Raw genomic sequence first — 115,343 nt, 5'->3', positions numbered from 1 at the left:
CGGCTTGTGGTACTTCGAGGCCGTACCCGACCGCGGCGAATTGATCGCCATCAAGCAGGCCGAGCTGACTCCGGCCGGTCGACTCCACCGGTACAGCTGGGAGCAGCTGGAGGACGAGCACGGCTTCCTGACAGACCAGGCGCTCGACCCCGAAGAGGATCCGCTGGAAACCATCCCGGCCGAAGAGTTCCAGCAGGTATGGAACCAGTGAGTGAGCTGGACATCCGCCTTGTAAGTTCGCTCCGAACTCCCTTTGGTCGCTGCTTTCGCCTGACGTGACGGCTGTACGGAGTCGCTGGCGTACGCCCTCGTCCGGCGTCGTTGATGTCAGCCATGGATGTCAGACACCTTCTGATCCGTAGCTCTACAGATTGGTTTCTGACGGTCATGCCGATTGTGATACGGCTGCGCAAGAGCACCAAGGTCAACAAAGGACTGTTAACCGCAGGCAACTGGCTGACTACGTCGGCACTTCTGAGTATGTGTACTCATGCGTGGCATGTGCTGGCTCGGCCTGCTGGGCCGCAGACAATCGGCAAATCGGCGACCGCGAACAGAGCGGGGTGGGTATGAAGCGCGGGAAGGAGCCGTCAACCGGCCGACAGGTGGTGATAGGCACGGCACTGCTCGTCAGCGACATCGTCGTCATCGTCGGACTGCTGTTCGGCTATGGATTCGCGGGATGGTCCGACGACGGGAGCGATGCAGTCGAGGCGCAGATGTTCGCCCGCCGGACTACCTGGTGCCTGGCCGTCGGCGCCGTGGTCACGGGCGGGGGTCTTCTGGCCCTTCGATGGCGCATCCCCAGTGCGGTGCAGATCATCGTCCTGGGGATCGGGGCGCTCAAGTTCCACGCCCTCGCCGCCCCTCACTAGCGCGCGGCGTCAGGCCCTCCGAGTCGCGGGCACCGGCGGGACGGCGATAGCCGGCACACGGCTTGGAAGCACTGCCTTGCGCCCCGAGCGGGGCCAGCAAAGTGACCCTCGCGTACCTCAGTAGCCGAAGAAGTGCGGGGCCGGGTCTCTGACCTGCACCCCTGCAATCGCCCAACGCTGCGACCTGCGGCTTAGCCGTCGACGGTTGTCAGCGTTGGTCGTCGTTGAGCACCCTCGGACGGCCCAGAGACGGCCCGGCGGGTGCTCAACACGATGACGGATGAAGCCCCTTGATGCCAGGGGCCTGCTTTGAGAGATAGATCGCTCTTGGCGCGCTTCGTCACCGCCGGAGCCGTGGACCTGAAATTTCGCCCTGGCAGGGGGAGGAGCATCGGGTTTGACACCCCGCTGCAAGAACGGGCCTCGGGTTGGTGGCGGGCCAAGCCTCAGCGGTTCGTGCTGGTGGGCTCACCGAGGGCGGCGCGTACCCAGTCGTGAGTGGGTCCGGGATCGAGGGCAACGAGCAAATCTGTGAGCGAGCCGTCCCAGCTTCGCCTTGCACGGTCGGCGGCGCCTGCGACGACCATCTGCCGCGTGTCCTGGTCCTCACAACGGACCAGCGCGATGGCCGCGTGTGGGCCGGCTTCGGCGAGGATCTCGTGGGCATGGTGTGCATCTGCCCGTAGGTGTCCTTGACGCACGTGTGCGGCGTGGGCCTCGCTCTTGGCCCCTTGGAACATCGACCGGAGTCCCATGAGGCCGATCGTCCATGCGAGCGAGAGGGACATCAGGGTGTAAGTGAGGTCATTGGCTGTCATCACGCGAGCCCGTGTCAGCTTCAGTGATCCGTCGGTGTTGGCGCCGATGACGACAGCAGTCGTTCCGCCCTTGCGGGCCTTCTTGCGAAAGCCTCGCCCGAGCGATGCCAGCATGCGTTCGGCGTCACGGTGTGCATCGAAGCTGGCGATGACCACCGATTCTTGCCCAGATTCCGCGACCGGGTCGGGGTCGGGGTCGGAGGTCATGTGCGCCTCCTCCGCGGATGAGTGACCGGATCAAGACCTGACTACCGGCACGACCATGCGCGGGGCGGGCCTACCCCTACATACCAACACGTATCGAGCAGTGGTGCAGCCGTAGCGCGTTTTGGCACGGAAGTGGCACGCCCCGCGGCCCCTCGATGCGAACTATGGGCACGGTGGTCACTGAGGCCTGCGAGGCACGCCAGACGGTCGCCTACGGCCGATGGCAGTCGGGGCTGGCCGTGATGGTTGCGGTACTTCGCTGCTGTACAGCCACCTGCCTGCTGGCTGGCCACCGCTTTAGGAGCGAGGTGGGGTAGTTCAGGTCTGACCTGTGGGTTTCCATCCTTGGCACGGCATGGGGCCGTGGACTGGCCAGTCAGATGTCCAGCCGCTGCGGATCACCGGGGACCGTCCGTATCCAGGAGCGCAGTTTCCAGCAGACTGCGACGGGCCCTACGAGCATTGAAAGCATCCACAGGCCCACGCTGGCAGGGGAGATCATGTAGTACTCCCACCGCTCCGGAAGCAGGGCTGGAAGGGCGATCGCTACCACGAGGGCAAGCCATGTGCCTATCACCGTGAGCACGGCCTTAGACACGATTACTGCTCTCCGCATTGAACCCCCGCCTTCGATGTTCTCCCCCGGCCGTAGGTTACATCGCAATTTTTGAGGTCTGGCCTCATCTTTATCAGGTCAATCACAGGGCCCTGACAGCGCCGACCAACCGCCTCCGCGTCTCGCTCGATCGTCCGATGAGATCCAGCGTCGACCGCTCATGTTCGTGCCTGTTGGTGTCAGCGGCTGATGTCAGCCGAAGTCAAGCCTTTGACTTGTGACCGCATGGCAGATCAGCGCTGCGCCCTGCGACTCAGCTGTTGACGGTTGTCGGCACTGGTTTCTCGAGGAGGGTGAATGACTTGGGCGCGCCGACCGGCTGCGGTTTGCCTGCCTTGCGGCCAACGATCCGGTAGCCAGCATCCAGGTAGTAGGCGTTCAGACGCGCATTGTCGGCCAGGCAGTCCAGGCGCACAGCTCCTCTGCCCGCCGCAGCAACGCGGCGCTCCGCAGCACGCAGCAGGAGCCGCCCCGTTCCCGGCTGAGCACTGTTGCGGTCCACCATCAGCCGATGCACGTAGCCAGCCACGGGCGGCTGCGGTCCCCAAGCGTCCTCGTCTTCCCACCACAGCTCCCAGGCCCCGGCCACGCGGCCGTCGGCCTCGGCGATCCAGACCTCACCACTCGTCATGGCCCAGCGGAAATGCTCCTCACCCAACTGACCCGGCTGCCACTGGCCGGTGATGCCGTGAGCGAGCATCCAGTGGGCAGCGTCATCGCGCAAACGAACCAGCGTGGCAAGGTCGGCGTCCTCGGCGAGGCGGAAGTGCAGATCATTCACGTCGCGATACTCGCACGGGCCCACACAGGCGCCCACTACCGTCTCTTGCTCACGGTCTTGAAAACCGTCGTGGCGCGAGTCACCGTGGGTTCAAATCCCACACCCACCGCGCAGGTCGAAGGCCCCTGACCAGGAACATCGGTCGGGGGCCTTCGTCGTGTCAGGTGCCCGCGGCTGCCCGATGTTCCCCGTGGTTTCCCGGTCTATCGGGCACGCAAGGGGCACGGCTCAGTCTGAAGCCTGCAACTCGTGTGTGAGATCGCAAGCGTCTCGCTCCAGGTGCAGACGACGGAGCTCTCGTAGCTCAGAGAAGGGGAAGGGGTGCTCTACCCACTTCTTCCGGTACCCGTCTTCGCCGTGCAGCCGTAGAACATCTTGCGCCGCTTCCGTGACCACGTGGCTGAAGGCGGTGCGCGACTGCTTTGAGCTCCACAGAAGGGTGCCGTCAGCGTCCGGCAGATCGAAGCTCTTGTACATGTCGGGGAACCGGTAGATATCGATCTCGACGGCTGCCTCACGGCGGCTGAGGACCCACCTCACTTCTGCGGGCTCCAGGTCGAACGAGAACGTCTGAGTAGCGGTGGGGCCATACAGCCCTGCAACGCCAGTGAGTAGATCAGCAAGGGCGTTGGTGCAGTAGCTCGGACTGCTCTTGTGCTCCGACTCACCATCAGTGATCTGGCATGTTGCCCAACCTGATCCGGTCAGAATCCAACTGAACTGGAGATCACTCGACATCTGGTCCCTCCCCTGATCGTCTGCGGAGACCGTACATACCTCCCCGACCCACCACTCACCCCGGCTCCCATCCCGTCTGCCGTCGGCCCACACACCGTGGAGCGGGCGTGGTTCAGGGCGTCAAGGTGGAGCGCCCTGCCGGACGAACGACTGTGAGGATTGGTCGTGGCATCGCTCGGCGGCCTGACCCACCGAACGATTGACGCTTCGGGCTGTCCTTTCAAGGAATTGTCGGCCGGCCGGGCGGTGCCGCTCTGCGCGCGGCCGGCCGGGCGTCTGTGACCTCATAGGAGCCCGGCCAAAGGTCCCGTCACAGTCTTGTCCTGGCGCCCGACCGGCCCGTGCGATCTCTCGCGTACCGCACGGAAGGACGGCAGGTACCGGCATGACGGACCAGATCGCGGTGGTCGGCGGGGTGGACACCCATACCGACTTCCACCAGGCAGCGGTGATCGACAGCATCGGCCGACACCTGGCCACCGCTCCGTTCCCCACCACCCCCGACGGCTATTGCCGCCTGCTGGAATGGATGCGCATGCACGGCGACGTGCTCGCCGTCGGGGTCGAGGGAACCGGCGCCTTCGGCTGCGAACTCGCCCGGTTCCTCCGGGCGAGCGAGGTGACCGTGGTCGATGTCGACCGCCCCGACCGCAAGGCCCGGCGGGCCAACGGCAAGTCCGACCCCGTCGATGCCTATGCCGCCGCGACCGCCGTGCTGTCCGGCCGCGCCCACGGCCGGCCCAAGACCCGCGACGGCATCGTGGAGGCCATCCGGTCCCTGCGGGTGGTCCGCCGCTCGGCCGTCAAGTCCCGCACCCAGACGATCAACCAGATCCGCACGCTCATCGTCTCCGCCCCCGCCGAGGTCCGGGAACGCCTGCGCAGCCTGCCCACCTACCAGCTGATCGAGCAACTGGCCCGCTCCCGCCCCGGCACGGACCTCGCCGACCCGACCTGCGCAGTCCGAACCGCCTTACGGCGTCTGGCCCCGCCGCTACCAGCACCTCACCCAGGAGATAGCCGAGGCCGACGCCGAACTCGCCCCCCTGGTCGCGCAGGCAGCTCCCGGGCTGATGGATCTGATCGGCGTGGGCACCGAGACAGCCGCCCAACTCCTGATCACAGCAGGCGACAATCCCGACCGGCTGAAGTCCGAAGCCGCCTTCGCCCACCTGTGCGGGGCAGCCCCCGTCTCCGCCAGTTCCGGACGGACCAACCGCCACCGCCTCAACCGTGGCGGCGACCGCCAGGCCAACCATGCCCTCCACACGATCGCCCTCGTGCGCATGCGCTACGACTCCCGCACCCGGCTCTACGCCGCGCGACGCACCGCCGAAGGCATGTCCAAGAAGGACATCTTCCGCTGCCTCAAACGCTTCATCGCACGAGAGGTCTACAAGCATCTGGCCAGCACGAACATTCCACAACTGCACCTCCCACAGGCCACTTGACGCCCTATAGGAGCTTCCTTGACGCCCTGGGCCGCGACTGCTCGGCTCTGCCTGGGTCGACGGCGGACGGGATGGGAGCACTCCGCGCACGCCACACTCGGCCGGCACTCGCGAACGGCGCCCCCTCCATCTCGGAGTCTGAGCGCCCCCGCCGGAGGCAGGTTCTGGCCGTTGCCGCGTTCCTGCGGTGCTCGACTCATGGCCAACGGCCCTATCCACCTGTGGGCGCGCGTCGGCGCAGCGCGGGCGGAGCGGGCCGAAGGCAGGAGCGGCGCCCGCAGCGGAGCCGGGAGCGCGCCCGGCGGAGCGGAGCGCAGCCGGGGCTTGAACCAGTGAAGAAAGTTTGAATCACGTCGTGATCGTGCGGCAGTCCCAATCGGCTCAGGGAGAACTGACTGAGCAGTGGGAGGAGTCGTTGGCGGCACGGTCCGCCATGCACCGACGGTCACCGGTGCGCGCTCTCGATGGCTTGCTGAGAGCGCGCCAGGAGTGAAGCCCCGGGAGTGGAATTTCTTGATCCACTCCCCGTTTACTCCCCAGAAGCCCTGGAGAACGAGTCAGGGCCGGTTCCCCGTGAAGGAAAACCGGCCCTGACCTGGTGTTTTAGCTGTCGGGGTGGCGGGATTTGAACCCACGACCTCTTCGTCCCGAACGAAGCGCGCTGCCAAGCTGCGCTACACCCCGATTGTCGCTGCTCTCGCGGCGACGTCGTTTACTTTAGCCCACCGTTGGCCTGAGACGAAATCCGGTTTTCTGGGCGCCGGAGGCGGCGTCGGACCGGGTCGGGGCGCACGTGGTCGAGGACGACGATGAGGAGGGCCAGGGCGTAGAAGGCGACGCCGAGGATGGCGGTGTTGCCGAGGACGCCCCCGTAGCCGTGCCGGTCCACGTCGACGAAGGGGTAGAGGTAGCGCGCCGGGGTTCCGGGCGTCAGCATCGTGCCGCGGGCGAGGCAGAAGGCCAGGTAGGCGAGGGGGTAGATCAGCCACGTCGCCGCGTTGCGCAGCGCCAGCGGGGTCGGGCGGGTCAGCAGCAGCCAGTCGAGGACCACGGCGATCGGCGTGACCGTGTGGAGGAGCTGATTGGCGACCGCGTGCCAGCCGGAGAGCGTGTCGTTGCCTCCCGTCATGGAGAACGGGGTCGACTGGTTCGCCAGGATGAGGTGGTAGACCAGGCCCGTGATCGAGACGTAGATCAATGTGCCGCCGGTCAGCACCCCGGGCAGGGGCCTGCGTGCCGACCAGGCCCGGCGGGCGGATGCCGCGAAGACCACGGCGACGAGCAGATTGGTCTGGATCGTGAAGTAGCTCAGCACCCGGGCCGGGGAGCCCAGCTTCATCTCGATGGCCACGCCTGTCATCGCCGCGATGGCCACCAGGACGCGGTAGGCCGCCGCGGCCGGGCGGCGGGAGGGAGCCACCACCGCCGTCGCGGGGACGAAGGAGCGGGTCGACGGGAGGATGCCCGGTATCGCGGGGAGATCGGGTATGTCCCTGGGCATAGGGGTGATCATGCCCTCACGCTAAGCGGATCGGGGCATTTGGGCGATATGGGTCGACCGTGTGGGTTACGCGGCCGTTCGGTGACGTCCTGCGGTGACGGCGCCCTGCGGTGACGTCCTACGTCCTGTGGTGATGTCGCCCGGTGGCGTCGCCACACCGACGTCGGCGCCGTCCGCGGCGCCCCGCGGTGACGGTTCGTGTCGGCGGGACTCTGTGGCGTCTTCGGTCTGTGGCCGTCGAGCGGGTGTCTTCACGGGTTCGCCCGGCCCGGCGGAATTCATCCCCGTTCCGGGCCGCCCGGCCATGACGTGACCGGGCGGCGCTGGGCCGGCCATGGTGCGCCCCCGACCCCGACCCCGACCAGGGCACCGGCCGCCGACCCTGGCTGCAGCCCGCGACCGCCTTCGCCCCTGGGCCCCCGGAACCCCTACGCCCGCTCCACCAGCGTCAGCAGTGACGCCTCCGGCGGGCAGGCGAAGCGGACCGGTGTGTAGCGGCTCGCGCCGCAGCCCGCCGAGACGTGCATGTACGAGGTCCGGCCCTCCGCCGTATGCCTGGAGAGGCCCTTGACGCGGTCCGTGTCCAGGTCGCAGTTGGTGACGAAGGCGCCGTAGAAGGGGAGGCAGATCTGGCCGCCGTGGGTGTGGCCGGCCAGGATCAGGGGGTAGCCGTCGGCCGTGAAGGCGTCCAGGCTGCGCAGGTACGGGGCGTGCACGACGCCCATCGAGAAGTCGGCGGACGCGGACGGGCCGCCGGCCACGCGGGCGTAGCGGTCGCGCTTGATGTGCGGGTCGTCGAGGCCGGTCAGCTCGATCTCCGTGCCCTCTATCTTCAGCGTCCCCCGCGTGTTCGTCAGGTTCAGCCAGCCCGCGGTGTCGAAACCGTCGCGCAGGTCCTCCCACGGGTTGTGGACGGCGCCCACGACCGGCTTGTTGCCGTTCAGCCCGTGACGGCCCGCCGCCTTCTCGAACAAGTAGCGGGCGGGGTTGCGGAGTGTGGGGCCGTAGTAGTCGTTCGAACCGAAGACGTAGGCGCCGGGGAGCTCCATCAGGGGACCGAGCGCGTCCAGCACCTCGGGCACGCCCTCCGGGTCCGAGAGGTTGTCCCCGGTGTTGATCACGAAGTCGGGGCGCAGTCCGGCCAGGGAGCGCAGCCAGCGCTGCTTCTTGCGCTGTCCGCTCACCATGTGGATGTCCGAGACCTGAAGAATGCGCAACGGCCGCATACCCGGCGGCAGGACCGGAACGGTCACCCGCCGCAGGCGGAAGGAACGGGCCTCGAACCCCGCCGAGTACAGCAGACCGGCGGCGCCCACCGCCGTGATTCCCAGGGGTACTCCGTATCGCGCGCGCATACTCCCATCGTGTCAGACTCCGGTGAGCGCTCTTGACCGCCTGTGGACAGCCCCGGCAACCCCGTCCGGGACAGCGGGAGAAGGCGGTTCCGGACCGGCCGCCGGTCCCCGGTCGGGGCGGCGCCGCGAAATCAACGGGCGTCCGCGTCACCGCACCTGCGACACTTGACGGCATGACCACGCTCAAGTCGAAGTTGCAGGAAGACCTCAACGCCGCGATCAAGGGGCGCGACGAGCTCCGCTCCTCGACGATCCGGCTGACCCTCTCCGCGATCACCAATGAGGAGGTCGCGGGCAAGACCAAGCGCGAACTCTCCGACGACGAAGTGCAGAAGGTGATCGCCCGCGAGGCGAAGAAGCGCCGTGAGGCCGCCGAAGCCTTCACGCAGGGCGGGCGCTCCGAGTCGGCCGAGCGCGAGCGGGCGGAGGGCGAGATCCTCGCCGTGTACCTGCCCAAGCAGCTTTCCGACGAGGAGCTTCGGCAGATCGTCGCCCAGGCCGTCGAGGAGGCCAAGGCGGCCGGTGCCGAGGGCCCGCGCGCGATGGGCGCCGTCATGAAGATCGTGAACCCGAAGGTGGCCGGGCAGGCCGAGGGCGGCCGCGTCGCCGCCGTCGTGAAGCAGCTGCTCGCGGGCTGACGCCATCGCCGATGGGGCCTGTACGGGTCCGGTCGCGCCCGCCGCGCGACACCCGAAGCGCTTGACGCCGAACGCCCCGTGGGCCAGGTCGATTCCTGGCCCACGGGGCGTTCGCGCGTCTGCTCCCGGCGTACGGGTCAGCGTTGGCCGCCGTCGCCTCCGTTGCCGCTGTTCGTGTTGCCCTGGATCCATCCGTCGGGGAAGGAGAAGGAAGGCGTCGGGAACACCACTCCGCCGTCGCTCTGGCCGCTGATGGTGCTGCCGTTGGTGGTGTTGCCGTTGCCGTTGCCACCGTGCCGGCCGCGGCCGCGGTTGTCGTCGTCCTGGCCCTTGTCCTTGTCCCTGTCGGGGTCGGGAATGTTGACCAGGTTGAAGGACGGGGCGTCCTTGCCCGTGAGAGCGCCCGTCATCAGGTCCCGCCAGATCGGGCCGGGGACCTGACCGCCGTACACCTTGTCGTGCCAGACGCCGCCGATCTTGATGCCCCTCATCTGGACCTGCTGGGTGGCGCTGCCGACCCAGACGGCGCCGGACAGGTTCGGCGTGTAGCCGACGAACCAGGCGTTCTTGCGCTCGTCGGTGGTACCGGTCTTGCCGGCGTTGGCGCGGTCGGTGAGACCGGCCTGCTGGCCCGTACCGGAGTCGATCACGCCGCTCAGCAGGCTGTTGACGGTGTCCGCGGTCGTCTCGGACATGGCCCGCGAGCAGGTCGACTTGGGCACGTCCAGGGACTTCTCACGGCCGCCGATCTGCTGGCTGATCGACTCGATGGCGACCGGGGTGCAGTACATGCCGCGGGAGGCGAAGGCGGCGTAGGCCGTGGCCATGGTGAGCGGTGAGATGCCCTTGGAGCCCAGGGCGATGGAGGGCACCTGGGGGAGCTTGTCGCCGTTGCCCTGGACCACGCCGAGCTTCTCGATCTGGTTCATGACCGGGCACAGGCCGATGTCGGAGATCATCTGCACGAAGTAGGTGTTGACCGATTTGGCCATCGCCTCCTTCAGCTGATACGGGCCATGCTCGGACTCGCTCTCGTTCGGGACCTTCTCGTTCCCCTGGTTCGTCCACGGCTTGCTGCCGCAGGTCTGCACCGGGCTGGGGTAGGGCATCGAGTACGGCGAGGAGTACTCCTGCGTCGCCGGCCGGCCCTGCTCCAGCGCGGCCGCGGCCACGAACGGCTTGAACGTCGAACCGGTCGGGAAGCCGTAGTTCGAGCCGCCCATGTCGTAGTTGACCGAGTAGTTGTACTCGGTCTCGTTCGTTCCGGTGCCGAACGGCTTCGACTGGCCCATCCCGAGGATCTTCCCGGTGCCGGGCTCGACCACGGTGGCCGCCGCCGCGACCTTGTCGGACTTGTAGACGTGGTCCTTCAGCGACGCCTGGATCGACGCCTGGGACTGCGGGTCGAGCGTCGTACGGATCGTCAGGCCGCCCTGGTTCCAGACCTTCGCCCGGTCCTCCCTGGTCTTGCCGAAGACCGGGTCGCTCAGGAAGACCTTCTCCACGTACTTGCAGAAGAAGCCGGCGCCCTTGACGGCCGTGATGCAGCCGTTCTTCGGCCGGCTGACGTGCAGCCCGAGCTTGGTCGCCTTGGCTGTGTCGGCCTGCTCCTGGGAGATGTCGTGCACCTCGGCCATGCGCTGCAGCACGGTGTTGCGGCGCTTGAGGGCCTCCTCCTCGTCGTTCACCGGGTCGTACCGGCTCGGCGACTGGACGATGCCCGCGAGCAGCGCGGACTCCTGGAGGTTCAGTTTCTTGGCGGGCTTGGAGAAGTAGCGCTGGGAGGCGGCCTCGACGCCGTACGCCTGCTCCCCGAAGAACGTGATGTTCAGGTAGTTCTCGAGGATCTTCTTCTTGCCCAGCTTCTCTTCCAGCTGGATCGCGTACTTGAGCTCGCGGATCTTGCGGCCGATGGTCTGCTGGGTGGCCTGGGCGACCTTCGTCGGGTCGTCGCCGGCCTCCTCGACGAAGTAGTTCTTCACCAGCTGCTGGGTCAGGGTGGAGGCACCCTGGGCCACCCCGCCGTTCTGCGCGTTCTGGTTGACCGCGCGGAGGATGCCCTTCAGGTCGATCGCGCCGTGCTGGTAGAAGCGCGAGTCCTCGATCGCGACGATCGCCTTCTGCATGTAGGGCGAGATGTTCTTGAGGTCGAGCACTGTGCGGTCGCGCGAGTAGACCGTCGCGATCTGCCCGCCCTTGCTGTCCAGGATCGTGGTCCGCTGACTCAGCGACGGACTCTTCAGATTGTCCGGAATGTCGTCGAACCCCTGGACCGAGCCCTTGGCCGCCAGGCCGAGCGCGCCCGCGGCGGGCAGCGCGATTCCGGCCATGACGGCGCCCGCGAGCACGCTGACACCGAGGAACTTGGCGGCCTGCTGCGTAGAGGACAGACCACCGCCCGAGCGCTTCTTTGGCATGAGGGCAGCCTACGTTCTCATTCGCCGGACACGCGTATATGCCTTGGCCTAAGCTGCTCTCAACTGTCACAGCAGTGCGGCCACGTATCAATACGTCCGGCGACCCCGAATCGTTCCGGAGGTTCCGCGTTCTTGTGGAGCGCGTGTCCGAATCAACCTTGTGTGTCACATGGTGCCCGTTGTGACTCGACCCAACTGTCCTGGTTTGCCGGGATGGTCGCGCATGTCCTCGGCTCACTCCCCCGGGTGATCTGCCGCTTACGCATAGTCCGTTCGGGCCATTCAAGATTGGGCCCGAAGGGGGTGTTGCGCTGTGCCCACCTTCCGTAACGTCCTCAACTGGCGGCGGTGAATATGCCGCTGCCGCCGTGGGGGAGCCTCGATTCGGGAGAGGACGGCGCCGGTATGGGCTGGGTAACCGACTGGAGTGCGCAGGCGGCCTGCCGCACTACCGATCCAGATGAACTGTTCGTTCAAGGAGCAGCGCAGAACAGGGCCAAGGCAGTGTGCACCGGATGTCCGGTTCGCACGGAGTGCCTCGCCGACGCGCTCGACAACCGCGTCGAATTCGGCGTGTGGGGTGGCATGACCGAGCGTGAGCGCCGCGCATTGCTGCGCCGGCGGCCGACCGTCACCTCGTGGCGTCGCCTGCTCGAGACCGCGCGTACGGAGTACGAGCGCGGGGCGGGCCTGCTGCCCCTCGACGAGGAAGAGGTGTACGAGCGCTACGCGGCCGTGGGGTGAGGGGAGCCGCCCGGCGCGGCCAGGACGCCGCTCTCGGGCCCCTCAGGCCCGCGCGGGCCCTTCCCGGGCCCGCTCGGTGGTCGCGGGGGCCGGGCAGGGACTGAAGCGTCCCCGCGGGGTCTCCGCACTCGGCTTTCGGGGAGCTCCGGCCGGTGGGCCGCGGCTCAGCTTTCGGGGAGCTCCGGCCGGTGGGCCGCGAGCCGGTTCCCGATGTCCCGCAGCCCCGCGAGATCGTGCACGTCGCCGGGCAGCGCGGCCACTTCGGCCACCGGCACCTCCGGGTGGCGCGCGGCGAAGCGGTCACGCGTGCGCTGCTCGCGGGAGAGCAGCTGCATGCGCTCGGCGTGCAGTCTCAGCAGGCCTGCGGTGAGCTGGTCGATGGATCGCTCGGGGTCCGTGGCGGCGGTCCTGTCCGTAGCGGTGGTGTGGTCCGTGCCGGCCGTTCTGTCCGTGATGGCGGGGGAGCCTTCGTCGGGAGCTGATGCACCGGAAGCCGGTGATTCTGAACTGCCGTACGTGCCGGGAGCGTTACGAAGTCCAGCTTTCCCGTCCGCCTGATCCACAATGCGGGCCTCGGCAAGATTTTCCGCGGTGGAGGTTTCCGGGTTTTCCGCTGCGACGGCCTCAGCGGTCTCCCCGGTGGTTTCCGGGTTCCCCGGGTCGGCGGAGCCGTTGGCAGAGCCGTTGAGGGAGTCGTCGGCGGAATCAAGATCCTCCGCGGCGGCGAGCGCCCGCTCGGCGGACAGCTGGGTGGCCCCGCTGCCGTGCACCCGGTTGAGCACCAGCCCGGCGAACGGCATCTCCTCCGCGGCCAGCCGCTGCACGAAGTACGCGGCCTCGCGCAGCGCGTCCCGCTCGGGCGCCGCCACCACCAGGAACGCGGTGCCGGGCGCCTGGAGCAGCTTGTACGTGGCGTCGGCCCGCGTACGGAAACCGCCGAACGTGGTGTCCATGGCCGCGACGAACGTCTGCACGTCCTTGAGGAGTTGGCCCCCGAGCAGCTTGCCCAGGGTGCCCGTCATCATCGACATCCCGACGTTCAGGAACTTCATGCCCGCCCGGCCGCCCAGCTTCGCCGGAGCCGTCAGCAGCCGGATCAGCCGTCCGTCGAGGAACGAACCGAGTCGCTTCGGGGCGTCCAGGAAGTCCAGCGCCGAGCGCGACGGGGGCGTGTCGACCACGATCAGGTCCCACTCGTCGCGCGCTCGCAACTGGCCCAGCTTCTCCATCGCCATGTATTCCTGCGTGCCCGCGAAGCCCGCCGAAAGCGACTGGTAGAAGGGGTTGCCGAGGATGGCCGCCGCCCGGTCGCCGTCCGCGTGCGCCTCGACGATCTCGTCGAACGTGCGCTTCATGTCGAGCATCATGGCGTGCAGCTCGCCGCTCCCCTCGACGCCCTTCACCCGGCGCGGAGTGTTGTCCAGGGAGTCGATCCCCATCGACTGCGCCAGCCTGCGCGCGGGGTCGATGGTGAGCACGACCACCTTGCGGCCGCGCTCCGCGGCCCGCAGCCCGAGAGCCGCCGCCGTGGTCGTCTTGCCGACGCCGCCCGAGCCGCAGCACACCACGATGCGGGTCTCAGGGTCGTCGAGCAGCGGGTCGAGATCGAGGACGCGGGCGGGGTCCAGACTCATGACATCCCTTGCTTACGCAGCTGTGCGGCCAGTTCGTACAGTCCCGCCAGGTCCAGGCCCTCGGCGAGCAGCGGGAGTTCGTGCGACGGCAGGCCCTGCTCGGCCAGCACGCTCCGCTGCTCGGTCTCCAGCGTGTACCGCTCCGCGTACTCGTCGGCCTGCTGGAGAAGAGGGTCCACCAGCCGCTCGGCGAGCCCGCCGCGACGCGCGCCGCCGAGGCCGGCCGAGGAGAGCGACTTGGCGATCGCCGAGCGGGGAGCGGCCTTCGCCAGCTCCAGGTCGACGCCGTCGAGGAGCGCCGGGCGCACCATGTTCACGATGATCCGGCCCACGGGAAGCTTCGCAGCGCGCAGCTCCGCGATGCCGTCCGCGGTCTCCTGCACGGGCATCTCCTCCAGCAGCGTCACCAAGTGGACCGCCGTCTCCGGAGACTTGAGGACGCGCATGACGGCCTGGGCCTGATTGTGTATCGGGCCGATCTTCGCGAGGCCGGCGACCTCGTCGTTGACGTTCAGGAAGCGGGTGATGCGGCCGGTGGGCGGCGCGTCCATCACCACGTAGTCGTACGTGAAGCGGCCGCTCTTCTCCTTGCGCCGCACCGCCTCGCAGGCCTTGCCGGTCAGGAGGACGTCCCGCAGTCCGGGCGCGATGGTGGTCGCGAAGTCGATCGCGCCGAGTTTTTTGAGTGCCCGGCCGGCTCCGCCCAGTTTGTAGAACATCTGGAGGTAGTCCAGCAGCGCCAGTTCGGGGTCGATGGCGAGGGCGTACACCTCCCCGCCCCCCGGAGCGACGGCGATCTTCCGCTCCTCGTAGGGCAGCGCTTCTGTTTCGAAGAGCTGCGCGATGCCCTGTCTGCCCTCGACCTCGACGAGGAGGGCGCGCTTGCCCTCTGTCGCGAGGGCGAGCGCGAGGGCTGCGGCCACCGTGGTCTTGCCGGTACCGCCCTTGCCGCTGACGACCTGGAGCCTGCTCACGTATTCGAGCCTAACCAGTCCGCCGCCGGAGTAAGCAGGAGGCTGTGGACAAGTGGTGCCGGCGGCGGCGGGGCGGCGGGTGGCTCGGGCGGGAGCCGGTGGTCGCCAGCGGCTACAGTCGGCCACATGACCAAATGGGAATACGCCACCGTGCCGCTGCTCGTCCACGCCACGAAGCAGATTCTGGACACCTGGGGCGAGGACGGCTGGGAGCTCGTGCAAGTAGTGCCCGGCCCCAACAACCCCGAGCAGCTCGTGGCCTACCTGAAGCGCGAGAAGTCCGCGTGAGCGGGGCTGTCGAGGCGAAGCTCGCCGAACTCGGACTGAGCCTTCCGGGCGTGGTTCCGCCGTTGGCCGCGTATCAGCCCGCGGTGCAGTCGGGCGTGTACGTGTACACCGCGGGGCAGCTTCCGATGGTGGACGGGAAGCTTCCGGTCACCGGGAAGGTGGGGGCCGAGGTCACGGCCGAGGAGGCCAAGGAACTCGCCCGTACGTGCGCGCTGAACGCCCTGGCGGCGGTGAAGTCGGTCGTGGGCGACCTCGATCGCATCGCGCGTGTCGTCAAGGTCGTGGGGTTCGTGGCCTCGGCGTCGGACTTCACCGGGCAGCCGGGTGTGCTGAACGGCGCGAGTGAGCTGCTGGGCGCCGTGCTGGGCGACAAGGGTGTGCACGCGCGGAGCGCGGTCGGCGTGGCCGTGCTGCCGCTGGACGCGCCGGTCGAGGTCGAGATCCAGGTGGAGCTCACGCACGCGTAGCCCTTCGGGGTGTCACCGGGGCCGGGTTCGGTCCGGTGGGTGGGTCGGGGCCGTGCCGGTGCATCAGCCCGTCGCCGTTGGACGGGGATGTGACCGTCGGTGGCGACGGGCATCGATGTACCGGCACGGCCCCTGCCGTCGCATTCCGACCGCGGGTGCGCGGCCGTGAATCTCAGCCCCGGCCGGCGGGATTCCAGCCCCTCCGGCGTTTGAGGAGCGGGGTCCGGGGCGGAGCCCCAGGGTGGGTCGGGTAGGGGGCGGCGGGGGCGAGAAGGGCTTGTACGGAGGTGAGGCCTCGAACATCCGCCCGGCTCGGGATAGCCTCCGGCCATGGGGAATGGGCAATGGTTTCCGGCGGAGTGGCCGGAGCGGATTCGGGCGCTCGCCGAGGGCACGCTGACGCCGGTCACGCCTCGGCGCGCCGCCACGGTGATGCTGGTCAAGGACCACGAGGCCGGCCCCGTGGTCCACATGCTGCGCCGACGCGCATCCATGGCCTTCGCCGGAGGCGCGTACGCGTATCCGGGCGGCGGCGTGGACCCGCGCGACGACGAGCAGCAGATCCGCTGGGCGGGTCCCCCGCGCGCGTGGTGGGCGCGGCGGCTCGGCGTGGACGAGACCTCCGCGCAGGCCATCGTCTGCGCGGCCGTACGGGAGACGTACGAGGAGGCGGGCGTCCTGCTCGCCGGCCCCAGCCCGGACAGCGTGGTCGGTGACACCACGGGGGACGACTGGGAGGCGGACCGGGCGGCCCTGGTCGCCAGGGATCTGTCCTTCGCGGAGTTCCTCGACCGCAGAGGGCTCGTGCTCCGCTCGGACCTGCTCGGGGCCTGGGCCCGCTGGATCACTCCGGAGTTCGAGTCCCGCCGCTACGACACGTGGTTCTTCGTGGCCGTCCTCCCGGAGGGCCAGCGCACGCGGAACGCCTCCACGGAGGCCGACCGCACCGTGTGGATCCGTCCCGCCGACGCGGCGGCGGGCTACGACAAGGGCGAGCTGCTGATGATGCCGCCCACCATCGCGACCCTGCGCGGGCTCGTGGAGTACGAGAGCTCCGCCGACGCCCTCGCCGGCGCGGCCGCCCGGGATCTGACACCCGTCCTGGCCGAGGCGCGCCTGGAGGGCGGCGAGGTCGTCCTCTCCTGGCCCGGACACGACGAGTTCACCAAGCACATCCCGACCGGCGGAGCATCCGCATGACCGAAGCAGCGGCGCTCCCCGGCCAGCCGCGAGGAACGGTCCTCTCCGGCCCCGCCACCGCGCGCGCGGTGAACGTCCTCGCCCCCAACGCCTCCGCGATGACCCTGGACGGCACGAACACGTGGATCGTGTCCGAGCCCGACTCCGAGCTCGCGGTCGTCATCGACCCGGGCCCCCTGGACGACGTACATCTGCGGACGGTCCTGGACACGGCCGAGCGGGCCGGCAAGCGGGTCGCGCTGACCCTGCTCACGCACGGGCATCCCGACCACGCGGAGGGCGCGTCGCGCTTCGCCGAACTGTCGGGGACCGCCGTCCGCGCGCTGGACCCCGCGCTGCGGCTCGGGGACGAAGGGCTGGGCGCGGGAGACGTGATCAGCCTCGGCGGGCTCGAACTGCGTGTCGTGCCGACTCCCGGGCACACCGCCGACTCGCTGTGCTTCCATCTCCCGGCCGATCGGGCCGTGCTGACCGGGGACACCGTCCTGGGGCGCGGGACGACCGTGGTGGCCCACCCGGACGGGCGTCTGGGCGATTATCTCGACTCCCTGCGCCGCCTCCGCTCGCTGACGGTCGACGACGGAGTCCACACCGTCCTGCCCGGTCACGGACCGGTCCTCGACGACGCGCAGGGCGCGGTCGAGTTCTATCTGGCCCACCGTGCCCACCGGCTCGCCCAGGTCGAGACCGCCGTCGAGAGCGGCCTCCGGTCGCCCGAAGAGGTCGTCGCCCGCGTCTACGTGGACGTGGACCGGTCGTTGTGGCCCGCGGCCGAGCTGTCGGTGCGGGCCCAGATGGACTATCTGCGGGAGCACGGGCTCATCTAGGGGCGGGGCGCCTTGATGCCGTGCACGCGCGCGTACTCACCGGCCAGCCATGGCCCCAGGTCGTCCGTGTACGAGCGGAGCACGGCGGGGCCGCCGGTCGGCTCGTACCCGCGTACGGCCGCGCCGCGCAGGTCGGCGGCCCGCTCCGGGTAGTACGCGCTGAACGCCTCGGCCATCTCCCCGAGGTCGCTGGTCCAGCCGTTCCAGCGCGGCATGACGAGCGTGAAGCCGGTGCGCACGAGGTGCCGGGACATCGAGCGGACCAGCGGGCGCCTGGCGTCGTCCGTGTCCGCGACCGCGGCGATCCGTTCGCGCCAGCGCGGCAGCAGCAGGGCGAGGTCGCCGTTCGTCTCGCGGGCCAGCAGCGTGTCGGGGCGGTAGCGCGGCAGGTGTACGGCCAGGTCCTCGCCCAGGAGGGGGGTGCACAGGCAGGCGACGAACCAGCCGAGGTCGTGGGTCTCCAGGTCGCTCAGCAGCCGTGCACGGCTGAACAGCAGCGTTCCCGCACCGTCGATCTCGGCGAACTCCTTGTCGAGCGCCGCTTCGAGCGCGCGGGCGTCGGCGCGGTCGGTGTCGGTCGGCTCCTCGCGCAGCGACAGCAGCAGGTCGAGATCGGAGCGTCCCACGCGCGCGGTGCCGCGTGGGATCGAGCCGTAGAGGTACGCGCTGTCCAGCCGGGCCCCGAACACGTCCTGGACCGTCGTCGCGGGCCGCCGCGACGACGGTCCTGAAGGCGTACGGGACGCGCGCCGGTGACCCCTCGCGCTCGATGTACCCCTGGGCGTCGAGCCCTCTGCGGTGCCCCTGTGCGGCCATGCGCCCACTGTGCGGGGAAGGTCCGTCGCGGCGCAGGTCGTTTACGGGTGACGACGGGGTCCCGCCTCGGTGAAGGCGGGACCCCGTCGTCGTACGGTCAGAGGCGTCAGCGCGAGCGCTTGGCGAGCCTCTCGACGTCCAGGAGGATCACCGCGCGGGCCTCCAGACGGAGCCAGCCGCGGCCCGCGAAGTCGGCGAGCGCCTTGTTGACGGTCTCGCGGGAGGCGCCGACCAGCTGGGCCAGCTCCTCCTGCGTGAGGTCGTGCACCACGTGGATGCCCTCTTCGGACTGCACACCGAAGCGGCGCGACAGGTCGAGCAGGGCGCGCGCGACACGGCCGGGCACGTCGGAGAAGACCAGGTCGGACATCTGGTCATTGGTCTTGCGCAGGCGCCGGGCGACGGCGCGCAGCAGGGCGGCGGCCACCTCGGGGCGGGCGTTCAGCCAGGGCTGGAGGTCGCCGTGGCCGAGGCCGAGCAGCTTGACCTCGGTGAGCGCGGTGGCGGTCGCCGTGCGCGGGCCCGGGTCGAACAGCGACAGTTCGCCGATCAGCTCCCCGGGGCCGAGGACGGCGAGCATGTTCTCGCGCCCGTCGGGGGAGGTGCGGTGGAGCTTCACCTTGCCCTCGGTGACCACATAGAGGCGGTCGCCGGGGTCGCCTTCATGGAAGAGGGCGTCGCCTCGCGCGAGGGTCACCTCACTCATGGAGGCGCGGAGCTCCGCGGCCTGCTCGTCATCGAGCGCCGCGAAGAGCGGGGCGCGCCGCAGAACGTCGTCCACGAGTTCTCTCCTTGTCGACCTGCTCAGGGGACCGTGCTCCCCCTTGGTACCAGGGGACCGTGTTCCCCATCTTGCCGGACGGTCCAAACAGTGTGATCAGTCACAAGTCTGCCGCACCGGCGTCCCGACGAGTGCGGCAGGGGGCCAATTGGGGGCCGATCTTCAGGGTCCGGGGCGGATGTCGGTGCCGGGCTTTAGGCTGGCCGGGTGTCCAAATCGCCGGTGAGAGCACAGGCCAAGGGGGCTGGACGGGTGGGTGTACGTCGCGATTCCGCTGTGGGCGAACAGGCCCCCGACGGAACCGAAGAACAGGCGAAAGCGACAAAGTCGACGCCGGTGAAGGCGGTGCCGGGGGCGGCGTCGAAGGCGGCATCGACGGCCGTCGGCGGGAAGAGCGCGAAGAAGGCGGCTCCTCGGACCGCCAAGAAGGTGACACCCGCGGGAACGGCCGCCAAGAAGGCGACACCGGCCGGGGCGACCGGGGCAGAGGCGACCGGGGCCGAGGCGTCCTCCGGAAGGACGGCTTCCGGGAAATCTGCCCCGAAGAAGGCCGTTCCGGTGAAAGCCGCTTCCAAGAAGGCGTCGCCCGGTGGGGCCGTCTCCAGGAAGACGACGACCTCCGCCCCCGTGCCGCCGCGGAACGAGTCGCACACCGCCCTCGTCCGCCGTGCCCGCCGGATCAACCGCGAACTCGCCGAGGTGTACCCGTACGCCCACCCGGAGCTGGACTTCGAGAACCCCTTCCAGCTCGTCGTCGCCACGGTCCTGTCCGCCCAGACCACCGACCTGCGGGTGAACCAGACGACGCCTGCGCTCTTCGCCAAGTACCCGACCCCCGAGGACCTTGCCGAGGCCGACCCGGAGGAGGTCGAGGAGATCCTGCGCCCGACCGGGTTCTTCCGGGCCAAGACCAAATCCGTCATAGGGCTCTCCAGGGTCCTGAGGGACGACTTCGGGGGCGAGGTGCCCGGTCGCCTCGAAGACCTCGTGAAACTGCCCGGAGTGGGCCGCAAGACCGCCTTCGTCGTGCTCGGCAACGCCTTCGGGCGGCCCGGGATCACCGTGGACACCCATTTCCAGCGGCTGGTGCGGCGCTGGCGGTGGACCGCGGAGACCGACCCGGACAAGATCGAGACGGCCGTCGGCGGGCTCTTCCCGAAGAACGAGTGGACCATGCTGTCGCACCACGTGATCTTCCACGGCCGCCGCATCTGCCACGCCCGCAAGCCCGCCTGCGGCGCCTGCCCCATCGCCCCTCTCTGTCCGGCGTACGGGGAGGGCGAGACGGACCCCGAGAAGGCGAAGAAGCTCCTGAAGTACGAGAAGGGCGGCTTCCCCGGACAGCGGCTCAACCCCCCGCAGGCCTATCTGGACGCGGGCGGCAGGCCCGCACCCCCGCTGGGCACCGGATGACGGAACGAACACGGCCCCGGCGGGCGTTGGGAACAGCAGAACGGGGGTGGCGATGAAGCACGCGGGCAACACGCGGAACACGAGCGACGCGGCGGGCGGGCCGGTGCTCAGCAAGGACGGTCTGCCCGGCTGGCTGGACCCGGTCGCGCGGGTCGCGGAGACCGTGGAACCGCTCCAGCTGAGCCGCTTCCTGCCGCCGGCGAACGGCGCGGGCCGCCAGTCCGCGGTGCTCATCCTCTTCGGCGAGGGCCCGCGCGGCCCCGAACTGCTCCTCATGGAACGGGCGGGCACCCTCAGATCGCACGCCGGGCAGCCGTCCTTCCCCGGTGGCGCCCTCGACCCCGAGGACGGCGACCCGAGGACCGACGGGCCGCTGAACGCCGCCCTGCGCGAGGCCGAGGAGGAGACCGGCCTCGACCCGAGCGGCGTCCAGCTCTTCGGCGTACTGCCCAAGCTGTACATCCCGGTCAGCCGGTTCGTGGTCGCCCCCGTCCTCGGCTGGTGGCGCCGCCCGACGCCGGTCGGCGTCGTCGACCCGGGCGAGACGGCCCGGGTCTTCACCGTCCCCGTGGTGGATCTCACGGATCCCGCCAACCGCGCGACCACCGTCCACCCCAGCGGTCACCGAGGCCCGGCATTTCTGGTCGAATCGGCCCTGGTCTGGGGTTTTACGGCCGGAGTGATCGACAAGATCCTGCACTTCGCGGGCTGGGAGCGTCCGTGGGACCGCGAGAAGCAGGTCCCGCTCGACTGGCGCGCGTGACAAGGTGACCTTCGTGAATGTGCTGGACATCCTGTTGCTGGTCGCCGCCGTGTGGTTCGCGATCGTGGGCTATCGCCAGGGCTTCGTCGTCGGCATCCTGTCGGTGATCGGCTTCCTGGGCGGTGGTCTCGTCGCCGTCTACCTGCTCCCGGTCATCTGGAGCTGGACGACCGACGACAGCAAGGTGAGTACGACCGCCGCCGTCGTCGCCGTGGTCGTCGTGATCGTCTGCGCCTCCGTCGGCCAGGCCCTCACCACCCACCTCGGCAACAAGCTCCGCCGGCACATCACCTGGTCTCCGGCCAGAGCCCTGGACGCGACCGGCGGTGCCCTGGTGAACGTCGTGGCGATGCTGCTCGTCGCCTGGCTGATCGGCTCCGCCCTCGCCGGCACGACGCTGCCGACGCTCGGCAAGGAGGTCCGCAGCTCCAAGGTGCTGCTCGGCGTCTCCCGCGCGCTGCCCGCCCAGGCCAACACCTGGTTCGCCGACTTCTCCTCGGTCCTCGCGCAGAACGGCTTCCCGCAGGTCTTCAGCCCGTTCGCCAACGAACCCATCACCGAGGTCCGGCCGCCCGACCCCCAGCTCGCGGCCAGCCCCGTCGCCATCCGCTCGCAGAACTCCATCGTCAAGGTCATGGGCACCGCCCAGAGCTGCGGCAAGGTCCTCGAAGGCACCGGTTTCGTCTTCGGCGACCGCCGGGTGATGACCAACGCGCACGTGGTCGGCGGAGTCGACGAACCCACCGTCCAGATAGGCGGCGAGGGAAAGAAGTACGACGCCACGGTCGTCCTGTACGACTGGGAGCGCGACATCGCCGTACTGGACGTACCGAATCTGAAGGCGCCCGCGCTGCGGTTCAGCACCCAGGACGCGGCCAGCGGCGACAGTGCGATCGTCGCCGGATTCCCGCAGAACGGCTCGTACAACGTCCAGCCCGCGCGCGTGCGGGGCCGCATCACGGCCACCGGCCCGGACATCTACCACCGCAAGACGGTGCGCCGCGATGTCTACTCGCTCTACGCGACGGTCCGTCAGGGCAACTCCGGCGGACCGCTGCTGACACCCGACGGCAAGGTGTACGGCGTGGTCTTCGCGAAGTCGCTCGACGACGCCGAGACCGGTTACGCGCTCACCGCGGACGAGATCCGGCAGGACATCGCCAAGGGGCGTACGGCCAACCAGCAGGTGGACAGCGACAGCTGCGCGCTCTGACCGGCGGGCGGGACCTCAGTCGGCCGCGTGTGCGGCGACGGCTGCCCGTTCTGACCGGTGGGTGGGACTCAGCCGCGTGGATGGCGCAGCCGCACGGATACCCAGCGAGCCCGGCGCCGCAGAATATGCGGAATCCCCACACGCGGATCCGTGCCCGTCATTTGCGGGTCGCCCCCCTGACGAGAGCTCAGACCCGAGGCCGAGCGGCGATTGCGTGCTGCGTCACTGTAGTCGTGCGTCCAGCCCATACCCCGACGTCTGCCCCTGCCCCAAGGTCGATAACCTCGCCCCGGCCCCTCAATTGGCCTATGCGCCAGGCAATTGGCCGTTCGGGGGACAGGTGTTCACCGGCCGCGTTCCGGACGCGTTCGCGCGGTCACTCCGGGGTGACCGAGGTGTCACCGATCGGGTTCCGGATCCTTCAGCCAGTTGATCAGTTCGGTGGAGAAAGCGACCGGATCCTCTTCGTGCGGGAAGTGGCCGAGCCCGTCGAACAGCCGCCAGCGGTACGGCGCTTCGACGTACTCTCCCGAGCCCGCCGCGCTGCGCGTCCGCATCACCGGATCGAGTGAGCCGTGCAGATGCAGGGTCGGCACCCGCACCGGCGGCTTCATGCGCCGGTTGAACTGGATGCCGTCCGGGCGCGCCATGGACCGCACCATCCACCGGTACGGCTCGATGGAGCAGTGCGCGGTCGACGGGATGCGCATGGCCCGGCGGTACGTCTCCAGGGTGTCCTCGTCCGGCTGCCGGGGGCCCGACCAGTCGCTCACCAGACGGCCCACCAGGGCGGCGTCCTCGGCGAGGAGTTGGCGTTCGGGGATCCAGGGGCGCTGGAACCCCCAGATGTACGAGCCGGCCGTCGTCTGCCTGATGTCGGAGAGCATCGCGGAACGCCAGCGCCGCGGATGCGGCATGGACGACACCGCGAGCCGGCGGACGAGTTTGGGCCGCATGGCGGCCGCCGTCCACGCGAGATAGCCGCCGAGGTCGTGCCCGACCAGGGCGGCGTCGGGCTCGCCGAGGGAACGTACGACCCCGGTGATGTCGAGAGCGAGGTTGGCGGGGTCGTAGCCGCGCGGGGTGCGGTCGCTGCCCCCGACGCCCCGCAGGTCCATGGCGACGGCCCGGAACCCGGCGTCGGCGAGCGCGACGAGCTGGTGCCGCCAGGTCCACCAGAACTGCGGGAAGCCGTGCAGCAGCAGGACGAGCGGCCCGTCGCCGAGCTCGGCGATGTGGAAGCGCGCGCCATTGGCGGCCACGTCCCGGTGGATCACTTTGTGTCCGGGAAGGTCGATCCGTACGGCTGAGGTGGGTTGCGCCGGAGATGTGGCGGGGTCCGTCATGAGGATGAGCGTGCCACAGCCTTGACGGCGTCCTCGACCGGTTCGGGCCGGGGGTGCGGCTTGGCGTTCGGCAGAACACCCGCCGTCTCCTTCACGGAGGCGGCCACCTTCTGCGGGCCCTGGCTCTTCTTGACCTTCTTCGCGAAGATCACGCCGATCAGCGCGAGCACGGCCGCGACCAGCACGTTCGCCGCGAACGACAGCAGGAAGCAGATCGCGAGGTTCCAGTCGCTCCAGGTCCGGATGCCGTACGCGAGGGCGAAGCTGAGCATCGGCAGGGAGAAGAGCAGGGTCATGCCGGCCGCCGAGAACGCCCCGCCGCTGACCGCACCGCGCTTGACGTCCTGCTTGAGCTGAGCCTTCGCCAGCGCGATCTCGTCGTGCACCAGCGCGGACATCTCGGTCGTCGCCGCGGCGACCAACTGGCCGATGCTGCGTTCGGCACCGACCGGGCTCCCGTCGGGTGCGCTCATCGCGATCTCCCTCTTCTGCATGTGTTTGTACGGTCCTGTCAGATCATGCCGGACCGTCGTCCCCCTCGCTTGCCCCACCCGCCACTTCGGCAAGCCTGCGGTGTTCCGCGGCTTTCCGTTCGTAGATCGCGGCCATGCGCAGGTGGTACGCCGGCTTGTCCTCTTCGTAGATGTCGGGGATGCCGTCGTGGTCCTCGTCGCGCTCCTCGGCCTCGCACAGCGAGCGGTACTTGGAGTTGCGCATCTTCAGCATCGCCGTGGCGAGTACGGCCGCGATGAACGAGCCGATCAGGACGGCGGCCTTGGTCTCGTCGGTGAGGCTCGTATCGCCTTCGAAGGCGAGCTCGCCGATGAGCAGGGAGACGGTGAAGCCGATACCGGCGAGGGTGGCGACGGCGGCGACGTCGGCCCATTCCAGGTCGTCGCTGAGCGAGGCCCGGGTGAACCGGGCCGTCAGCCATGTACCGCCGAAGATGCCGACCGCCTTGCCGACGACGAGTCCGAGCACCACGCCGAGCGTCTCGGGCCGGGTGAACACGTCGTGGATCGCGCCGCCGGAGACCACGACGCCGGCGCTGAACAGGGCGAACAGCGGTACGGCGAGTCCCGCCGACACCGGGCGCACCAGGTGCTCGATGTGCTCGCCGGGGGAGTGCTCCTCGCCCTCGTGCGGATGGCAGCGCAGCATCAGGCCCATGGCGACGCCGGCGATGGTGGCGTGGATGCCGCTGTTGTACATCAGGGCCCAGACGACCAGTGCGAGCGGCACGTACACGTACCAGCCGTGCACGCCCTTGCGCAGCAGCAGCCAGAAGACGCCGAGGCCGACGAAGGCCCCGCCGAGCGCCGCGAAGTCGATGGTGTCGGTGAAGAAGAACGCGATGATCAGGATCGCGAACAGGTCGTCGACGACGGCGAGGGTGAGCAGGAAGGCGCGCAGGGCGGACGGCAGTGACGTCCCGATGACGGCGAGCACGGCGAGCGCGAAGGCGATGTCGGTGGCGGTGGGGACGGCCCATCCTTTGAGCGAGCCGTCGCCGGAGATGTTGGTCAGGACGTAGACGATCGCGGGCACGGCCATGCCGCAGACCGCGGCGACCACGGGCAGGACCGCGGCCTTCGGGTCCCGCAGGTCCCCCGCCACGAGCTCGCGCTTCAGCTCGATGCCGGCGACGAAGAAGAAGACGGCGAGCAGTCCGTCGGCCGCCCAGTGCTCCACGGAGAGATCGAGCCCGAGGGCGGCCGGTCCGAAGTGGTGGTGCGAGACGGTCTCATAGCTGTGCGGCAGGGTGTTCGCCCAGATCAGTGCCGCGACCGCCGCGATCAGCAGGAGCACGCCGCCCACCGTCTCGGTGCGCAGCGCGTCCACCACGAAGTTCCGCTCGGGCAGGGACAGTCGGCCGAAGAACTTGTGGTTGGTGTTGGGGGACGCGGCCACGGGGAGGACCTCCGGTCGAGCAGGCAGGGCGGAGTACTCGCCGACCAGACTTCCCGGCACACCACGAACGATCTTGTCGCGTCTTTGACGCTTTGCTTACTTTACCCATGGTGCGGCCGGCTCGGTGGGGGATCTTCACGGTACGGCCGAACCGGGCGCGGGGCCCGCTGGACGGGCCGATGGGGCACCGGGCTGATCGGCATCGGCATCGGCGCTTGGCGGCCGGGGGTTACGAGGTCCGGCGGGTGGCACGGGAAACGCGTGAGGGGTGGGGGGGGGGGGGGGGGGGGGGGGGGGGGGGCGCCGCCGGGGGGGGGGGGGGGGGGGGGGGGGCGGGGGCGCGGCGGGGGGGGGGGGCGGGGGGCCCCGCGCGGGCGCCCCGCACCGCCCCCCCCCCCCCCCCCCCCCCACCCCTCAGGGCCGGGCCGGCGGGGTGGTCCCGCCTCAGTCCTCGCTGGGCGCGGCCGGCAGCTTCGCCTGGATCAGATCCATCACCGTGGAGTCGGTGAGCGTCGTGACGTCACCGAGCTCGCGGTTCTCGGCCACGTCGCGCAGCAGCCGGCGCATGATCTTCCCGGACCGGGTCTTCGGCAGTTCGGCCACCGGCAGGACCCGCTTCGGCTTGGCGATCGGACCGAGGGTGGTGCCCACGTGGTTGCGCAGGTCCGCCACCAGTCCGGCGTCCTCGGCGGAAGCCGTCCCGCGCAGGATGACGAAGGCGACGATCGCCTGCCCGGTGGTCTCGTCCGCCGCACCCACGACCGCAGCCTCGGCGACCGACGGGTGGGAGACGAGGGCCGACTCGACCTCGGTCGTCGAGATGTTGTGCCCGGACACGAGCATCACGTCGTCGACGCGCCCGAGCAGCCAGATGTCGCCGTCGTCGTCCTTCTTGGCCCCGTCCCCGGCGAAGTACTTGCCCTCGAAGCGCGACCAGTACGTGTCGAGGAACCGCTGGTCGTCACCCCAGATCGTGCGCAGCATCGACGGCCACGGCTCGGTGAGAACGAGGTAGCCGCCACCGCCGTCGGGCACCTCGTTCGCCTCGTCGTCGACCACCGTGGCCGAGATACCGGGCAGTGCCCGCTGTGCCGAGCCCGGCTTCGTCTCGGTGACCCCCGGCAGCGGCGAGATCATCATCGCGCCGGTCTCGGTCTGCCACCAGGTGTCGACGATCGGCGTACGGTCCCCGCCGATGTGCTTGCGGTACCAGATCCACGCCTCGGGGTTGATCGGCTCGCCGACCGACCCGAGCACCCGCAGCGAGGACAGGTCGAACTTCGCGGGGATGTCGTCGCCCCACTTCATGAACGTACGGATGGCCGTGGGCGCCGTGTAGAGGATCGTCACCCCGTACTTCTGCACGATCTCCCAGAACCGGCCCTGGTGCGGAGTGTCCGGCGTCCCCTCGTACATGACCTGTGTCGCGCCGTTCGAGAGCGGTCCGTACGTGATGTACGAGTGCCCGGTGACCCAGCCGACGTCGGCCGTGCACCAGTACACGTCGGTCTCCGGCTTGAGGTCGAAGACGGCGTGGTGCGTGTACGAGGCCTGCGTGAGGTAGCCGCCCGAGGTGTGCAGGATGCCCTTCGGCTTCCCGGTGGTCCCCGACGTGTAGAGGATGAACAGCGGCTGCTCGGCGTCGAACGCCTCCGGCGTGTGCTCGGCCGACTGCCGTCCTACGATGTCGTGCCACCACACATCGCGGCCCTCGGTCCAGGCGACGTCCTCGCCGGTACGGCGCACCACCAGCACCTTGTCGACCCCGTCGACCCGGCTCACCGCGTCGTCGACGGCCGGCTTGAGCGCGGACGGCTTCCCGCGCCGGTAACCGCCGTCGGAGGTGATGACCAGCTTGGCGTCGGCGTCCTGGATGCGGGTGGCGATCGCGTCCGCGGAGAATCCGCCGAACACCACCGAGTGCGCGGCGCCGATACGGGCGCAGGCCAGCATCGCGACGACGGCCTCGGGGATCATCGGCAGGTAGACGGCGACCCGGTCGCCCTTTTCGATACCCAGCTCGGTGAGGGCGTTCGCGGCCCTCGACACCTCGTCCTTGAGCTCGGCGTAGGTGATGGCCCGGCTGTCGCCCGGCTCGCCCTCGAAGTGGATGGCGACGCGATCGCCGTTCCCGGCCTCGACGTGCCGGTCCACGCAGTTGTACGCGACGTTCAGCTTTCCGTCGGCGAACCACTTCGCGAACGGCGGATTGGACCAGTCCAGGGTCTCGGTCGGCTCGGTGGCCCAGGTCAGCCGGCGGGCCTGCTCGGCCCAGAAGCCGAGCCTGTCAGCCTTGGCCTGCTCATACGCCTCCGCGGTGACATTGGCGTTCGCCGCCAGGTCGGCGGGCGGCGCGAACCTGCGCTCTTCCTTCAGCAGGTTGGCCAGGCTTTCGTTGCTCACGACATCTCCCTTTCCCAGGGTGTCCGTTGTGTCCCAGGCCACAGCTCATCAGACCGGGGGGCCTGGTGACAAGGGCCGACCCGAAATTGGTTTAGACCTATCCTGGCCACCGGTCCGGGCCCTCGCTCCCCACGGCACATCCGCGCCCCGAGGTACGGCCCGCTGTCCTTCACGCGACCACCGGGTCCGCACGAGTCTGCCCCCTTGTGACACGCGCGTACCGGCCACCGGGTTCATTCGGGGGCACCTGGCCCACCCGGCCCGCCTGGGCGCCCCGGTCACCTCCACGCCCGTTCGCCGGCCGGGCGCGTCGACTTCCTCGGCCAGGCGTGCCGACGCCCCGCCCCGCGACCGCGAGCGGGGCCGGGGAGCGGGCAGCGGACGCTGTGCGTGGTGCGCGGCCCCGTCGACCGGGACCGCGCACCACCGCGCGATCACGCCGGATGCCGCAGTTCCTCCACCGAGTCCGCGGGATCGAACGCGCCTACGTGGTCGAACAGTCCGTCGCCATCGGACTCGGCCAGCAGATACGCCTGAGCCTCCCCGACGTGGAAGTACATCCCCTGAAGTTCGAGCGCGCCCTCCCGGAGGGCGCGCGCCACGGACTCATGGGCCCGCAGGTGCTCCAGCTGCTGCACCACGTTGGTCAGACAGAGCTGCTCCACCGAGTCGGCGGGTGCCCGTCCGGCGATCCGCGTCCACGGTCCGTCGTCGGCGGCCATCCGGTCCAGGCTCGGCCGCCCGTGCCGCAGCCACCGCTTGAGCGGCGTGAGCGCCCCACCCGGCTCCGACGCCAGCAAGGCCTGCATGGCGCCGCACCCGGAGTGCCCGCACACCGTGATGGACCGCACCTTCAGCACGTCCACCGCGTACTCGATGGCCGCGGCCACCGAGTCGTCCCCGCTCTCCTTTCCTGGCAACGGCACGAGGTTGCCGACGTTGCGTACGACGAAGAGGTCTCCCGGACCACTGGACGTGATCATCGAGGTGACGAGCCGGGAGTCGGCACAGGTCAGGAACAGCTGGGACGGCTGCTGCCCTTCCCTGGCCAGGCGGGCCAGCTCATCGCGCACCAGGGGTGCGGTGTTGCGCTGGAACGCGCTGATACCGCGCGCCAGTTGATGTCCGCTCGGCCTGGCCTCGCCCGACTCATCCTCCTGTCCGTCCGAAAGCGCCTCCGAGGGCAGGGGCCCCGGCTCGGCGGCGGCATGGCACTGGTGGTTCCGCCAGGGTGTCCAGGGCCGGCAGCGGCAGTGTCCGGAGTCCGCGGGTTCGGCGATCCGCGTTCCGGTCCGCCCACCGAGATCGACCGTTCCGCCCTGGGCGACGTGGGTGCTCTGCCAGTCCTGCAGCGACTCGTATGCCGCGTGGTCCATGAACGAGCCGTCCAACCGCACGACGGCGTCCGCCCCTTGGGGCACGAGGTGCAGGGTGCGGCTGAGCCGGGGCACCGCCAGGAACGTCAACTGGCCTCGTACGTGTACGTGATGGACTCCTTCCCTCTCTTCGTGGGTGATGCGGGTGCGGCCGAGACGCTGCAGGGCGACACCGACGGCGACGGCGACCCCCAGCGCCACGCCCTCGAGAACGCCCAGGAACACGACGCCGAGCGTGGTGACGGCGTAGACCAGCACTTCGCGGTGGCGGGTGACCGTGCGGATGTGGTGCAAGGACACCATCTGGATGCCGACGGCCATCACCAGGGCGGCGAGCGACGCGAGGGGGATCAGCTCGAGGATCGGGACCATCAGCAGCGCGGCGATCACTACGAAAACGCCGTGCAGGATCGTGGAGTTCCGGCTGACGGCGCCCGCTTGCACATTCGCGGCACTTCGCACCGCGACCCCGGCGACGGGCAGTCCGCCGAGCGCGCCGGAGACGACATTGGCGGCGCCCTGCCCGAGCAGCTCCCGGTCGAGGCGGGAACGCCCCACGCGACCCTGGAGTTCCGGGCGGCCGCCCACCAGCTTGTCGACGGCGACGGCCCCGAGCAGCGACTGCACGCTGCACACCAGCGTCACGGTGAGGACGGCGGCGACGATGCCGAGCACCGGGCCCTCGGGCAGTCCGGCCAGCGCGTGGCTGCTCCAGGACGGCAGCTCGACCCTCGGCAGCGTCAGTCCCGCGAGGGAGGCGGTCAGGGTGGCTCCGGAGACGGCGACCAGCGCGGCGGGAACCTTGCGCAGCGCCCGCCCGGTCCGTCCGGGAAGGCGCGGCCAGGCGAACAGCAGCACCAGCGTCAGCACGCTCATCGACACCGCCGCGGAGTGCAGGCGGGCCACCTGGTCCGGCAGTCCGACGAGGTTGTCGAGGACGGAGCTCTGCGGGACGCCTCCCAGCACGATGTGGAGCTGGGCCACGGCGATGGTCACTCCGATGCCGGCGAGCATGCCGTGCACGATGGCGGGGCTGACGGCCAGGGCCGTGCGGGCCACGCGCAGGCAGCCGAGACCCAGCTGGGTGATTCCCGCCAGCACGGTGATGGCGCAGGTCGCGCGCCAGCCGTAGCGCTGGATGAGCTCGGCCGTGACGAGGGTGAGCCCGGCGGCGGGCCCGCTCACCTGGAGCGGTGAGCCCCCGAGCCGTCCCACGACCAGTCCGCCGACGGCGGCGGCGACAAGACCGGCCTGGAGCGGCGCGCCGGTGGCGAGGGCGATGCCGAGGGACAGGGGGAGGGCGATCAGGAAGACCGCGATCGAGGCGGACAGGTCGGCGCCCGCGACACGGAAGCGTCGGGGCGGGGTCGGCGGGGGGCTGTGGGACTGGTGAACCTGCGCGGGCCGAGTCGGGTCGGCGGCGCGGGTGGGGACGCAGGCAGACATGGTTCCCGTCTCCTCCGGGGCAGCGCGGTCGCGGAACAGGTGATCCCCCGTCCTGAGGTGGCGGGGGGCGGGTCGCGGCCGTGGGTCACGGCGTGCAGTGGCGGGATTCTTCAACGCTCGGTAAACGGATCGTAATGCAGAGTAAAGGGTTGATGCCGAAAATATGGGCAAATGGGGTATTAATTCACCCCTCGGAGTGAAGTGAGCTTTTGATCGGCTTGTCGTACTTATTTCTTTTCGGTCCCGTGAAACCTTGGCGGCGCTGCCGGTGCACAGCCGAGCCGGCGCCCCGACCGGCGCCGCCCTGCCGAGGAGAAGGAGGGCGGGACATGGCCGCCACCCAGAGGATCGCCGCGGGTGTGGCAGTCGCCACGGCGCTCGCCGGTTGCGCGGTCGTCGGCACGCCTTCCCGCGAACGCGCGCACGGCGCGAAGAGGACGGCGGGGGCCCCGGCGCCCAAGGCGGCGGTCCGCCCGATCGGCGACGGTTCCACCTCGTACACCGGGGCGCAGCCGCATCTGCCGCGGCTCGAGCGGCTGAAGCCGGGCCACAAGCCACCGCAGTTCGTCGTCTTCTCCTGGGACGGTGCCGGAGAGGACGGCCAGAAGCTCTTCTCCCACTTCCGGAAGCTCTCCAGGGCCAACCGGGCGACGATGACGTACTTCCTGAGCGGCGTGTACCTGCTGCCGGAGGACAAGCGCGACCTGTACCGGCCGCCACAGCACTCGCCCGGCAGCTCGGAGATCGGCTTCAACGACGTGCAGGGCATCTCGGACACCGTGAAGCAGCTGCGCGGCGCGTGGCTGGAGGGCAACGAGATCGGCACGCACTTCAACGGCCACTTCTGCGGCACGGAGGCAGGGGTCGGCCAGTGGTCGGTCGCGGACTGGAAGAGCGAGATCGCCCAGGCGAAGTCGTTCGTGAAGTCCTGGAGGACCAACGCGGGCCTGAAGGGCGCGGCTTCGCTGCCCTTCGACTACGACAAGGAACTCATCGGCGCCCGTACCCCCTGTCTGGAGGGCCGGGAGAACTTCATGAAGGCGGCCCGAGAGCTGGGCTTCCGCTACGACACCAGCGGCGTCGGCGACCAGGTCTGGCCGAAGAGGAAGGAAGGGCTGTGGGACCTGTCGATGCAGCTCGTGCCCTTCCCCGGGCACTCCTACGAGCAGCTCACCATGGACTACAACTTCATGGTCAGCCAGTCGGGCACGCGGACTCAGGGCGACCCGGGCAAGCAGGAGCTCTGGGGCCGTCAGATGCGTGACGGGCTGCTGAAGGGCTTCGACCGGGCCTACGACGGCAACCGCGCGCCACTGATCATCGGCAACCACTTCGAGTCCTGGAACGGCGGCACCTACATGCGTGCCGTCGACGAGGTCGTCGAGCGGGTCTGCACCAGGGCCGAGGTGCGCTGTGTCTCCTTCCGGCAGCTCGCCGACTGGCTCGACGCCCAGGATCCGGCGACCCTCGACAAGCTCCGCGGCCTCCAGGTCGGAGAGGCCCCGAAGCAGGGCTGGGCGTCGTTCCTCTCCGGACGCCCGGCCCCGGCCCCGAAGGGCGTCCCCGGGGCGCCCGCGGTCAGGCCCGGGGTGCCCGCGCCCAAACCGTAGGGGTGCCCCGGGCCGTTCCGTCGTTCAGGTGGAAGTGGCGCTCGGGGCGGTCTGTCTCTCAGCCCGAAGCGGCGCTGTCGGCCGACCGGCCGCTCACGCGGTGGCCATGGGGCTCTCGCCGAGCACGAAACCGGGGTCGACCTGGCCGGTGAGATCCGCCCCGGTCTTGGCGTTGCCCCAGCCGGCGGCGTTCTTCAGGTGGAACTGCACCATCTGGCGCGTGTACCGCTCCCAGTCGCGCAGCTCGTAGGTGGCGTCGGCGGCGGTCCGCAAGGCGTGCAGCGAGCGCCGGTTGTTCTCTTCCAGGGCCTCGAACCGGGGCGGACGGCCCTTCTCCATGGCGCGCACCCAGTCCGAGTGCCCGACCGTGACCAGGAGGTCGTCACCGACCTCCGCTCGCAGGAAGTCGATGTCGTCCTGGTTCTGCACCTTGTTGCCGACGACCTTCAGGGCGATGCCGAAGTCGCGGGCGTACTCCTTGTACTGGCGGTAGACGGAGACTCCCTTCCGGGTCGGCTCGGCGACGAGAAACGTGATGTCGAAGCGGGTGAACAAGCCGGACGCGAAGGAATCGGAGCCCGCCGTCATGTCGACGACGACGTACTCGCTCCGGCCGTCGACGAGATGGTTCAGGCAGAGTTCCACGGCACCGGTCTTGGAGTGGTAGCAGGCCACCCCCACATCGGCCTCGGTGAACGGGCCGGTGACCATCAAACGGATGACGCCGTCGTCGAGTTCCACCGGCCGGGCGCAGGCGTCGTACACCGGATTGGTCTCACCGACCCGCAGCAGCCGGGAGCCTTCCCCGGGCGGGGTCGTCTTGATCATCGTCTCGGCGGACGCGATACGCGGGTTGGAGCCGCGCAGATAGTCCTTGATGAGCGGAAGCCGCTCACCCATGGCGGGGAGCGCCGCGGCCTCCGTCTCTTCGAGCCCGAGCGCGGCCCCCAGATGCTGGTTGATGTCGGCGTCCACGGCGACGACAGGTGCCCCCGCAGCGGCGAGGTGGCGGATGAAGAGCGACGACAGGGTGGTCTTGCCGCTGCCGCCCTTCCCGACGAAAGCAATTTTCATGTTCACCAAGAGTAGTGCGATCGTCGCTCCAGGTGCTCGCGCCGCGTGAAGAAGACCACTCCTTCGTGGGGTGCGGGCCCGGGGTGCGTAATGTCGTACTCATGAGTACGACAGGTGCGGCCGCCGATCCGCTCGCGGCCCTCGGTTCACTTCCCGGGGTGGCCGATTCCGTGGAGTCCGTGCGCAAGGCTGTGGACCGGGTCTACGGACACCGGATCATGCGGCGCCGCGGCAACGAGATCACGTCCGAGGCGGCGTTGCGCGGGGCCCGTGGTTCCGCGGCGCTGTCCGGTGCCGACTGGGCCCTCGAAGAGGTGCGCCGGCGTACCGACTTCAGCGCGGGGGAGGAGGACCGTACGGTCGGCGCCGCTCTGCGGCTGACCGCCGAGGCGGGCCAGCTCCTGTCCATCTGGCGGCAGTCGCCCCTGCGCGTGCTGGCCCGGCTCCACCTGGTGGCGGCGGCCGACCGGGGTGACGCGGTGGGCCGGCCGAGGCGGAGCGGGGAGAAGGCCGATGAGCCCCTGGTGGAGCTGCCGCTGCCGGACGCGGACGAGGTCGCCGGCCGGCTCGAAGGCCTGTCCCGGCTGATCATCGCCGGCGGTTCCGCCCCGGCCCTGGTCACGGCGGCCGTCGTTCACGGCGAACTGATCGCCCTGCGCCCCTTCGGCTCCCACAACGGACTGGTCGCGCGCGCTGCCGAGCGCATCGTCCTGATCGGCAGCGGTCTCGATCCGAAGTCCATCTGTCCGGCGGAGGTCGGTCACGCGGAACTCGGCCGGGCGGCCTATCTCGCGGCCCTGGACGGTTACGTCTCCGGTACCCCGGACGGCATGGCCGCCTGGATCGCACACTGCGGCCGGGCCGTCGAGCTGGGCGCCAGGGAGTCCGCCGCGGTCTGCGAGGCCTTGCAGCGCGGCGCCGCGTAGAGGGTGTCCGATCGCCCGGAAAAGGGTTGCGGCGGTACGAGTTCTCGTACCGCCGCTGGCATGTTCACCGGGTTACCAAGCGTCCTCGAGATATTGCCCATCAGGTCGGGAACTTTGCCCGTCACCTGGTGCGGCTGGCCCGTAATCGACGGGTCGACGTCGCGTGGGTGCTCGATGTTCATGCTCGGTCCGTGGGGCCTTGTTGCGTTTGAAGGTGATCCTCGCGGATGTCCTTGGTCTCGCGGGCCGCTAAACCCTTTGTACTCCAGGTCCGGAGGAAGCGGAACCCCTGACCACACTTCTTTACTTTTAGGTTCAAAAGGGTGAGAAATGGACTTCAGCGAAGTCGCCGCGCGCGCGTGACCGTTCACACCGCCGTCGCGCGGCGCCGGCTGGCGTACCAGACGAGCCCCGCCGTCGCCGCCGCGGCTCCTATCGCGGCCGCCGCCACGAGAGCGGGGCGAGGGGGTACGGACAGTACGGGCAGCCGTTGCTTCAGCCGGACCGGGCGGTGGAAATCCAGGATCGGCCATGAGCGGGCGAGCGCCTCGCGGCGCAGTGCGCGGTCCGGATTCACCGCGTGCGGGTGTCCGACGGACTCCAGCATCGGCAGATCGGTCGCCGAGTCGCTGTAGGCGTAGCAGCGAGGCAGGTCGTACCCCTCGGAGGCGGCCAGCTCCTTGATCGCCTCGGCCTTCGTCGGCCCGTAGGCGTAGTACTCCACCTCGCCGGTGAAGCAGCCGTCCTCTCCGACGACCATGCGGGTCGCCACGACCCGGTCGGCGCCGAGCAGTTCACCGATCGGCTCCACGACCTCGGCGCCGGACGTGGACACGATCACGACGTCGCGACCGGCCTTGTGGTGCTGCTCGATGAGTGACGCGGCCTCGTCGTAGATGATCGGGTCGATGAGGTCGTGCAGGGTCTCGGCGACGATCTCCTTGACCTGCTGGACGTTCCAGCCGCGGCACATCGAGGACAGGTACTTGCGCATCCGCTCCATCTGGTCGTGGTCGGCGCCGCCCGCCAAGAACACGAACTGGATGTACGCGGTGCGCAAGGCCGCCCTGCGGTTGATCAGTCCGCCTTGGTAGAACGACTTGCTGAAGGTGAGCGTGCTCGACTTCGCAATGACCGTCTTGTCCAGGTCGAAGAAGGCTGCTGTGCGAGGCAAGGAGTGGTTTTCCACGAGGTTGAGCATAGGGCCCACCATTCGGCGTAAGGTGAGGCGCGTGGGTTTGCCTGAGAAGGCTCTCGGGTACACCATGGAAGTCACGGATCGTTCGCGACCGTGCTAACCCGGTCCGACTCCTCCCCCCCCGAGTCGGCCGGGGGGACGACCCCCGCTCTCCCCCCCGGCGGGGGTCGTCGCATGTCCGGATGGGTTTTCTCCTCTTCTGCGCGGCCCCAGAGCCTTCCCGGCTCCTTGGTTCCGCGCTCTTCGCGTATCCACGATCCGTCACTGTGCGTAGTTGTCGGGATGCTCTGAGGAACTCGTTGAGCGTTCACCGGTAGGCGTGAAGGCGATATTCACAGCCGCTGAGTTGTCCACAGTTTTCGACCAAGATCCACATGATTTCCGGGATCGCTGCACCGTGATTCTCACGCGCTCCGTTCGCGGCCGGTTCATGGCCGGGTTCCGTTTGTCGGACGCGTTCGGCCGGTTCGTATCGGCCGTGCATATGGAGGCCGCTCGCCGGCTCTTCACACGAGCGGGATTCACGGGGTCCTGGAGGGCCCCGCGCAAGAAGCAGCGAAGGGGGCTGGAGATCGTGGCGGGAACCATCATCCATGACCGGCCGCCCACCGCCGAAGGGCGGCAGGGCGGACCATTGATCGTCACCGAGGACGTCGACCTCCTCGACGACCTGTTGCGCCTGTGCGCCGCCGCGGGCGCGCGGCCCGAGGTCCATCACGGGATTCCGGAACGCAGGGGCAGCTGGGAGGCGGCACCTCTCGTCCTGGTCGGCGACGACGCGGCACCGCGCGTGCGGGGCGCCGCGCGGAGAAGGGGAGTCGTCCTGGTCGGCCGGGACCAGGACGACTCCGGAGTCTGGCGGCGGGCCGTCGAGATCGGCGCCGATCACGTCCTGGTGCTGCCGGACGGCGAGCAATGGCTCGTCGACCGCATCGCGGATGTGGCCGAAGGAGTAGGCCGGCCCGCGCTCACCGTGGGCGTGCTCGGCGGCCGCGGCGGGGCCGGTGCCTCCACGCTGGCCTGCGCGCTCGCCGTCACCTCGGCGCGTGAGGGGAAGCGCACCCTGCTCGTGGACGCGGACCCTCTCGGAGGCGGACTCGACGTACTCCTCGGCGGAGAGACGGCCGAAGGGCTGCGCTGGCCGGCTTTCGCGGCCTCCCGCGGCAGGGTCGGCGGAGGCGCCCTGGAGGAGTCCTTGCCCCGACTGCACGCCCTGCGGGTTCTGAGCTGGGACCGGGGTGACGCGGTCGCCGTTCCCCCGCAGGCGGTCCGCGCGGTGCTGGCCGCCGCCAGGCGGCGCGGTGGTGCGGTGGTCGTCGACCTGCCCCGCCGCATCGACGAAGGGGTCGCCGAGATCCTCGCCCAGCTCGACATAGGGCTGCTGGTGGTCCCCGCCGACCTGCGTTCCATCGCGGCGGCCGGACGGGTGGCGTCCGCGGTCGGCATGGTTCTGCGCGATCTGCGGATCGTGGTCCGCGGACCCTGCGCGCCGGGCCTCGACGACCGCGAGGTCGCCCGTCTGCTCGACCTGCCGCTGGTGGGCGAACTGCCGGCGGAGTCCTTTCCTATGGACGGCGGGCCGCCACCGGGGAGCGCGGCGAAGGGCCCTCTGGCGCGGTTCTGCACGGCCTTCTGGGAGCGGGTTCCGGTCGAAGGAGGGGGCGTATGAGCTGGGACGCGACCCGAGTCACGAACCACGGTGCGGGAATCGACGGCCGACCGGGAGCCCGGCCTCAGGGCACATACACGGGCCACGCGTCCGTGCGGACGGACCCATGGGAGGGGCACGCGGCTTCTCCGGTCGCCCCGACGGACACGTGGGAGGGGCCCGGGCCGCATCCGCCCGGACGAGCCGACGCGCGGGACGGACCCCGGCCCTGTCTCTCGCGGCGGAGGGAATCGCGGGGCGGCCCCGCGGGCTTCGTGCCCGCGGGAACGGAGACGTGGGACGGGCCCGGGGCAGGCCCGGACGGAGGCGCGGGACTGCTGGACGGCGTGCGCCAATGGCTGGCCGAGAACGGATCCGAACCCACTCCCGCGCGCGTGGCACAGGCGCTGCGCGAGCAGGGGCGAGTGCTCGGGGACGCCGAAGTCCTGGGCGCGGCCGAGCGGTTGCGCTCCGAGCTGGTCGGCAGCGGTCCGCTGGAACCGCTGCTCGCCGATCCGTCGGTGACCGACGTGCTCGTGTCGGCGCCCGACCGGGTCTGGGTGGACCGCGGCGGCGGCCTGGAGCTGACCCCCGTGTCCTTTCCGGGCACGGCGGCCGTACGACGCCTCGCGCAGCGCCTCGCGGCGGTGGCCGGCCGACGGCTCGACGACGCCCGCCCCTGGGTGGACGCCAGGCTGCCGGACGGAACCCGTCTGCACGCGGTGCTGCCACCGGTCGCGGTCGGCTCCACCTGCCTCTCCCTGCGTGTCGTACGGCCACGCGCCTTCACCCTCGACGAGTTGGTGGCAGCGGGCACGGTGCCGCCCGGCGGGGACCGGGTGCTCAGAGCGCTGCTGGACGCCCGGCTGTCCTTCCTCATCAGCGGAGGCACGGGCTCGGGCAAGACGACCTTGCTGAGCGCGCTGCTGGGACTCGTGGGTCCAGGAGAGCGGATCGTGCTCGCCGAGGACTCGGCCGAGCTACGGCCCGACCATCCGCATGTGGTGCGCCTGGAAGGGCGGCCCGCGAACCAGGAGGGCGTCGGCCTCGTCTCGCTCCAGGATCTCGTCCGGCAGGCCCTGCGGATGAGACCGGACCGACTGGTGGTCGGCGAGGTGCGCGGTCCCGAGGTCGTCTCGCTGCTGGCCGCGCTGAACACAGGACATGAGGGCGGTTCGGGAACTCTTCATGCCAACGCGGCGGCGCAGGTCCCGGCCCGGCTGGAGGCCCTCGGCACGGCGGCCGGGCTCGACAGGGCCGCGCTGCACAGCCAACTGGCGGCGGCACTGTCCGTGGTCCTGCACCTCGTGCGGGACCGGACCGGACGGCGCCGGATCGCCGAGGTGCACGTGCTGGAACGCGACGCGTCGGGGCTGGTGGTGACGGTACCGGCGCTGCGGTGGGGCGAGGACGCCTTCGCGTGCGAGCGGGGGTGGGAGCGGCTGAGGGAGCTCCTTCGGGAGGGAAGCCAGGGATGTCGAAGCCAGGAATGCCGCGAGCCGATCGGGCTCGGGAGGGGAAGTGCCGCCGGACCGGAGGAGTACGGGAGCCCGTCCGAGGTTGTGGACGCCGGGGTACCGGCAGGGGCCGGACGCCGGGATGCGAACGGGGAGCGGGATGAGGGTCGGTGAGATGGCGGACGCGCCCGTGGGAGCGGCGATGGCGTGTGCCGGGATCGCGGCCTGGCTGATCGGCGGGCACGGCTCGGGCGCGCGCAGAGCCAGGGTGCTGTTCGCCGGCGGTGAGGCGGTGACCGGTGCGCCTCTGTGGCAGCGGGCCCGTGCGGACTGGCGACGGCTGCGCGGGCGGCTGCGGACCGAAGCCTGGTCGCTGGTGGCGGGAACGGTGATCGCGGTACTGGGCACGTCGGTCCTGCCGCTTCTCCTCGGAGCCGCCGGCATGCCCTTGCTGCGCCGGGTGCGGCTGGCGGGGGAGGCCCGGCGCGAGCGGGAGCGACGTGGCGACGCGGTGATCGCCCTGTGCGGCGCACTCGCCGGTGAGGTGAGGGCGGGACGTCAGCCCGGTGAGGCGCTGCTCGCGGCCGCACGTGACTCGGACGGGCTCGCCGGCGCACAGCCGTTGGTACTGGCCGCGGCGAGATTCGGCGGGGATGTACCGGGTGCGCTGACCGAGGCGGCACGGCAGCCCGGCGCCGACGGACTGGTGGGGCTCGCCGCGTGCTGGCGTGTGGCCGTGGACCGGGGTGCGGGGCTCGCGGCGGGACTGGACCGGCTGGAGGCCGCGCTGCGAGCCGAGCGTGATCAACGAGACGACATGCGGGCCCAGTTGGCCGGATCGCGCTCGACGGCCTCCATGCTCGCGGGCCTGCCGGTCCTCGGCCTTCTGCTCGGCACCGCGCTCGGCGCGGACCCCCTGCACGTGCTGCTGCACACCGGTCCCGGGCTGGGCTGCCTGCTCGTCGGCGGGGTGCTGGAGGGCGTGGGGCTGTGGTGGGCGCTGCGGATCGTACGAGGAGCGGAGACGGCATGAGCGCGGAAGTTGTCCACAGGCTGGGGGTACTTGTGTGCGGAGTGCTCCTGATCGGCTCACCGGCCCGCTGGCTCGGTACGGTCCGGCGGGCGAGGCGAGTGCGCGGACGGCTGGCCGTGTTGCTGCTCCCGGAACCCGCGCCGTCACCGCCACGCCACGAGGTGCGGGACCACGGCCGACGGTGGCTGCCTGTGGTGGGTGTCGGATGTGCCGGCTGGGTCCTGATCGGCGGCGTCGTCGGAGTCCTGGTCGGACTGGCGGCCGGCTTCGGGGGCCGGTGGTGGCTCCGCCGGCGGAATCCGGCACCGCGGGAGGAGTCGGACGTGGGGCCGGCCGTCCGCCAACTGCCCCTCGCCGCCGACTTGGTGGGCGCCTGCATCGCGGCCGGGGCGAGCCCGGTGGCGGCCGCCCACGCCGTCGGCGAGGCGCTGGGCGGGCCGGTGGGTGAGCGCCTGGCCCGGGGCGCGGCGGAGGTGCGGCTCGGCGGTGAACCGGTCGACGCGTGGCGGAGGCTGGCGTCGCTTCCGGGCGCTCAGGGGCTGGCGCGACTGCTGGAACGGGCGGGCGAGTCGGGTGTGCCGGCGGCCGTGCCGGTCGCCCGGCTCGCGGCGGAGGCCCGCGCCGAGTGGGCGCGCACCGCGACGGCGCGGGCGCGCCGGGCGGCCGTCATGGTCACCGCCCCGGTGGGGCTGTGCTTTCTGCCCGCCTTTCTCGCGATCGGTGTGCTGCCCGTGGTGATCGGGCTGGCCGGCGGATTGCTGCGAGGGGGCGGGGGGTGAGGAACGGCGGCAGTGGTGATGGGTGAACGGCAACCGGCGAAGTGCCCGACAGGGCTGAATCTCACGGAGGTTGGAATGAGCAGGACGGTGCGAGTTCTCGGACTGGAGCGAGGGCGAGAGCGAGGACACGGGCAACGGCAACGGCGTGCGCGGATGCGGGCCTGGATGCTCGCGTCCGTCGCGGCGCGGAGGGACGCGGGGATGGTCACGTCCGAGTACGCGGTGGGTGTCATCGCGGCGGTGGCCTTCGCGGCCGCGCTCTACAAGGTGGTGACGAGCGGGCAGGTCGGTGAGGAGCTGCAGGGCGTCGTGGGGCGGGCCCTCAATGTCCAGATGTGAACGCCGCTTGATTCAGAGCCGGTTGAGGGCGGACTGGGCTCTGCGCCGGGACTGGTCGAGGGCGGGTCCGGCTCTGCGCCGGGACGGTGGATTCGTCACCGCGGAGGCCGCCGTGGTCCTGCCCTCTCTGGTGCTCGTCGGCATGGCGCTCGTCTGGGCCCTGCTCGCCGCGTCCGCGCAGATCCAGTGCGTGGACGCGGCGAGGGCGGGCGCTCGGTCGGCGGCGCGCCAGGACCCGGCGGAAACGGTCCTGGCGACGGCCCGTCGCGCGGCCCCGCCCGGGGCGCAGGTCACGGTGGGCCGGGAGGGCGATCTGGTCCGGGTCACCGTCGGCGCGAGGACACCCGGTCCTGCCGCGCTGTCCCTTGAACTGAAGGACGAGGCGGTGGCGCTGGCGGAGGAGACGGTGGGGGACACGGACGCGGGGGATACGGCTGTGGGGGTGGACGGGAGATGAGGAGCCGAAGTCGCCGGCGGAACCGGCGACGGGTGTGGGCAACCGTTGGGAGGGGCTGCCGCGGGCGGTGGTGTGCGTCTCCCGACAAGGGATCGGCGACGGTGTGGACGGTGGGGGCGATCGCTGTGCTGTGTGCCGTCTTCGGAGCGGTGCTGTCGATGGGGCAGGCCGTCGTGGTGCGGCACCGGGCGGCGGGAGCCGCGGACCTGGCGGCCCTCGCCGCGGCGGATCACTGGAGCGACGGCGGCGCGGCGGCCTGCGCCCGCGCCGACCGTGTGGCCCGGGCACAGAGCGCCCGGCTCGTGCGGTGCGCGGTCGAGGGCCAGATCTCGGACGTGACGGCCTCGTCCGGAACCGGACCGATCACCGCCGAGGTCAGATCGAGGGCGGGGCCACCGGGATCTCCGGGTTCTGACGGTTCTCCGGGGCCTGTGGAGACTGTGGGGCCCAAGGGTCCCTCAGAACCCTCAGGGCGCCCCCGCCCTCACTACCCTCAGGGCGCCCCGCCCTCACTCCGCCGAACCCTGCCCCTGGCCGTCACGCGCCGGACGTTCACCCGTTCAGCCCTGAGGCCTCCGACTTTCACTCTTCCGGTCCTCCGTCCCCGCGCATGCCGCCGTGACTCCCCGAACGGACTACCGCGTACGCGGCTCTTTGGGGCCCGACTCCTGCTGCCCCGATTCCTGCTGACCCGACTCCTTCCGGCCGGGCTCCTTCGGAGCGGGTTCCTCGGGTGCCGCTCGCAGGAGTTCCGTGAGCAGGCGTACGGCGCCTCGCTTGTGGAGTGGATCGTTGCCGTTCCCGCATTTGGGGGACTGGATGCAGGAGGGGCATCCGGCGTCGCACTCGCACGAGGCGATGGCCTGGCGGGTGGCCGTGAGCCAGGAGCGGGCGGTGTGGAAGGCCCGCTCGGCGAATCCGGCGCCGCCCGGGTGGCCGTCGTACACGAAGACGGTGGGCAGCAGCGTGTCCGGGTGGAGCGGGACGGAGACGCCGCCGATGTCCCATCGGTCGCAGGTGGCGAACAGCGGCAGCATGCCGATCGAGGCGTGCTCGGCGGCGTGCAGGGTGCCGCCGAGGATCTCCGGGTTGATCCGGGCCGCGTCCAGCTGGTCCTCGGTGACCGTCCACCAGACGGCACGGGTACGGAGCGTACGGGGAGGGAGGTCGAGTTTGGTCTCGCCGAGCACTTCACCGGTGATGACACGTCGGCGCAGGAAGGAGACGACCTGGTTGGTGACTTCCACGGAGCCGTAGCACAACCGGCCGTCACCCCAGGGGACTTCGACATCGGTCTCGAGGACGGCGATGGTGGTCGTGTCGCGGGCGACCGTCGAATACGGCGGGCTGGCCTCCTCGACCAGTGCGACCGAGTCCTCCAGGTCCAGCTTGCGCACCAGGTACGTACGGCCCTGGTGCAGATGGACCGCGCCCTCGTGGACCGCCGTGTGCGCGGCGCCCTCGTCGACCGTGCCGAGCAGGCGGCCGGTTCCGTCCTCGACGACCTGTACCGGGCTGCCGCCGCCCCCGCGGATGTCCGTCAGGTCGACGGCCCGTTCCCGGCGCGTCCAGTGCCAGGCCGTGGCCCGGCGGCGCAGCAGCTTGGCGGCCTCGAGCTGCGGCAGCAGTCCGGCGGCGGCGGGGCCGAAGAGTTCCAAGTCCTCGTCCGTGAGCGGGATCTCGGAGGCGGCGGCGCACAGGTGCGGGGCCAGGACGTAGGGGTTGTCCGGGTCGAGGACCGTGGATTCCACCGGTTGGTCGAACAGGGCCTCGGGGTGATGGACGAGGAAGGTGTCCAGTGGGTCGTCGCGGGCGACCAGGATCGCCAGCGCGCCTTCGCCGGACCGGCCCGCGCGGCCGGCCTGTTGCCAGAGGGAGGCGCGGGTGCCCGGGTAGCCGGAGATGACGACGGCGTCGAGGCCGGAGATGTCGACGCCGAGTTCGAGGGCGGTGGTGGCGGCGAGGCCGAGGAGCTCTCCGGAGTGCAGCGCGGCCTCCAGGGCACGGCGTTCCTCGGGGAGGTAGCCGCCGCGATAGGCGGCGACGCGCCGGGCCAGCGAGCGGTCGATCTCGGTGAGGCGTTCCTGGGCGATGAGCGCGATCAGCTCGGCGCCACGCCGGGACCGTACGAAGGAGATCGAGCGCATGCCCTGGACGGTGAGGTCGGTCAGGAGATCGGCCGTTTCGGCGGTGGCGGTGCGCCGGACGGGTGCACCTTTCTCGCCGTGCAGTTCGGTGAGAGGGGGCTCCCACAGGGCGAACACGAGTTCCCCTCGCGGGGAGGCGTCGTCGGCGACCTCGACGACGGGGAGGCCGGTCAGGCGCCGCGCCGCGACCGAGGGTTCGGCGGCGGTCGCGGAGGCCAGCAGGAAGACGGGGGAGGCGCCGTAGCGGGCGCAGATGCGGCGCAGACGGCGCAGTACCTGGGCGACGTGGGAGCCGAAGACGCCGCGGTAGGTGTGGCACTCGTCGATGACGACGTAGCGCAGGGCGCGCAGGAAGGAGGACCAGCGGGGGTGGGAGGGCAGGATCCCGCGGTGCAGCATGTCGGGGTTGGTCAGGACGTAGTTGGCGTACTGGCGTACCCATTCGCGTTCCTCGAAGGGTGTGTCGCCGTCGTACACGGCTGGGCGTACGGCATTGCCCAGCGGTTGTGAAAGTTCCTTCACCGAGCGGCGCTGGTCTGCCGCCAGGGCCTTGGTGGGAGCCAGGTAGAGGGCGGTGGCGCCCCGGCCGTTCGGGGCCTCGGAGCCCTCCAGGAGGGCCGTCAGGACCGGGGCGAGGTAGGCCAGGGACTTGCCGGAGGCGGTGCCGGTGGCGACGATCACCGACTCGCCGTCCAGGGCGTGCTCGGCGACGCGTGCCTGGTGGGCCCAGGGGTGTTCGATGCCCGAGGCCTGCACCGCGGCGATGACCTCCGGACGGATCCGGTCGGGCCAGACGGCATGGCGACCCTCTCGCGGGGGCAAGTGCTCCGTATGAGTGATGCGCGAAGCCCGGCTCGGCCCCGAGGCGAGCCGGTCCAGGACGGTGCTCGGCGAGGGGCGGGAAGCGGTGTCCGCCGTGGAACGATCGGATCGGTGATTCTTGGCCATCGGCATCGAGTGTGTCACTGGCGTGACGGACAATGGGCCCAAGGCGTCGTGCACGCCTGCCGGTAAGTGATTGAATGCCATCGCGGCTGGCGAACCGTCCCGGGGGCTCTGCCGAGGTGTCCCATGGGGCGACCGCTCGATAGCAAGGTGCTGGAGGATCCGTGGACCTGTCCCTGTCGACTCGCAATGTGTCCGGCCCTAATGGCGACCGTACGGTCGTCGAGGTCGGCGGCGAAATCGATGTATATACCGCGCCCAAGCTGCGAGAGCAGCTGGTCGAGCTGGTGAACGACGGCAGTTTCCACCTCGTCGTCGACATGGAGGGCGTGGACTTCCTCGACTCCACCGGTCTCGGCGTGCTGGTGGGCGGCCTGAAGCGTGTCCGGGCCCATGAGGGCTCGCTGCGTCTGGTCTGCAACCAGGAGCGCATTCTGAAGATCTTCCGTATTACCGGTCTCACCAAGGTGTTCCCGATCCACACCTCGGTGGACGAGGCGGTCAACGCGACCGACTGACGACCGGTCTCCCGGGTCGTGGGCCCGGCATCGCACACATGGGGACCGGGCCCACGGCCCGGCCCCCAGACAGCACGCCCGTAGTTCAGAGGGGGATGCATGGCCACCGTTGAACTCCGCTTCAGCGCGCTGCCCGAGCACGTCAGGACCGCCCGACTGGTGGCGGCAGCGGTGGCGCGCAGGGCCGGAGTGGACGAGGCCGTCCTCGACGAGGTCAGGCTCGCCGTCGGCGAGGCCTGTACTCGTGCCGTCGGACTGCACCAGAGCGGCGGAATCGCGGCGCCGGTGCAGGTGACGCTGATCGAGGAGGAGAAGCAGTTCTCCATCGAGGTCGGTGACGAGGCGCCGGGTTCGGTGCCCGGAGGGGCATCCGGCGCCGCCTCGGACGCGGAGGTCGAGGAGGACGAGATGGGCCTCGCGGTCATCAGCGGCCTCGTCGACGACGTGGAAGTCATCGCCGGAGAGCACGGCGGACTGATCAGGATGAGCTGGCCCACCACGCCGCCGGCCGTGGCTCTTTCCTGACAGCCGTCCCTCTTTAATTCGTCCCGAAGGGCCCTACTCGGTGGGGCCCTTCGGCATGTCCGGGGCAGGCCGGGGTATGTCCGGCAGCGCTCGCTCACCCATATGGTGATCATTTACTCCGGTGATCGCGTACGGCGTTTCGTGAATTGATTCACGATCATTCGCGCGATAATTGGATCAAGCGTCAACGCTTCTGGGGCATTACTGCATTTGGGTTCGTAGACGCCTGTCGATCATTTGCTGAAGAGCAAGTGAAGATTAATTCCGCTTACCGCGGACTGTTTTGATCAGGTTCCGGTACCTAGAATCCGTCCACATCTTGAGCTCAGCCCAAGCGTCAAGGAGGACGAATGGCGGGGCTTTCTACCCCTCATCAGTTTGACCACCCCACAACCTTCGCAGCCGCGGTTCTGACGGACGGCAACCGTCTCATCGTGACGGTCATCGCGGTCGTCGCCGTGGCAGCGCTCGTGGTCGCCGGGATCCTGGTGCGCCAGGTTCTCGCGGCCGGCGAGGGCACCGACAGCATGAAGAAGATCGCGACGGCGATCCAGGAAGGCGCGAATGCCTACCTGGGGCGTCAGATGCGCACGCTCGGCGTATTCGCCGTCGTGGTGTTCTTCCTGCTCATGCTGCTTCCCGCGGACGACTGGAATCAGCGCGCCGGACGGTCGATCTTCTTCCTGATCGGCGCGGCGTTCTCGGCGACCACCGGCTATATCGGTATGTGGCTCGCCGTACGGAGCAATGTCCGCGTGGCCGCGGCCGCACGGGAAGCGACCCCGGCGGAGGGTGAGCCCGAAAAGGATCTCACCGCCGTCTCGCACAAAGCCATGAAGATCGCTTTCCGCACCGGCGGCGTAGTCGGCATGTTCACGGTGGGGCTCGGTCTGCTGGGCGCCTCCTGTGTGGTGCTCGTGTACGCGGCCGACGCGCCGAAGGTCCTTGAAGGCTTCGGTCTCGGCGCGGCACTGATCGCCATGTTCATGCGTGTCGGCGGCGGCATCTTCACCAAGGCCGCCGACGTCGGGGCCGACCTGGTCGGCAAGGTCGAGCAGGGCATCCCCGAGGACGACCCGCGCAACGCCGCGACCATCGCCGACAACGTGGGCGACAACGTGGGCGACTGCGCCGGTATGGCCGCGGACCTCTTCGAGTCGTACGCCGTCACGCTCGTCGCCGCGCTGATCCTCGGCAAGGTGGCGTTCGGCGACGCCGGGCTCGCGTTCCCGCTGATCGTCCCCGCCATCGGCGTACTCACCGCGATGATCGGCATCTTCGCGGTGGCGCCCCGGCGGTCCGACCGCAGTGGTATGTCCGCGATCAACCGCGGGTTCTTCATCTCCGCGGTGATCTCGCTCGTACTGGTCGCCCTCGCCGTCTACATCTACCTTCCGGGGACCTACGCCGAACTGGACGGGGTCACGGACGCGGCGATCAAGGCCAAGGGCGGTGATCCGCGGGTCCTCGCGGTGATCGCCGTCGCGATCGGCATCGTGCTGGCCGCGCTCATCCAGCAGTTGACCGGCTACTTCACCGAGACCACTCGCCGTCCCGTCCGGGACATCGGCAAGAGTTCACTCACCGGCGCGGCCACCGTCGTCCTCGCCGGCATCTCCATCGGTCTCGAATCGGCCGTCTACACCGCCCTGTTGATCGGCCTCGGCGTGTACGGGGCGTTCCTGCTGGGCGGTACGTCGATCATGCTGGCGCTGTTCGCCGTGGCGCTCGCCGGAACAGGCCTGCTCACCACGGTCGGTGTCATCGTCGCGATGGACACCTTCGGTCCCGTCTCCGACAACGCGCAGGGCATCGCCGAGATGTCCGGCGACGTCGAGGGCGCGGGCGCGCAGGTGCTCACCGACCTGGACGCCGTCGGCAACACCACCAAGGCCATCACCAAGGGCATCGCCATCGCCACCGCCGTGCTCGCGGCCTCGGCCCTCTTCGGCTCGTACCGTGACGCGATCACCACGGCCGCGAGCGACGTGGGCGAGAAGGTCTCCGGACCGGGCGCGCCGATGAACCTGATGATGGACATCTCTCAGCCCAACAACCTGGTGGGTCTCATCGCGGGCGCCGCGGTCGTCTTCCTCTTCTCGGGGCTGGCGATCAACGCGGTGTCGCGGTCCGCTGGGGCGGTGGTCTACGAGGTGCGGCGGCAGTTCCGCGAGCATCCCGGGATCATGGACTACTCCGAGAAACCCGAGTACGGACGCGTCGTCGACATCTGCACCAAGGACGCGCTGCGCGAACTCGCCACACCGGGTCTGCTCGCGGTGCTCACGCCGATCGCGATCGGGTTCACGCTCGGCGTCGGCGCGCTCGGTTCGTTCCTCGCGGGTGCGATCGGCACCGGCACGCTGATGGCGGTCTTCCTCGCCAACTCCGGTGGCGCGTGGGACAACGCGAAGAAGCTCGTCGAGGACGGCCACCACGGCGGCAAGGGCAGTGAGGCCCACGAGGCGACGGTGATCGGTGACACCGTCGGTGACCCGTTCAAGGACACGGCGGGCCCCGCCATCAACCCGCTGCTCAAGGTCATGAACCTGGTGTCGCTGCTGATCGCTCCGGCGATCGTCAAGTTCTCGTTCGGCGACGACAAGAACGTCGGCGCACGGGTGTTCATCGCCGTCCTCGCGTTCATCGTGATCGTGGGCTCCGTGTACGTCTCCAAGCGGCGCGGCATCGCCATGGGCGACGAGGAGGACAACGACGAAGGGGTCGCCAAGTCGGCCGATCCGGCGGTGGTTTCGTAGCTCCCGGGTCGCACGCCTGATCCGGCACGGAAATGAGTGCCGGGTCGGGGAGTGAACCAACGGGCGGGTGCACAGCGCGTGTTGACGTGCCGTGCACCCGCCCTGTGTGTGTTCACGCCGCTGTCGTGAGCCTTCTCTCGCTTGGTGCAAACGGCTTCAAAAGCTGCCTTAGTGGACATTCGCCATACGGGTGTCGCCCACATGGCGTGTATGTTCCGGGGCCGAGGGCCATGGAAGGGACCAAACCGGTGAACAAGAAGCTCGCGGCCGCACTGTCCGGCGGTGCGGTACTGGTGCTCGCGCTGTCGGGATGCGGCAGCAGCGAGGACAGCGGCAACGACAAGCTGAACTCCTGGGCGAAGCAGGTCTGCGACGCGGTGAAGCCGCAGGCGCAGAAGATCGAGGAGGCGAACGCCGCGATCCAGAAGCAGACCTCGGACAACAGCACGCCGGAGGCCGTCCAGAAGACCGACGCGCAGGCTTTCCAGGACATGTCCGACGCCTACAAGGCGATCGGCACCGCCGTCTCCAACGCGGGACCGCCGGACGTCGAGGACGGCAAGACGAAGCAGGCCAACGCGGTCAAGGAGCTCAACGACATCTCCACGTCGTACGCCGGCCTGAAGACGCAGGTCGCCAAGCTCGACACCAAGGACCAGGCCAAGTTCGCCGAGGGTCTCAAGGGCATCGCGACCCAGCTCGGCCAACTGAGCCAGAGCGGGAGCGACGCCCTGAAGAAGCTGGAGGAGGGTGACGTGGGCAAGGCGATGGCGCAGCAGGAGAGCTGCAAGTCGGCGTCCGGGTCGCCGGGGGCCGCCAACGGCTGAGGCCGTCCGCAGGATCGAAGGAGAGCCCGGTACGCAGGCGCGCCGGGCTCTCGGCCTGTGCCGCCCGTGCCGCGCTCGCTGTCCACAGGGGAAGCCCGGTCCGCGGGGAGGCTCTGTCCACAGGGGAGGCTCCGTCCACAGGTGTGGGTGCCCGTAGGCGATAGCGGACACAATGGGAGGCGTGAGTCACACCAGCCTGTCACCGTTGCCCTCGTCCGATCGTGCCGACGTCACCGCCCGGCTGCGGAGCGCGCTTCTGGGCGCCTCCTTCACCGCGGACGGTCTCCTCGACCTGCTCGGCGCCCCCGCGTACGCGGCCCTGGCACGCAGTGAGACCGTGCCCGCCCTCCGGGCGACCCGCGGGGACACACCGCTGGAGACGCTCGTTCGGCTGTTCCTGCTGCAGCAGCCCGTGCCGTACGCGCGGGTGGCGGACGTGCTGCCCGTCGAGGACGCCCTGGAACGCGGCTGGCTGATCCGGACGGGCGGGGACGAGGTCGCGGCGAGCGTCGACATCCGGCCTTACGGCGGGCCCGGTGGCGAGGACTGGTTCATCGTGTCCGACCTCGGATGCGCCGTCGGCGGCGCGGGCGGCATCGGCAGCCGGGAGGAAGGTGTCGTCCTCGGAGTGGGAGGGGCCTCCACGACCCTCGCCGGCATCACCGTGCGCACACCCGTCGACTCCGCGCTCGATCTCGGCACCGGCTCCGGGATCCAGGCCCTGCACGTCGCGCAGCACGCCACACGCGTGACGGCGACCGATCTGAACCCCCGCGCCCTGCACATCGCCGCGCTCACCCTCGCGCTCTCCGGAGCCCCGGCCGCCGACCTGCGTCAGGGCTCCCTCTTCGAGCCGGTCCGAGCCGACGAGACGTACGACCTGATCGTCTCGAACCCGCCCTTCGTGATCTCGCCGGGCGCCCGGCTGACGTACCGCGACGGAGGGATGGGCGGGGACGATCTGTGCCGCACGCTCGTTCAGGAGGCGGGGGACCGGCTGAACGAAGGGGGGTACGCCCAGTTCCTGGCCAACTGGCAGCACGTGGAGGGCGAGGACTGGCAGGACCGGCTGCGTTCGTGGGTGCCGCGCGGCTGCGACGCGTGGATCGTGCAGCGCGAGGTGCAGGACGTCACGCAGTACGCGGAGCTGTGGCTGCGCGACTCGGGCGACCACCGGGCCGACCCGGCCGACTACCAGGCGCGGTACGACGCGTGGCTCGACGAGTTCGAGGCCCGCAAGGTGAAGGCTGTCGGCTTCGGATGGATCACCCTGCGCAGGACGGCGGCGGCCGAGCCCTCGATCACGGTCGAGGAGTGGCCGCACTCCGTCGAGCAGCCCCTCGGCGATGCCGTACGTGAGCACTTCGACCGGGTCGACTATCTGAGACGGCACGACGACGCGGGTCTGCTCGCCGGTCACTTCAGACTGGTGGCGGAGGTCGTGCAGGAGCAGGTCGGACTGCCCGGCGCCGAGGACCCGGAGCACGTGGTGCTGCGCCAGCACCGGGGAATGCGCAGGGCCACCAAGGTGGACACGGTCGGCGCGGGCTTCGCCGGCGTGTGCGACGGCACGCTGAGCGCGGGGCGGATCCTCGACGCCATCGCCCAACTGGTCGGCGAGGATCCGGTGTTGCTGCGAGACCGGACGCCCGCACAGATCCGCCTGCTGGTCGAGCAGGGATTCCTGGAGCCGGTCGAGTAGCTGGTGATGCCGGGGCGGGCGGAGGAGGCGGGCAGGGGTGCCGACGTGCCTTCTCAGGCACTCAGGCTTCTCAGGTCCCCCCGGTCCCCCGGTCTCTCCGGTCCTCCGGCTTCTCCGGTTCGATCCCCCTGTCTCTTCCGTCCGGCTTTCCGGCCTCTCCCGTCCGGTCCTCCGGTTACCTCCTGCCGGGGGCGGCAGGAGGCGTGGGGCCGGCCCGGGAGGTCCGGCGTCCGCTCGCGCCGCCGCTGGTCGCGCTCGGACGGACACCCGATCGGGATCTTCCGGGAGGTGAAACCGGCCAACATCCGATGGACGGCGGATGCTTCCGTTCAGCCCCCAGCCCCCAGCCCCCAGCCCCCAGCCCCCAGCCCCCAGCCCCCAGCCCTCAGCCCCCAGCCCTCAGCCCTCAGCCCTCAGCCCCCAGCCCCCAGCCCTCAGCCCCCAGCCCGAGCCCCCAGCCCCAGCGCCGGTGCCTGCGGCAGCACCCGTGGCTGTCCTTCCCGTCCGCTCATGCAGCCCTTTCCCGGCCCCGGGCTCCGCCCTGTCCATTTCGAGGCGCTGTGGCGTGGGCGTAGCGGGGGACGGGAAGGACGGATTCGCCACAGTCGGGAGCGCGGGGAGCGCGTCGGCACGGCGGGGACGGCAGGGGGCGTGCGACGTCGGGTGAGGGTGCGGGCGCCCCATGGGGTGCTGGTCGCCAGGCGTTCACCGTGGGTTCGTACATCGGCTGCCGGGGCGTGTCAGCCTCCCGAGCCTGAGGACGCGGGGCGAAAGGACAGAGCCATGGAAAGCGGGCCGGCGATCTTCGTGGGGATGGTGTTCGCCCTGTTCGGAAGCGGGATCCTGGCCTGGACGGTGGTCCGGGTGCGGCAGGGCGAGCCGGTCGCCCATGGTGTGAACCGCGTCGCATCGGCGACCCTCGCGAGCGTCGCCGGAAGCGGGGCGCTGGCGCTGGGGGTGTGGTGCCTCACGCGCGTGTGAGACCGCGCGTGAGGACCCCGGCTCGGGTAACCGGAAAGTTACCCTCCGGGTAGGCCCGGAAGGGCAGGTCGACACTCCGGGCGGCAGGAATGGCGGTAGTCGGGTTACCGTTCGAGTGGCCGTTGCGGGCTTTTCCCGTTTGACACGGGGGCGGGATGTACCGTCACACTCCGCAGCGTCAGCATGACCCGATCCCTCGGGAGCCAAGCCCCGGGGAGATTCCGCGTCGACCGGAGAGAAGAGCGAAGTTGTCCCCGACCAGCGACACCGCACACGGCGGCCGCCGACTCGTCATCGTCGAGTCGCCTGCCAAGGCGAAGACGATCAAGGGGTACCTCGGCCCCGGCTATGTCGTCGAAGCGAGCGTCGGGCACATCCGTGACCTTCCCAACGGCGCCGCGGAGGTGCCCGAGAAGTACACCGGCGAGGTCCGCCGCCTCGGCGTCGACGTCGAGAACGACTTCCAGCCCATCTATGTGGTCAACGCCGACAAGAAGGCTCAGGTCAAGAAGCTCAAGGACCTGCTGAAGGATTCCGACGAGCTCTTCCTCGCCACCGATGAGGACCGCGAGGGCGAGGCCATCGCGTGGCACCTCCTGGAGGTCCTGAAGCCCAAGGTTCCCGTTCACCGGATGGTCTTCCACGAGATCACCAAGGACGCGATCCGCAGCGCCGTCGCCAACCCGCGCGAGCTGAACAAGCGCATGGTCGACGCGCAGGAGACCCGCCGCATCCTCGACCGCCTCTACGGCTACGAGGTCTCGCCGGTCCTGTGGAAGAAGGTCATGCCGCGGCTGTCGGCGGGCCGCGTCCAGTCCGTGGCGACCCGGCTCGTCGTCGAGCGGGAGCGCGAGCGCATCGCCTTCCGTTCCGCCGAGTACTGGGACCTGACCGGCACCTTCGGCACCGGCCGCACCGGTGACGCGAGCGACCCGGCCAACCTCGTCGCCCGTCTGACCGCGGTCGACGGCAAGCGCGTCGCCCAGGGCCGCGACTTCGACTCGCTCGGCCAGATCAAGGGCGCGAACACGCTCCACCTGGACGAGACGAACGCCCGCGCGCTCGCCGCCGCTCTTCAGGACACGAACTTCGCCGTCCGCTCGGTCGAGTCCAAGCCCTACCGCCGCTCGCCGTACGCGCCGTTCCGTACGACGACGCTCCAGCAGGAGGCCTCGCGCAAGCTCGGCTTCGGAGCGAAGGCCACCATGCAGGTGGCGCAGAAGCTGTACGAGAACGGCTTCATCACTTATATGCGTACGGACTCCACGACCCTCTCGGACACGGCCGTCACGGCCGCCCGTGCCCAGGTCACCCAGCTGTACGGCGCCGACTATCTGCCGGCGCAGCCGCGTACGTACGCCGGGAAGGTCAAGAACGCGCAGGAGGCGCACGAGGCGATCCGTCCCTCGGGCGATCGTTTCCGCACCCCCGCCGAGACGGGACTGACCGGCGACCAGTTCAGGCTGTACGAACTGATCTGGAAGCGCACCGTCGCCTCCCAGATGAAGGACGCGGTCGGCAACTCCGTCACCGTGAAGATCGCGGGCACCTCCGCCGACGGCCGGGACGCCGAGTTCAGCGCGTCCGGCAAGACGATCACCTTCCACGGCTTCCTCAAGGCGTACGTCGAGGGCGCGGACGACCCGAACGCGGAGCTCGACGACCGTGAGCGCCGCCTTCCGCAGGTCAACGAGGGCGACCCGCTGTCCGTCGAGGAGATCACGGTCGACGGCCACGCCACCAAGCCGCCGGCCCGCTACACCGAGGCATCCCTGGTCAAGGAGCTCGAGGAGCGCGAGATCGGCCGCCCGTCGACGTACGCGTCGATCATCGGAACGATCCTCGACCGCGGTTACGTCTTCAAGAAGGGGACGGCCCTGGTGCCCTCCTTCTTGTCGTTCGCCGTGGTCAACCTCCTGGAGAAGCACTTCGGGCGGCTCGTCGACTACGACTTCACCGCCAAGATGGAGGACGACCTCGACCGCATCGCCCGCGGTGAGGCGCAGGCCGTGCCGTGGCTCAGGCGCTTCTACTTCGGCGAGGGCGACGCGGCCGGTGCCGCCGACGCGGGCAACGGCGACGGCGACCACCTGGGCGGCCTCAAGGAGCTCGTCACCGACCTGGGCGCCATCGACGCCCGTGAGGTGTCCTCGTTCCCGGTCGGCAACTCCATCGTGCTGCGCGTCGGCCGCTACGGCCCGTACGTCGAGCGCGGGGAGAAGGACGACGAGAACCACCAGCGCGCCGACGTCCCCGAGGACCTGGCCCCGGACGAGCTGACCGTCGAACTCGCCGAGGAGCTGCTCGCCAAGCCGAGCGGTGACTTCGAGCTCGGCGCCGACCCGCAGACGGGTCACCAGATCATCGCCAGGGCCGGCCGCTACGGTCCGTACGTCACCGAGGTGCTCCCCGAGGGCACCCCGAAGACGGGCAAGAACGCCGTCAAGCCGCGTACCGCCTCGCTCTTCAAGACGATGGCGCTCGACACGGTGACCCTGGAGGACGCCCTTCAGCTGATGTCGCTGCCGCGCGTCGTCGGCACGGACGCCGAAGGTGTCGAGATCACCGCGCAGAACGGGCGCTACGGTCCGTACCTGAAGAAGGGCACGGACTCGCGGTCGCTCACCTCCGAGGACCAGCTCTTCACCATCACGCTGGCAGAGGCGCTGGAGATCTACTCCCAGCCCAAGCAGCGGGGCCGCGCGGCCGCCAAGCCGCCGCTGAAGGAACTGGGCACCGACCCGGTCAGCGAGAAGCCGGTGGTGGTCAAGGACGGCCGCTTCGGTCCGTACGTCACCGACGGCGAGACCAACGCGACCCTGCGCTCCGATGACAGCGTCGAGGCCATCACGCCGGAGCGCGGCTACGAGCTGCTCGCCGAGAAGCGTGCCAAGGGTCCGGCCAAGAAGACCGCGAAGAAGGCGCCCGCCAAGAAGGCACCGGCCAAGAAGGCGCCTGCCAAGAAGACCGCCGCCAAGAAGACGACGGCTTCCACCGCGGCTGCCAAGAAGGCGCCCGCCAAGAAGACCGCCGCGAAGAAGACGGCGGCCTCGGAAGGCTGAGCCACCCGCTGAGCCGCCGCCGGACCCTGTCGAAGAGCGGAAGCCCCTACACCATTTGGTGTGGGGGCGTCCGTTTGTTCGGGCACCCCTTCGGGGAGTCAGTGGGTCCGGATAGGCTGGCAGGATGACGCGAGCCGAGCAGCCAACGGCCCACAATTGGGCCCCCGACGAAGCCCTGGTCGCGGATTCGCGCGAGCGTGCCGTCCGCGCCCTGCTGCGTCAACCGCAGCTGAAGCGGTTGTGGAGCGCACACCTCGTGGGGGGTGTCGCGGACGTCCTGTCCCTGCTTGTCCTGGTCGTGCTCGCCCTCCAGGCGGCGATCTCCGAGGGTTCCTTCGGCGGTGGCGCCCGCGGGGCGGCCCTCGCCGTGGCGGCCGTCTTCGGGGCGCGCGTCCTCGCGACGCTGCTCTTCGGAGCCGTGCTCCTGGGCCCCCTGACAGCGCTCACCTCTCCCGAGGGACCGCTCGACCGGCGCTGGACCATGCTCGTGGCCGACGGCCTGCGGGCCGCGCTCCTCATCGTCGCGCCCCTGTTCATCGACTGGACCCCGGACAACGCCCTCGCCGTGGTCCTGGTCATCGTCTTCGTGTCCGGGGTCGCCGAGCGGTTCTGGACGGTCTGCCGGGAGAGCGCGGCGCCCGCGCTGCTGCCCGCGCCGCCGCTGGAGGGCGCCACCGTGCGCCCGCTGCCGGACCACATGGACGCGCTGCGGCGGCTGTCCCTGCGCACCGCCTTCGTCGCGGTGCCGATCGCGGCCCTCGCCCTGGTCGCCGTCTCCCTCGTCAGCAACATGCTGGGCGCCGGGATCGACTGGTTCCACCTCCACCAGGCCGCCCTCGCCTCGTACGTGGCGGCCGGACTGTTCGCGGCCTCCCTGTCGGTGGTCGCCTTCCTCGAACTGCCCGACGCCCGTACCCCGCGCGCGCGGTCGCCGCTCGAAGGACTGCGCCGCCCGAAGACGGGCACGGCCGACGACAAGGGCCGCACCGGCGCGATCCCGCTCCTGGTGCCGGCCTGCGCAGCCGTCGCCGGGGCGATCTCGGCCGCCGTCGCCGTCGCCGTGCTGGACGCCATCGACCTGGGCGGCGGACCGGTGCTGTACGGGCTGCTGGTGCTGGCCCTGACCGGCGGCGTCGTCGCAGGCATCCGCACGGCCCCCTCCCTGCTCCCGTCGCTGTCGCGGCGCAGGCTGCTCGCGCTCGCCATCGCCTTCACCGGGATCGCGCTGCTGGCCGCCGGTCTCGTCCCGGACGTCACCACCGTGCTGCTGATCCTGGCCTTCGCCGGCGTGGGCGCGGGTGTCGCGGCGAACACCGGCCACGCACTGCTCGACCAGGAGACCGAGGACTACCGACGGGCCCGCACGACCGAGCACCTCCACGCGGTGGTACGGGTCTTCGTCGGGGTCGGCGCGATCGTGGCGCCGCTGGTCGCCGCGGCGATCGGCCCGCACCGCCTGGAGAACGGCAAGTTCGTGTTCGCGCACGGCGGTGCCGCCTTCACCCTGATGCTGGTCGGCGCGCTTCTGCTGCCCGTCGCCGCCCTGGTGCTCGCCAAGGCCGACGACCGTTCCGGCGTGCCGCTGCGCAAGGACCTGCTGGACGCGCTGCGCGGTGGCGACGACCCGGCGCAGGTGCCCGCCACGAGTGGCTTCTTCATCGCTCTCGAGGGCGGCGACGGGGCCGGCAAGTCCACTCAGGCGCAGGCACTCGCCGACTGGATCCGGGCCAAGGGCCACGAGGTCGTGGTGACCCGCGAGCCGGGCGCCACGCCGGTCGGCAAGCGGCTGCGCTCGATCCTCCTCGACGTGTCGTCCGCGGGCCTCTCGCACCGCGCCGAGGCCCTGCTGTACGCCGCCGACCGCGCGGAGCACGTCGACACGGTCGTCCGTCCCGCTCTGGAGCGGGGCGCCATCGTCATCTCCGACCGCTACATCGACTCTTCCGTGGCCTACCAGGGCGCGGGCCGCGACCTGTCGCCCACGGAGATCGCCCGCATCAACCGATGGGCGACGGACGGGCTCGTACCGCATCTGACCGTGCTGCTGGACGTGTCGCCGGAAGCCGCCCGTGAGCGGTTCACCGAGGCGCCCGACCGGCTGGAGTCGGAGCCGGTCGAGTTCCACGCGCGCGTGCGGTCCGGTTTCCTGACGCTCGCCGCCGCCGACCCGGGCCGTTACCTGGTCGTCGACGCCGCGCAGGAGCCCGAGGCCGTCACCACGGTCGTACGGCACCGGCTCGACGTGATGCTGCCCCTCTCCGAGGCCGAGGTGAAGGCCCAGGAGGAGGCGCGCAGGGCGGCCGAGGAGGAAGCCCGGCGCAAGGCCGAGGAAGAGGCCGCCCGCAAGGCGGAGGAGGAGCGCCTGGAGCGCGAGCGTCAGGCCCAGCTCGTGAAACTGCGCGCCGAGGAGGAAGAGCGCAAGCAGCGCGAGCTGGAAGAGGCCCAGCGGCGCGAGGCCGAGCGCCAGGCGGAGGAGGCCCGGCAGCGTGCCGAGGAGGCCCGCCGCCGCGCCGAGGAGGAGCGGGTCCGGCTTCTCGCCGAGGAAGAGGCCCGCGCCGCGGAGCAGGAGCGGGCGCGCAGGCAGGCCGAGGAGGAGGCGCGGCTGCGTGCCGAGGCCGAGGCACGCCGTCTGGAGAAGCAGCGGAAGGCCGAGGAGGCGCTGCTGCGGGCCGAGGAGGCCCGGCGGATCGCCGCGGAGGCCGCCGCCGCTTCGGCGGCCGCGTCGGCTTCGGCCGAGGCCGCGGTGTCGAGTACCGGTACAGCCGCGAAGTCCGACGGTCCGGCGGGTTCGCGGTCCGGTGCGGGGACGGGACGCGACGCCGACGAGGCTTCGAAGCCCTCGGCATCTCCGTCCGCCTCCGCCTCCGCGTCGGCCTCCAGGCCTTCATGGGCGGTTTCCGCGCCGGACAACGAGCCGACGGTGCCCACGCCGGTCGTCACCGACCCGGCGGCGGTCGACGAGACTGCCGTGCTTCCGCCCGTACGACCGACTGAGCGCCGCTCGGGCAGCCGCCTGGGGTCCCGCTCCGACGTCGAGGACACGGCCACGCTGCCGAAGCCGCCGGTTCCGGGCGGGGCGGCGGACGAGACGGCGGTGCTGCCGCCCGTCTCCCCGGACCCGCGCGCGGCCGACGAGACGGCCGTCCTTCCTCCGGTACGGGGCAGGGGTGCGGGGACCAGGGCCGAAGAGCCGTCCGGTGACCCCACGGACCGGATGCCCCGGGGCTTCTTCCGCGACGAGCGGCAGGCGGAGGGGCCCGAGGGTCCCTCCGACCGCACGCGGGAGCTGCCGCAGGTGGACGAGACGGGAGCCCCGCGCCGCAGGCCGCGTCCGGACTGGGCCGAGGAGACCCCGCTCGACGACCTCCCGACCCTGGCGGACGAACTGCTCGGCCCGCGTGACGACGAGGACGACTGGGACGAGGGCCCCGGCCGCGGCCGGGGCGGACGGCGACGCTAGTCCGGCCGACGGCAGACGGCCGGGGCTACGACCCGGCAGGCGGCTGATGGCTGATGGGTGACGGCCGATGGCTGGGATCGGGGCCGTCTGCCGGTCGGTGTCCGGCGGGCCGCGGCCCGCCGGGGCGGCGCGACCCCGGCGGGCCGGCGTTCGGCGTCCGGTTCGGAGCCGGTGCACGGGCGGGTGTGCCCCGGTTGTCAGTGACGACCCGCACAATGGACGACGCGAGACAAAGTGCGACGGAAGGCGGAGCCCATGCCTGTGTGGGACGACCTGGTGGGCCAGGAGAAGGTGAGCGAACAGCTTGCCGCCGCTGCCCGGGACGCCGACGCCCTCGTCACGGCGGTCACCGCGAAGACCCCGCCCCCCGAGGCGTCCAAGATGACGCACGCCTGGCTGTTCACGGGCCCGCCCGGATCGGGCCGCTCCACGGCCGCCCGCGCGTTCGCGGCCGCGTTGCAGTGCGTGAGCCCCGACCGCGCGCTCGGCGGAATCCCCGGCTGCGGGTTCTGCGACGGCTGTCACACGAGCCTGGTCGGCACCCACGCCGACGTGCAGATCGTCCGCACCGACCTGCTCTCCATCGGTGTCAAGGAGACCCGCGACCTGGTCCGCCGCGCCCAGCTGTCCCCCGCGGGCGGCCGCTGGCAGGTCATCGTCCTGGAGGACGCGGACCGTCTCACGGAGGGCGCGGGCAACGTCCTGCTCAAGGCCGTCGAGGAACCCGCCCCCCGTACGGTCTGGCTCCTGTGCGCGCCGTCCATCGAGGACGTACTGCCCACCATCCGCTCCCGCTGCCGGCTGCTCACGCTGCGCACCCCGCCGGTCGACGCCGTGGCCGACATCCTCATCCGCCGTGACGGCATCGAGCCCGACGTCGCGGCGGCCGCCGCGCGCGCGACGCAGGGCCACATCGGGCGGGCCCGCCGCCTCGCGACGGACCCGAGCGCCCGTCAGCGCCGGGCCGCCGTCCTCAAGCTCCCGCTGCGGATCGACGACATCGGCGGCTGCCTCAAGGCGGCCCAGGAGCTGATCGACACGGCTTCCGAGGACGCGAAGCAGCTCGCCGAGGAGGTCGACGTCAAGGAGACGGACGAGCTGAAGGCGGCGCTCGGCGCGGTGCAGGGCGGCCGGATGCCACGGGGCACGGCGGGCGTCATGAAGGATCTGGAGGACCGGCAGAAGCGCCGAAGAACGCGGACGCAGCGGGACAGCCTGGACCTGGCGCTGATCGACCTCACCGGCTTCTACCGCGATGTGCTCGCCCTTCAGCTCGGTTCCCGTCTGGCCATCGCCAACGCGGAGGCGGAGGACACGCTGGAGCGGCTGGCCCGCGGCAGTTCGCCGGAGTCGACCCTGCGCCGTATCGACGCGATCGCCGCGTGCCGTGTGGCACTCGACCGCAACGTGGCTCCGCTGCTGGCGGTGGAGGCGATGACGATGGCGCTCCGCGCGGGCTGATCCCCTCCCGCCCGCCCTGTCGGGGGCGACCCGACCGGGGAGGGACTCGTTCGGGGCGACCTCTCCGGGGTACCCGTTCGGGGCGATCTGGCGGGTGGGCGGTTGACCGGGTCACTCGTACGAGGCGCTTCCGCGACTGAAGGTGATCAATTGATCGCGCAAGGTTACGCTCGCGAGATGCACATGAGGCGCACCACACGGCCGACCCGACCCCTCCGTGCGAGCGGCGTGCTGCTGGCCGCCGCGGCGCTGCTCATCCCCGCCTGCTCCTCCTCGGGAAGTTCCACGACGACGGCCGCGACGACCGAGTCGGTGCTCACCGCGCTGCCGCGCGCCACACCCTCGGCGCTGGCGCCGTACTACGAGCAGAAGCTGAACTGGCGCAGCTGTGGTGTCCCCGGCTTCGAGTGCGCCACGATGAAGGCGCCGCTCGACTACGCGAAGCCCGGCTCGGGTGACGTCAGGCTGGCGGTCTCCCGCAAGAAGGCCACAGGTCCGGGCAAGCGGCTCGGTTCGCTGCTGGTCAATCCGGGAGGGCCGGGCGGTTCGGCGGTCGGCTATCTCCAGTCGTACGCCGGGATCGGTTATCCGGCGGACGTCCGTGCCCGCTACGACATGGTCGCGGTCGACCCGCGGGGAGTGGCCCGCAGCGAACCGGTCGAATGCCTCAACGGTCGCGCGATGGACGCGTTCACGCAGACGGACACCACGCCGGACGACGGCCGGGAGACGGATCAGCTCGTCGAGGCGTTCAAGAAGTTCGCCGGGGGCTGCGGCGCGCACTCGCCCGATCTGCTCCGGCACGTCTCCACGGTCGAGGCGGCCCGTGACATGGACATCCTGCGGGCCGTGCTGGGCGACGAGAAGCTGACGTATGTGGGGGCGTCGTACGGGACGTTCCTGGGGGCGACGTACGCGGGTCTCTACCCGGACCGGGTGGGCCGGCTGGTGCTGGACGGAGCGCTCGACCCGTCACTGAACGCGCGCAAGCTCAACGAGGAGCAGACGGCGGGGTTCGAGACGGCGTTCCAGTCCTTCGCGAAGGACTGCGTGCGGCAGAGCGACTGTCCCCTCGGCGACGCGGGCACGAGCCCGGAGGAGGTGGGCAGGAACCTGAAGGCGTTCTTCCGGCAGTTGGACAAGGAGCCCATCCCGACGGGTGATCCGGACGGCCGCAAGCTCGGAGAGGCGCTCGCGACGACCGGGGTGATCGCGGCGATGTACGACGAGACGGCCTGGCCGCAGCTGCGTGACGCGCTCACCTCCGCGATGAAGGGGAACGACGGCGCGGGCCTGCTCGCCCTCTCCGACAGCTACTACGAGCGGGACGCCGACGGCCGGTACGCGAACCTGATGTCCGCCAACGCCGCCGTGAACTGCCTCGACCTGCCGCCCGCCTTCTCCGGCCCGGACCAGGTGGAGCAGTCGCTCCCCTCCTTCGAGAAGGCGTCCCCCGTCTTCGGTGAGGGCCTGGCCTGGGCCTCGCTGAACTGCGCGTACTGGCCGGTCAGGAACACCGGCGAGCCCCGCCGCATCGAGGCCAGGGGTGCGGCGCCGATCCTCGTCGTCGGCACCACCCGGGACCCGGCGACCCCGTACCCCTGGGCTCAGTCCCTGGCCTCCCAGCTCTCCTCCGGCACGCTCCTGACCTACGTCGGCGACGGTCACACCGCCTACGGGCGCGGCAGCGCCTGCATCGACTCCACGATCAACCGCTACCTCCTCCAGGGCACCCCTCCGGAGAAGGGAAAGCGCTGCTCATAGCCCTGCCGGGCAGGTGCGGAGCGCCTGCCCCGGGGCGTGTACGGAGCACCCCGGGAAACTGTGTAGACTTACCGACGTTGCTGATCGCACCATAGGTGTGGACAGCGCGCCGCCTTAGCTCAGATGGCCAGAGCAACGCACTCGTAATGCGTAGGTCTCGGGTTCGAATCCCGAAGGCGGCTCTGTGGAAGCCTCAGGACTCACTCGCCGTGACCTGGGGCTTTTGCTTTTTTGTCGAGTGTGACTGCGGCGCCCTGCGCGGGCCGCGCGACGGTTTCCGGTCTTCGTTCCGGTCCCGGTCACTCGTTCCGCGCAGGTTCCGGGGCGCGGGCGCGAAGGTGTCTCCCGTGCGGCGCGGGTCCTTCCCGGGATGCGAGCGGACCTTGACGCGGCGCGTCGGATCGATCCTGGTGTGCCGCGGGATTTCCATGATCGTCTGCAGGTCCGCCCCCGGCGTGTTCGGGATCGCGCCCTCCGGGTTGTTCCGTGCGGCCCGGCGGGCACGGGCGCCCGTCGGTACCGTCGGAATCCAGCCAAAGCGGCGAGGTGTCGCTTAATTCAACTTCGGTCGTGATTACTCCCGTTACGATCATCGGCGGCCCTGGAAGCACCATGACCAACCAGGGTGAACAACCAAACGGGAGAAAAAATGCGCAAGTTGGCAGTCTGCGTGCTCGCCGGCGGAATCTTCGCCCTGAGCGCCGGGACCGCGATGGCGGTCTCGTGGCACACCATTCCGACGCTCACCACGGGGGGCGCATCCTTCAAGGACGGCCAGTACGCGTTCTGGCCGTCCGGGCAGAACCACGGTGCCTTCGAGTGGAAGGGCAACCTCAAGGACACCGACAACGGCGACGGGCACAACGTCTACATCCAGGTGCGGGTCGAGGGCTACGACTGGAGCCGGTACAACGGCAAGCAGAGGACGTCCGTCCCGCTCGACAAACTGAACTGGGACGGTGCCGCGCAGTACACCAGCAACGCGTACATACGCGTCTGCCGTGACAAGGGCTCGCTGAACCCCGACAACTGCTCGCCGACCAAGCACTACCAGAGGTAGTCGGCCGCTCGGGCAAGACCGCGGGTCCAGGACGTACTCCTGGGCCCGCACGCTTCTTTGGGGGAAGCCAACAGCATGTCAGAAATACTTGTCGCCACGGGAGTCGACCTCTCCTACGGCAATCAGCCGGCCGTCCTCGACGCCCATCTCTCGGTGTCCGTCGGGGAAGTCGTGGCGATCACCGGACAGAGCGGTTCCGGAAAGTCCTCGCTGCTCTACTGCCTCGCCGGGGTTCTGCCCGCCGCGCGCGGCCAGGTGCGGTTCGAAGGGCGGGCGCTCGGCGGTCTCGGCGACGACGAGATCAGCACGCTCCGCCGGGAACGGTTCGGATTCGTCTTCCAGTACGGCGAGTTGCTGCCGGAACTCACCGTCGAGGAGAACACCGCCCTGCCTCTGCGTCTGGCCGGACAGCGCAAGGGCCCCGCGCTCGCGGCGGCCGGCGAGGTGCTCGAACGTCTCGGGCTCGGCGAGCTGCGCGAGCGCCGTCCCGGGCAGGTCTCCGGCGGGCAGTGCCAGCGTGTCGCGGTCGCGCGTTCCCTGGTGCACCGGCCGGCGATCGTCTTCGCGGACGAGCCGACGGGTTCGCTCGACAGCGCCAACGCCTCCGCCGTGCTCAAGGAGTTCCTCGGCCTGGCCCGGTCGCAGGGCACCGCCGTGATTCTGGTGACGCACGACCCCGCCGTCGCCGCCCAGGCGGACACCCACTACACGATGGCCGACGGAGTCCTGAGCCCGCGGGGTGCGGCGTGAGGGAGTTCCTGCTCGGTCTGCGCCTGCTGTTCGGGGCGGGACGCGGCAACCGCATACGTTTCTACCTCATGGCCGTCGGCGGTTCGGTCGGTGTCTGCTGCCTCGCCCTCGTCCTCACCGTTCCGGCGATCCTCGACGCGCACGACGGCCGCGCCGCCGCCCGCCAGGCCGTCACCTCCGCCAAGGGGCCGGCGAACGGCACCCTCGTCCTCCAGCGCGACGACGCGTACGGCTCCCGGTCCTTCACCCGGGTCTTCGTCGCCGAGGGCACCGGGGGCCCGCGGCAGGTGCCTCCCGGACTGAGCGAACTCCCCGCTCCCGGTGAGGTGTTCGTCTCCCCGCGCGTGTACGACCTGCTGCGTTCCGCACCCGGCGTCAAAGGCCTGCTGCCCGGCCGCGAGGCGGGCGCGATCGGTCCGGCAGGACTCGCCCATCCCGACGAGCTCTACGCCTACGTCGGGACCGACCGGGCCACGCTGGCCCGTGAGGGGCGAACCCTGAAGGGGTTCGGCTACAGCTACGCGCCGTTCCCGGCCGTCGAGCCGTCCACGCTCACCGATGTGCGGTTCGCCCTGGCCACGCTGGTCCTGCTGCCCCTGGTCATCTTCCTGTCGGTCTGCGCCCGGCTCTCCGCCGCCAGCCGGATGCGCCGCCTCGCGGCCCTGCGGCTGCTCGGCCTGAGCGTCAAGGGCACCCAGCGGGTGAACGCCGCCGAGACCGTCGTCGCGGCGCTGCTGGGCGCGGTGCTGGGACTCGGCGAGTACTGGGTGCTCAACCAGGTGATGGCACGGGCCGGTCTGCCGGGGCTGAGGTGGTATCCCGGCGACGGCGCCCTGTCCGTCACCACGATCGCCGTCTGCCTGGTCGGCTGCCCGGTCCTCGCGTGGCTCGTCAGCCGCAGGAGCGCGCGGGACGCGACCGCCAACCCGCTCGCGGTGCGGCGCACGGCGGTACCGCGGCCCCCGTCGAAGTGGGTCGGCCTGCTGCTGCTCAGCGGCCTGGGCATCGTGTGCGGCTTCTGCGCCACGGGCCTGATGGGGCATCCCGCCTCCAGCCTCGGTGTCAACGCGCTGCTGGTGGTCGCCGGCGTCGTCCTGACCGGAGTCGGACTGGTGCTGACGCTGCCGCTGCTGTCGTACGCGCTGGCCAGACGGGTGGCGCGGACCACCGGGTCCCTGACGCTCAACCTGGCGATGCGGCGCAACGAGGCCGAGCCGGGCAGCACGATGCGCGTGGTCACCAGCCTCGTCCTGCTCGTCTACGTCGCCTCGCTGGCCCAGGGTGTGCTCATCCAGTTGGAGCAGGTCACCCGCCCGTCCGGCGCGGTACAGGACTACTCCCTGCCCCTGTCGGGACTCAGCACACGACAGCAGCGGGATCTCGACGACGTGTCCGGGGTCCGGGCACACGCCCTCCTGATGAACTCCTGGGTCGACCTGAACGCCAGTGAGCCCGGCGTCGTCGCCTCGTCGGCCACGGCCCTGGTGGGCACCTGCGCGGACCTGCGACGGATGACCGCGCACACCGACGGCTGTGTGGACGGCAAGGTGCTGCGCCTGGTGGACCCCAACTCGAGCGTGGGATCCGACATGCGGACCGGCACGTCCTTCCCGTTCCGCTTCCGTGACGGCGACGGGCGGGACAAGCGCCTGACCGTTCCCGTGCCCGCGGGCCGGGTCGTCTACAGCGGGTACTCCGGTTCCGCGGTCGGCAGCGCCGAGCTCCTCGTCCCGCCGTCCGCCCTCCCCGCCGGCGCCCGCCCCCGCGACGCCGAGGTCCTCCTCGCCGGCGACTCCGACCCCGGACAGGTGCGTGCCGTCCTCGACGGGATCGCCGCCGTCGCCCCGATCGCCGAGATCGAGCTGGTCGGACTGAACATCCAGGGCCTGGAGCAGATCTCCGTGGTCGAGACCCTGCTCGCCCTGGGCATGATCATGGGTCTGGTCATCGGGGTGGCGGCCTTCCTCGTGTCCGTCACCGACCGGGCCGTCGAGCGCCGTGCCCAGGTCACCGCCGTCACGCTGATCGGCGCGCGGGCGAGAACCATGCGGGCCGTCCAGTGCGCCCAGGTCGTACTGCCCCTGGGTCTCGGACTGGTCCTGGCCCTGGTCTCGGGCAAACTCGCCGAGTCCAGCTACCTGATCACCGGTGGCGGCGCGATCCGCTGGGACACGGACGGCGTTCCCCTGCTCGTGCTCGCCACGGTGGGTGTGGTGGCGATGGCCGCGGTGGGCTCACTGCCGCTGGTGGGCCGCCGTATCGACCCGGAGCTGATCCGCCGGGACTGACGGGGGCGGCCCGCGCGAGCGACTCCGCTCCGGTGGTCTTCGGTCACGAGGCCGCCGAGACGTCTGCCGAGGGGCTGTCCGGCCGTGGGCCGGGCGGCCCCTTCGCCGTTGGGCGCACAGGGGTCGGGGCGCCGGGTTCGCCGGGCGGCACACAGGGCCCGGGGCTCCGGCCCGCCGCCTCGTGTCATGCCGCGGACACCCCCGCCGAGCTCACCCCCGACAGCGCCATCCGTTCCACCCGGCGTGCCTGGTCCAGGCCCCCGGCGTCGACGTAGGTGAAGGGGGTGGCGGCGCACAGCCGCAGGAACGTCCGCTTCGCCTCGGCGTCGTCGGAGATCACCCGGATGTCGGGGACGGCCGGGTCGGGGCCCCCGTCGAACGCCTCCCACCACACGTTCTTGAAGGCGCCCACCAGCCGCGCCCCGGGGAACGCGGCGGCGAGGTCCTCGGCGCCGCCGACCGCCCAGGGGCCGACGAAGTCGATGTGACCGCCGGTGAACGGGTTGGTGATGTCCACCAGGATCTTCCCGCGCAGCACGGACCGCCAGGGCCTGAGCTGCTGCACCGCTCCCTGGACGCCGAGGAAGGCGGGGACGACCACCGACGAGCGCGCGACGACCTCCTCGCAGCACCCGCCGGTCACGATCGCCCCGCCCTCACCCTTCGGACCGGTCACCCCCGTCACCCCGTGCCTCCCGGCGTCCGAGCCGAGCAGCACCTCGTGTCCGGCCCGGGCGAACATCGTCGCCAGGGTGATGGCGATCCCGCCCGTTCCCAGTACCCCGATCGTCACGGCCCCGCTCTCCCTTCCCCGGTCCGGGCTCATGCCGTACGCGTCTCCCCGGTCCGGGCTCATGCCGTACGCGTCTTTCCGGTCCCGGCTCATGCCGTACGCGTCAGCACCAGGCTGACGTTGTGTCCTCCGAAGCCGAAGGAGTTGGCGAGCGCCGCGTCCCACCGGCCGGTGCGGTTCGCGCCGCTGACCACGTCCAGCCGGACGGCCGGGTCGGGGTCGTCCAGGTTGCGGGTGGCGGGGACCACCCCGTGGTGGAGCGCGAGCAGCGCGGACATCGCCCCGAACGCCCCCGACGCGCCGAGCATGTGACCGGTCATCGACTTGGTCGCGGTCACCACGGGGTGCTCGCCCAGCGCCTTCGCGACCGCCTCGGCCTCGGCGAGATCGCCACCCGGGGTCGAGGTGGCGTGGGCGTGCACATGCCCGACATCGCGGGCTTCCAGCCGCGCGTCCCGCAGGGCCGCCCGCATCGCGAGGACCTGCCCCTCGGTGTCGGACGCCGAGATGTGCCGGGCGCTGGAGCCCACGGCGGCACCGGCCACCGTGCCGTAGACGCGGGCGCCCCGGGCGCGGGCGAACTCGGCGCGTTCGAGGACCATGACCGCGGCGCCCTCGGCCATGACGAAGCCCGAGCGGGCCGCGTCGAACGGCCGGGACACCGCGGCCGGGTCGCCCTCCTGCCGCGACAACGCCTTCATCTGCGCGAAGGCGGCCACCATGAACGGATGCAGACTGGCCTCGGTGCCCCCGGCCACCACGACGTCGGCCCGGTCCAGCCGGATCAGGTCCAGTGCCAGGGCGATCGCCTCGGCGCCCGAGGCACAGGCGCTCGCCGGGGAGCGGGCCCCCGCCCGCGCCCCCAGATCGATGCTGACCCACGCCGCCGGTCCGTTCGGCATCAGCATGGGGACCGCGAACGAGGACAGCTTCCGCATGCCCGCCCGCTCGTACAGGTCGTCCTGCCCGAGCGCGCTCAGGATGCCCCCGATCCCGGTGCCGACGACCACGGCCAGACGCTCCGGTTCCACCTGGGGCCGGCCCGCGTCCCCGAAGGCCTCGCGGGCCGCCACCATGGCCAGTTGTTCCCCGCGGTCGAGCTTGCGGGCCTGGACCCGGCCGAGCACCTCGACCGGGTCCGCGGTGACCGTCCCCGCGATCCGCACCGGCAGATCCCCGGGCCAGTCCTCGTGCTCCTCGTCCAGGTTCCGTACTCCGGACCGGCCGTCGAGCAGGGCCTGCCACGCGTCGGCCGCGTTCGCGCCGAGCGGTGTCAGGGCGCCCAGTCCGGTCACGACCGCGCCGTGGCCCGGGCCTCCGCCCGGCGTCACGTCATGTCCCCTTCTCCGTCGGCGCGGTCGACCGGGCCCCGGAAGGTCAGCGCCACGTTGTGGCCGCCGAACCCGGCCGAGTTCTTCACCGCGACGTTCTGCTCGGGCCCCAGCTTGAGCGGGCTGCCGTGCACCACGTCGACCGAGAGCCCCTCGTCGAGGCGGGTGAAGTTGCGGGTCGGCGGCACCAGGCCGTGGTACAGGGAGAGGATCGTGGTGATCGACTCGATCGCGCCCGCCGCACCGAGGCTGTGCCCGGTCATCGACTTGTTCGCGGTCAGGGCCGGACCCTGCTCCGCGTCCCCGAACACGGCCCGCACCGCGCGCGCCTCGGACGCGTCGCCGGGGCCGGTCGCCGTGCCGTTGGCGTTGAAGAGCGCGACGTCCGCGGGGGTCACACCGGCGTCCGCGAGCGAGGTGCGGACGGCCGCGACGGTGCCGGTGCCGTTCGGCTCCGGCTGCACTATGTGGTACGCGTCCGAGGAGATGCCCACTCCGGCGAGCTCGGCGTAGATCCGGGCGCCACGCTCGCGTGCGTGCCGCTCGGACTCCAGGACGAGGATGCCCGCGCCTTCGCCGAGGACCATCCCGTCGCGGTCCGCGTCGTACGGGCGGCAGGCGGACGCCGGGTCGTCGACCCGCTGCGACAGTGCCCGCATGGCCGCGAACGAGGACAGCACCAGGGGGTGCAGCGGGGCCTCCGCGCCGCCCGCGACCACGATGTCCGCGTCCCCGGCGCGGATCAGCTCGGCCGCCGTGACCAGCGCCTGGGTCCCGGAGGAGCAGGCGTTCACCGTGGCGTGCACGCCGAGGCGCGCGTTCACCAGCAGGGCGACGGCCGCCGCGGAGCCGTTGCCCATGGACATCGGCACGGTCATGGGGGGCACGCGCCGCCAGCCGCGCGTCTTCAGCGCCTCCCAGCCGTCGATGATCGAGGTCATGTCGCCGAGCGCGGCCGAGACCACCACGGCGACCCGGTGCGGGATGGTGGTCGCCTCGTCGAGACCCGCGTCGGTCCAGGCCTCCGCCGCGGCCTTCACCGCGAACTGGGCGGAACGGCTCAGCCGCCGGCGCTGCTGGTGTTCGAGGCCGAGGCCGGGGTCCACCGCCGCACGGCCGCCGAGCACCGGAGGAAGGTCCTTGGTCCAGGACTCGTCCAGCAGTCCTAAGCCGCTCTCGCCCCGCAGCATCGCGTCCCAGGTTCCGGCCACGTTCTCGCCGAGCGGGGTGATCTCCCCGAGTCCGGTGACGACGACCTTCGTGCCCGCGTCCTGACGGGCGCTCTCCTGACGGGTGTTCTCCTGACGTGTGTTCATCGGTTGCGCGCTCCCTGTCCGAGCCGTGCCGCGAGCTTTCCGGAGTCCTTCTTCACCGAGTTGACGAGCACCTTCCTGAGCAGGGACTTCGGCATGATCCCGAAGTAGTCCCCGGGTTCCACCTCGAACGTCCAGTGCACGGTGGTGGTCCCGTCCTCGTTCTCGGCGTAGTCGTAGGTGCCGACGTAGTGGAACGGCCCCTGGAGGGTGTGGAACTTCGAGCGCCGGCCGGGCTCGAACTCGCTGATCTCGACGGTGAATTCCATCCGCTTGCCGATCAGCTGGAAGGTGATCTCGTACCGGCCGCCGGGCCGCGGCTCACCGTCGAGCAGCTTCACGTCCACGCAGGCCGCCTGCCACACGGGGTCCTGGGCGGGGTCCGAGATCTGCGCGAACGCCTCCTTCGGCGTCACCGGGAGGCGGAACGCGTACTCGGCCTTCACCACTTCAGTCGCTGCCATTGTCGGTGGGTCCTTCCATGTGGGGTGCGATCGCCCGTGCGGCGGTCTCGGCGTGCGGCGGGTACATCACCGAGTTGTGGTCCCCGGGGACGTCCATGACGTTCAGTGATCCCTTGATCAGGGCCTCCCAGCCGAGCTTCGGCCCGTACTCGGCGGGCTCGTCGGCCGCGCGCAGCAGGACCAGGTCCAGCTCGGCGGGCTCGGGCAGGTAGGTCTGCAGGGCGATGCCGTTGGCGAGGTAGGCCTCGAAGTAGCGCAGGATCTGCGCGCGGTCCGCGTCCTCGGCGAGGACGCCGATGGCGGCGGCCCGTTCGAGGATGTGGTCGAACGCGGCGTCACCGCCGAGGGCGCGCAGGTCGTCCGCGGGGATGTCGAGCGTCTTCCCGGCGGGCACGGCGAGGTCCCGGGCGAACCAGGAGAGGATCGTCGAGTCGTCCGCGGACTCCGGGATGTTCTCCTCGATGGGCGCGCGGCTGTCGATGCCGATCAGGAACTCGATCTCTTCGCCCTCGGCGCGCAGTTGGCAGGCCACCTCGTAGCCGATCACGCCGCCGAAGCACCAGCCGCCGAGGGCGTACGGGCCGGCCGGCTGGATCTCCCTGAGGTACTCGATGTAGCGGGTGGCCATGGCCTCCACGCTGATCTCCGCCTCGCCCTCGTTCTGGATGCCGGGGGCCTCGATGGCCAGGACCGGCCTGCCCGGCGGGAGGTGGTGGGTCAGCTCGACGTAGCAGAACACGGTGCCGCCGAAGGGGTGGAACAGGAAGACGGGCCGCTCGTCCGCCGTTCCCTCCCGCAGGGTGACGACGGGGGTGCGCGAGGTCCCCTGGCCGCCGGACCGCACGATGGCGGCCAGTTCGGCGATGGTGCCCTGGCGCAGCATGTCGGAGATCGGGATCTCCACGTCCCACTCGGTCTTGACGGCCGCGCTGAGCCGGACGGCGAGCAGCGAGTGGCCGCCCACGTCGAAGAAGTTGTCGTGGATGCCGACCTGGGAGATCCCGAGGATCTCGGTCCACATCCGCGCCAGGACGATCTCGGTCGCGTCGCGCGGCTGCTCGAATCCGGCGCCAGGGGCGACGACGGGCTCCGGCAGCCGGTTCCGGTCGATCTTCTTGTTGGCGGTCAGGGGCAGTTCGTCGAGGACCATGACGATGCCGGGCACCATGTACGGCGGCAGCGACACCGCGGCCGCCGACTTGACGTCCGCCGTCCGCAGCTCGGTCCCGGGCTCGGCGACCAGATAGGCGACGAGCCGGTCGTCGCGGACCACGACGACGGCCGTGGAGACGCCGTCCACCGCGCCGAGGACGGCCTCGACCTCGGAGAGTTCGATGCGGTAGCCGCGCAGCTTGACCTGGTTGTCCAGGCGGCCGTGGTGCAGCAGCCGGCCGTCGCTCGTCCAGCGGGCCCGGTCACCGGTGCGGTAGAGGCGCCGGTCCGGGGCGGCGGGCAGCCCGGTGACGAACCGCTCCGCGGTCAGCTCCGGCCGGTCCCAGTAGCCGAGGGCGAGGCCGTCGCCGCCGATCCACAGCTCGCCGGGGACTCCCGGCTCGACGTCACGGCCCTGCGGGTCGAGGACGTGGAGCCGGGTGTTGGCGAGGGGCGCGCCGATGTCGACGCCGGACGAGGGATCCACCCGGCCGGAGGTGGACCAGACGGTCGTCTCGGTCGGCCCGTACACATTGCGCAGGCTCGCCACCCGTCCGGCCAGGAACTCGGCCAGGTCCAGCGGGAGTTCCTCCCCGCCGCACAGGACGTTGAGGCGTGCGCAGCCCTTCCAGCCGGCGTCGCGCAGCATGCGCCAGGAGGTGGGGGTGGCCTGCATCCAGGTGGCGCCGGAGTCGTCGATGCGGGCCGCGAGGGCGGCGCCGTCGGCGGCGGTCGTGCTGTCGCACACGATGACCCGGCCGCCGGTCACCAGGGGCATGTACAGCTCCAGGCCGGCGATGTCGAAGGAGATCGTGGTGACGGCGAGGAGGCTGTCCGAGGCGGTGAACCCGGTGTCGTCCCGCATCGCGAGGAGAAGGTTCGTCAGCGCGTGATGGGGGATCGCCACACCCTTGGGACGGCCGGTGGAGCCCGAGGTGTAGAGGATGTACGCCAGGTCGGAGGGACCGGGGGCGGTGGCTTCCGCCTCGCTGTCCGTGCCGGTACTCCGTACCCCGGCGGCGAGGTCGTCCAGTTCCAGCACCGGAAGGCCGGGCAGCCGGCTGTCGCGCAGGTCGCTGCGGCTGATCAGGAGCCGGGCGCGGGAGTCCTCGGCCATGTAGGCCAGCCGCTCGGCGGGGAGCTTCGGGTCGAGCGGGACGTACGCGGCGCCCACGTCCAGGACCGCCAGGAGCGAGGCCACGAGCATCGCGCCGCGCTCGGCCATCACCGCGACCCGGTCGCCCGGCGCGATACCGGCCGTCCGCAGGGCCGCCGCGGTCCGCTCGACCGCGTCCAGGAGCCGGGCGTAGCTCCACTCCTGGCCGTCGGCGGTCAGCGCGGTCGCGCCGGGCGTCCGCGTGACCTGGTCCCGGAAGAGCTCCGGCAGCCGGGCCGCGGGTATCGCGCGCTCGGGTCCGGTGCCCCAGGCGGCGAGCCGCGCCCGCTGGTGCTCGTCACCGCGCGCCAGGGCGCGCAGCGGCTCGTCCGGCCGGGCGACCAGTGTCTCCACCGTGGTGACGAAGGTCGCGGCGAGTTCCCGGGCCGTGCCCGCCCCGAAGATGTCGGTGTTGTAGCGCAGGACGCCCGCGAAGGCGCCGTCCTTTTCCGCGCCCATCTCGATCCACAGATCGGTCTGGCCCTCCTGCTGCGGCAGCGGATACGGCCGCAGGGTGGCGCCCGCGACGTCCAGCTCGGCGCCCGGGCCCGGCTCCAGCAGGAAGAACGCGTCCATGTCGTGGAGGAACGGCAGCCGGTCCCAGGCGAAGCCCGCCTGGTACAGCGGTGTCCGGCTGGGATCCCGCGGCGGGGCGAGCTCCCGTACCAGCCAGGGGAAGGGCAGTTCCTGCGCCCGCATGGCTTCGAGCACCCGCTCGCGGGAGGCCGTGAGCAGTCCGCGGTACGTCGACTCCTCGTCGACCTCGCCCCGTACGACGACGGTGTTGACGAAGTTGCCGAGGGCGTCGCGGAACCGCCGGTGCAGCCGGCCGGAGGTCGGGGTGCCGACCACGATGTCCGACTGGCCGCTCAGTCGGCTCAGCAGCACGAAGTAGGCCGACAGCAGCACCGTGTACGGCGTCGCGGAGGTCTCCCGCGCCAGTCGGCGTACCGCTTCGGTGGTGGCGGCGGACAGCGCGAACGGCGCCGATCCGCCGTCGTAGGACGGCGCGGGCGGGCGCGGGCGGTCGCCGTAGAGATCCAGATGGGTCGGCGCGTCGCCCAGCCGCTTCTCCTCGCCGTCGCGCAGGGCCCGCGCCTTCTCGCCGGTCAGGAACGACTGCTGCCGGTCGGCGTACGCGGCGAAGGCGTCGCCGTCGAGGGTGAACGGGCCCGGTGTTCCCTCCAGCCGGCCGCGGACCTCGGAGAGGAGCAGGGCCAGTGACCAGAAGTCGGCCGAGATGTGGTGCATCACGAGGGTGAACACCCAGGTGCGCTCGCCGGTGCGGTACAGGTGCACGCGCCACAGCGGTGGCCGGGACAGGTCGAACGGGGTCCGGCTGTCCGTCCTGACGAGGTCCCGCAGTTCCTCCGGGTCCGTCCCGCGTACGTCGGTGAGGCGGATGTCGAGTGGAACCGTGTCGCGCACGAACTGCTCGGGCCCCTGCGGACCGCCCCGGAAGCCGGTCCGCAGGGCGTCGTGCTCACGGGTGAGGTCGTCGAGGATGGTCCGGGCCCGGACGCCGAGTTCCGCGTCGGCGGTGACCTCGGCGCCGAACACGATGTGGTACGCGGAGCACCCCGGGTCGGTCTCGTGGATGAACCAGAGTCCTGCTTGCTGGGAGTTGACGGGACGCACGGAGTCCCCCGGAGGGGCCGGAGAGGCCGGAGAGGCCGGAGCGGCCTGACCCACCGGCCCCGTCGGGTCCACCGGAGCGGCCGCGTCGGCCGTCGTCGTCGGGCGCGCTGTCGTCATCGCGGGCCGTCCGTGGCCGCGGAGACGGGCTGGGCGTTCATCAGCTTCCAGAGCGCCTCGGACAGGGTGTCCACCGTCGGGTGGTCCCACAGCAGGTCCACGGGCAGGTCGGAGAGGCCGCAGACGTCCTCGATCTCCATGCCGACGGTCAGCGCCGCCATGGAGTCCAGGCCGTAGTCGGTGAAGGGCCGGTCGGTCGCCAGCTCGGCGGCGGGGATGCCCGCCTCGGTGGCCACCGCTTCGAGGAGGACCTTCTTCACTTCGTCGATCGTCATGTCGGTCGTGCTCATCGCAGGTCGATACCTTCCGGTGTTCGGCAGTGAGGGAACGTCAGGCGGCGTTCGACGCGTGGCCCCGGCGGGCCTCGCGCGCGCCGGGCGCGGCCATGCGCGTCCGGCGGACCGAGAAGAACTCGTCGGTGGCGTACTGGGAGTTGAGCTGGGCGAACAGCCGCTGGGCGGTCGCCGGGTCGAGGTCGCCGGACTCGTACTGGTGGACCTGCCGGCGGGCCAGCGCGGCCTGGAGCCACTCGCCGTCGGCGAAGAACTCGTCGAGGTGGTCCCGGTTGAACAGCCACACGCCGAGGGCCGCGACCTTGGCGTGCAGGGCGCTCAGTTCCTCCGCAACCCGGATCAGCCGGGGCGGGGTGGACTTGGCGGAGGCCGACGGCCGCGCGGGCAGCCCGGCGCTCCACCGCCGCACCTCGTCGACGCGCGCGAGCAGCGCGTCGAGTTCGTGGCGCAGTTCCTCGGCCCGGCCGCGCAGGTCGGCGAGCCGCTCCGTGTCACAGCCGGCGGACGGTGACACCTCCGCGAGGCGGGTGATCAGCGCGGGCAGGCTGGCGAACGTGGCGTCCCTGCCGCGTCCGAACACGCTCACCCGGTGCGGCTCGAAGAGGGGCAGTTCGGCCCGCAGGTCGTACAGCGCCCGCCAGCCCTCGTCCGGGGTGTGCCCATGCGCCTTGGCCAGGGCGGGCAACTGGAGCGCGAGGCTGTCCAGGCAGACCGGCTCGCTGCCGTCGAAGACGGACACGACGGCGCCGTCGCGGAGCATCTTCTGGAAGGTGCCCATGTGTTCGGCGGCGCGCATGAAGTACCGGGCGCCCAGCGTGCGGGCCAGCGCCTTGCTGTTGAAGTCGACCAGGCGGGCCACCTGCACCTTCGCCAGGTTCGCCCAGATGCTGAACTGCTCGGTGTACAGGTGCAGTCCGCGCATCGCGACGATGCTCTCGCACTCCGCGACGAGCAGGCTCAGGTAGGCGTTGGCGAGGGATTCGGTGACGTACGGGATCTCGGTGGCGGGGCCGTCGTAGAGGATCCGCTCCGACAGGAACCCGGTCACCGTCCGCAGCATGGTGTCGCCCGTGCCGAGCGACAGGCCGGTGCAGAAGGTCCGGGTGATCAGGAGGCCGCGCAGGGCCAGTTCGAGTCCTTCGCCCTCGGCGCCCAGCCGGGCCGAGGCGTCCACCCGGGCGCCGTCGAAGGCGATTCCGCTGATGTCGCAGCCGCGCAGGCCGTAGGTCGGGACGCGGGGGACCCCGGTCACCTCGCCGGAGAGGATCTGCGACCGGTCCACGAGGAACATGGACTGCTGCCGCTTGGCCGGTGTGGTCTCGTCGCCGGTGGTTCCGAGCAGCACCACGTGGGTGGAGGTCCGGCCCCGGTTGATCGGCCACTTCTCGCCGGTCAGGACGTACTGTCCGCCGTCCGGGGTGGCTGTGAACCGGTTCGCGGCCAGGTCGGCGCCGTGTTCCGGCTCGGAGTAGGCCAGACAGGGGACGACCCCGGTGCCCAGGATCGTGGCCGCGTGCTTCTCCTGCTGCTCGGCGTCCCCGCCGATCCAGGCGAGCATCATCCAGACCTGGGTGCTCTCGCTCACCGCGACGTTCATGTCCCGGCGGGCGATCACCCTGGTCAGCATGAGGATGTCCTCGGCGGCCCGGAGATCACCGCCGAGTCGTTCGGGAACGAAATAACGGTTGAATCCGAAAGCACGGACCTGTTCGATTCCGGCGGACGGCAGCTCGTCCCGTTCGTCGAGCTCGAGAGCGCCGGCGAATGATAAAGAGTTCCGCTCCACCGCGGGGTCGCCGAGCCAGTCCTCCAGGGCTTCGGCGAGGGCGGTGCTTGATTGTTTCATCGAGCGTTTCCATTCCATGCTGGAGAGGACGCGGGCGTCGAAAGGCAGCCCTGTCCGAAAACGGCCGTGGTGATGGAAGGCCGTGACAAAACAGCACACGGTGCGACGCGCGTAGCGCGGCACGGTGCGACGTGTCAGGCCTGAGAAGTCGAATGAAGTCGGATCAGTGATGGATGCCGTGCCGGCGACGGCAGGCGGATGATGAACGCCTGACCGGCGCTACAGACCGGTGATGGACGCCGGACCAGTGATTTCAGGCCGGTTGTGTCAGACCGGCACTGTGGGACCAGTGGTGTGGGGGCAGCGCGTACGAGCGCGCTTTCCCCGGCGTCAGCGTTGTCCGCGACAGCATCTGATCGAAAAATTAACCATTTCTGTTTTCCCCCGTTGCGCTAAGCGCTTCTGTTTTCCCCGTGCGTGCCCAGGTTGCTTATAGCGATGTTCTAGCCAGGCAATTCAGGAGCCTAGCAGGCGCGCCATGGCAACCCATGTGATGCGAGCCACAAGGGGGGCTTCGCCGCCTTGATCGAGGGCCCGATTCCGTGCGTGGTCATCGAATGGCTGACCTCGGCCATTTCCGGAGAATGATCTGTTCCATTTCCCCGTATGCGGACCGTGATGGTCCGTTCGATTTTGCGTCGATGTAACGAGGGTGTCCCGGCTCCGTTTGCGGACGGATGAATTCCGATCGGCCCGAAGTCTGCCGCGAGGTGGCCGCCGTTGCGGAGCGGAGGGCCGCGGTCGAGGCGATCCCGCCAGGGGGAGGGGTTCCGTGCCGAGGGAACCGTTGTATCTTCGATAGTGGAGACTGCCACGATCTAAGGAGTCGGCTCATGGTGCGCAGCGGTAACGCCGAGCAGCACGGGGCGTCCCCCCGGAAGGACTTTCTCATCGCCGAGCGGCCCGGCTACCTGCTGCACAAGGCGGGGCTGGTGCTGGTGGAGGACGTGGAGAAGGCGCTGGCCGGGGTCGGTATGCGCATCCGCGACTTCTTCGTGCTGGCCGCCCTGGCGGGCGGTCCCGAGCTCTCGCAGCAGGACCTGAGCCGGCTGCTCAATCTCGATCCGACCACGGTCGTGACGGTGATCGACGAGATGGAGCGCAACGGGCATGTCGAGCGGCGGCGCAATCCGGCCGACCGGCGGCGCTACAACCTGATCCTCACGGACTCCGGCCGTGCGGCCCTCGCGACGGCGGACCGGGTGGCCACGGAGGTCGAGTCCGCGTTCTTCGGCGCGCTCGCGGAGGACGACCGCGACGCGCTGCGCAGGATGCTCGGCGTCCTGATGGCGGGCCGCTGGCCCGCCTCCGTCTGCTCCGACTGACGCTCGCTTCCCCTCCAGGAGCCCGCGGTGCCGTGTCAACGGCGCCGCGGGCTTCTGTCGTTCCCGGCGCCTGTCACTCCGGGTGACCGTGCTCCGGCGAAGGGCAGGTCGCCGGTCCGGCCGACCCATCGGCCGCTACCGAACGTCACGGACGTTGACGTATGGCTTTCCAATCATCTAGATTTCCATCATCTAAAGATCCAGCTGATTGGAAGGTTCTCGCATGTCCGCAGAACGCGCTCCGTCGCCCACTAGGTGGTGGACACTCGGGATCGTCGCGTTGGGCTCGTTCATGCTGATGCTCGATCTGAGCGTGGTCTCCATCGCGCTCCCGCAGATTCACCGGTCCCTGGGCGGCAGCTTCGCCGACCTGCAGTGGGTGTTCGACGCCTACGCCCTGACGCTGGCGATCTTCCTGGTGGCGGCGGGCTCGCTCGCCGACCGGATCGGCCGCAAGAAGGTCTTCCAGGTCGGCTTCGCCATCTTCACCGTCGCCTCGCTGGCCTGCGGTCTGGCCGACGGATCCGGGCAGCTGAGCTGGTTCCGCGCCATCCAGGGTCTCGGCGCCGCCATCATGTTCGCGGTCGGTCCGGCGATGCTCAGTCACGAGTTCCACGGCAAGGAGAGGGCGACCGCCTTCACCGCTTTCGGTGCCGCCGTCGGTCTCGCCGTCGCCACCGGCCCGCTCATCGGCGGCTCGCTGATCAACGCGCTGTCCTGGCGCTGGATCTTCTACATCAACGTGCCGGTCGGCGTGCTCGCCCTCCTCGTCGGCGCGCTGCGCGTGCGTGAGTCGCTCAACAAGCGGGCCCACCCGACCGACTGGACCGGTCTCGCCACCTTCAGCCTCGCGCTCGGGGCGCTGGTCTTCGCCACCATCCGCGGCCCCGTGGAGGGCTGGACCAGCGGCACCACGCTCGGTCTGTACGCGGCCAGCGCGCTCTTCCTGGTGCTCTTCGTGGTCATCGAGCGCCGGCTGGGCGAGCGGGCCCTGATCGACCTCGCGTTCTTCCGCAGCCCCACCTTCGTGGGCATCTCCCTCGTCGCCATGATCGGCAACGCCGGAGCCCTGCCGTCGGTGTTCTTCGAGACCAGCTACCTGGAGAACATGCTGCACGTGGACGCCTGGGGCACGGGCCTCAGGTTCCTGCCGCTGACCGGCGCGATGTTCGTCGCCGGCGCGCTCGGCGGCGGGCTCATCGGCAAGGTCCCCTTCCGGGTGCTGCTGGGCGGCTCCACCGCGGTCATGGCCGTCGGCATCCTGTTCCTGAACCTCACTGAGGCCGATTCGTCCTGGACCGTGCTCGTCCCGGCGCTGGTGATCTCCGGCTTCGGCATGGGCGCCTTCAACCCGGCCAGGGCGGCGCTGGCCATCGGCGTCACGGAACCGGCCAAGGCCGGTGTCGCCTCCGGCATCAACGAGACCTTCCAGCAGGTCGGTATCGCGGTCGGTATCGCCGGCGTCGGCGCGTACTTCCAGCACAGCGTGGCCGACGACTTCACCTCCTCCGCGGTCGGCAAGCAGATGGGGAACGGCGCCGCCGAGGAGGCCGCGCACGGCATCAGCGCCGGCTCCCTCGACGCCGTCGCCAAGGCTTCGGGCCCCCTGCACGACAAGGTGCTGGCCACCGGGCAGGACGCGTTCATGAGCGCCTTCCACGGCGCCATGACCCTGAGCGCGATCCTCGGATTCATCGCCGCGGTCATCGGCTTCACGATGCTGCGTACGAAGGATCTGCACGCCAGCGCGCTGTCGACCATTCCGCCGGACGTCGACGAGGACGGCGAAGTGCGGTCCGACGGTTCGCCGGACGTCGCGGTGGGCGCCCCGGCCTGACGCCGCCGTCCCTCCGGAACCCCGCCCCGGTGGCCTCTTCCCCCGCGCCACCGGGGCGGCTCACCGCTGTCCCGACCCGCACCCCCGAGGTGCGGGTCAGTGGCCGTCCCGGTCGTGGGACGAGACCCGGATCGTCTCCTTGTGGAAGTAGGACGGGCGGAACGCGCTGTACAGGAGCATCAGGACGGCTCCGAGCAGAAGGGCGCCGACGCCGGTGACGAAGACGCCGCCGAGTTGCCAGTGCGGCGGGAACGGCAGGGTCCACGAGGTGCTGCCGTAGTCGGCGGCGGCGTACACGAAGCAGGCGTTGACGAAGAAGTAGAGGAGCATCAGGCCGCCCAGGCCCGGCATGATCCCGCGTGTCCAGAGGTCGTGCGGGCTGCGGGTGAGGACCCTGCGGTAGTACCAGACGCAGGCGAAGCCCGTGAGCCCGTAGTAGAAGGCGATCATCAGGCCGACCGAGCCGATGGAGTCGGCCAGCACGTTCTCGCTCGCCCTGGTCAGCAGGACGTAGAAGACGATCGAGGCGATGCCCATGCCCACGGTCGACCAGGTCGGGGTCAGGAACCGGGGGTGGATGCGGGAGAAGCGCTGCGGGATGGCCTTGAACGCGGCCATGGACAGCGTGGTGCGGGCGGTCGGCAGGATGGTCGTCTGCGTGGAGGCCGCCGCCGAGGTCAGGACCATCACGATCAGGAGCTTGGTGGCGACCGTGCCCCAGCCCCCGGTGCCGAAGACCTCGGCGCCGAGACTGGAGAGGACGTCTCCGGAGTTGTCCGGGTTGCCCAGGCCGATGCCGTGCTCGCCGACCCCCGCGAAGGCCTGCGCGGACGTGGTGACCATGAGGTAGACGAACAGCAGGATGACGGTCGACATGACGGCCGCGCGGCCGGGAGTGCGGTCGCGGTCGACGGTCTCCTCGTTCACGGACACCGCGGTGTCCCAGCCCCAGTAGATGAACACTCCGGCGAGGATGCTCTTGGTCAGGTCGTCGAACGAGTCGATCTCGAAGGGGTTGAACCACGACCACGAGATCTCCGAGGAGACGTCCGGCGCCGTGCCCCCGTACACCTTGACCAGCGCGGTCACCGCCAGCAGGCACAGCACCACGATCTCGATGCTGAGCAGCGCCTTCTGGAGGTTGGCCGAGAGCTCGATGCCGATGTAGCAGACCAGGGTCATGACGGCGATCCACAGCACGCCGACGAAGGTCACCCAGAACGTGTCCTGCGCCAGCCCGTCCGCGCCCACGAGCTGGAAGCCGTACGCGCCGGCGATCTGGGCCAGGTTGGCCATCACGATGATGTCGGCCGCGACGATGCCCCAGCCGCCCAGCCAGCCGGTACGGGGGCCGAAGGCCCTGGCCGCCCAGGTGAACGTGGTGCCGCAGTCGGGATCGGCCCGGTTCAGCTCCTTGTAGCCGTAGGCGATCAGGAACATCGGGACGAAGGCGAGGAGGATCACGATCGGCGACTGGAAGCCCACGATGCCGACGATGATGCCGAGGGTCGCCGCGAGGCTGTAGGCGGGGGCCGTGGAGGCCAGCCCGATCACGGTGCTGGAGAACAGGCTCAGGGCGCCGCCCTTGAGACCCTTCTCCGTGGTCCCGGGGCCCAGCGGTGGCAGTGGCGCGGGCGGCGGGACGGATGGTGAGCTCATGACGCCCTCCGGACCTGGTGGCGCCCGCCCGCCGAGGTGGACCGGGCGCACGCTGTCCCCGGCCCGGGGAGCCTCGGGCATCCCGGGGATCGCCGGGGACCGGGCCGCTCCCACCAGCATGAACCCGCTCGCCGACAACCGGTAGTCGAGCCGCGTCCGGGGCGGCTGTCGCACCTTCGAGCTCCCGCGCGCCGGACGGGACGGAGAACCCGCCGCCGGCGATCGAGGAGTTCCGGGCGGGGCCGGAATTCGCCCGCCGCAAGGAAACAGGCGCTCCTGAACACGGACGTATGTGCCTAGATCAGGATGTACGCGCGGCGGACCTGACGGCGTACGTGAGGGGTCATCCCGGTGAACGACTAGCATCGCGGCACAGTTGTCGGCCGGGATGGGGTGGGTGTCGTGTCGCAGGCGGAGGAGGGGCCGCGGATCGCCGTTGCCGTGGTGACCATGGGCAACCGGCCCGTCGAGGTCGACGCGTTGCTCACCTCCGTGGCCAAGCAGGACGTGGCCCCCACCCGGATCGTGATCGTCGGCAACGGCTGCCCGCTGCCGGAGTTCGCCGAACGCCTCGGCCTGCCGGGCGAGGTGACCACGGTCGAACTGGACGACAACCTCGGCTGCCCCGGTGGCCGGAACGTGGGCCTGAGCCGTCTCCGTGAGTTCGGGGACGTGGACGTGGTCGTCGAACTCGACGACGACGGGCTCCTGGTGGACGCCGACGTGCTGCGCAAGGTGCGCGATCTGTACGCCGCCCGGCCGCGGCTCGGCATAGTCGGCTTCCGCATCGCCGACGAGCACGGGGAGACGCAGCGCCGCCATGTGCCGAGGGTCGGGGCCAAGGACCCGATGCGCGGGGGGCCGGTCACCGGCTTCCTCGGAGGCGGCCACGCGCTGTCCATGCCGATGCTCGCCGAGACGGGGGACTGGCCCGCCGAGTTCTTCTTCGCGCACGAGGAGACCGACCTCGCCTGGCGGGCGATCGACGCCGGCTGGATCGTGCTGTACGAGCCCGGACTGCTCCTCCAGCATCCCAAGACCTCGCCCGCCCGGCACGCCATCTACTACCGGGTGACCGCCCGCAACCGGGTCTGGCTCACCCGCCGCCGCCTGCCCCTGGCGCTGATCCCCGTGCACCTGGGGATCTGGATCGTGCTCACGCTCCTGCGGACGCGGTCGGTCGGCGGACTGAGGGCCTGGTTCGGCGGGTTCGCGGAAGGGCTGCGGCGTTCCGGCGGAGAGCGGCGCCCGATGCGGTGGCGGACGGTCTGGCGGCTCACCCGTCTCGGGCGTCCGCCGGTCATCTGAACCCGGCTCGCCGGTCACGTACGCCGGTCACGTAGGCCGGTCCTGCGCGGGATTCCTCCACGGGAATCCCGCCGGGGGTGCGGTACGAGGGTTCTTGTACGGGTTCCGTGCGGGGGTTCGGCACGGGATTCCGTACGGGTTCCGCACGGAATCCGTACGGGAATTTCATACGGACGGAGGCCCCGGTCGATCACCTCGACGACCGGGGCCTCTCACGTCCCCGGATCCGGCCGCGGCGGCGACACTCCCCCGAGTTACGCGTAGTACGCGCGCACCGTCGGGCCAGATCCGATGAAATGATCAAATCAGCCCGCGCCAACGGATCGCTAACATGAGGCCAACGGTTCCCTCGGGAACGATCACTTGGTCGGCGTGAACTCGTCCTGGGAGGGCGTGAAACCGCCGTGGTGCGCGGCCGGCGCGGCCGGGCGGAGAGGCGATGGGGCGGCGTAATGCGGAACGGGCTGCGGTTCGGGCTGCTGGGGCCGCCGGTCCTGTACGGCGCCGAAGGCGAGATCGGCTCGATCGGCAGCCGGAAGACGCGTGCCCTGCTGGCCGCGCTGCTCCTCGAACCGGGCCGGGTCGTCTCCGTCGACGTGCTCAGGGACGCGCTGTGGGGCGGGGCCCCACCCGCCTCCGCCCAGGCGTCCCTCCAGAACCATGTGACCCGGCTGCGCCGTCTCCTCGATGATCCGGAACGCCTGCGCGCGGTACCGCCGGGGTACGTCCTGCGGGTCGGCGAGGGCGAGTTGGACGTCCGCGTCTTCGAGCGGCACGCCACCGTCGCGCGCGACGCGTACGCCGAGCGCGACTGGGGGCGGGCGCTGCGCGAGTCCACCGCCGCGCTCGCGCTGTGGCGCGGCACCCCGCTCAGCGGCCTGCCGCCCGAGACCGGCGGGCACGCCTTCGTCCAGCGGCTGGAGGAAGCCCGGCTGCTCGTCCTGGAGTGGGGGTACGAGGCGGAGCTGCGCCTCGACCCGACGGCCTCCCGGCTCGACCGGCTGGCACCGGAACTGGCCGCCCGCACGGCCGAGCATCCGCTCCGCGAGTCGTTCCACCGGTTTCTCATGCTCGTGCTGCACCGCACCGGACGGCAGGCCGAGGCCCTCGCCGTCCACCGCGATCTGCGGGCCCGCCTGCTCGACGAACTCGGCATCGAGCCGGGACCGGCCGTGCGCAGGGCCCACCTGGAGATCCTGCGGGACACCGACCGGGTCCCCGGTGGCGTCCACACCGGCGACGTGACCTCGGGCGGATCCGGCGCCGGAGACCGCGCCGTGGACGGGAGCGGACCCCGGGACGGTGCGGGGCGCGGGGGCGGTGACCGGGGCCGGGACGAGGGCCGGGAGAGGGACGGCGACCGGGGTCGGTACGACGGCCGTGACCAGGGCCGGGACCGGACCGCGGCCGGCAACGCTGACCGGGCTCGGAGCAGGGCCGGCGACGGGGACGGCCATTGGGCCTGGACCGGCGATGGCGACGGGGACGGGGACGGTGATCGCGATCGGGCTCGGAGCAACGACGGTGACGGGGCCGTGGCCGCCGACGGGGGCAGCGGCAGCGACGGAGACACCGGCCGGAGCACTGGCCGCGAGGACGACGGCGGCCGGGTCGGGAACGTCGGCCGGGTCAGCGGTGACGGTGGCCGGGACGGGAACGCCCGCCGCGATGGCGATGGCGATGGTGACGGGGGCCGGTTCGGGAACGTTGGCCAGGTCGGTGGCCGGAACGGAAGCGTCGGCCCGCACGGCGATGGCGTCGGTGGCCGGGACGGGAACGCCGGCCGCGACGGTGACGGTGACGGTGACGGGGGCAGGTTCGGGAACGCCGGCCGCGACGGCGACGGCGACGGCGACGGCGGTGGCGGTGGCGGTGGCCGGGACGTGGGCGGTGGGACGGCGGAGCCCGCGGCCGAGTCCACCCAGGTCGAGAAGGGCGTCACCTCGCCTCCCCGCCCCGCCCAACTCCCGCCGCCCCCGGCACACTTCACCGGGCGCGAAGACGTCCGCGACCGGCTGCTCCAGATCCTGGACCCGGAACACTCCGTGCGTCTCACACACCCGGAGGACCCGGCGCACCCGGACTGCGGGCCCACCGCGAGAGCATCCGCAGGCGCGTCCGCCCGTGCATCCGCCCGTGCGTCCATGGCACCCGGATTCGGTGCCACGACGATCCCCGGGGCGCCCGGCCTGACAGCCGACGGGACAGCCGACCGGGCGGCCGCCGGGGTGAACTCCGGTCGGGCGGACGGCGATACGCGGGGCGCGGGGTACGGCGGCCGCCCCTTCGGCGGTGACCCCGTCACCGGGCTGCCCCGTGTCGCGGTGATCAGCGGAATGGCGGGCGTCGGCAAGAGCGCGCTCGCGCTGCATGTCGCGCACGGACTGCGGGAACGTTTCACCGACGGCCAGCTGTACGTCAACCTGCACGGCGCCACCCCCGGCATGACCCCGCTCACCGCCGGTCAGGCGCTCGCCGCGCTCCTGCGCGACCTGGGGGCGGAACCCCGGCGCATCCCCGAACACCCCGACGCGGCGGCGGCGTTGCTCCGGTCGATGCTCGCGCCCACCCGCACCCTGATGGTGCTGGACGACGCGGCGCACGCCGCCCAGGTGCGGCCGCTGCTGCCGGCCGGCGCGGGCTGCGCGGTGATCGTGACGAGCCGCTCGCCGCTCACCGCGCTGGACGGCGCCGACCGTTTCCCGCTCGCGCCGCTGACGGACGAGGACAGCGCGGCCCTGCTCCGCGCGGTCTCCGGCCGCCGGGACGGACTCGACGGAGGCCACCCCCTCGTCGAACTGACCGGCCGGCTGCCGCTCGCCCTGCGCGTCGTCGCGGCCCGTCTCGCCGCCCGCCGCGCCCTGACCCCCGACGTTCTCGCCGGTCAACTGGCCGCTACGGAAGGCCGGTTGCACCATCTGGAGTACGACGATCTGAGCGTGCGCCGTTCGCTCGCCGTCGCGCACGACGCGCTGCGCGCCTCCGAGCGCGAGGCCGACCGGGACGCGGCGCTCGCCCTGTGCCGTATCGGCGCGCTCGACCTGCCCGCCTACGGAGCCGCCCTCGTCGCCCGCCTCACCGGCACCGACGAACGCCGCGCCGAGGCCGCGCTCGACCGCCTCGTCGATGTCGCCCTCCTGGAGGAGACCGCGTACGGGCGGTACGCGCCGCACGATCTCGTACGGGATTTCGCCCGGGAGATCGCGGGCGCGGCGGAGTGCGTCGTCGCGGGCCTCGCGGCTGCCGGGGCCGTTCCCGGAGGTGAGGCCGTCGCCGCCCGGGGCGGAGGGTTCGCCGCCGGTTCCGGCGGTGACGGTCCGGCCTTCCCGGGCGGTCACGGCGGTGCCGTACCTCTCGGTCATGACGCGGTCGTCGCCGAGCGCGCCCTGCGCTGGTACGCCGGTGTCGCCGCCCGCTCGCTGGAGGCGATCCTCGAACCCGGTCTCGACCGGGAGGACCGCGGCAGGCCGACCTCCTCGCAGCCGGCCGGGCACGCGGCGGACGTGGCGGCCGCGCCCCCGTTCCGCTCCGGGCGGGAGGCCTTCGCCTGGGGCGACACGGAGCTGGCGAACGTGGTCGCGCTCGCGGAGCGGCACGCGCACGGTTCGCCGTATTTCCCCCTGCTGGCCCGCTTGCTCAATCCGTACGTCCAACGCAGTGGCCGAGTGGCCGAGTTGGAGGTCCTTCAGCGGTCCGCGCTCGCGGCGGCGCGTCTGCTCGGCGACGAGGCCGCCGAGGCGTACGCGCTCGGCGACCTCGGGGGCCTGCACTTCATGACGGGCCGGGTGGGCGAGGCCCTCACCCTGAACGACGAGGCGCTCGCGATCTGGAGCCGCCTCGGGGTGCGCTCCTGCCAGCGGCGGGCGCTGAACAACCGGGGCATGCTCCTGGAATCCCTCGGCCGTCATACCGAGTCCGGCGAGGCTCTGCTGCAAAGCCTCGAGTTCTCGCGGGAGTTGGGCGACCCGCACATGGAGGCCATCACCTACAGCCACCTCGGCAACCTGTACGAGCACACCGACCCGCGGGCCGCCATCGATCACCACAAGCGCAGTCTCGCGATCGGTGACGCCGTGCAGGACGTGATCATCCGGCACTCCGCGCACTGCAACATCGGCTACGCCCACCTCACGCTCGGCGAACCGGCCGCCGCCGTACCGCACTTCGAGGAGAGCCTGCGCATCCTGGGCGGCCACGGCGACTGGCACGGCGAGTCACAGACCAGGCTCGGCCTGGTGCGGGCCCTGCGCGGTGTCGGCCAGTGGGAACGGGCCACGCGCGAGTGCGATCTGCTGCGCTGCCGCGCCGACCGCCGCGCCGACCGGTACACCGGAGGCCTCGCCCGTCACCAGGCGGGCCTGCTGCTGCGGGAACGCGGCGACGCCGAAGCGGCCTACCGGGAGTGGACGTCGGCCCTGGAGGCGCTGGAGGACACGGACAGCCCGGTGACCGGCGAACTGCGGGAGCTGCTGGCACGGCAGACCGCCCGATGACGGGCGGCACCGCGGAAGCTTCCGGGACGGCAGACCACCCGATGGCAGGCGGACCTACGGCGAAGGCGCCAGGCGGACCGACAGCGAAGGCGCCAGGCGGACCGACGGTGAAGGCGGTCCGCGTCTCAGACCGCCCGGCGGCGGGCCGGCCGCGTCATTTCGCGTCCGCGTAGCACCGTACGACCGCCGTCGTGAAGGGAAAGCGCACCGGTGTCTGCCCGAACGTGAGGCGTCCCGCGACTTCGGCCGCGTCGCGGATGGCGGCCACCACGGTGTCGGCCTCCTCGGCGGGGCAGTGCACGATCACCTCGTCGTGCTGGAAGAAGACCAGCTCGGCGGCGAGCCCGGAGCAGGTGCGGCGCAGTGCCGCCAGCACCAGCAGGGCCCAGTCGGCGGCACTGCCCTGCACGACGAAGTTGCGCGCGAACCGTCCGCGGGCGCGGGAGTCGGAGGACGCGTAACCCGGCACCCAGCCCTGGTCGACGGTGGTGTCGACGGGATCGTCCTGCGGGATGCCCGCCTCGTCCCCGCCGCCGTCGCCCGTCCCGGCGGCCGGAGGGCAGGTCCGCCCGAGCCAGGTCCGCACCAGGCGCCCCTCCTCGCCCGCGCGGGCCGCGTCGTCGACGTACGCGACCGCCTTGGGGAAACGGCGGCGGAGGAGGGCGAGGTTCTTCAGGCCGTCGCCGGAGGTCTGGCCGTAGACGGCGCCGAGCACGGCGAGTTTTGCCTGCGCCCGGTCGCCGGAGAACGCCCGGTCCGACACCGCCTGGTAGAGGTCGCTCTCCCGGCCCGCGACCTCCATCAGGCCGGGGTCGCGGGAGATGGCCGCGAGGATGCGTGGCTCCATCTGGTCGGCGTCGGCGACGACCAGCCGCCAGCCGGGGTCGGCGACGACGGCACGCCGGATCACCTTGGGGATCTGGAGCGCGCCGCCGCCGTTGGTCACCCAGCGTCCGGTGACGGTCCCGCCCGGCAGGTACTCGGGCCGGAACCGTCCGTCGCGCACCCAGTCCTGGAGCCAGGACCAGCCGTGGGCGACCCAGATCCGGTACAGCTTCTTGTACTCGATCAGCGGTTTCACGGCCGGATGGTCGATCGACTCGATCTCCCACCGCCGGGTGGACCTGACCTTGATGCCGGCCTGCGCGAACGCCTTGACGACGTCGGCCGGCAGGTCGGGTCTGACCCGTCGTCCGAACGCGGCGGACACTTCGTCGGTGAGCTCGGCGAGGCGCCGGGGCTCACCGCCTCCGGTGTACCGCTCGCCGAGCAGTTCGTGCAGCACGTCCCGGTGGACGTCCGCGCTCCACGGCAGCCCCGACCGGTTCATCTCGGCGGCGACCAGCATTCCCGCGGACTCGGCGGCCGTCAGCAGTCGCATGCGGTCCGGGTGCGCGGTCTCGCCATGGCGACGCTGCTGGTCCGCGTAGACCGTGAGGAGATCCGCCAGCGGCACGCGCACCGGGCGGGGCTCGAAGAGGGAGGACTGCGAACCGGGCTCGGCGGAACGCTGCGGCGGGTCGGGCGGCACGGGGCCGCCGCGCAGTCTCGCCAGCGCGGCGGCCGCCGACCGGGGCTCGCCGAGCCGCCCCTCGTGTCCGAGCAGCAGGGTCTCGGCGGCCTCCATGTCGTAACACCGCTCCACTCGCACCCCCGTGGCGAGCAGTCGCGGATAGACATCGGCCGTCGACCGCCACACCCACCGGCTCACGTCCGGCCGGGCCCGTACGGCCTCCGCGAGGTCCGCCTCCCGGCGGACCTCCCCCGTGGGCAGCCCGTCCGGGCCGAGGGCGGCGATCTCGACGCCACCGTCCTCGGCCGGCGCGAGAGCCCAGCGCTCGGTCATGCCTCCGAGTCTCGCAGGGGGGTCTGACAACGGCCGCGAGCGCGCCGCGGAGGACTCGGCGGTGGTTCGGGGCCCGTGCCCCCGTGTCACCCGAGCCCTACTGGTCCTCCTGCTGTCCCTTCACCGCGATGACCTCCAGCACGCGCGTGAGGTAGGCCTCCGTCGCCGTCTTGTCGATGGCGAGGCCGCTGAGAACGCCCTCGCCGTTCTCGAACTCCAGCAGGGCGAGCAGGATGTGCTCGGTGCCGACGTAGTTGTGGCCGAGGCGGAGGGCCTCGCGGAACGTGAGTTCCAGGACCTTCTTGGCGGCCGGTCCGTAGGGGACCAGCTCGGGGACCTCGGCGGCGGCGGGCGGGAGCGCGGCGAGGGCCGCCTCGCGGACGGCGTCCAGGGTCACGCCCTGTGCGGTGATCGCCTTCGCGGCGAGCCCCTCGTCCTCGGACAGGAGGCCGAGGACGAGGTGCTCGGGGAGTCCCTCCGCATGCCCTGCGCCCTTCGCCGTGTTGTGCGCGGCCATGACCACGTTCCGGGCGCGGGGTGTGTAGCGGCCGAACCCCTGGCTGGGGTCGAGGTCCGCCTCCGCCTTCGGCACGAACCGCTTCTGCGCGGCCTGCCGGGTGACGCCCATGCTCCTGCCGATGTCCGTCCAGGACGCCCCCGAACGCCGGGCCTGGTCCACGAAGTGCCCGATCAGATGGTCGGCCACGTCGCCCAGGTGGTCCGCGGCGATCACCGCGTCCTGGAGCTGGTCGAGCGCGTCGCTGTGCGCCTTCTTGATGGCCTCGATGAGGTCGTCGAGGCGCACGGATGCCTTGCCGGGTGAGTTCGTCGTCATGTGTCAACGGTAGGTTGACAGTACGGGAGTGTCAACCCGAAGTTGACAGTTGGCGCGGTGTCGACGCTCCCGTGTGGTGCGGAACGCCCGCACGGCGTCGGCGGGGAGCCCTCGGAGGGGGAGCGTGGTGGGGTGTCCACCGCTCCGATTCCGGCGGGCGGCGCGTTGTCCACAGGGTGTGGACGAGTCGGCGGCCACGGCGCCGGGGCGTACGTAGGCTCCCGGTCCGCCCGTGACACGATCGGGGGATGAGTACGTCCAGCACCGTGGAGCGCGCCTTCGCGGCCGCCCTCTACGCCGACACCGACACCTCGCTCGACGCCGGAGCCTCCGCGCTCGCCGCCGATCCGGCCTCCGACGCCGAACTCGCCCGGCGCGGTGCGGAGTTCGTCGCGGCGGCCTGGCGGCGCGGCTGGCAGCCCGCGGATGTCGTACGGATCGTGCGGCGCGACCTGGACGACGTGCACGTGCGTCTGCTGATCTCCCTGGTGCTCGAGGAGAGGGAGGGCGACCGCGCGCCCCGGGGTGCGCGCTGGGCGGCCCAGCTCGACGAGCTGGAGGCCGAACCCCACGACCTCCGGGCCGACCGTTTCTCGCGCGCCACCGCGACCCTGGAGCTCTACCGCCTGCTCCTGCGCCTGCCCTCCATCGAGCCGCTGGAGCCGCCCCGGGCGCCGGTCACGGCCTCCGCCCCGCAGGAGACCCGCATGCTCACCCGCATCCGCGCCCTGCTGGCGAAGGCGGAGGCGACCGGGTTCCCGGAGGAGGCGGAGGCGCTCAGTGCCAAGGCGCAGGAGCTGATGGCGCGGCACAGCATCGACGAGGCCCTGCTCGCGGCGCGGACCCACGCGAAGGACGCGCCCGGCGCCTGCCGCATCGGTGTCGAGCCGCCGTACGAGACGGCCAAGGCCGTGCTCCTGGACGCGGTCGCGGGGGCGAACCGCTGCCGGGCCGTGTGGAACGACGCCCTCTGCTTCTCGACCGTCGTCGGCTTCGAACCCGACCTGGAAGCGGTCGAGCTCCTCTACACCTCGCTCCTCGTGCAGGCCACGGCGGCGATGACGAAGGCGGAGGCGGCGCAGCGGGCGGGCGGCCGCAAACGCACGAAGACCTTCCGGCAGTCGTTCCTGGCCGCGTACGCGCACCGGATCGGCGACCGGCTCGCGTCGGTCGCCGAGGAACAGGTGACCGCCACGGAGGGGGAGCTGCTGCCGGTCCTGGCGGCCCGTGACGTGGCGGTCACGGACCATCTGGACCGGATGTTCCCGGAGACGGTGACGACCCGGATGCGCGGGGTCACCGACGAGGCCGGATGGCACGAGGGTGCCGCGGCGGCGGACCGGGCCCAGGTCCGGGGCAGGCGCCCGCTCCCGTAGGGAGACCCGCGGCCACTGGCGGGGCGCCGGCTGCCGTGGGGCGAGCCGCGGCCGTCGCCGGGGCGCCTGCTGCCGTGCGGCCCCACGGCCCGTGGTCCCGGGCAGGGGCTCGCTCGTCAGTCGCCCGCGTGCTGGAACGGCGTCACGGAGGCGTTCGGCTCGGTCGCCGAGCCCTTCCCGGCCACCGGACCGAACGACCACGGGAAGCTCTGCGTGGTGTCGGCGCCGGGCAGGCCGATCTTCAGCGTCTTCGCGGCGAGGGTCTTCGCGTCGCCCTCCGCGCCCCGCACGTAGGTGATGGTGAAGGACGCGGTGTCGTCCTTGGCGAGGGTGAGCTCCTGCGACGCCGCGGACTCGTCCGCCGCGATCTCCGCGGAGGTGCCGTCCGCCTCCACGGTGAGTCCGGGGAAGCCCTTCAGGGTGCACCGGGCGCCCTTGTTGGTGAGGGTGACCGGGACGTTGCCCGTGTCCCCGGCGGCCGTGGCGGGGTTCGCGGGACCGACCTGGATCCCGGCGTCGCCGATCGCGCATGCGGCGACGGCGGCCTTCTTCGCCGGTCCGGACGTGTCGCCGGACTTCCCGGAACCGCTGGAGCTGCCGGAGCCGCCGCCGTCGCAGGAGGTCAGGGCGAGGGCCGCCGCGAGGACGGTGACGGCGATGGGCAGAGCGCGCATGGGTTCCCCTGGGAGTCGTGACGATGTGCATGGATCATCACGCACGGAGGTCCGCCGAGGTCGCGCACCCCTCCTCGTTCACCCGCACGGGACCGGTATCGCCCGATATTGATCGCGGACTTTCCCGCTGTGCCGGAACGGGCCGGCCGCGATCCCGTGGGGTGCGCGGCCGGGCGGTCAGGAGCCCAGGCTCGCCGTGGGCAGACCCGTGGGCAGCTTTCCGCCCTCGCTCCTGGTGTACGTCTCCTTGCCGAGGGCGCCCTCCCAAGTGACCGTCAGGGTCGTACCGCTGACGGAGTCGACCATGCCGACGGCGCGCTTCTTGTTGCCGTCCGTGCAGGTCAGGCGGATCATCCGCATGCTCGCCTCGTCGGACGACGTTCCGCTGCACACGGTGCCGCCGGTCGCGAAGAGGCCCGCCTGCTCGCCGTTGACCATGAGCACCACGGCCTTGCCGTCCGCGGTGGTGAGCCAGCTCCCCTGGAGTTTGCCGCCCGCCGCGGACGTGGCACCGGAGCCGCCGCCCGTACCGGCGCCGTCCGTCGCGGACGTGCTCGGGCTCGCCGACGGGTCCCCGGAGTCGTCGCCCCCGCCGCTGCAACCGGTCAGCACGAGCGCCGCCGCCAGTCCCGCGGTCGCGGCCGCGATACGCGCGTGGCGGGACGGGAAGGTCGCCGTAGTCACTGAAGCCCCCAAGGGTGGGATGGATGCGGGTCGCCCGAACGATCGCAGCAAGCTATCAGGAGGACCTGGGGACCCCCTCCGGGAATCCGGCGTGCGGTTGCTCACGGGCGTGTGCCAGGGGCGGGGACAGGGACGGGGGCGGGAACGGGAAGACGCCATGGGTAGGAGATTCCCTACGGTTGACGTGTAGGGAATCTCCTACCTATTCTTTGAGCCATGAACATCACTCACGCCTCCTTCGTCACGCTTCCCGTCGCCGACCAGGACCGGGCCCTTCGCTTCTACAGGGACGTCCTCGGGTTCGAGGTCACCGCCGACCTGGACATGCCGCCCGGCCGGTGGCTCCAGGTGGCGCCGAAGGGGGCGCGGACCGTCTTCACGCTCTCGGGTCCGGGGATGGGGGATTTCACGCCCGGAGAGACTCGGGGGATCATGTTGGTGACGACCGATGTCGACGCCGACTGCGCGCGGCTCGCCGCCGCCGGTTTCACGGTGGAGGGTCCCGACGACCTTCCCTGGGGCCGCATGGCCTCGTTCCGGGACCCTGACGGCAACGGTCTGATGCTGGTCACGGAGAAGGCCCTGGAGTCGGCCTCGGAGTAGGAACGGAAGGTGCTGAGCGCGCCATGACGGGGATCGGGGCCGGGCCGGGGGCCGCAGCCGGAGTGCGTGCCGGAACGGGAGCCTCCGTCGGAGCCGGAGCCGGAGCCGGAGCCGGAGCCGGAGCCGCCGTCGACGCTCCCGCGGCCCGCGAGGACCAGCTCTTCGCGGCGCTCGCCAACTCCACCCGTCGTGAGGTGCTCCGGCTGCTGCGTGAGCAGGGGCCCCAGCCCGTTCAGGCGCTGGCCGACCACTTCGCCATGCGGCGCCCCAGCCTCTCGGAACACCTCAAGGTGCTCCGGGAGGCCGGACTCGTGTCCGAGGAGCGCTCGGGCCGGCAGCGCATCTACCGCCTGGAGGCCGCCCCGCTCGCGGACGTCCAGGACTGGCTCCATCCGTACGAGCGGTTCTGGCGCGACAGGCTGAAGGGCCTCGGCGACCTCCTGGACCGCATGCCCGACGATGCCGAGACATGAACCCCGATCCGCAGGGCGCGAACCCCGACCCGCAGGGCGCGAACCCCGATGCTCGGGGTCCGGTCCCCGACGACGACCTGACGACCATCCGCGTCGCCCAGTTCCTGCCGCATCCGCCCGCCAAGGTCTGGCGGGCGCTCACGGAGCCCGAACTGCTCGCGCAGTGGCAGATGCCGGGGTCCGAGGACTTCCGGCTCGAAGTCGGTCACCGGTACACGCTGACCGCCGTCCCGCGCCCCAACACGAACTTCTCCGGCACCGTTGACGTGCGGGTTCTCGCCTACGAGCCGCAGCGGATGCTGAGCGTCCGCTGGGCCGACGCGAACGCGCGGCGACCGGCGGACTGGACCATTACCTGGACGTTGGAACAGGAAGGGCGCGGTACGCGTCTCTTCCTAGTACACGAGGGATTCGATCCGGACGATCCCACACAGATGATGGCGCGGAAGATCATGGACGGGGGCTGGAGGTCGCATGTGATGCGATCTCTGGGGAATGCGCTGGACCGGATGTAGGCCCGTACCGCACTCCGGTGAGGTGCAGGCCGTAGTCGGGCGAACGACAGCCGGTAGTCAAGGGCCGGTAAAAGCTGTAACCGCAGGACCACCCCGCGTGCACGTGCATCTGCCCATGCATCTGCACATGAACAGAGCTATGATCCGAGTCAGTTGACTACTGCATCTATGGCCACCTCAGCCACTGCACGACCGGGGAGCGACCTGTGGACCACGACGTGTTCGACGTGGATGACGTGTACGACGGTATGGCTGAATTCGTGTACAACGGCATGGCTGCGACCGAGCTTGACGGCGTCGCCTGGCAGAAGAGCAGGCACAGCAACTCACAGGGTTCCTGCGTGGAGTTCGCGCGGCTGCCCGGCGGTGACGTGGCCGTGCGGAACTCGCGGTTCCCCGAGGGGCCCGCGCTCGTCTACACGCGTGCCGAGATCGAAGCCATGCTCCTGGGCATCAAGGACGGCGAGTTCGACCACCTGGTCGCGGGCTGACCGCAGTGATCGCGAGCTGTCCCGAACCGGCCGGTCACGGGAGGGTGGCCACGGTACGGATGACGTAAACCGAGGGTGAAGTTCACTCAGCGTTCCGTAACGCGCGTAGAACCGCGGCGCCAAAAGGCGCCGCGGTCGTTATTCGGAGGTGGGCACGGCCGTCCCCGGCTGTGCTCCCAGCCGGAACAGCGCCCAGACGACCTTGCCGCTGAGCGTTCCGGCGAGCGGGTGCCAGCCCCAGCTGTCCGAGAACGAGTCGACCAGGAAGAGGCCGCGCCCCGACTCCGCCGCGAAGTCGTCCGAGTCGCCGGCGACCGGACTCTCGTGGCTGGGATCGCGCACCGCGCACACCAGTCGTGAGGTCCACCTCATCAAGTGCAGCCGTACGGGCGGCCCTTGGTCGTCCTTGCGGGGGGTGTCCGCGGGCAGCGCGTGCCGCAGGGCGTTGGTGACGAGTTCGGAGACCACCAGGCAGACGTCGTCGAAACGGTCGCCGATCTCCCACTGTTCCAGCGTTCCGCGGGTGAACTGCCGGGCCTCGCGCACCGCTTCGTAGCGGGCGGGCAAGGCGCACGAGGCGGCGCTGGACACCGCCGCGGGATCGAGAGGCGGAAGTCCCTGCCGTAAGGGTTCGAGCATGGTCGATCCATTCGTCCCCATGCGAGGCACTCCCGGGTGTTCGCGGTCGTTGCGATGCAGCGGTGGCGCGGGGACCATGGTTCCGAATGCGTACAGCAGATGCAAGGGCAGATGCACGTGCACGCGCCCGAATTGGACCTTCCTCTGCTACTTCTTGCTCATTTCTTCCTTCACCTTATTCTCAGTTGTCGACGCTTCACTGATCCCTTCCTGTGCGTCGGCTTTGGCTGCTTTCCGTTTCCGTAACTGAACGAGTACTGCTTGAAGTGTTTTAGTGGCAGACTTCGGCGTCTGGAAGACGGTTGGGGAGGCTGACGAACGTGAGCGCTGGTGAGTCGAGCGGCTCGGTGGTGCGGCGCATGCTGCTGGGGTCACATCTGCGGCGCCTGCGTGAGGCGCGTGGCATCACCCGTGAAGCGGCCGGCTACTCGATCCGTGCCTCCGAATCGAAGATCAGCCGTATGGAGTTGGGAAGGGTGAGCTTCAAGACCCGCGATGTCGAGGACCTGCTGACGCTCTACGGCATCACCGACGAGGCCGAGCGCACGTCCCTGGTCTCGCTCGCCAAGGAGGCCAACGTCGCGGGCTGGTGGCACAGTTACTCCGACGTCCTGCCCAGCTGGTTCCCCACCTACGTCGGCCTGGAGGGCGCGGCCCACCTGATCCGCGTGTACGAGGTGCAGTTCGTGCACGGACTGCTCCAGACCGAGGCGTACGCCCACGCCGTCGTCCGGCGCGGGATGAAGGGCGCCTCCGCCGCCGACGTCGACCGGCGCGTGGCCCTGCGACTGGAGCGGCAGAAGTACCTCGTCTCCGAGAACGCCCCCGAGTTCCACATCGTCCTCGACGAGGCCGCGCTGCGCCGTCCGTACGGCGACCGCGAGGTGATGCGCGGACAGCTCCAGCACCTGATCGAGGTCTCCGAGCGGCCCAACGTGCGGCTCCAGGTCATGCCGTTCAGCTTCGGCGGGCACTCCGGAGAGAGCGGCGCCTTCACCATCCTGAGCTTCCCCGAGTCCGATCTGTCGGACGTCGTCTATCTGGAGCAGCTCACCAGCGCGCTCTATCTGGACAAACGCGAGGACGTCAACCAGTACGAGGGCGCGCTCAAGCAGCTCCAGCAGGACAGCCCCGGGCCGGACGAGAGCCGCGATCTGCTGCGAGGACTGCTCCAGCTCTCCTGAGAGCGGCCCCGTACTTCCCTGGTATCCCTCAACTCCCTTGAAACACAAGTACGATGACATGTGATCAGACCGTGATCGGATGTCTGCTGACCCGGGCCAAGGACTGCCTCGGCAGCACAGGGATTGAGGGAGCACATGTCGTCCTACTTCACCGACCTGGCCCAGCAGTACATCGACGGCGAGTGGCGCCCGGGAACGGGCTCCTGGGACATCATCGATTTCAACCCGTACGACGGCGAGAAGCTGGCGTCGATCACGATAGCCACGGTCGACGAGGTCGATGACGCCTACCGCGCCGCCGAGCGCGCCCAGAAGAAGTGGGGCGCGACGAACGCGTACGCGCGCCGCGCGGTCTTCGAGAAGGCGCTCGCCGTCATCGACGAGCGCGAGGAGGAGATCACCGAGGTGATCATCGCCGAGCTCGGCGGCACCCGCCTCAAGGCGGCCTTCGAGCTGCACCTCGTCCGGGAGTTCCTGCGCGAGTCGGTCCAGCTGGCGCTGCGCCCCGAGGGGAAGATCATCCCCTCGCCGGTCGACGGCAAGGAGAACCGCCTCTACCGCGTCCCGGTCGGTGTCGTCGGCGTCATCAGCCCCTTCAACTTCCCCTTCCTGCTGTCGGTCAAGTCCGTCGCTCCCGCGCTCGCGCTCGGCAACGGCGTGGTCCTGAAGCCGCACCAGAACACCCCGATCGCCGGCGGCTCCCTGGTCGCGAAGATCTTCGAGGAGGCGGGCCTGCCCGGCGGTCTCCTCAACGTCGTCATCACCGACATCGCCGAGATCGGCGACGCCTTCATCGAGCACCCGGTGCCGAAGGTCATCTCCTTCACCGGATCCGACAAGGTCGGCCGGCACGTCGCCACGGTCTGCGCCGCGAACTTCAAGCGCTCGGTGCTCGAACTGGGCGGCAACAGCGCCCTGGTGGTCCTGGAGGACGCGGACATCGACTACGCGGTCGACGCGGCGGTCTTCAGCCGTTTCGTCCACCAGGGGCAGGTCTGCATGGCCGCCAACCGCGTCCTCGTGGACCGGTCGATCGAGGCCGAGTTCACCGAGAAGTTCGTCGCCAAGGTCAAGAAGCTGAAGACCGGCGACCCCAGGGACCCGCAGACGGTCATCGGCCCGGTCATCAACTCCTCCCAGGCGGACGCGCTGGCGGGCGTCGTCGAGCAGGCGATCACCGAGGGCGCCACCGCCCTGGTGCACGGCACCACCACGGACAACCTGGTCGAACCCTCCGTCCTGACCGGCGTCCCCGCCGACTCGGACCTGCTGCGCCAGGAGGTCTTCGGCCCGGTCGTCTTCCTCGTCCCGTTCGACGGGGAGGAGGAGGCGGTCCGGATCGTCAACGACACCCCGTACGGCCTCTCGGGCGCCGTCCACACGGCCGACATCGAGCGTGGCGTGAACTTCGCCAAGCAGATCGACACCGGCATGTTCCACGTCAACGACGGCACCGTCCACGACGAGCCCCTCGTCCCCTTCGGCGGCGAGAAGCACTCCGGCATCGGCCGCCTGAACGGCGAGACGACGGTCGACTCCTTCACCACGACGAAGTGGATCTCGGTGCAGCACGGGCGGAGCCGCTTCCCCTTCTGAGCCGCCTTCGCGTGATCGTCCAGCGCGCCCGGACCCTTGCGGACAGGAACTGACCGCAAGGGTCCGTAGCGTCGTCGGTGTCATCCGGAAGGACCCGATGAAAGGCGGCCGGTCATGGTCACGCATGTGCGAGCGGAAGAACGGGGCGACGAGTGCGGGGCACTGCTCGCGTTCATCGAGGAGCAGCGCGGCGGTATCCGCCGCTCGCTGCTCGGGCTGACCGAGGAACAGGCGGCGAGCAGGCCGAGCGCGAGTGAACTCTCCCTCTCCGGGCTGCTCAAGCATGTCGCCGAGGTCGAGCAGGGCTGGATCGCGCGGGCCAAGGGCGAGCCGCCGGCCGTGAAGCGGGACGAGTCGAACTGGCACGAGTGCTTCGTCCTCACCGAAGGCGAGACGGTCGCCTCGCAGCTCGCCCACTGGGAGAAGGTCGCCGCCGAGACGGAGGCCTTCCTGCGCTCGGTGCCGAGCCTCGACGACACCTTCGCGCTTCCGCCGGATCCCTGGTTCCCGCCCGAGGGCCGTGTCTCGATGCGCTGGGTGGCCCTCCACCTGATCCGCGAGACGGCCCGGCACGCCGGGCACGCCGACATCATCCGCGAATCCCTGGACGGCAAGACGGCCTTCGAACTGGTGGCGATGGAGCAGGGCTCCTCCGGGAGCTGACCGCGGCACCCCTAGGCTGGTCGCCATGTCAGCGATCCGTCTCCTCGTGCTCGGCGCGGTCCGCCAGCACGGGCGGGCCCACGGCTATCAGGTGCGCAACGACCTGGAGTACTGGGGCGCGCACGAGTGGTCCAACGCCAAGCCCGGCTCGATCTACCACGCGCTCAAGCAGATGGCCAAGCAGGGACTGCTGCGCGCCCACGAGACCGCGCCGTCCACGGCCGGCGGGCCGCCGCGCACCGAGTACGAGATCACGGCCGAGGGGACCGAGGAGTTCCTGGCGCTGCTGCGCGAGTCCCTGACGTCGTACGACCAGAAGATGGACGTGCGCTCGGCGGGCATCGGCTTCATCGTCGACCTGCCGAGGGACGAGGCGGTGGCCCTCCTGAAGGAGCGGATCCGCGGGATCGAGCAGTGGCGGTCGGCCGTCACCGAGCACTACGTGCCCGAGGACGGCCCCGCCGAGCTCGGGCACATCGGCGAGATCATGGACCTCTGGGTCCACTCCGCCGACGCCGACGCCGCGTGGACCCGCGGCCTGATCGCCCGCGTCGAGGGGGGCGCCTACACCTTCGCCGGGGAGGGCGAAGCGTTCGTCGGGGTCCTCCGCGACGACCAGGAGAACCCGTACGCGACGGGGGAGCGGCACCCGGAGGACGCGCGCTGACCGCGCTCTGACCGCATGCCGACCCACGTCGGTCCCATCACTCATCAAGTTTGACTAATGCCGCGGCCCGGCTTACCCTCCGTTGGCATGCCGGTAGTCAAGTTTGATTACCGGCTCTGGGGACCGGCCCGGAAACGGGCCGGAACGAAGGGAGCGGGATGACCGGAGCGATCGTCGTCGAAGGCGTACGCAAGCGGTACGGGGACCATCACGCGCTGGACGGACTGGACCTGCTGGCCGGGCGCGGCACGGTGCACGCGGTGCTCGGCCCCAACGGGGCGGGCAAGACCACCCTGGTCCGGATCCTGTCGACGCTGCTGCGGCCGGACGGCGGCCGGGTGGAGGTCGCCGGGCACGACGTGGTGCGCGAGGCCCGCCGGGTGCGGTCGCGCATCGGTCTGCTCGGCCAGAACGCCGCGCTCGACGAGGAGCTCGGCGGCCGGCAGAACCTGGAGATGTTCGGGCGCCTCCACCACCTGGGCTCCCGCGCCGCGCGGGCACGGGCCGACGAACTCCTGGAGCGCTTCGGTCTCGCCGACACCGGCCGCAAGGCGGTCCGCGCCTACAGCGGAGGCATGCGCCGCCGCCTGGACCTGGCCGCGTCGCTCATCACGGACCCCGAGGTCCTGTTCCTGGACGAGCCGACGACCGGGCTCGACCCGCGCGGCCGGGCCGAGGTGTGGGCGGCGGTGCGCTCCCTGGTCGGCGGCGGCACGACGGTGCTGCTCACCACCCAGTACCTGGAGGAGGCGGACCAGCTCGCCGACCGCATCTCCGTCGTCGACCGCGGACGGGTCATCGCGGACGGCACGGCCGACGAACTGAAGTCCCGGACGGGCGGCGACCGCATCGACGTGGTGCTGCGTGACGCGGGCCTGCTGGGAGCCGCCGTGGCCCTGTTGCCGTTCGCGGGGGAGGGGGTCTCGGTCGACGCGGACCGCCGTCTGCTCAGCGCTCCGGTCACGGACCGCATGGCGGCCCTCGCCGCGGCCGTGCGCGCTCTGGAGGAGGCCGGGATCGAGGCGGAGGACATCGCGCTGCGGCGCCCGACGCTGGACGAGGTGTTCCTGCACCTCACCGGGGACGCGTCACGAGTCAAGGAGGCCGTGTGAGCACGACGTACGACACCGTCCGCGAAGGGAACCGGGGACCTGGGCGGCCGGGAGGTCCCGGCGGGCCGCGCGAACCCCGTGCGGGAGCCCGTCTGCTCTCCGACTGCTGGACCATGACGCGCCGCGAGTTGACCCGCTGGGCACGGCAGCCCGTCCAGGCGGCGGTGGGTCTCGTCTTCCCGGTGATGCTGCTCCTGATGTTCGGCTATCTGGTCGGCGGGGGCCGGGGCGTCGAGGGCGACTACGTCGACTACCTGGTGCCGGGCATGCTCGCCCTGACCATGGCGTTCGGCCTGGAAGGCACGATGCTGGCCGTCACCCAGGACCTCGGCAAGGGCGTCATCGACCGCTTCCGCTCCCTGCCGATGGCCGACGGAGCCGTCCTGGTGGGCCGTTCGGCCGCCGACATGCTCCACTCGGCGGTGAGCCTGGCCGTGCTGGCCGGGGTCGGGTACGCGATCGGCTGGCGCCCCGACAGCACCCCGGGCGCCTTCCTCGGGGCGATGGGACTGCTCCTGCTCTTCCGCTTCGCCATGCTGTGGATCGGCATCCACCTGGCGATGGTGGCCGGGAAGCCTGAGCTGGTGCAGGCCGTGCAGATCCTGGTCTGGCCCGTCGGCTTCCTGTCCAACGTCTTCGCCTCGCCCGACTCCATGCCCGGCTGGCTGGGCACGGTGGTCGGCTGGAACCCCATGTCCCAGACGGCGACGGCCGTCCGCGAGCTGTTCGGCGGACCGGGCGGGGAGCAGGGGCACATCGGCCCGGCGGTCCTGTGGCCGCTGGCCCTGCTCGCGGTCTTCTTCCCGCTGGCGGTACGGAGGTTCGCCCGCCTGAGCCGCTGACGAAGCGCCACGGAGGCGTGGCCGCCCGGGAATCGGTGGGTGCTCCGGGGGTCCGGGGCTGCTCCGGAAGTCAGGAGCTGCCTCGGATGTCCGGGGGCTGGGTGCTCCGGTCGGGGGCGGGCCGGACCGAGGCTCCGGCCCCGGGACGGCCCGGCCCGGGGAAGCCAGGGCGTCCGAGGCGGCCCGGCCCCTCGTCGGGGCCGGCTGCCTGGAGGGGGAGCCGGGCGGGCCTTCAGTGGTGGAAACCCGTCTCCGCCGCCTTGTCCCGGGTCAGCGGACGGGGCTGCCGGCGCAGTTCGGGCAGCAGCCGCGTCAGGTCCTCGATGAAGAGGTCGGCGAGGTCGGAGGTGAAACCGTTGCGGCACACCACGCGCAGCACGGACAGGTCCTCCCGGTTCTCGGGGAAGGTGTACGCGGGCAGCAGCCAGCCGCTCTCGCGCATTCTCCGGGACACGTCGAACACGTCGTACGCCGTCACCTCGGGCGCCGTCGTGAAGGCGAACACCGGCAGCTCGTCCCCGCGGGTGATGAGCCGGAAGTCGCCCAGGCAGTCCACGCGTTCGGCGAGGGCGCGGGCCACGTCCCTGGTCGTCTGCTGCACGGCCCGGTAGCCGGCCCGGCCCAGCCGCAGGAACGTGTAGTACTGCGCGACGACCTGTGCTCCGGGGCGGGAGAAGTTGAGCGCGAAGGTCGGCATGTCGCCGCCCAGGTAGTTCACCCGGAAGACCAGTTCCTCCGGCAGCTCGGCCGCCGTCCGCCACAGCGCCCAGCCGACACCCGGGTAGACCAGACCGTACTTGTGACCCGAGGTGTTGATCGACGACACCCTGGGCAGCCGGAAGTCCCAGATCAGGTCCTCGTCGACGAACGGCGCGACCATCGCCCCGGACGCGCCGTCGACGTGGACCGGGATGTCGAGGCCCGTGCGCTCCTGGAGCCGGTCCAGCGCCGCGCACAGCTCCTCGATCGGTTCGTACGACCCGTCGAAGGTGGAGCCCAGGATGCCGACGACCCCGATCGTGTTCTCGTCGCACAGCTCCGCCGCCGCCTCGGGGTCGAGATGGAACCGGTCGCCCTCCATGGGGATCTGACGGGCCTCGACCTCCCAGAAGTTGCAGAACTTCTCCCAGCACACCTGGACGTTCACGCCCATGATCAGGTTGGGCCGCGCGCCCGGGTAGCGGTCCGCGTTGCGCTGCGTCCAGCGCCGCTTCAGCGCCATGCCGGCGAGCATGCACGCCTCGCTCGACCCGGTCGTGGAACAGCCCACCGCGGCCGACGGATCCGGCGCGTTCCACAGGTCGGCGAGCATCGCCACGCAGCGCCGTTCCAGTTCGGCCGTACGGGGGTACTCGTCCTTGTCGATCATGTTCTTGTCCCGGCACTCCGCCATCAGGACCCCGGCCTGCGGTTCCATCCAGGTGGTGACGAAGGTGGCCAGGTTCAGCCGGGAGTTCCCGTCCAGCATGAGCTCGTCGTGGACGAGCTGGAGCGCGGTCGTGGGCGGCAGCGGGCCGTCCGGGAGGCGGTGCTTCGGCGGCGCCTCGGTCATGCCGCTGACCGGGTTGGCCTGTCCGTAGAAGGGGTTGACGGAGGCGGGGCGTTCATCGGGGTTCTGGTGGCCCTGGTGGAGCGGCACGGGCTTCTCCCAACGGTCGGCGGGACGGGCGTCCCGTTCGTTCATCGGACGGGGGCGTCCCGTCGGTTCACCGGACCGGACTTCCGTCGTCGCGCAGTTGCAGCTGCGGCCGTCCGGTCACCAGCAGCCAGGCCGGCAGCGAGGCGATGCAGAGCAGGGCGATGATCGTGGGCGAGGACACCAGGACGGCTGCCGTGAACAGGCTCACCCAGCCCTGCCGGGTGGTGGCGAGGAGCACGCCCAGCACTCCGGCGGCCAGGCCCAGCGAGGCCGGGACCGAGGGCACGAGCGCGTGGGCGCACAGACCGAACGAGGCACCGGCGAAGACGGCCGGGAAGATCCGGCCGCCCCGGAACCCGCAGGACGTCGCGACGACCAGCGCGGCCAGCTTCACCACGGCCATCAGCGCGTACCGGCCCGCCGAGTAGTCGTCCGGGTGCCGGGCGATCTCGGCGACCTCGTCCAGGCCCTTGAACAGCGTGAGCGGCCCGCCCAGACAGCCCAGCAGGCCGAGGACGAGCCCGCCGACGGGCAGGGTGATCATGGGGTGGCGCAGGAGCGAGAACACCTTGTGGACGTAGGGGAACACGTAGACGGTGGCCATGCCGAGCACCGCCGCCGCGGAGGCGATCACGAGGGCGGACAGCACATCGGCCCAGCCGGGATCACCGAGCGGGGGCAGATCCAGGTCGAAGCTCGGATGGCCGATCAGCGACGTGGTGATCGAGCCCACCGCGGCCGCCGTCAGCGGCGCGAAGAGGTTGTCCCACAGCAGGCCCTTCATCTGCCGTCCGGCGAGCGCCTCGGAGATGACCAGTGCCGCCGCGACCGGTGTACCGAACAGGGCGCCGATCGTCCCCGCCTCGGCCAGCATCACCCACAGCGCGCCGGGCGCCGCGGGCGCGAACCTGCGGCCCGCCCAGAACGCCAGCGCGACGTTGGTGGCGATGATCGGGTTCTCGGGACCGAGGCTCGGGCCGCCCGCCAGCATCAGCGCGGTCGCCACCAGCAGTCCGGGCAGGACGAAGGGGGCCATCGGCTCCTCCTGGAGCCCCACGGTGGCCGGGTCGGGCCCCGCGTGCCCCGGCGCCTTCCACACCACCAGACCGACCAGGATGCCGGTGCTGGTGAGCATGACGATCATCCAGAGCGAGGAGTACCCGCCGATGCCGAGCGCGTCCGGCAGGTTCGTCCAGAGCACGTCCTTGAGCTGGTCGGCGAGCTTGCTCACCCCCACGTAGAGAAGGCTCGAGACGGCGCCGACGGCCACGGCGGGGAGGAACAGCGGCAGCAGAGTCCGCGCGGGCGTCGCCCGGGTCGGGGCCGGTCCCGGGGGAGCCGCTTCGTGGGTCACGGGCTCACCCTAAGCGTGCGAATCGGACATAACATCCCGAGCGTCGCCACCGGATGCCACCCTGGCCGCATCGCCGGACCCCTGGACTTCGGGCTTGCACCTCACGTCGCGTCAGGCCCCATCGTGAAGGGCGTACCGAGGAAGGAGCGGAAGTGGGCTATTCAGTGGGACAGGTCGCCGGATTCGCCGGAGTCACGGTGCGCACGCTGCACCACTACGACGAGATCGGTCTGCTCGCGCCCGGCGAACGCAGCCACGCGGGTCACCGGCGCTACGGCGACGCCGACCTCGACCGGCTGCAGCAGATCCTGTTCTACCGGGAGCTCGGCTTCCCGCTCGACGAGGTCGCCGCCCTGCTCGACGACCCGGAAGCGGACCCGCGCGCGCATCTGCGCCGCCAGCACGACCTGCTGACCGCCCGGATCGGGAAGCTGCAGAAGATGGCCGCGGCCGTGGAGCACGCCATGGAGGCACGCACGATGGGCATCAACCTCACGCCCGAGGAGAAGTTCGAGGTCTTCGGGGACAAGGACCCCGAGGAACACGCGGAGGAGGCCGAACGCCGCTGGGGCGGCACGGAGACGTACGCCGAGTCGCGGCGCCGCACCGCCCGCTACACCAAGGACGACTGGAAGCGCATGCGGGCCGAGGCGGCCTCCTGGGGCGAGCGGTACGACGCCCTGATGGCGGCCGGGGAGCGGCCGGACGGCGCGCGGGCCATGGACATGGCCGAGGAGCACCGGCAGCACATCACCCAGTGGTTCTACACCTGTACGTACGAGATCCACCGGGGCCTCGGTGACATGTACGTCGCGGACGAACGGTTCAAGGCGTTCTACGACTCCATGCGGCCGGGACTGGCCGAACACCTCAGGGACGCGATCACGGCGAACGCCGCCCGGCAGACCGGGGAAGCCTGACAGGGGAACCGGGGAACCGGGGAAGCCTGACGGGTAAGGGGCGCCTGCAGAGGCAGGCGCCCCTTACCCGTACGGAGCGGTCGCCGGGGGAAGCCGTACGGAGCCGTCGTCCCTTGCCCGTACGGAGCCGTCGCCGACGGAGTCCAGGGCCCGCCGCCTCCACCGGTGCGGGCCGCTGTCCTGCGGCGTGGTCTATTCCTTCACCAGGACCACGGCCGTGCCGTAGGCGCAGACCTCCGTGCCCACGTCCGCCGCCTCCGAGACGTCGAAGCGGAACATGAGCACGCCGTTGGCGCCGCGCGCGCGTGCCTGCTCCACGAGCCGCTCCATGGCCTGGTTGCGGGTCTCCACCAGCGTCTTGGTGAGCCCCTTGAGTTCTCCGCCGATCATCGACTTCAGGCCCGCGCCGATCTGGCTGCCCAGATGGCGTGAGCGGACCGTGAGACCGAAGACCTCGCCGACGACCTGCTCGACGCGATGACCGGGAACGTCGTTCGTCGTGACGACCAGGACGTCCGCGTGGGGACTCTGGCCGCCGCCGTATTCATCGATGCCCATGGTCCACAGCTTTGTCCCAGTCGCCGCACAGTGCATCCTGGAGTCACGGGTGGAACCTGGCGTCGGCACATTGCGTTGATAGCTTTGGCCGGCCGTACAGGACTGCCGTACCTCCCTCACCCCTCAGGAGCCCGGACCCGTGATGACCCTTGCCCTAGGTCCCAGCTGGCTGGATCCGAACACGCTCCTGGACAACTTCGGCATCTGGGGCCTGCTGCTCATCGTCTTCGCCGAGTCCGGCCTGCTCATCGGCTTCTTCCTGCCGGGTGACTCGCTGCTGTTCACCTGCGGTCTGCTGATCGCCACGGACGCCATGGACTTCCCGCTGTGGGGGGCGATCCCGCTGATCTGTCTCGCCGCGATCCTCGGCGACCAGGCGGGCTACCTCTTCGGCAAGAAGGTCGGACCCTCGCTCTTCACCCGCCCGGACTCCCGCCTGTTCAAGCAGGAGAACGTGGTCAAGGCCAACGAGTTCTTCGAGAAGTACGGCCCCAAGTCGCTGGTGCTGGCCCGCTTCGTGCCCATCGTGCGCACGTTCACGCCGATCATCGCGGGCGTCAGCGGCATGAGGTACCGCCCCTTCCTCACCTACAACATCATCGGCGGCGTCCTGTGGGGCGCGGGCGTCACGCTGCTCGGCTCCTGGCTCGGCAAGATCGAGTTCGTCAACAAGCACATCGAGCTGATCCTGATCCTGATCGTGCTCGTCTCGGTCGTCCCGATCATCATCGAGTTCCTGCGCGCCCGCTCCCAGGCCAAGAAGAACCCGCCGCAGGCGGCGGAGGAGCCCCAGGACTTCCAGGACTTCCAGGAGCCCTTCCCGGCCCCGTCCGAGGCCGCCCGCACCCGCTCCGCCGCGCCCGTCATGGACGACGCGACCAGGCCGCTGCGCGTGCCGCCGGTCCACGGGGGCCAGGACGCGTCGTACGGCGGCGGGAACCCCGGCGGTCCGTACGGCGGCCAGGGCCACGGGCAGGGCTACGGGAACCAGGGCCAGGGCCAGCCGTACGGGGACCAGGGCCAGGGCCAGGGCCGGCCGCAGCCGTACGGGAACCAGGGACAGGGGCAGCCGTACGGCAGCCAGGGCCACGGCCAGGCCTACGGGGACCAGGGCCAGGGCTACGGCCGTCAGGGTGACCCGTACCCGGCCCAGCAGCAGTACCAGCCCCAGCCCGAGCAGCAGTACCAGCAGCCGTACGGCCAGGACCAGGGCTACGGCTACGACCAGCAGCAGTACGACCAGGGTTACCAGCAGGGCTACGACCAGGGCCGGACCCACTCGCAGCAGCACCCCCAGGGCCACCCCGGGCGTCAGTACGGTGCCGAACAGCACCCCTACGGCCAGGGCCCCGCGCAGAACTGACGCACCCGCCCGGTGCTCCCGAGCCCTGTTCCCCCGAGCCCTGTTCCCCTGAGCCCGGTCCTCCTCGGACCGGGCTTTCCGGGACCGGGTCTCAGAAGCCGCGTGTCCGCTTGGCGGCCCGCCGCCCGCCGCCGGACGCGCCAGGCAGACGCAGGAACAGCCGCGAGATCTCCGAACCCAGGTTCACGCCGATCGCGATGGCCATGGCGAGGGCCGCGGCCTTGGTGAGCGACACCAGCCCCTTGTCGACGTTGTTCTGGGCGATCGACAGCAGTCCGAAGTACGTCGCCGAACCCGGCAGCAGCGGGCCGATCGCGGCCGTCGTGTAGGGCAGCGCGGAAGCGAACCGGTAGCGCGAGAGCAACTGCCCGAAGAGGCCCACCAGGCCCGCGGCGACGGCCGTGGAGGCCACCGGCGATATCCCGCCCGCGTAGTGCATCGCCCCGTACACCGACCAGGCCACGCCCCCGTTGAGGGTCACGGCGAGGACGGTGGAACGTTCCTGCTGGAGCAGCACCGCGAAGGTGAGCGACAGCAGCATCGACGCGGCGATCTGGAGCAGCGGCCGCTCCGAGATGTTCAGCGCCGCGTCCGGGTCGAGCTGGGCGCCCAGCTTCACGCCGAAATAGAGCACCAGCAGGACGCCGACGATGATGCCCACGAAGAAGTACATGACTTCGAGCAGCCGCGCGGACGCGGTGATGTAGAAGCCGGTCAGTCCGTCCTGCACCCCGGCGACGAGCGCCCGCCCCGGCAGCAGCGCGAAGAGCCCACCGGTGATCACCGCGGACGCCTTCACGTCGACGTGCGCCACCGTGAGCGCCACCCCTATCGCGGCGGGCGGCATCGCGGCAGCCGTGAACTGGTAGAACTCCGGCAGCCCGCGTCCGGCGCACAGCCAGGCGAGCCGGTCGCCGAGCATCGCGCCGAGCGCGGCGGCGACGAACACGATCGCGTCGCCGCCGACGAGCACGGAGGCCGCGCCGGCCAGCAGTCCGCCGGAGGCCGTCAGCACCCAGCCGGGGTACGGGTGCCGGTTGCGCCGCATCTCCGCGAGCCGCCTGTAGGCCTCTTCCAGGGGGATCGCGGTCTCGGGGTCGCTCAGGTCGTCGACGAGCCGGTAGACGGCCGCCAGGCGCGTGTAGTCGGTGCCCCGGCGGCGCACCGTCCGTGACGCCGTCACCGGGTCGTCCACCAGGGACGGCTGGTGCGAGATCGACAGCAGGGTGAAGGTGACGTTCGGCTCGCAGCGGTCGAGCCCGTAGGAGCGGCAGACGGCGAACATCGCCGTCTCCACGTCCTCGGCGCCCTCGCCGCCCGCGAGGAGCAGCTCGCCGATGCGCAGGGTCAGGTCCAGGACGCGCGGGACGGCGGGCCCCGACTCGTCCTCCTTGTGCACGGGCTCGGGCGCGGGCCGCTCGGTCACCGGCATGCGCAGCATCGTGCGCATGCGGTCCTGCCACGGAGCGTCCTTGGTCAGGCTGACCAGGGGGACGCCGGTCGCCGGTGTGAAGGCGGGAGGCGCGTCCCGGGCGCTGTAGGTGCGCGGAGCGCTGAACGCCGAGCCCCCGTGCTCCGGCCCGGCGGGATGCGGTGCGTCGAGGCCCTGGGGGAGCGCGAACTCCGAGGTCGTCGACGATTCCTCGTCGGCCGCCGCCGGGACCGGCGGCGCCACACCCGTGGGCGGGCTGAAAGCACTCCTCGCCTCGTCCGAGTGCGGCTTGCGGTCTTCCGCTTCCGGGTCCGCCACCAACTCCAGCCTCGCCTTTCCCGTCTGTGTCGTTCTCCTTCTTGCCTTCCGTATGCCTCAGTATGCGTACGGACACACGAACGGGCCGCGTGGCCCCAGGGGGATCACGCGGCCCGTTCGGAAGAGGGGGAGGTCAGCGACCGCCCGCAAGGGGGTCAGTGACCGCCCTGGTCCTTGAAGCGCTTGTAGGAACGCTCGATCTCGGCCTCGGCGTCCGCGCGGCCGACCCAGTCGGCGCCCTCGACGGACTTGCCGGGCTCCAGGTCCTTGTAGACCTCGAAGAAGTGCTGGATCTCCAGGCGGTCGAACTCCGACACGTGGTGGATGTCGCGCAGGTGCTCCACACGCGGGTCGTGCGCCGGGACGCACAGCAGCTTGTCGTCGCCGCCGGCCTCGTCCGTCATACGGAACATGCCGATCGCGCGGCACTGGATGAGGCAGCCCGGGAAGGTCGGCTCGTCCAGGATGACCAGGGCGTCCAGCGGGTCGCCGTCCTCGCCGAGGGTGTTCTCGACGAAGCCGTAGTCGGCCGGGTAGCTGGTCGAGGTGAAGAGTCGACGGTCCAGACGGATCCGACCGGTCTCGTGGTCCACCTCGTACTTGTTCCGTGAACCCTTCGGAATCTCGATCGTGACGTCGAACTCCACCGGTGGCTCCTCCATGATCAGCACATAGTTCTGGTGATTAAGTGTCCCTCACGCAGGTGGGTGATCGCGAAAGGGGCTGGTGGTCGTGCCAGAGCTGAGGGCTTGGCGGGCCGCGAGACCGCATGTGGTGCGGGTCGCGCGGATGGTGAGACCGCATGTGGCGCGGGTCACTCGAGCCGTGCGGCCGCGTGCCGTGCGGTTGACGACGCCGCAGCTCACAGCCGTCGCGACCACCGTCGGCCTGGCACTCGCGGCCGGGGTGGTGACCGCGGCCGGCCCCTGGGACTCCACCGGTCAGCGTACGGCCGAGCGGGACTGGGCCGCATCGCGGACGCCCGAGGGTGGCACAGATCACGCACGTACGTCCGGTACGCGCCGAACGTCACCCCGGCCCGCACCCAGCGCCGCCTCCGTGCTCGCCGGGCTCGGGGGCGAGGAGGGCGGCGCGCCCGCGCCCGCCGGGAAGGCCCTCGCGAAGGTCCTCGACCCGCTGCTGGCCGATCCCGTCCTCGGCTCGGTGCGCACCGCCGTCGTGGTCGACGTGGAGACCGGCAAGCGGCTCTACGGCAAGGGCGCCGAGCAGGTCCAGACGCCGGCCTCCACCACGAAGATCGCGACCGCGGTCGCCGCCCTCACCGCGCTGGGCCCCGACCACCGCATCCGGACGCGCACGGTCCTGGAGCCCGACACCGGGGAGGTCGTGCTCGTCGGCGGCGGCGACCCCACGCTGACCGCCCGCAAGCCCGCGGACGGCTGGGCGGACCTGGGCGTCCTCGCCGAACGGACGGCCACCGCCCTGAAGGCCCGTCACATGAACCGGGTGACGCTCTCCTACGACACCTCGCTGTACTCCGGTCCCGGCCTTCACCCCATCGGGGTGAACGACAACATCGCGAAGGTCACCCCGCTGATGGCCGACGAGGGCCGCCTGGACCACTCGACCAGCGGGCCGGCCGGGCGCGCCACGGACCCGGCGGCGGACGCCGCGCGGACGTTCGCGGACCTGCTGCACGACCACGGCGTCACCGCCACGGCGCCCGGCCCCTCGAAGGCGACGAGCCGTTCCCAGGCCCTCGCCTCCGTCTCCTCGCCGCCGTTGTCCGCCCTGGTCGAGCGGATGCTGACCAACAGTGACAACGACATCGCCGAGGCACTGGCCCGTCAGGTCGCCCTCGCGGCCGGTGAGGAACCCAGCTTCGACGGCGACGCGAAGGCGATCCGCGCCCAGCTGGAGAAACTCGGACTCCCGCTGACCGGGGCGCAGTTCGCCGACGGCAGCGGCCTGAACCGCGCCGACAGGCTCTCCGCCGACCTGCTCGCCGCCCTGCTGGCCAAGGCCGGCGACCCGGCCCACCCCGAGCTCAGGCCGGTCCTCACCGGCCTGCCCGTCGCCGGCTTCACCGGCACCCTCAGCGCCCGGTACACCGACGCCCCGACCGCCACCGGAGTCGTCCGCGCCAAGACGGGCACCCTGACCGGGGTCAACACCCTCGCCGGCACCGTCGTCGACAAGGACGGCCGCCTGCTGGCGTTCGCCTTCCTGACCTCCGACGCCGCCAACCCCCCGAACCCCCTGGAGGCCCGGGCGGCGTTGGACCACGCGGCGGCGGCACTCGTGGCGTGCGGCTGCCGGTAGCGCGCGCCGGACCGGGACCCGGTCCCTTCCGGCCCGTGGGAACCAGGAGCACCATCAGCCCCTCGGCCGGGACGCATCCGGTGTCGGACCCTCACCGCAGCCGGACCCGCTCACGTACGGTTGACGCATGACGAGCATCGGTGGTGCTGCATCTACTGGGATGGTCGACTGGAATCTCGCGGTGGCGACCGCGACCCGGCTCGTGCGGCCGGGCCCGGAGGTGAGCCGCGACGAGGCCCGGGCGATCGTCGCCGAGCTGCGCCGGCACGCCAAGGCCTCGGAGGAACACGTCCGGGGCTTCACCCGCTTGGGTGCGGACGTCGTCCACGACACCCCCGTACTCGTCGTCGACCGCCCCGGCTGGGTCCGGGCGAACGTCGCCGGGTTCCGGGAGATCCTCAAGCCCCTTCTGGACAAGATGCAGGAACGACGCGGCAGCGGCACCGGCGGAGCCGTCCTCGGAGCCGTCGGAGGCAAGGTCACCGGCGTCGAACTGGGCATGCTGCTGTCGTTCCTGTCCTCGCGGGTCCTCGGGCAGTACGAGACGTTCGCGCCCGCGACCCGGGACCTGCCCGCGGGGGCGCCCACCGCCTCCGGCAGCGGCGGCGGCAGGCTCCTGCTGGTCGCCCCGAACATCGTGCACGTGGAGCGTGAACTCGACGTCCAGCCCCACGACTTCCGCCTGTGGGTGTGCCTCCACGAGGAGACGCACCGCACCCAGTTCACGGCCGTGCCCTGGCTGCGCGACCACCTGGAGGGCGAAATCCAGTCGTTCTTGGGGGAGACCGAGGTCGACCCCATGACCGTCCTGGAGCGCATCAGGGAGGCCGCGCAGTCGCTCTCCGGCTCCCGCCCCGACACCGAGGAGGACGACGGCGGACGTTCCCTCGTGGAAATCGTGCAGACGCCCGCCCAGCGCGAGATCCTCGGCCGGCTCACCGCCGTGATGTCCCTCCTGGAGGGACACGCCGACTTCGTGATGGACGGCGTCGGGCCCGCCGTGGTCCCCTCCGTCGCCGAGATCCGAGAGAAGTTCCAGCAGCGCCGCGCCAAGGGCGCCTCCCGCCTCGACGTGGCCCTGCGCAAACTGCTCGGCCTGGACGCCAAGCTCAGGCAGTACAAGGACGGCGAGCGGTTCGTACGGGCGGTCGTCGAGGAGGTCGGCATGGACGGCTTCAACCGTGTGTGGACCTCTCCGAACACGCTCCCGACCAAGGCGGAGATCGCCAAACCGGCGGATTGGGTCGCGCGGGTGCACCGCAGGACGGAGTCGTGAAGCCTCCCGGAGGGTGGTGAAACGAATCCGGCCGATGGCAGGCAAACGCTCCCGCTATCACCCATCCGAGGGACCGTGGAGCACGGGTAGGCGTGCAATGCTCGGGGAACGCCCCGGTTCTGTCACCATCTACACACTCTGAGTGACAGATCCCCGGGCTAACCCCCCGAAAACTTCATGAAGGGAACCGGACATGGGTCCCCATCCTGCGGTCGCGGCGATACGCCTGGCGGTCCGCCGCGTACTCCACGACATCCTGACCGAGCAACCGCCCGCCCACGACACCCGGCGCACGCCCGCACGCGGTGCCGCGCGCCCCTGCGCGCCCGACGCGGAACGCGTCCCCGCCCCCGGAACGCGGCGCAGCATCGCCGCTCCCGCGCGCCCCCCGCACGACCAGACCCGCACGAGCGCCCGGCCCCGTCCCGGCGAGGACGCCGACCCGGCGCCGCTCGTGCTCGTCGCCTGCTCCGGCGGCGCAGACTCCATGGCGCTCGCCTCCGCCCTCGCCTTCGAAGCCCCCAAACTCGGCATCCGCGCCGGTGGCGTCACCGTCGACCACGGTCTGCAGCCCGGCTCCGAGCTGCGCGCCGACGAAGTCGTGCTGCGCCTCACCGAGCTGGGGCTCGCCCCGGCCGAGTCGATCGCCGTCACCGTCGGCCGCGACGGAGGTCCCGAGGCCGCCGCGCGCGACGCCCGGTACGCCGCCCTGGACTCCGCCGCCGAACGCCACGGCGCCACCGCGATCCTCCTCGGCCACACCCGCGACGACCAGGCCGAGACGGTCCTGCTCGGCCTCGCCCGCGGCTCCGGCATCCGCTCCCTGTCCGGAATGGCCGCGGTCTCGGGGGCCGACGGCCGCTACCGCCGTCCCTTCCTGCACCTGGACCGGCAGACCGCCCGCAAGGCGTGCATGGTCCAGTCGCTGCCCGTCTGGGACGACCCGCACAACGCCGATCCGGCCTACACCCGCTCCCGGCTCCGCCACGAGGGTCTGCCCGCCCTCGAGAAGGCCCTGGGCAAAGGAGTCGTCGAGGCTCTCGCCCGTACGGCCCAGCTCTCCCGGGACGACGCCGACGCCCTCGACGCGTGGGCCAGCCAGGCCGAGGCGTCCGTACGCGACGCGGCCGGCCTTCTGGAGTGCGCCAAGCTCTACGTCCTGCCGCCCGCCGTACGCCGCCGGATCCTGCGCCGCGCGGCCATCGAGGCGGGTGCTCCGGCCGGTTCGCTGTTCGCCCGGCACATCGAGGAGATCGACCGGCTGATCACCGGATGGCGCGGTCAGGGGGCCATCAATCTCCCGGGCAAAGTCGTCGCCCAGCGCCAGGGTGGCAGACTGGTGATTCGGCAAGGCTGAAACCGGACCCTGCACCGGGGCCGCTCACGCGGCTCCCCGGGACCCCTTCACTCGGGTTCGCGGGCGGTCCGAACGGCCGCGCGGGAGAGCCGAAGGGGACCGTCGCCGGTTACATGGCGCCCTGTAGGTGACGAGCCCAAAAAAGTGGGACGGACGACCGAAAGTGATGCGGGTGGACGCGAAAGACATGGGCACCGACCTCAAGTCGGTGCTCATCACCAAGGAAGAGATCGACGCGAAGCTGGTCGAGCTGGCCGCGAAGATCGACGCGGAGTACGCGGGCAAGGACCTGCTGATCGTCGGGGTGCTCAAGGGTGCCGTGATGGTCATGGCGGACCTCGCGCGTGCGCTGTCCACCCCCGTCACGATGGACTGGATGGCCGTGTCGTCGTACGGCGCGGGCACCCAGTCCTCCGGCGTGGTGCGGATCCTCAAGGACCTGGACACCGACATCAAGGGCAAGCACGTCCTGATCGTCGAGGACATCATCGACTCCGGGCTGACCCTGTCCTGGCTGATCTCCAACCTCGGCTCCCGCGAGCCCGCCTCGCTCAAGGTGTGCACGCTGCTGCGCAAGCCGGACGCGGCCAAGGTCGCGATCGACGTCGAGTGGGTCGGCTTCGACATCCCGAACGAGTTCGTCATCGGCTACGGCCTGGACTACGCCGAGAAGTACCGCAACCTCCCGTTCGTCGGTACGCTCGCGCCCCACGTCTACGGCGGCTGAGCCGCACTCCTCCTGAGGGCGGCTCAGTCGGCTCGGTCCTCGTGGGGCGGATCGGGAACCCCAGCGGGTTTCGCGCCGTTGGAGCATGCGTGGACGGGATTGCCAGCAGTCCCCTGCGGCTTCGGGTGACAATGCTGGGGTACCGTCCGAAGAACAGTCTTTATCAAACTCACTATGGCAGGAGGGACGGGGCGGCTCCGCTCCGTATGGATGGACGTGAAGCGATACTTCCGTGGGCCGGTCATGTGGATCGTGCTGGCCGTCCTTGCCGTGGTCGTGTTGATGCAGGTCGTCGGTTCGTCCGGCGGCTACAAGACGGTGGACACCGGCCAGGTCGTCAAGGCGATCAATGACAACCAGGTCGAGTCGGCCAAGATCACCACCGGTGACGAGCAGGTCATCAAGGTCTCGCTGAAGGACGGCGAGAAGGTTGACGGCAGCTCGAAGATCCAGGCGAGCTACATCGGCGACCAGGGCGTGGCCCTGGCCAACACACTGCAGGACAAGTACCAGAACAAGCAGATCCCGGACGGCTACACCGTTTCGCCGTCCAAGCAGAACCCCTTCGTGGGCATCCTGCTGTCCCTGCTGCCCTTCGTCCTCATCGTCGTCGTCTTCCTGTTCCTGATGAACCAGATGCAGGGCGGCGGCTCCCGGGTCATGAACTTCGGGAAGTCCAAGGCGAAGCTCATCACCAAGGACACCCCGAAGACGACGTTCTCGGACGTCGCCGGCTCGGACGAGGCCGTCGAGGAGCTCCAGGAGATCAAGGAGTTCCTCCAGGAGCCGGCGAAGTTCCAGGCCGTCGGCGCGAAGATCCCCAAGGGCGTCCTGCTCTACGGGCCTCCTGGTACGGGCAAGACGCTGCTCGCACGCGCCGTCGCGGGCGAAGCCGGCGTTCCCTTCTACTCGATCTCCGGTTCCGACTTCGTCGAGATGTTCGTCGGTGTCGGTGCCTCGCGAGTCCGTGACCTGTTCGAGCAGGCCAAGGCGAACGCCCCGGCGATCGTCTTCGTCGACGAGATCGACGCGGTCGGCCGTCACCGCGGCGCCGGCCTCGGCGGCGGTCACGACGAGCGCGAGCAGACCCTCAACCAGCTGCTCGTCGAGATGGACGGCTTCGACGTGAAGGGCGGCGTCATCCTGATCGCCGCCACGAACCGGCCCGACATCCTCGACCCGGCCCTCCTGCGCCCCGGCCGCTTCGACCGCCAGATCGCGGTCGACCGTCCGGACATGCAGGGCCGTCTGGAGATCCTCAAGGTTCACCAGAAGGGCAAGCCGGTCGCTCCGAACGTCGACCTGTCCGCGGTGGCTCGCCGGACCCCCGGCTTCACCGGTGCCGACCTGGCGAACGTGCTGAACGAAGCCGCGCTGCTCACCGCGCGCAGCAACCAGAAGCTGATCGACAACAGCATGCTG

Annotated in this window: 91 protein-coding genes, 2 tRNA genes and 3 pseudogenes (2 of these 96 cut by a window edge); 58 read left to right on the top strand and 38 right to left on the bottom strand. The window is 70.9% G+C overall.

Features of this window, described 5'->3' with window-relative positions; all coding sequences use genetic code 11:
* Together ACFYW9_RS11750 and ACFYW9_RS11745 are read left to right on the top strand one after the other, a co-directional pair.
* Positions 1 to 211, top strand: partial view of a hypothetical protein gene (locus tag ACFYW9_RS11750; protein ID WP_389147952.1) — the 3' portion only. 104 nt of this gene lie to the left of the window's left edge; 211 of the gene's 315 nt are visible here — the last part of the coding sequence; its start codon lies off the left edge, out of view; it ends in the stop codon at positions 209 to 211.
* Positions 212 to 569: 358 nt separating this feature from the next.
* Entirely contained in the window at positions 570 to 875 is a 306-nt protein-coding gene (locus ACFYW9_RS11745; protein ID WP_389147949.1) for a hypothetical protein, read from the top strand.
* Positions 876 to 1,321: 446 nt separating this feature from the next.
* On the opposite strand, the gene ACFYW9_RS11740 is transcribed toward ACFYW9_RS11745, so the two are convergent.
* The 3 genes from ACFYW9_RS11740 to ACFYW9_RS11730 form a co-directional block, all read right to left on the bottom strand.
* On the bottom strand, positions 1,322 to 1,900 hold the full coding sequence (locus tag ACFYW9_RS11740) for a hypothetical protein (RefSeq protein ID WP_389147946.1): 579 nt from the start codon (positions 1,898 to 1,900) through the stop codon (positions 1,322 to 1,324).
* A gap of 869 nt (positions 1,901 to 2,769) precedes the next feature.
* Positions 2,770 to 3,297, bottom strand: a complete 528-nt coding sequence (locus ACFYW9_RS11735; RefSeq protein ID WP_389147943.1) for a GNAT family N-acetyltransferase — start codon at positions 3,295 to 3,297, stop codon at positions 2,770 to 2,772.
* 228 nt (positions 3,298 to 3,525) lie between these two features.
* Positions 3,526 to 4,035 (bottom strand): hypothetical protein, encoded by a 510-nt coding sequence (locus ACFYW9_RS11730; RefSeq protein ID WP_389147940.1) that lies wholly within the window; start codon positions 4,033 to 4,035, stop codon positions 3,526 to 3,528.
* A gap of 385 nt (positions 4,036 to 4,420) precedes the next feature.
* Here ACFYW9_RS11730 and ACFYW9_RS11725 point away from each other — a divergent pair.
* Positions 4,421 to 5,486, top strand: a pseudogene (locus tag ACFYW9_RS11725) (IS110 family transposase).
* A 610-nt stretch (positions 5,487 to 6,096) separates the two neighbouring features.
* On the opposite strand, the gene ACFYW9_RS11720 reads toward ACFYW9_RS11725, so the two are convergent.
* The 3 genes from ACFYW9_RS11720 to ACFYW9_RS11710 all read right to left on the bottom strand — a co-directional run bounded on the left by ACFYW9_RS11720 (position 6,097) and on the right by ACFYW9_RS11710 (position 8,342).
* A tRNA-Pro gene (locus ACFYW9_RS11720) sits at positions 6,097 to 6,170 on the bottom strand.
* A gap of 28 nt (positions 6,171 to 6,198) precedes the next feature.
* Positions 6,199 to 6,987: a Pr6Pr family membrane protein gene (locus ACFYW9_RS11715; RefSeq protein ID WP_389147937.1), complete on the bottom strand. Its 789-nt coding sequence runs from the start codon at positions 6,985 to 6,987 to the stop codon at positions 6,199 to 6,201.
* A gap of 428 nt (positions 6,988 to 7,415) precedes the next feature.
* Entirely contained in the window at positions 7,416 to 8,342 is a 927-nt protein-coding gene (locus tag ACFYW9_RS11710) for a metallophosphoesterase (protein WP_328450058.1), read from the bottom strand.
* A gap of 173 nt (positions 8,343 to 8,515) precedes the next feature.
* On the opposite strand from ACFYW9_RS11710, the gene ACFYW9_RS11705 reads away from it, so the two are divergent.
* A complete protein-coding gene (locus ACFYW9_RS11705) occupies positions 8,516 to 8,980 on the top strand; it encodes a GatB/YqeY domain-containing protein (RefSeq protein WP_389147933.1) in 465 nt (154 codons plus the stop codon).
* A 137-nt stretch (positions 8,981 to 9,117) separates the two neighbouring features.
* Here ACFYW9_RS11705 and ACFYW9_RS11700 read toward each other — a convergent pair whose 3' ends face one another.
* Positions 9,118 to 11,397, bottom strand: coding sequence for a transglycosylase domain-containing protein (locus tag ACFYW9_RS11700; protein WP_389147930.1), 2,280 nt, complete (start codon positions 11,395 to 11,397; stop codon positions 9,118 to 9,120).
* 405 nt (positions 11,398 to 11,802) lie between these two features.
* On the opposite strand from ACFYW9_RS11700, the gene wblA reads away from it, so the two are divergent.
* Positions 11,803 to 12,141, top strand: coding sequence for a transcriptional regulator WblA (wblA, locus tag ACFYW9_RS11695; protein WP_028799159.1), 339 nt, complete (start codon positions 11,803 to 11,805; stop codon positions 12,139 to 12,141).
* A 164-nt stretch (positions 12,142 to 12,305) separates the two neighbouring features.
* Here the strand turns inward: wblA and ACFYW9_RS11690 are convergent, their stop codons facing one another.
* Both ACFYW9_RS11690 and ACFYW9_RS11685 read right to left on the bottom strand, forming a co-directional pair.
* Positions 12,306 to 13,775, bottom strand: coding sequence for an ArsA family ATPase (locus ACFYW9_RS11690; RefSeq protein ID WP_389147927.1), 1,470 nt, complete (start codon positions 13,773 to 13,775; stop codon positions 12,306 to 12,308).
* Positions 13,772 to 14,749: an ArsA-related P-loop ATPase gene (locus ACFYW9_RS11685; RefSeq protein WP_329300922.1), complete on the bottom strand. Its 978-nt coding sequence runs from the start codon at positions 14,747 to 14,749 to the stop codon at positions 13,772 to 13,774. The genes ACFYW9_RS11690 and ACFYW9_RS11685 overlap by 4 nt, the downstream gene beginning before the upstream one ends.
* A 126-nt stretch (positions 14,750 to 14,875) precedes the next feature.
* On the opposite strand from ACFYW9_RS11685, the gene ACFYW9_RS11680 reads away from it, so the two are divergent.
* The 4 genes from ACFYW9_RS11680 to ACFYW9_RS11665 all read left to right on the top strand — a co-directional run bounded on the left by ACFYW9_RS11680 (position 14,876) and on the right by ACFYW9_RS11665 (position 17,531).
* Positions 14,876 to 15,037 carry a DUF4177 domain-containing protein gene (locus ACFYW9_RS11680; RefSeq protein ID WP_075033571.1) on the top strand — a complete coding sequence of 54 codons (162 nt, stop codon included), beginning with the start codon at positions 14,876 to 14,878 and terminating at the stop codon, positions 15,035 to 15,037.
* Positions 15,034 to 15,504 carry a RidA family protein gene (locus ACFYW9_RS11675; protein WP_326786491.1) on the top strand — a complete coding sequence of 157 codons (471 nt, stop codon included), beginning with the start codon at positions 15,034 to 15,036 and terminating at the stop codon, positions 15,502 to 15,504. Before ACFYW9_RS11680 ends, ACFYW9_RS11675 begins: the two co-directional genes overlap by 4 nt.
* 330 nt (positions 15,505 to 15,834) lie before the next feature.
* Positions 15,835 to 16,704: an NUDIX hydrolase gene (locus ACFYW9_RS11670; RefSeq protein ID WP_389147922.1), complete on the top strand. Its 870-nt coding sequence runs from the start codon at positions 15,835 to 15,837 to the stop codon at positions 16,702 to 16,704.
* Positions 16,701 to 17,531 carry an MBL fold metallo-hydrolase gene (locus tag ACFYW9_RS11665; RefSeq protein ID WP_389147919.1) on the top strand — a complete coding sequence of 277 codons (831 nt, stop codon included), beginning with the start codon at positions 16,701 to 16,703 and terminating at the stop codon, positions 17,529 to 17,531. The genes ACFYW9_RS11670 and ACFYW9_RS11665 overlap by 4 nt, the downstream gene beginning before the upstream one ends.
* Here the strand turns inward: ACFYW9_RS11665 and ACFYW9_RS11660 are convergent.
* Both ACFYW9_RS11660 and ACFYW9_RS11655 read right to left on the bottom strand, forming a co-directional pair.
* Positions 17,528 to 18,347 (bottom strand): annotated as a pseudogene (locus ACFYW9_RS11660) (nucleotidyltransferase). The gene ACFYW9_RS11665 and the pseudogene ACFYW9_RS11660 overlap by 4 nt on opposite strands.
* A gap of 106 nt (positions 18,348 to 18,453) precedes the next feature.
* Entirely contained in the window at positions 18,454 to 19,128 is a 675-nt protein-coding gene (locus ACFYW9_RS11655) for a Crp/Fnr family transcriptional regulator (protein ID WP_006382668.1), read from the bottom strand.
* A 336-nt stretch (positions 19,129 to 19,464) separates the two neighbouring features.
* Here ACFYW9_RS11655 and nth point away from each other — a divergent pair, with 336 nt between their 5' ends.
* Genes nth through ACFYW9_RS11640 form a run of 3 tightly spaced genes read left to right on the top strand, consistent with a single transcriptional unit; the run spans position 19,465 to position 22,517 of the window.
* Entirely contained in the window at positions 19,465 to 20,541 is a 1,077-nt protein-coding gene (gene nth / locus ACFYW9_RS11650; RefSeq protein ID WP_389147916.1) for an endonuclease III, read from the top strand.
* 52 nt (positions 20,542 to 20,593) lie between these two features.
* Positions 20,594 to 21,304, top strand: a complete 711-nt coding sequence (locus tag ACFYW9_RS11645) for an NUDIX hydrolase (protein ID WP_389148323.1) — start codon at positions 20,594 to 20,596, stop codon at positions 21,302 to 21,304.
* A 13-nt stretch (positions 21,305 to 21,317) separates the two neighbouring features.
* A complete protein-coding gene (locus ACFYW9_RS11640; RefSeq protein WP_351866452.1) occupies positions 21,318 to 22,517 on the top strand; it encodes a MarP family serine protease in 1,200 nt (399 codons plus the stop codon).
* A 68-nt stretch (positions 22,518 to 22,585) separates the two neighbouring features.
* On the opposite strand, the gene ACFYW9_RS11635 is transcribed toward ACFYW9_RS11640, so the two are convergent.
* The 6 genes from ACFYW9_RS11635 to ACFYW9_RS11610 form a co-directional block, all read right to left on the bottom strand.
* Complete coding sequence (locus tag ACFYW9_RS11635) at positions 22,586 to 22,765, bottom strand: hypothetical protein (RefSeq protein ID WP_328670610.1); 180 nt, start codon at positions 22,763 to 22,765, stop codon at positions 22,586 to 22,588.
* Between the two features lie 150 nt (positions 22,766 to 22,915).
* Positions 22,916 to 23,863, bottom strand: coding sequence for an alpha/beta hydrolase (locus ACFYW9_RS11630; protein WP_328450030.1), 948 nt, complete (start codon positions 23,861 to 23,863; stop codon positions 22,916 to 22,918).
* A complete protein-coding gene (locus ACFYW9_RS11625) occupies positions 23,860 to 24,336 on the bottom strand; it encodes a phage holin family protein (protein ID WP_351866447.1) in 477 nt (158 codons plus the stop codon). Before ACFYW9_RS11625 ends, ACFYW9_RS11630 begins: the two co-directional genes overlap by 4 nt.
* A 43-nt stretch (positions 24,337 to 24,379) precedes the next feature.
* Complete coding sequence (nhaA, locus tag ACFYW9_RS11620) at positions 24,380 to 25,774, bottom strand: Na+/H+ antiporter NhaA (protein ID WP_389147911.1); 1,395 nt, start codon at positions 25,772 to 25,774, stop codon at positions 24,380 to 24,382.
* Positions 25,775 to 26,218: 444 nt separating this feature from the next.
* Positions 26,219 to 28,219, bottom strand: a complete 2,001-nt coding sequence (gene acs, locus ACFYW9_RS11615; protein WP_351866442.1) for an acetate--CoA ligase — start codon at positions 28,217 to 28,219, stop codon at positions 26,219 to 26,221.
* A gap of 392 nt (positions 28,220 to 28,611) precedes the next feature.
* On the bottom strand, positions 28,612 to 30,999 hold the full coding sequence (locus tag ACFYW9_RS11610; RefSeq protein ID WP_389147907.1) for a SulP family inorganic anion transporter: 2,388 nt from the start codon (positions 30,997 to 30,999) through the stop codon (positions 28,612 to 28,614).
* A 329-nt stretch (positions 31,000 to 31,328) separates the two neighbouring features.
* Here ACFYW9_RS11610 and ACFYW9_RS11605 point away from each other — a divergent pair, with 329 nt between their 5' ends.
* The gene (locus ACFYW9_RS11605; RefSeq protein WP_389147904.1) at positions 31,329 to 32,609 is read left to right on the top strand and encodes a hypothetical protein; all 1,281 of its coding nucleotides are present in this window, start codon (positions 31,329 to 31,331) and stop codon (positions 32,607 to 32,609) included.
* A 93-nt stretch (positions 32,610 to 32,702) separates the two neighbouring features.
* Here the strand turns inward: ACFYW9_RS11605 and ACFYW9_RS11600 are convergent, their stop codons facing one another.
* On the bottom strand, positions 32,703 to 33,683 hold the full coding sequence (locus tag ACFYW9_RS11600) for an ATP-binding protein (RefSeq protein WP_351866434.1): 981 nt from the start codon (positions 33,681 to 33,683) through the stop codon (positions 32,703 to 32,705).
* 101 nt (positions 33,684 to 33,784) lie between these two features.
* Here ACFYW9_RS11600 and ACFYW9_RS11595 point away from each other — a divergent pair, with 101 nt between their 5' ends.
* Positions 33,785 to 34,609, top strand: coding sequence for an oxidoreductase (locus ACFYW9_RS11595; protein ID WP_389147901.1), 825 nt, complete (start codon positions 33,785 to 33,787; stop codon positions 34,607 to 34,609).
* A 367-nt stretch (positions 34,610 to 34,976) separates the two neighbouring features.
* Here ACFYW9_RS11595 and ACFYW9_RS11590 read toward each other — a convergent pair whose 3' ends face one another.
* Positions 34,977 to 35,810 (bottom strand): HAD-IB family hydrolase, encoded by an 834-nt coding sequence (locus ACFYW9_RS11590; RefSeq protein ID WP_351866428.1) that lies wholly within the window; start codon positions 35,808 to 35,810, stop codon positions 34,977 to 34,979.
* Positions 35,811 to 36,381: 571 nt separating this feature from the next.
* Here ACFYW9_RS11590 and ssd point away from each other — a divergent pair.
* The 7 genes and pseudogenes from ssd to ACFYW9_RS11555 form a co-directional block, all read left to right on the top strand.
* The gene (gene ssd, locus ACFYW9_RS11585) at positions 36,382 to 37,476 is read left to right on the top strand and encodes a septum site-determining protein Ssd (RefSeq protein ID WP_389147897.1); all 1,095 of its coding nucleotides are present in this window, start codon (positions 36,382 to 36,384) and stop codon (positions 37,474 to 37,476) included.
* 254 nt (positions 37,477 to 37,730) lie between these two features.
* On the top strand, positions 37,731 to 39,086 hold the full coding sequence (locus tag ACFYW9_RS11580; RefSeq protein ID WP_389147894.1) for a TadA family conjugal transfer-associated ATPase: 1,356 nt from the start codon (positions 37,731 to 37,733) through the stop codon (positions 39,084 to 39,086).
* Between the two features lies 1 nt (position 39,087).
* Positions 39,088 to 39,945, top strand: a complete 858-nt coding sequence (locus ACFYW9_RS11575) for a type II secretion system F family protein (protein WP_389147891.1) — start codon at positions 39,088 to 39,090, stop codon at positions 39,943 to 39,945.
* On the top strand, positions 39,942 to 40,724 hold the full coding sequence (locus ACFYW9_RS11570; protein WP_389147888.1) for a type II secretion system F family protein: 783 nt from the start codon (positions 39,942 to 39,944) through the stop codon (positions 40,722 to 40,724). The genes ACFYW9_RS11575 and ACFYW9_RS11570 overlap by 4 nt, the downstream gene beginning before the upstream one ends.
* A 153-nt stretch (positions 40,725 to 40,877) precedes the next feature.
* On the top strand, positions 40,878 to 41,063 hold the full coding sequence (locus tag ACFYW9_RS11565) for a DUF4244 domain-containing protein (RefSeq protein ID WP_389148320.1): 186 nt from the start codon (positions 40,878 to 40,880) through the stop codon (positions 41,061 to 41,063).
* A gap of 73 nt (positions 41,064 to 41,136) precedes the next feature.
* Positions 41,137 to 41,520, top strand: coding sequence for a TadE family type IV pilus minor pilin (locus ACFYW9_RS11560; RefSeq protein ID WP_389148317.1), 384 nt, complete (start codon positions 41,137 to 41,139; stop codon positions 41,518 to 41,520).
* Positions 41,517 to 41,948, top strand: a pseudogene (locus ACFYW9_RS11555) (Rv3654c family TadE-like protein); the annotation flags it as partial. The gene ACFYW9_RS11560 and the pseudogene ACFYW9_RS11555, both read left to right, overlap by 4 nt.
* Positions 41,949 to 42,155: 207 nt before the next feature.
* Here the strand turns inward: ACFYW9_RS11555 and ACFYW9_RS11550 are convergent.
* Positions 42,156 to 44,696, bottom strand: coding sequence for a DEAD/DEAH box helicase (locus ACFYW9_RS11550; RefSeq protein WP_389147885.1), 2,541 nt, complete (start codon positions 44,694 to 44,696; stop codon positions 42,156 to 42,158).
* 80 nt (positions 44,697 to 44,776) lie between these two features.
* Here ACFYW9_RS11550 and bldG point away from each other — a divergent pair, with 80 nt between their 5' ends.
* From bldG to ACFYW9_RS11480, 14 genes are all read left to right on the top strand, one after another.
* A complete protein-coding gene (bldG, locus tag ACFYW9_RS11545) occupies positions 44,777 to 45,130 on the top strand; it encodes an anti-sigma factor antagonist BldG (protein ID WP_037625427.1) in 354 nt (117 codons plus the stop codon).
* A 99-nt stretch (positions 45,131 to 45,229) separates the two neighbouring features.
* Positions 45,230 to 45,655 carry an ATP-binding protein gene (locus ACFYW9_RS11540; protein ID WP_326786415.1) on the top strand — a complete coding sequence of 142 codons (426 nt, stop codon included), beginning with the start codon at positions 45,230 to 45,232 and terminating at the stop codon, positions 45,653 to 45,655.
* Between the two features lie 350 nt (positions 45,656 to 46,005).
* Positions 46,006 to 48,414, top strand: coding sequence for a sodium-translocating pyrophosphatase (locus ACFYW9_RS11535; RefSeq protein ID WP_351866409.1), 2,409 nt, complete (start codon positions 46,006 to 46,008; stop codon positions 48,412 to 48,414).
* Positions 48,415 to 48,644: 230 nt separating this feature from the next.
* Positions 48,645 to 49,241, top strand: coding sequence for a small secreted protein (locus ACFYW9_RS11530; RefSeq protein WP_389147881.1), 597 nt, complete (start codon positions 48,645 to 48,647; stop codon positions 49,239 to 49,241).
* A 172-nt stretch (positions 49,242 to 49,413) separates the two neighbouring features.
* Positions 49,414 to 50,943: a methyltransferase gene (locus tag ACFYW9_RS11525; RefSeq protein ID WP_389147878.1), complete on the top strand. Its 1,530-nt coding sequence runs from the start codon at positions 49,414 to 49,416 to the stop codon at positions 50,941 to 50,943.
* Between the two features lie 783 nt (positions 50,944 to 51,726).
* Positions 51,727 to 51,924: a hypothetical protein gene (locus ACFYW9_RS11520; RefSeq protein ID WP_389147875.1), complete on the top strand. Its 198-nt coding sequence runs from the start codon at positions 51,727 to 51,729 to the stop codon at positions 51,922 to 51,924.
* A gap of 248 nt (positions 51,925 to 52,172) precedes the next feature.
* Positions 52,173 to 54,986: a type I DNA topoisomerase gene (gene topA, locus ACFYW9_RS11515; RefSeq protein ID WP_351866399.1), complete on the top strand. Its 2,814-nt coding sequence runs from the start codon at positions 52,173 to 52,175 to the stop codon at positions 54,984 to 54,986.
* A 124-nt stretch (positions 54,987 to 55,110) separates the two neighbouring features.
* Positions 55,111 to 58,446 (top strand): dTMP kinase, encoded by a 3,336-nt coding sequence (tmk, locus tag ACFYW9_RS11510; RefSeq protein ID WP_389147871.1) that lies wholly within the window; start codon positions 55,111 to 55,113, stop codon positions 58,444 to 58,446.
* 255 nt (positions 58,447 to 58,701) lie between these two features.
* Positions 58,702 to 59,907 (top strand): DNA polymerase III subunit delta', encoded by a 1,206-nt coding sequence (locus ACFYW9_RS11505; protein WP_389147868.1) that lies wholly within the window; start codon positions 58,702 to 58,704, stop codon positions 59,905 to 59,907.
* A gap of 177 nt (positions 59,908 to 60,084) precedes the next feature.
* Entirely contained in the window at positions 60,085 to 61,671 is a 1,587-nt protein-coding gene (locus ACFYW9_RS11500; RefSeq protein WP_389147865.1) for an alpha/beta hydrolase, read from the top strand.
* A 108-nt stretch (positions 61,672 to 61,779) separates the two neighbouring features.
* Positions 61,780 to 61,853 (top strand) — tRNA-Thr (locus tag ACFYW9_RS11495).
* Between the two features lie 467 nt (positions 61,854 to 62,320).
* Positions 62,321 to 62,731 (top strand): hypothetical protein, encoded by a 411-nt coding sequence (locus ACFYW9_RS11490; RefSeq protein WP_389147861.1) that lies wholly within the window; start codon positions 62,321 to 62,323, stop codon positions 62,729 to 62,731.
* Between the two features lie 75 nt (positions 62,732 to 62,806).
* A complete protein-coding gene (locus tag ACFYW9_RS11485) occupies positions 62,807 to 63,481 on the top strand; it encodes an ABC transporter ATP-binding protein (RefSeq protein WP_389147858.1) in 675 nt (224 codons plus the stop codon).
* Positions 63,478 to 65,769: an FtsX-like permease family protein gene (locus tag ACFYW9_RS11480; protein ID WP_389147855.1), complete on the top strand. Its 2,292-nt coding sequence runs from the start codon at positions 63,478 to 63,480 to the stop codon at positions 65,767 to 65,769. Before ACFYW9_RS11485 ends, ACFYW9_RS11480 begins: the two co-directional genes overlap by 4 nt.
* A 184-nt stretch (positions 65,770 to 65,953) precedes the next feature.
* Here the strand turns inward: ACFYW9_RS11480 and ACFYW9_RS11475 are convergent, their stop codons facing one another.
* The 7 genes from ACFYW9_RS11475 to ACFYW9_RS11445 all read right to left on the bottom strand — a co-directional run bounded on the left by ACFYW9_RS11475 (position 65,954) and on the right by ACFYW9_RS11445 (position 75,872).
* The gene (locus ACFYW9_RS11475) at positions 65,954 to 66,562 is read right to left on the bottom strand and encodes an NADPH-dependent F420 reductase (RefSeq protein WP_389147852.1); all 609 of its coding nucleotides are present in this window, start codon (positions 66,560 to 66,562) and stop codon (positions 65,954 to 65,956) included.
* Positions 66,563 to 66,651: 89 nt separating this feature from the next.
* The gene (locus ACFYW9_RS11470) at positions 66,652 to 67,893 is read right to left on the bottom strand and encodes a beta-ketoacyl-[acyl-carrier-protein] synthase family protein (protein WP_389147849.1); all 1,242 of its coding nucleotides are present in this window, start codon (positions 67,891 to 67,893) and stop codon (positions 66,652 to 66,654) included.
* A complete protein-coding gene (locus ACFYW9_RS11465; protein ID WP_351866321.1) occupies positions 67,890 to 69,209 on the bottom strand; it encodes a beta-ketoacyl-[acyl-carrier-protein] synthase family protein in 1,320 nt (439 codons plus the stop codon). Before ACFYW9_RS11465 ends, ACFYW9_RS11470 begins: the two co-directional genes overlap by 4 nt.
* Entirely contained in the window at positions 69,206 to 69,670 is a 465-nt protein-coding gene (locus ACFYW9_RS11460) for an SRPBCC family protein (RefSeq protein ID WP_389147845.1), read from the bottom strand. The genes ACFYW9_RS11465 and ACFYW9_RS11460 overlap by 4 nt, the downstream gene beginning before the upstream one ends.
* Positions 69,657 to 73,733 carry an amino acid adenylation domain-containing protein gene (locus ACFYW9_RS11455; RefSeq protein ID WP_389147842.1) on the bottom strand — a complete coding sequence of 1,359 codons (4,077 nt, stop codon included), beginning with the start codon at positions 73,731 to 73,733 and terminating at the stop codon, positions 69,657 to 69,659. Before ACFYW9_RS11455 ends, ACFYW9_RS11460 begins: the two co-directional genes overlap by 14 nt.
* Positions 73,730 to 74,023: an acyl carrier protein gene (locus ACFYW9_RS11450; protein ID WP_389147839.1), complete on the bottom strand. Its 294-nt coding sequence runs from the start codon at positions 74,021 to 74,023 to the stop codon at positions 73,730 to 73,732. The genes ACFYW9_RS11455 and ACFYW9_RS11450 overlap by 4 nt, the downstream gene beginning before the upstream one ends.
* A gap of 40 nt (positions 74,024 to 74,063) precedes the next feature.
* On the bottom strand, positions 74,064 to 75,872 hold the full coding sequence (locus ACFYW9_RS11445; RefSeq protein WP_389147836.1) for an acyl-CoA dehydrogenase family protein: 1,809 nt from the start codon (positions 75,870 to 75,872) through the stop codon (positions 74,064 to 74,066).
* Positions 75,873 to 76,705: 833 nt separating this feature from the next.
* Here ACFYW9_RS11445 and ACFYW9_RS11440 point away from each other — a divergent pair.
* Positions 76,706 to 77,197, top strand: coding sequence for a MarR family winged helix-turn-helix transcriptional regulator (locus tag ACFYW9_RS11440; RefSeq protein WP_326786364.1), 492 nt, complete (start codon positions 76,706 to 76,708; stop codon positions 77,195 to 77,197).
* A gap of 223 nt (positions 77,198 to 77,420) precedes the next feature.
* Positions 77,421 to 79,034 (top strand): MFS transporter, encoded by a 1,614-nt coding sequence (locus ACFYW9_RS11435; RefSeq protein WP_389147832.1) that lies wholly within the window; start codon positions 77,421 to 77,423, stop codon positions 79,032 to 79,034.
* 96 nt (positions 79,035 to 79,130) lie between these two features.
* On the opposite strand, the gene ACFYW9_RS11430 is transcribed toward ACFYW9_RS11435, so the two are convergent.
* Complete coding sequence (locus ACFYW9_RS11430) at positions 79,131 to 80,693, bottom strand: APC family permease (protein ID WP_389147829.1); 1,563 nt, start codon at positions 80,691 to 80,693, stop codon at positions 79,131 to 79,133.
* Between ACFYW9_RS11430 and ACFYW9_RS11425 the strand changes: the two genes are divergently transcribed.
* The 3 genes from ACFYW9_RS11425 to ACFYW9_RS11415 all read left to right on the top strand — a co-directional run bounded on the left by ACFYW9_RS11425 (position 80,692) and on the right by ACFYW9_RS11415 (position 86,494).
* The gene (locus ACFYW9_RS11425) at positions 80,692 to 80,838 is read left to right on the top strand and encodes a hypothetical protein (protein ID WP_389147826.1); all 147 of its coding nucleotides are present in this window, start codon (positions 80,692 to 80,694) and stop codon (positions 80,836 to 80,838) included. The two genes, ACFYW9_RS11430 and ACFYW9_RS11425, sit on opposite strands and share 2 nt — an antisense overlap.
* A gap of 248 nt (positions 80,839 to 81,086) precedes the next feature.
* A complete protein-coding gene (locus ACFYW9_RS11420; protein ID WP_389147823.1) occupies positions 81,087 to 82,001 on the top strand; it encodes a glycosyltransferase family 2 protein in 915 nt (304 codons plus the stop codon).
* A gap of 452 nt (positions 82,002 to 82,453) precedes the next feature.
* The gene (locus ACFYW9_RS11415; RefSeq protein WP_389147820.1) at positions 82,454 to 86,494 is read left to right on the top strand and encodes a BTAD domain-containing putative transcriptional regulator; all 4,041 of its coding nucleotides are present in this window, start codon (positions 82,454 to 82,456) and stop codon (positions 86,492 to 86,494) included.
* Between the two features lie 154 nt (positions 86,495 to 86,648).
* On the opposite strand, the gene ACFYW9_RS11410 is transcribed toward ACFYW9_RS11415, so the two are convergent.
* Positions 86,649 to 88,340: a bifunctional 3'-5' exonuclease/DNA polymerase gene (locus tag ACFYW9_RS11410; RefSeq protein WP_389147817.1), complete on the bottom strand. Its 1,692-nt coding sequence runs from the start codon at positions 88,338 to 88,340 to the stop codon at positions 86,649 to 86,651.
* Positions 88,341 to 88,437: 97 nt separating this feature from the next.
* On the bottom strand, positions 88,438 to 89,175 hold the full coding sequence (locus ACFYW9_RS11405; RefSeq protein ID WP_389147814.1) for a Clp protease N-terminal domain-containing protein: 738 nt from the start codon (positions 89,173 to 89,175) through the stop codon (positions 88,438 to 88,440).
* 248 nt (positions 89,176 to 89,423) lie between these two features.
* Here ACFYW9_RS11405 and ACFYW9_RS11400 point away from each other — a divergent pair, with 248 nt between their 5' ends.
* On the top strand, positions 89,424 to 90,551 hold the full coding sequence (locus ACFYW9_RS11400) for a DUF2786 domain-containing protein (RefSeq protein ID WP_389147811.1): 1,128 nt from the start codon (positions 89,424 to 89,426) through the stop codon (positions 90,549 to 90,551).
* A gap of 116 nt (positions 90,552 to 90,667) precedes the next feature.
* Here the strand turns inward: ACFYW9_RS11400 and ACFYW9_RS11395 are convergent, their stop codons facing one another.
* Together ACFYW9_RS11395 and ACFYW9_RS11390 are read right to left on the bottom strand one after the other, a co-directional pair.
* On the bottom strand, positions 90,668 to 91,225 hold the full coding sequence (locus ACFYW9_RS11395) for a DUF4232 domain-containing protein (RefSeq protein WP_389147808.1): 558 nt from the start codon (positions 91,223 to 91,225) through the stop codon (positions 90,668 to 90,670).
* A gap of 177 nt (positions 91,226 to 91,402) precedes the next feature.
* The gene (locus ACFYW9_RS11390; RefSeq protein WP_389147805.1) at positions 91,403 to 91,909 is read right to left on the bottom strand and encodes a hypothetical protein; all 507 of its coding nucleotides are present in this window, start codon (positions 91,907 to 91,909) and stop codon (positions 91,403 to 91,405) included.
* Positions 91,910 to 92,125: 216 nt separating this feature from the next.
* Between ACFYW9_RS11390 and ACFYW9_RS11385 the strand changes: the two genes are divergently transcribed.
* The 4 genes from ACFYW9_RS11385 to ACFYW9_RS11370 all read left to right on the top strand — a co-directional run bounded on the left by ACFYW9_RS11385 (position 92,126) and on the right by ACFYW9_RS11370 (position 93,991).
* Positions 92,126 to 92,512: a VOC family protein gene (locus ACFYW9_RS11385; RefSeq protein ID WP_351866284.1), complete on the top strand. Its 387-nt coding sequence runs from the start codon at positions 92,126 to 92,128 to the stop codon at positions 92,510 to 92,512.
* Positions 92,513 to 92,535: 23 nt separating this feature from the next.
* A complete protein-coding gene (locus ACFYW9_RS11380; protein WP_389147801.1) occupies positions 92,536 to 92,985 on the top strand; it encodes an ArsR/SmtB family transcription factor in 450 nt (149 codons plus the stop codon).
* Entirely contained in the window at positions 92,982 to 93,500 is a 519-nt protein-coding gene (locus ACFYW9_RS11375) for an SRPBCC domain-containing protein (RefSeq protein WP_389147798.1), read from the top strand. Before ACFYW9_RS11380 ends, ACFYW9_RS11375 begins: the two co-directional genes overlap by 4 nt.
* 206 nt (positions 93,501 to 93,706) lie before the next feature.
* Entirely contained in the window at positions 93,707 to 93,991 is a 285-nt protein-coding gene (locus ACFYW9_RS11370) for a DUF397 domain-containing protein (protein ID WP_328670649.1), read from the top strand.
* A 138-nt stretch (positions 93,992 to 94,129) separates the two neighbouring features.
* On the opposite strand, the gene ACFYW9_RS11365 is transcribed toward ACFYW9_RS11370, so the two are convergent.
* Positions 94,130 to 94,651 carry an ATP-binding protein gene (locus ACFYW9_RS11365; protein WP_351866274.1) on the bottom strand — a complete coding sequence of 174 codons (522 nt, stop codon included), beginning with the start codon at positions 94,649 to 94,651 and terminating at the stop codon, positions 94,130 to 94,132.
* 338 nt (positions 94,652 to 94,989) lie between these two features.
* On the opposite strand from ACFYW9_RS11365, the gene ACFYW9_RS11360 reads away from it, so the two are divergent.
* From ACFYW9_RS11360 to ACFYW9_RS11335, 6 genes are all read left to right on the top strand, one after another.
* Positions 94,990 to 95,814, top strand: coding sequence for a helix-turn-helix transcriptional regulator (locus tag ACFYW9_RS11360; RefSeq protein WP_351866470.1), 825 nt, complete (start codon positions 94,990 to 94,992; stop codon positions 95,812 to 95,814).
* Between the two features lie 135 nt (positions 95,815 to 95,949).
* A complete protein-coding gene (locus ACFYW9_RS11355; protein WP_351866272.1) occupies positions 95,950 to 97,410 on the top strand; it encodes an aldehyde dehydrogenase family protein in 1,461 nt (486 codons plus the stop codon).
* A gap of 114 nt (positions 97,411 to 97,524) precedes the next feature.
* Complete coding sequence (locus tag ACFYW9_RS11350; RefSeq protein ID WP_389147793.1) at positions 97,525 to 98,073, top strand: DinB family protein; 549 nt, start codon at positions 97,525 to 97,527, stop codon at positions 98,071 to 98,073.
* Positions 98,074 to 98,098: 25 nt separating this feature from the next.
* On the top strand, positions 98,099 to 98,740 hold the full coding sequence (locus tag ACFYW9_RS11345) for a PadR family transcriptional regulator (RefSeq protein ID WP_389147790.1): 642 nt from the start codon (positions 98,099 to 98,101) through the stop codon (positions 98,738 to 98,740).
* Positions 98,741 to 98,898: 158 nt separating this feature from the next.
* Positions 98,899 to 99,852, top strand: a complete 954-nt coding sequence (locus ACFYW9_RS11340) for an ATP-binding cassette domain-containing protein (protein WP_351866266.1) — start codon at positions 98,899 to 98,901, stop codon at positions 99,850 to 99,852.
* A 113-nt stretch (positions 99,853 to 99,965) separates the two neighbouring features.
* Complete coding sequence (locus tag ACFYW9_RS11335; RefSeq protein ID WP_351866467.1) at positions 99,966 to 100,694, top strand: ABC transporter permease; 729 nt, start codon at positions 99,966 to 99,968, stop codon at positions 100,692 to 100,694.
* A 232-nt stretch (positions 100,695 to 100,926) separates the two neighbouring features.
* Here ACFYW9_RS11335 and ACFYW9_RS11330 read toward each other — a convergent pair whose 3' ends face one another.
* Positions 100,927 to 102,333, bottom strand: a complete 1,407-nt coding sequence (locus ACFYW9_RS11330; protein WP_389148312.1) for a glutamate decarboxylase — start codon at positions 102,331 to 102,333, stop codon at positions 100,927 to 100,929.
* Between the two features lie 67 nt (positions 102,334 to 102,400).
* Positions 102,401 to 103,687, bottom strand: coding sequence for an ion channel protein (locus ACFYW9_RS11325; protein ID WP_389147786.1), 1,287 nt, complete (start codon positions 103,685 to 103,687; stop codon positions 102,401 to 102,403).
* Positions 103,688 to 103,839: 152 nt separating this feature from the next.
* Here ACFYW9_RS11325 and ACFYW9_RS11320 point away from each other — a divergent pair, with 152 nt between their 5' ends.
* Positions 103,840 to 104,607 carry a MerR family transcriptional regulator gene (locus tag ACFYW9_RS11320; RefSeq protein ID WP_389147783.1) on the top strand — a complete coding sequence of 256 codons (768 nt, stop codon included), beginning with the start codon at positions 103,840 to 103,842 and terminating at the stop codon, positions 104,605 to 104,607.
* Between the two features lie 192 nt (positions 104,608 to 104,799).
* Here the strand turns inward: ACFYW9_RS11320 and ACFYW9_RS11315 are convergent, their stop codons facing one another.
* Positions 104,800 to 105,165, bottom strand: a complete 366-nt coding sequence (locus ACFYW9_RS11315; protein ID WP_326786343.1) for a YbjQ family protein — start codon at positions 105,163 to 105,165, stop codon at positions 104,800 to 104,802.
* A 139-nt stretch (positions 105,166 to 105,304) separates the two neighbouring features.
* Between ACFYW9_RS11315 and ACFYW9_RS11310 the strand changes: the two genes are divergently transcribed.
* On the top strand, positions 105,305 to 106,528 hold the full coding sequence (locus ACFYW9_RS11310; RefSeq protein WP_389147779.1) for a DedA family protein: 1,224 nt from the start codon (positions 105,305 to 105,307) through the stop codon (positions 106,526 to 106,528).
* A 91-nt stretch (positions 106,529 to 106,619) separates the two neighbouring features.
* Here the strand turns inward: ACFYW9_RS11310 and ACFYW9_RS11305 are convergent, their stop codons facing one another.
* Both ACFYW9_RS11305 and ACFYW9_RS11300 read right to left on the bottom strand, forming a co-directional pair.
* The gene (locus ACFYW9_RS11305) at positions 106,620 to 108,278 is read right to left on the bottom strand and encodes a threonine/serine exporter ThrE family protein (RefSeq protein WP_389147776.1); all 1,659 of its coding nucleotides are present in this window, start codon (positions 108,276 to 108,278) and stop codon (positions 106,620 to 106,622) included.
* Positions 108,279 to 108,433: 155 nt separating this feature from the next.
* Positions 108,434 to 108,925: an inorganic diphosphatase gene (locus ACFYW9_RS11300; protein WP_037625961.1), complete on the bottom strand. Its 492-nt coding sequence runs from the start codon at positions 108,923 to 108,925 to the stop codon at positions 108,434 to 108,436.
* Positions 108,926 to 109,004: 79 nt separating this feature from the next.
* Here ACFYW9_RS11300 and dacB point away from each other — a divergent pair, with 79 nt between their 5' ends.
* From dacB to ftsH, 5 genes are all read left to right on the top strand, one after another.
* Positions 109,005 to 110,561, top strand: coding sequence for a D-alanyl-D-alanine carboxypeptidase/D-alanyl-D-alanine-endopeptidase (gene dacB / locus ACFYW9_RS11295; protein ID WP_389147773.1), 1,557 nt, complete (start codon positions 109,005 to 109,007; stop codon positions 110,559 to 110,561).
* A 127-nt stretch (positions 110,562 to 110,688) separates the two neighbouring features.
* Complete coding sequence (locus ACFYW9_RS11290) at positions 110,689 to 111,837, top strand: zinc-dependent metalloprotease (RefSeq protein WP_351866247.1); 1,149 nt, start codon at positions 110,689 to 110,691, stop codon at positions 111,835 to 111,837.
* 193 nt (positions 111,838 to 112,030) lie between these two features.
* Positions 112,031 to 113,194: a tRNA lysidine(34) synthetase TilS gene (tilS, locus tag ACFYW9_RS11285; protein WP_389147769.1), complete on the top strand. Its 1,164-nt coding sequence runs from the start codon at positions 112,031 to 112,033 to the stop codon at positions 113,192 to 113,194.
* Between the two features lie 166 nt (positions 113,195 to 113,360).
* A complete protein-coding gene (gene hpt / locus ACFYW9_RS11280; protein ID WP_261704688.1) occupies positions 113,361 to 113,921 on the top strand; it encodes a hypoxanthine phosphoribosyltransferase in 561 nt (186 codons plus the stop codon).
* Between the two features lie 210 nt (positions 113,922 to 114,131).
* A protein-coding gene (gene ftsH, locus ACFYW9_RS11275) for an ATP-dependent zinc metalloprotease FtsH (RefSeq protein ID WP_389147765.1) crosses the window boundary here: on the top strand, positions 114,132 to 115,343 show its 5' portion. 816 nt of this gene lie beyond the right edge of the window; only the first 1,212 of its 2,028 coding nucleotides appear in the window; it begins with the start codon at positions 114,132 to 114,134; its stop codon lies off the right edge, out of view.

This window comes from Streptomyces sp. NPDC002698 (assembly GCF_042888945.1).
GTDB lineage: Bacteria > Actinomycetota > Actinomycetes > Streptomycetales > Streptomycetaceae > Streptomyces.
Note: the sequence above shows the minus strand (reverse complement) of the source record. Positions and strands in the feature narration are given on the sequence as shown.

Coding starts and splice junctions, on each gene's coding strand:
- ACFYW9_RS11745 (WP_389147949.1), top strand. CDS start 570: ATGAAGCGCGGGAAGGAGCCGTCAACCGGCCGACAGGTGGTGATAGGC.
- ACFYW9_RS11740 (WP_389147946.1), bottom strand. CDS start 1,900: ATGACCTCCGACCCCGACCCCGACCCGGTCGCGGAATCTGGGCAAGAA.
- ACFYW9_RS11730 (WP_389147940.1), bottom strand. CDS start 4,035: ATGTCGAGTGATCTCCAGTTCAGTTGGATTCTGACCGGATCAGGTTGG.
- ACFYW9_RS11715 (WP_389147937.1), bottom strand. CDS start 6,987: ATGCCCAGGGACATACCCGATCTCCCCGCGATACCGGGCATCCTCCCG.
- ACFYW9_RS11710 (WP_328450058.1), bottom strand. CDS start 8,342: ATGCGCGCGCGATACGGAGTACCCCTGGGAATCACGGCGGTGGGCGCC.
- ACFYW9_RS11705 (WP_389147933.1), top strand. CDS start 8,516: ATGACCACGCTCAAGTCGAAGTTGCAGGAAGACCTCAACGCCGCGATC.
- ACFYW9_RS11700 (WP_389147930.1), bottom strand. CDS start 11,397: ATGCCAAAGAAGCGCTCGGGCGGTGGTCTGTCCTCTACGCAGCAGGCC.
- wblA (WP_028799159.1), top strand. CDS start 11,803: ATGGGCTGGGTAACCGACTGGAGTGCGCAGGCGGCCTGCCGCACTACC.
- ACFYW9_RS11690 (WP_389147927.1), bottom strand. CDS start 13,775: ATGAGTCTGGACCCCGCCCGCGTCCTCGATCTCGACCCGCTGCTCGAC.
- ACFYW9_RS11680 (WP_075033571.1), top strand. CDS start 14,876: ATGACCAAATGGGAATACGCCACCGTGCCGCTGCTCGTCCACGCCACG.
- ACFYW9_RS11670 (WP_389147922.1), top strand. CDS start 15,835: ATGGGGAATGGGCAATGGTTTCCGGCGGAGTGGCCGGAGCGGATTCGG.
- ACFYW9_RS11665 (WP_389147919.1), top strand. CDS start 16,701: ATGACCGAAGCAGCGGCGCTCCCCGGCCAGCCGCGAGGAACGGTCCTC.
- ACFYW9_RS11645 (WP_389148323.1), top strand. CDS start 20,594: ATGAAGCACGCGGGCAACACGCGGAACACGAGCGACGCGGCGGGCGGG.
- ACFYW9_RS11635 (WP_328670610.1), bottom strand. CDS start 22,765: ATGGGCTGGACGCACGACTACAGTGACGCAGCACGCAATCGCCGCTCG.
- ACFYW9_RS11630 (WP_328450030.1), bottom strand. CDS start 23,863: ATGACGGACCCCGCCACATCTCCGGCGCAACCCACCTCAGCCGTACGG.
- ACFYW9_RS11625 (WP_351866447.1), bottom strand. CDS start 24,336: ATGAGCGCACCCGACGGGAGCCCGGTCGGTGCCGAACGCAGCATCGGC.
- ACFYW9_RS11610 (WP_389147907.1), bottom strand. CDS start 30,999: ATGTCTGCCTGCGTCCCCACCCGCGCCGCCGACCCGACTCGGCCCGCG.
- ACFYW9_RS11605 (WP_389147904.1), top strand. CDS start 31,329: ATGGCCGCCACCCAGAGGATCGCCGCGGGTGTGGCAGTCGCCACGGCG.
- ACFYW9_RS11600 (WP_351866434.1), bottom strand. CDS start 33,683: ATGAAAATTGCTTTCGTCGGGAAGGGCGGCAGCGGCAAGACCACCCTG.
- ACFYW9_RS11595 (WP_389147901.1), top strand. CDS start 33,785: ATGAGTACGACAGGTGCGGCCGCCGATCCGCTCGCGGCCCTCGGTTCA.
- ACFYW9_RS11590 (WP_351866428.1), bottom strand. CDS start 35,810: ATGCTCAACCTCGTGGAAAACCACTCCTTGCCTCGCACAGCAGCCTTC.
- ACFYW9_RS11575 (WP_389147891.1), top strand. CDS start 39,088: ATGGCGGACGCGCCCGTGGGAGCGGCGATGGCGTGTGCCGGGATCGCG.
- ACFYW9_RS11570 (WP_389147888.1), top strand. CDS start 39,942: ATGAGCGCGGAAGTTGTCCACAGGCTGGGGGTACTTGTGTGCGGAGTG.
- ACFYW9_RS11565 (WP_389148320.1), top strand. CDS start 40,878: ATGCGGGCCTGGATGCTCGCGTCCGTCGCGGCGCGGAGGGACGCGGGG.
- ACFYW9_RS11550 (WP_389147885.1), bottom strand. CDS start 44,696: ATGGCATTCAATCACTTACCGGCAGGCGTGCACGACGCCTTGGGCCCA.
- ACFYW9_RS11540 (WP_326786415.1), top strand. CDS start 45,230: ATGGCCACCGTTGAACTCCGCTTCAGCGCGCTGCCCGAGCACGTCAGG.
- ACFYW9_RS11535 (WP_351866409.1), top strand. CDS start 46,006: ATGGCGGGGCTTTCTACCCCTCATCAGTTTGACCACCCCACAACCTTC.
- ACFYW9_RS11530 (WP_389147881.1), top strand. CDS start 48,645: ATGGAAGGGACCAAACCGGTGAACAAGAAGCTCGCGGCCGCACTGTCC.
- ACFYW9_RS11525 (WP_389147878.1), top strand. CDS start 49,414: ATGGGAGGCGTGAGTCACACCAGCCTGTCACCGTTGCCCTCGTCCGAT.
- ACFYW9_RS11520 (WP_389147875.1), top strand. CDS start 51,727: ATGGAAAGCGGGCCGGCGATCTTCGTGGGGATGGTGTTCGCCCTGTTC.
- tmk (WP_389147871.1), top strand. CDS start 55,111: ATGACGCGAGCCGAGCAGCCAACGGCCCACAATTGGGCCCCCGACGAA.
- ACFYW9_RS11505 (WP_389147868.1), top strand. CDS start 58,702: ATGCCTGTGTGGGACGACCTGGTGGGCCAGGAGAAGGTGAGCGAACAG.
- ACFYW9_RS11500 (WP_389147865.1), top strand. CDS start 60,085: ATGCACATGAGGCGCACCACACGGCCGACCCGACCCCTCCGTGCGAGC.
- ACFYW9_RS11490 (WP_389147861.1), top strand. CDS start 62,321: ATGCGCAAGTTGGCAGTCTGCGTGCTCGCCGGCGGAATCTTCGCCCTG.
- ACFYW9_RS11485 (WP_389147858.1), top strand. CDS start 62,807: ATGTCAGAAATACTTGTCGCCACGGGAGTCGACCTCTCCTACGGCAAT.
- ACFYW9_RS11465 (WP_351866321.1), bottom strand. CDS start 69,209: ATGAACACACGTCAGGAGAACACCCGTCAGGAGAGCGCCCGTCAGGAC.
- ACFYW9_RS11460 (WP_389147845.1), bottom strand. CDS start 69,670: ATGGCAGCGACTGAAGTGGTGAAGGCCGAGTACGCGTTCCGCCTCCCG.
- ACFYW9_RS11455 (WP_389147842.1), bottom strand. CDS start 73,733: ATGACGACAGCGCGCCCGACGACGACGGCCGACGCGGCCGCTCCGGTG.
- ACFYW9_RS11450 (WP_389147839.1), bottom strand. CDS start 74,023: ATGAGCACGACCGACATGACGATCGACGAAGTGAAGAAGGTCCTCCTC.
- ACFYW9_RS11445 (WP_389147836.1), bottom strand. CDS start 75,872: ATGAAACAATCAAGCACCGCCCTCGCCGAAGCCCTGGAGGACTGGCTC.
- ACFYW9_RS11440 (WP_326786364.1), top strand. CDS start 76,706: ATGGTGCGCAGCGGTAACGCCGAGCAGCACGGGGCGTCCCCCCGGAAG.
- ACFYW9_RS11435 (WP_389147832.1), top strand. CDS start 77,421: ATGTCCGCAGAACGCGCTCCGTCGCCCACTAGGTGGTGGACACTCGGG.
- ACFYW9_RS11425 (WP_389147826.1), top strand. CDS start 80,692: ATGACGCCCTCCGGACCTGGTGGCGCCCGCCCGCCGAGGTGGACCGGG.
- ACFYW9_RS11430 (WP_389147829.1), bottom strand. CDS start 80,693: ATGAGCTCACCATCCGTCCCGCCGCCCGCGCCACTGCCACCGCTGGGC.
- ACFYW9_RS11415 (WP_389147820.1), top strand. CDS start 82,454: ATGCGGAACGGGCTGCGGTTCGGGCTGCTGGGGCCGCCGGTCCTGTAC.
- ACFYW9_RS11410 (WP_389147817.1), bottom strand. CDS start 88,340: ATGACCGAGCGCTGGGCTCTCGCGCCGGCCGAGGACGGTGGCGTCGAG.
- ACFYW9_RS11405 (WP_389147814.1), bottom strand. CDS start 89,175: ATGACGACGAACTCACCCGGCAAGGCATCCGTGCGCCTCGACGACCTC.
- ACFYW9_RS11400 (WP_389147811.1), top strand. CDS start 89,424: ATGAGTACGTCCAGCACCGTGGAGCGCGCCTTCGCGGCCGCCCTCTAC.
- ACFYW9_RS11395 (WP_389147808.1), bottom strand. CDS start 91,225: ATGCGCGCTCTGCCCATCGCCGTCACCGTCCTCGCGGCGGCCCTCGCC.
- ACFYW9_RS11385 (WP_351866284.1), top strand. CDS start 92,126: ATGAACATCACTCACGCCTCCTTCGTCACGCTTCCCGTCGCCGACCAG.
- ACFYW9_RS11380 (WP_389147801.1), top strand. CDS start 92,536: ATGACGGGGATCGGGGCCGGGCCGGGGGCCGCAGCCGGAGTGCGTGCC.
- ACFYW9_RS11375 (WP_389147798.1), top strand. CDS start 92,982: ATGAACCCCGATCCGCAGGGCGCGAACCCCGACCCGCAGGGCGCGAAC.
- ACFYW9_RS11365 (WP_351866274.1), bottom strand. CDS start 94,651: ATGGGGACGAATGGATCGACCATGCTCGAACCCTTACGGCAGGGACTT.
- ACFYW9_RS11360 (WP_351866470.1), top strand. CDS start 94,990: ATGCTGCTGGGGTCACATCTGCGGCGCCTGCGTGAGGCGCGTGGCATC.
- ACFYW9_RS11355 (WP_351866272.1), top strand. CDS start 95,950: ATGTCGTCCTACTTCACCGACCTGGCCCAGCAGTACATCGACGGCGAG.
- ACFYW9_RS11350 (WP_389147793.1), top strand. CDS start 97,525: ATGGTCACGCATGTGCGAGCGGAAGAACGGGGCGACGAGTGCGGGGCA.
- ACFYW9_RS11345 (WP_389147790.1), top strand. CDS start 98,099: ATGTCAGCGATCCGTCTCCTCGTGCTCGGCGCGGTCCGCCAGCACGGG.
- ACFYW9_RS11340 (WP_351866266.1), top strand. CDS start 98,899: ATGACCGGAGCGATCGTCGTCGAAGGCGTACGCAAGCGGTACGGGGAC.
- ACFYW9_RS11335 (WP_351866467.1), top strand. CDS start 99,966: ATGACGCGCCGCGAGTTGACCCGCTGGGCACGGCAGCCCGTCCAGGCG.
- ACFYW9_RS11315 (WP_326786343.1), bottom strand. CDS start 105,165: ATGGGCATCGATGAATACGGCGGCGGCCAGAGTCCCCACGCGGACGTC.
- ACFYW9_RS11290 (WP_351866247.1), top strand. CDS start 110,689: ATGACGAGCATCGGTGGTGCTGCATCTACTGGGATGGTCGACTGGAAT.
- tilS (WP_389147769.1), top strand. CDS start 112,031: ATGGGTCCCCATCCTGCGGTCGCGGCGATACGCCTGGCGGTCCGCCGC.
- hpt (WP_261704688.1), top strand. CDS start 113,361: ATGCGGGTGGACGCGAAAGACATGGGCACCGACCTCAAGTCGGTGCTC.